We start from the raw sequence: 115,343 nt of genomic DNA, 5'->3' as shown, positions 1-115,343 counted from the left end.
CGATCGGCGTCGAAGAACAGGCCGTCGAACAGCGCTTCGGCGGTTTCCTTCGTCGGCGGCTCGCCGGGGCGCATGACCTTGTAGATCGCTTCCAGACCCATGTCGCGATTCTCGGCCTTGTCGGCCTTCATCGTGTTGCGGATCCAGGGGCCGGTGTTCACATCGTCGATATCGAGCAGTTCGATCCGGTCAATGCCGGCCTGGTCCAGAGCGTCGAGGTTCTCGGGCGTCACTTCATCGCCGGCCTCGATGTAGATGCGGCCGGTCGACTCGTCGATGAGGTCCTTGGCCGAATAGCGGCCGAAGATTTCCTCCGTCGGGATCAGCAGTTCCTCAAGTCCGTCCTTCTGGGCCTTGTTGGCCGCGCGCGGACTGATCTTCTGACCGGCGGGAAACACGACTTCGCCCGACTTGGCGTCAACGATGTCGAACGCCGGCTTGGCACCGCGCCAGGCTTCAGGCGCGTAAGGCAGCTGCCAGCCGCCCGAGCCGCGCTTCCAGGCGACGGTCGAGTAGAAGTGCTCGAGGATGGCTTCGCTGTCCAGGCCGAGGGCATAGAGCAGCGAGGTGACCGGCAGCTTGCGCTTGCGGTCGATACGCACGTTCACGATGTCCTTGGCGTCGAACTCGAAGTCCAGCCAGGAACCACGGTACGGGATCACGCGCGCAGCGAAGAGGTACTTGCCGGAGGCGTGCGTCTTGCCACGGTCATGGTCGAACAGGACGCCCGGCGAACGGTGCATCTGCGAGACGATCACGCGCTCGGTGCCGTTGATGAAGAAGGTGCCGTTCTCCGTCATCAGGGGCATGTCGCCCATGTAGACGTCCTGCTCCTTGATATCGAGGACCGAACGGGTTTCCGTCTCGGCGTCGACCTCGAACACGATGAGGCGCAGCGTGACCTTCATCGGCGCGGCATAGGTGATGCCGCGCTGGCGGCATTCGGTCACGTCGTACTTGGGATCTTCCAGCTCGTAGTGGACGAAGTCCAGCTCGCTGGTGCCGGCGAAGTCGCGGATCGGAAACACCGAGCGCAGCGTCTTCTCCAGGCCCGAGACATAGCCGGTCGCCGGATCTGAGCGCAGGAACTGTTCATAGCTTTCGCGCTGGACTTCGATCAGGTTCGGCATCTGGACGACTTCGTGAATGTCGCCGAAGATCTTGCGGATGCGCTTCTTTGCAGTGCGCACCAGCGGCGTGGTGTCGATGGGCTTGGTGGCCATGAGCTGGTCTTGCCTCTTCGTGTGAGAGCCGATTCGCTACCGAAGCGGCCCCATGAAAATTCGTCGTCGCGAGTGACGGTCGCCTGCCGCGAGGCAAGCCATCCGGAACGCAAGAAAGGCCGCCTGGCACATGGAAATCCGCCATTCGGAACTCCTGCGGCCTGCAGCCTTCTACGTCGGATGAAATCCCGACCGCCTCCTTCCCGGGCGTGTCCCCGCGCATGGACCCGCCTTGCTCGAAGCGGTCGAGCGAGCGCCGCATATATGACACGTGCCCCGCAGAGTCAATTCGGCGCGGGTTTTCGCGGTTTTTCGGAACCGTGCCGCCTTGACTCAGATGCGGTCATCAGCCATTGGGCCGCTCGACCGGCGGGTTGATTCCCATCGGTCATCCGTCCGAGACCGCTGCCGAGAGCTTCTCTCTTAATTTGCAGCCTAGACGGGGAAAAGGAAATTACCCGGTTCTCGCTCCTTAGAGCGTGGCGCCAAATTCGTGTTCAACACGAAACTCCTTCCCCTTCGACGGACTCGCCCAGGGTGCTGACAGTGCTCTGGACAATACGTAGCCGGCTGCGGTGGGTTCGCCCATTGCAGCCATTGTGAAGGAGTAAGGCATGGATCGTTCGCAGAAAGCCGAATCGGTCGCCCAGCTCAACGCGGTCTTCTCCGAGGCCGGCGCGGTGGTGATCACCCGCAACCTCGGCATGTCGGTGGCGCAGTCCACCGCCCTGCGTGGAAAGATGCGTGATGCGGGTGCGACCTACAAGGTTGCGAAGAACCGTCTTGCCAAGCTTGCAATCGCGGACACCGACTATGTCGGTATTGGCGACTTCCTGACCGGCCCGACGGCCATCGCGACTTCGGTCGACCCCGTCGCTGCCGCCAAGGCTGTCGTTGATTTTGCCAAGACGACCGACAAGATCGAGATCGTCGGCGGCGCGATGGGTTCGCAGGTTCTGACCCCCGAAGGTGTCAAGGCGCTCGCCTCGATGCCCTCGCTCGACGAACTGCGCGCCAAGCTCATCGGCCTCGTCCAGGCTCCGGCGACCAAGATCGCTCAGCTTTCGACCGCTCCGGCGGCCAAGCTGGCGCGCGTCTTCGCCGCCTACGCCGACAAGGACGCTGCCTGAGCTTCAAGCCCAGCATTCGATTCTTAAGCGATTTATCCCGTTGCCGGCATGAGGCCGCGGCGGGACCACAGATCAGGAGTGAAGTAACATGGCCGATATCGCCAAGCTTGTTGAAGAACTGTCGCAGCTGACCGTCCTCGAGGCCGCAGACCTCGCCAAGGCTCTCGAAGAAGCATGGGGCGTTTCCGCCGCTGCTGCCGTTGCCGTAGCCGCTCCGGCTGCCGGTGGCGATGCTGGCGCCGCTGCTGAAGAGAAGACCGAATTCGACGTGATCCTCACCGGCGACGGTGGCAAGAAGATCCAGGTCATCAAGGAAGTCCGCGCCATCACCGGCCTGGGCCTCGCTGAAGCCAAGGCTCTCGTCGAAGGCGCTCCGAAGCCCGTCAAGGAAGGCGCTTCGAAGGCTGAAGCCGAAGACATCAAGAAGAAGATCGAAGAAGCTGGCGGCACCGTCGAGCTCAAGTAATCTTCTTCCGGTTGTTGCCGGACGAAAACAGGAAGGGCGGCTCCGCGAGGGGCCGCCTTTTTTCATGTGCGCGGCTCGCGTTGCGCAGCGGCTCGTGCTGTGTTCCGGAAGGCTGCAGGAAGCGCGCTACCGGTGTTTGGCGCCTTACCGCTGGTGGAGCACGCTGCTCGGGCTGACCCAAAGCGTCCGTGGGCGGCGACAGGAAATGCGCCAGGCGGCATCCACGCAGCGCAGCTGGTCGACGTAGTAGCCGCTGTGGTCGAGACCGGCAGCGCTCATGACGAGCCAGTAGGTGCGGGCTGTGGCGCTCTGGAGGTCGGCGAAGGTGACGTGGCACGTCGTAAGGTGATGGCTGACGAAGCCCGGCGCGGCGCCGGGCGGGGGCGGTATGGGGGATGGCGCGTGCATCCAGGCAGCGATGGCGTCTTGACCGGTGATCGTCTCGTGCGCGAGCTGGAGAACGCCATCCGCCGTGAAGCAGCTTGCGTAGTCCTCCGCCCGACGAGTGTCTCCGGCCTGGGCGCACCTCGCGAGGAGCTGGTGTATCTGGGCCAGGGCGGCCACCTCATGAGCGGTCACTTCAGGGTTTCCAGATAATCGATGATGGCCTTGCGCTTTGCGGCGTCGGGCACGGGCAGGACCATTCTGGTTCCGGGAACCATCTTGATCGGGCCGGCGAGCCAGGTGTCGAGCGAATCGCGCGTCCATGTGATGCCGGCATTCTTCAGCGCAGGGGTGTAGGCATAACCCGGCACACTGGCAGCCTTTGCGCCGACGATGCCGTGCAGGCTCGGCCCTATGCCGTTTTGGCCCGGCTGCGTGGCATGGCAGGAGCGGCAGGTGGCGAAGGCCGGCGGCGCGGGATCGCTGAGGGCGGCGGCACCGGTCGGCGCGGATGCAGCGGCAGGCGATGAAGATACTGTGGGGGAGGCGGTCTGATCCGGGGCCTTGTCACCGCAGGCGGCCACCGTTGCGGCCATTGAGAGAGCCAAGAGGGTCGCCGGCTTCGTCATGCAGTCTGCTCCTTGTTCAGCACGGGGGTAGTGCGATCGTCCGCTTCAGGGAAGGGGGCACCTCGCCGTCCTCTGCCACGCGGACAGGAATCGCTTCCCTCTGCTGGACGGCGTCTCTATCGCCCGGCTCGACATGCCTGAGAGCGACAACATCCATCCCTTTCGCCGCGAGCTCCGCGCGACCCTGCGTCTCGCCGGGCCCCTTGCCGTCGCGAACATGCTGCAAATGGCGGTTTTCGCGGTGGATGTGATATTTGTCGCCCGGCTGGGGCAGGAGGCGCTTGCGGCGTCCAGCCTCGCCATCGCCATCGTCGCTGTCCTGATGATGGGCCTGAACGGCGTGACGGGCGCGGTCGCCCCACTGATCGCCGCCGAAATCGGGCGCAGGAGCCACGCCGTTAGGGAGGTGCGCTGCTCGACCCGAATGGCCTTGTGGCTGGCCGTAGGGCTTGGGGTCTTGGCTGTCGCGATCTGCCTCCAGGGTGAGCGGATCATGCTGCTGACGGGTCAGGACCCACAGGTGGCGCGGATCGCCGGCCACTTCATCCGGATCGTCTCGCTGGCTCTGGTGCCGATGGCCGTATCGAACGTCCTGCGCACCTTCGTATCCGCGCTGGGCTGGCCGGTCTTCGCCACTGTCATCACGGCTCTTGCGATCGGGGTGAACGCGCTGGGCAATTATATCCTGGTGTTCGGCAACTTCGGCGCTCCGGCGTTCGGCCTGACCGGCTCGGCCATGGCGAGCGTGATCACGGCGTGCGCGACGGTAATAGCGTACGTCCTGGCGATTCGTTTCAACCAGAGGCTGCGGCGGTTCCATGTCTTCGGGCGTTTCTGGCGGCCGGAGTGGCAGCGATTGAAGCAGATGCTGCGCCTTGGGCTGCCGATCTCGGCGACCCTCGTCGCGGAAGGCGGGCTGTTTTCCGGCGCGGCATTCCTGATGGGCCGCGTTGGCGAGACGGAACTGGCCGCTCACACGGTGGCGCTGCAGATCGCGGCTTTCGCGTTCCAGGTTCCCTTCGGCATCGGCCAGGCTGCGACCATTCGTGTGGGCTATCACTACGGCGCGGCCGACCGCGACGCCATCGGGCGCGCCGGCTGGGCTGCCATCGCGACCGGCATGGCTTTTGTCGGCCTCTCGGCCCTCGTCATGTTCCTGATCCCGCGCACGATCATCTCGGCCTATGTGGATGTCGGGGCACCGGAAAATGCCGAGATGGTGGCATTCGCGGTGCAGTTTCTGTTCGTGGCAGCGGTATTTCAGCTCACCGACGGGCTTCAGGCCGTGGTGGCGGGGGCCCTGCGCGGAGTGCAGGATACGCGGGTGCCTGCCGTCATAGCGATCGTGGGCTACTGGGTAGCCGGCTTCGCGACATCGGTGGTGCTGGGCCTGTTCACTCCGATGCGGGGCGTGGGCGTATGGATCGGGCTTGCTGTGGGGCTGACGGTTGCGGCCACGCTGTTGCTCGGCCGGTGGCACTGGAGGGATCGTTTCGGCCTTGTTCCGGCGTCGATCATGCCGCAGTCGGGCAACCCGGGTTGAGCGCTGTCACAGCTCCTTCGCATGGAGAGGTTATACCCGGACGGGTAACCTGAACATCAGCTAAATTTTTCTGCCGCGGCCCGCTTGACGCTCAGGGGGCAGCGGACCATATCCTCGCCGTTGGCACTCTCAGCGAGAGAGTGCCAACCAGTTTTCAGTTCGTTGGATCAAGGGAGACACCCAATGACTTTCCGCCCGCTGCACGACCGTGTTCTCGTGCGCCGCGTCGAGGCCGAGGAAAAGACGGCCGGTGGCATCATCATCCCCGACAGCGCCAAGGAAAAGCCCGCTGAAGGCGAAATCGTCTCGGTCGGCACCGGCGCCCGCGCCGAAAACGGCACTGTGACCCCGCTCGACGTGAAGGTGGGTGACCGCGTGCTGTTCGGCAAGTGGTCGGGCACCGAAGTCAAGGTCGGCGGCGAAGACCTGCTGATCATGAAGGAATCGGACATCCTCGGCGTCATCGCCTGAGCCGGATCCGCTTTCATCCAACCGATTATCTGAAGGAATTCTACAATGGCAGCCAAGGACGTACGCTTTTCGCGTGACGCTCGCGAGCGCATTCTCGCCGGTGTCGACACCCTCGCCAACGCCGTCAAGGTGACCCTGGGGCCCAAGGGCCGCAACGTCGTGATCGAGAAGAGCTTCGGCGCTCCGCGCATCACCAAGGACGGTGTCTCGGTCGCCAAGGAAATCGAGCTCAAGGACAAGTTCGAGAACATGGGCGCGCAGATGCTGCGCGAAGTGGCTTCGAAGGCCAACGACAAGGCCGGTGACGGCACCACCACCGCGACCGTCCTTGCTCAGGCGATCGTTCGCGAAGGCATGAAGTCGGTCGCCGCCGGCACCAACCCGATGGACCTGAAGCGCGGCATCGACCTCGCAGTCGGCAAGGTCGTCGAGAACCTCAAGGCGCGTTCGACCCCGGTCGCCGGTTCCTCGGAAATCGCCCAGGTCGGCATCATCTCGGCCAACGGTGACACCGAAGTCGGCGAGAAGATCGCCGAGGCCATGGAAAAGGTCGGCAAGGAAGGCGTCATCACCGTTGAGGAAGCCAAGGGTCTCGAATTCGAACTCGACGTCGTCGAGGGCATGCAGTTCGACCGCGGCTATCTTTCGCCCTACTTCGTCACCAACCCCGAGAAGATGACGGTCGAACTCGAAAACCCGTACATCCTCATCCACGAGAAGAAGCTGTCGTCGCTGCAGTCGCTGCTTCCGATCCTGGAAGCGGTTGTGCAGTCGGGCCGTCCGCTCCTCATCATCGCCGAAGACATCGAGGGTGAGGCTCTGGCCACGCTCGTCGTGAACAAGCTGCGTGGCGGCCTGAAGATCGCTGCCGTGAAGGCTCCGGGCTTCGGCGACCGTCGCAAGGCCATGCTGGGCGACATCGCCACGCTGACCGCCGGTGAGATGATTTCCGAAGACCTCGGCATCAAGCTCGAGAGCGTCACGCTCGGCATGCTTGGCCAGGCCAAGAAGGTCACCATCGACAAGGACAACACCACCATCGTCGACGGTTCGGGTTCGGCTGACGAGATCAAGGCACGCGTCGAGCAGATCCGCGCCCAGATCGAAGTCACCACCAGCGACTATGACCGCGAGAAGCTCCAGGAGCGTCTGGCGAAGCTGGCTGGCGGCGTCGCCGTCATCAAGGTCGGCGGTGCAACCGAAGTCGAGGTGAAGGAGCGCAAGGACCGCGTCGACGACGCTCTCCACGCGACCCGCGCTGCCGTTGAAGAAGGCATCGTTCCCGGCGGCGGCACCGCGCTGCTCTACGCAACGCGTGCCCTGGAAGGCCTCACCGGCGCCAACGAAGACCAGACCCGCGGCATCGACATCGTCCGCAAGGCGATCACGGCCCCTGTCAAGCAGATCGCCGAGAACGCCGGCAATGACGGCGCTGTCGTCGCGGGCAAGCTGCTCGACCAGTCGGACGAAGGTATCGGCTTCAACGCTGCGACCGAAGTGTACGAGAACCTGAAGGCCGCAGGCGTCATCGACCCGACCAAGGTCGTGCGCACCGCGCTGCAGGACGCCTCGTCGGTTGCCGGTCTGCTCATCACGACCGAAGCTGCGATCGTCGAGCGCGCCGAAGAAAAGCCCGCAATGCCCGCCATGCCCGGCGGCATGGGCGGCATGGGTGACATGGGCTTTTAAGAGGCTCCGGGCGGCGGGGCGGATCGCTCGATCCGCGCCGCTGAACCACTCGCATGACAAGAGGCCGGAGGGGACGCCCTTCCGGCCTTTTTCATTGGCAAGCCGCTGCCTTCACCGGCGCAAGCAAAATCCAGTGCCGGGACAGGAACGTGCGCTTGCGGGTAATCACCGCAAGTCCGATGCAGTTCGTCGCTGCCCGCTGGCGTTTCGTCGCTATCCGCATAACCATCTCGAAAGATGGACAAAGGTAGGGTGTGGGCTGCATGACCGGGGCAGACCGACTTTCCGCGCGGTGGAGCGCGGGCATTGGGCGCATATTCGCCGTCGCTGTGGCGATGGCGGCGTGGATCGCGCCGATCGCGACCCAGGCGGAAACATTCAGCGGCCAGAACCAGGTTGCCGAAGTTCAGAACAGCTTCGATGACCTTTTCGGTACTGACCAGCGTGGGCCGCGTACGTACGCGTCCCCCTTCGGACAGCAACTGGCAGCCGTTGCCAACGCATCCCAAGGGCGCATCGGCGTGGCGGCCATGGATCTGACCTCGGGGCGGATGGTGGATGTGCTGGGCGACCAGCGCTTTCCAATGGCCAGCACCAGCAAGATCGCCATTGCCGCCACGTTCCTCGAAGGCGTGGACAACGGCAAGTGGAGCCTGTCGAGCGAGTTTCCGCTCCTCGTGCCGGTGGCGTCACGTCCCTTTTCCAGCGCTATCGCGCCGGTTCGTCCCGGTGAGTACATGAGTGCTGCACGGCTGATCGAACTGATGATCACACGGTCGAACAACTACGCCACGGATGCGCTGCTCAAGGTGGTCGGCGGGCCCAAGGCCGTAAACGCCTGGGTGGAGCGTGCCGGAATTGAGGACTGGCACATCGACAGGGACATCGCGACGCTCGTGCGTGATGACGGAGCCATCGACCCGGCAAAGGTCGTCGACAAGCGTGACAGCGCCACACCCAAGGCGATGGTGAAGATGCTGGCAGGCATTTACCAGGGCAAGTGGCTCAGCCCGTCGAGCCGTCGGGTGCTGCTTGGCGCGATGAGCCGGTGCCTTACCGGCAAGCGTCGCATCCCGGCAGGGGTGCCGGCAGGCGTGCAGGTGTCTCACAAGACCGGCTCGCTCAACAACACGTCAAGCGATGTGGGGATCATCGAGACGCCCGACGGCCGGGTGTTCGCAGTGGCGATCTACGTCACTGGCCAGGGTGGGCGACCGGGACGGGAATCGCGCATCGCCAGCATCGCGCGCACCATCTACAACGGCTACCACGCGGAGGGGCCGAACTATCCCCGCACTGCGTCCCGCTAGAAAACGGGCGTACAGCGGGCAAAGAAAAAGGGGCCGGAAGGCCCCTTTTCCGTCTGGATGATCGGAAGATCAGTTGGTGTGCGGGTTGCCGTCCGTGTGGTCGTCCAGCTCCTTGGCGACGTCGTTCGCGGCCTTTTCGGCGTCGGCGGCGATGTCGTCCGTGGTCTTTTCGGCGCTCTTGGCAGCGTCCCCGGCTGCGTCAGCCGTATCGTTCGCGGCTTCCGACGCCTTGTCACCGGCATTGCCGAGGGCATCGCCGACGTCCGAAGCGGCTGCCTCGATGTCGTTACCGGCCGACGAGGCGGCAGCCTCGGTGGCGTCCTGGGTCTTTTCCGAGCAGGCTGCCAGCGACATGGCGGCAGCGGCGGCCGTGGCAACGAGAACGATTTTGCGCATTAACTTATCCCTCTTCTTGCGAATTACCCCGTCGGCGACAACGCCGCGTGAGCCTCCTTACGACGGGCTCGATACCGTGGTTAGGAAGCGCGGCGAGACGTTTCAAGCGCTGGGCCAAAACTCCTGAGGACGGCCCAAGTTCCCCGCAGCCGGCAAAACGAGCGATGCTGACGGCGCGGTGCGGCGCTGCTAGAGGTCTTGCCATGGATTCCAAGCAGCACCTCTACCTCGTCGATGGGTCGGCCTATATCTTCCGCGCCTATCACCGCCTCCCGCCCCTCACCAACCCGCAAGGCACGCCCGTGGGTGCGGTCTACGGCTACACGACGATGCTGTGGAAGCTGGCCGAGGACCTCAACAAGGCGGATGGGCCGACACATCTGGCCGTCATCCTGGATGCCGGTTCGATATCGTTCCGCAACGACATCTATGACCAGTACAAGGCAAACCGGCCGCCACCGCCTGAAGACCTGGTGCCCCAGTTCCCGCTGATTCGCGAGGCGACCCGCGCCTTCTCCCTGCCCTGCATCGAGGAGGCAGGTTTTGAGGCGGACGACCTGATCGCCTCTTACGCCCGCGCCGCCACCCGGCGCGGCTGGGACGTAACCATCGTCTCCTCCGACAAGGACCTTATGCAGCTGGTGGGCAAGTGCGCCCAGCCGGATGAAGGTTTCGAAGGCGGTTGCATCGATATGCTGGACACGATGAAGAACCAGCGCATCGACATCCCGGAGGTGATCGAGAAGTTCGGCGTCCCGCCCGAGAAAGTCGGGGATGTTCTCGCCCTCATGGGGGACGCGGTGGACAATGTTCCTGGCGTCTTCGGCATCGGCCCCAAGACGGCGACGAAGCTGATCCAGGACCACGGTGACCTGGAGAGCGCCCTTGCGGCCGCACCCGGCATGAAGAAGTCCAAGCTGCAGGAGCGGCTGATCGAGCAGGCCGAGCAGGCCAGGCTCTCCAAGGTGCTGGTCACTCTGAAGGAGGACTGCGTCCTTCCCACGCCGCTCGATGATTTCAAGCTCGATGCCATTCCGCCCGAACCTTTGGCCGCATTCCTGTCATCCCATGGCTTCACCAGCCTGTTGAAGCGGCTCGATGCAGGCACTGGATCGCCTGCCATGGCGACGCAACTCAACCCCGCCAAGCCCTCGAATGCGGGCGCAAATCCCACCGAAGGCGCTGCACGCCAGCCCTTGCCCGAATGGCCACCCGTCAACCGGGAAGCTTACGCCTGCGTCACGACCGAAGCCGAACTGGACCAGTGGATCGCCCGCGCCGCGCAGGCGCGCCTGGTGGCGATCGATACCGAGACGTCCATGCTCGATTCGATGCGCGCGGATCTGGCCGGAATCAGCATGGCAGTGGGGCCGAACGAGGCGTGCTACGTGCCCCTGGGGCATGGCGGTACCGACATGTTCGCTGAAAAGCCGCAGCAGGTGCCGCTGGACGTCGCGCTGGGGCGCCTGAAGCCGCTTCTGGAAAGCGATGCGGTGCTGAAGGTCGGGCAGAACATCAAGTACGATCTCAACGTGCTGGCGCGCCACGGCATCGACGTGCATCCGATCGACGACACGATGATCGTCAGCTTCTGTCTTGACGCCGGACGGTCTCTGGACGGCATCGGCGGCGGGCACGGCATGGACGAGCTGGCGCAGCGGCACCTGTCGCACACCACCCTCACGTTCAAGGATATCTGCGGCACCGGCAAGAAGGCGATACCCTTTGGCGAGGTGCCGCTGGACCGGGCGACGCAATACGCGGCGGAAGATGCGGACGTGACATGGCGCCTGCACAGCCGCCTGAAGCCCCGTCTCTCCTATGAAGGCGGAACTCGCATCTACGAACGCGTGGACCGCCCGCTGATCCCTGTCGTGGCGCAGATGGAGCGTCACGGCATCAAGGTCGATCGGGAAAAGCTCGCCGGACTGTCGAGCCAGTTCGCCGAAGCCATCGGCGCGCTTGAGGCGGAGATCTTCGCCACGGTGGGGCAGGAGTTCACCATCGGCAGCCCCAAGCAGCTTGGCGACATCCTGTTCGAGAAGCTTGGCTACAAGGGCGGCAAGAAGGGCAAAAGCGGCCAGTACTCCACTGACCAGTCGGTGCTGGAAGGCCTTGCCGGACAGGGTGCCGTAGTGGCGACGAAGGTGCTCGAATGGCGGCAGCTTTCCAAGCTGCGCTCCACCTACACCGAAGCCCTGCAGGCGGCGATCAATCCGGCGACCCAGCGCGTTCACACCAGCTACAGCCTCGTGGGTGCGCAGACCGGCCGCCTGTCGTCGACCGACCCCAACCTGCAGAACATCCCGATCCGCACCGAGATCGGTCGGCAGATCAGGGACTGCTTCGTTGCGGAAGCGGGCAACGTGCTGCTGGCGGCGGATTACTCGCAGATCGAACTCCGCCTCGCCGCTCACATGGCTGACGTACCCAGCCTCAAAGAGGCTTTCGCGGCGGGAGAGGACATTCACGCGCGCACGGCGATGGAAATGTTCGGCACCGTGGACCGCGACACCCGCGGCCGTGCGAAGACGATCAACTTCGCGATCCTCTACGGCATTTCGCGTTGGGGGCTTGGTGGAAGGCTTGGCGTCGGCGCGGACGAGGCCCAGGCCATGATCGACCGGTACTTCGAACGCTTTCCCGGTATCCAGCGCTACATCCATGAAACGCTGGAGGGCGTTCGGGCGAAGGGCTATTCGGAGACGCTCTTTGGGCGCAAGACGTGGTTCCCGCGCATCACCTCCAAGAACCAGGCCGAACGGCAGGGTTCGGAACGCGCCGCCATCAACGCACCGATCCAGGGTACCAGCGCCGACATCATCAAGCGGGCCATGGTGCGGATGAACCCGGCGTTGGCGGCGGCGGGCTTGTCACATGTCCGCATGCTCCTGCAGGTGCACGACGAACTCGTATTCGAGCTGCCTGAAGCGGATGTCGCGGCCGCCTCTCCGGTGATCGAGCGGGTGATGGCTGAAGCGGCGCTTCCGGCGGTCACGCTCGACGTGCCGCTGGGTATCGAGATCGGCTTCGGTGCAAGCTGGGGCGCGGCGCACTGATCGTGCAGGGGCGCCGAACCCCGATGCGGCGCCCCTCCGTCACGCCGAGCGGCGAAACTGGTGCGCTGCAGCATCGTTTCTACCGCCATGATCGACTTCATCGAACAGACCATCGCAGAATTGCCGGACTGGGCAGGGGAGTTGACCCTGGCCTTCCTGGCAGCGGCGCTCGGGGTGGCGGTGGCGCTCCTTGCGCACCGGCTGCTGTTCCGTGTCCTGCACCGGATCGCGCGTACCAGCGCCAGCCAGTCGGACGACCTCGTCGTCAACCGCCTGTGCCGACCCACCCGGTGGGCGTTCATTTCCATCGGCATCGTCCTTGCAGCGCGTGAGACGGCGGCGCTGGAGGCGGTGTGGGAGCGTCTTGCCCCATTCGTCATGCCGCTGCTCACGGGCTGGGTCGCGATCGCGGTACTGCGGGCCTGCGTGGAGGCCATGGTCATCCGCGCCGACATATCCGTCGAAAACAACCGCAACGCGCGGCGGCGTCGTACCCGCCTTGCGATCTTCAGCCGCATCGGCACCTTCATCATCGTTTTTCTCACGATCGCCGGGATGCTGGCCTCGATTCCCGGGGTGCGAGAGATCGGCGTCACGTTGATGGCTTCGGCAGGTGTGGCGGCGCTCGCGGTCGGTGCGGCGGCGCAACCCGCTCTAAAGGCGTTGATCGCGGGCTTTCAGATGGCCCTTACCGAGCCCATCAGCATCGACGACGTGGTCATCCTCGATGGGGAATGGGGGCGCATCGAGGATATCCGCACTACGTACGTCGTCGTGCGCCTCTGGGACGATCGACGGCTCGTCGTGCCTTCCAGCCGGTTCCTTGAGGATACGTTCCAAAACTGGACGAAAACCACATCGCAGCTGCTGGGCACCGTGTTCCTCTACCTGGACCACGCAGCGGATGTCCCGTCGATCCGTGAGGAGTATGTCCGCCAGATCACGCGTCACCGGCTTTGGGACAAGCGTGCGCAGGTTCTGCAGGTGACGGATTGCCGGGATTCGACACTGGAAATCCGCCTGCTGATGAGCGCCAAGGATGGTCCCACTCTGTTCGACCTGCGCTGCGAGATTCGTGAAAGCATGATGGACTGGATTCGCAGGGAAATGCCCGAGGCTGTGGCGCGTCGCCGCCAGTTGCAGGTCGCTCCGATGGAGGTGGCGGCCGCGCCATCGCTGCTCGACGGTATCGCGGTGAGCGCCGCGCGATCGACGGAAAATCGGCACGAGCCTAACTGAGGCGGTGCCGGGGCAAGGACCGGGCGCGTCCTGCGCCCGGTCGTCTCTCATCACATGCCCGAAGCGGTTCCGGTGCCCGCCTGCATCTTCTGGAGCATGGCGAGATGCTGCTGCACGATCGGAACGGCGCTGCGGGCGCTCGCCTTCAGCGCTGCCTCTTCGCCATTGGCGGCATAGCTCTTGTGCAGGTCCAGCGCGGCCTGGTGCGCCGGCAGTTGCTGGCCGATGTAAAGCCGGTCGAAGTCAGCGGCTGAAGCGGTCTGAAGTTCGTTGATCGATGCCGTGGCCCCGGCGCCGAGAGCGGGCGGTGTTGGCGTCAGACCGGCCTTCTGCGCGGCCTTCATGGTCGCGGCCGTGGTCTTCTGGTGATGGTCGATCATCATCTGCGCGAACCTGCGGACGGCCGGGTCGCGCGATTTCTCCAGCGCGATCTGGCTGGAATTGATCTCGTAGAGGTCGCTCATCCCTGCAGCCATCACGTACGGCATGGCCGAGACCTTCGCCTCGGAAGGGGGCGGGGGCGGCGGCGTCTGCGCGACCGCCGACGTCGTACCCAGCGCGAGGGCGAGAGCGATACCGGTATATCTGATCATGACATTCTCCCAAAGGATCCTGCACGCGACAACCGGAGAGCATGAGGCAGGTTTCTGAGAACGTATGGAAACTGATACATATCAACGCAGAAGCCGCGCTTCGATGACGAGAAGAGGTGCAGCGGGCCCATAAACAGAAGAAGCCCGGCGTTTGCGGCCGGGCTCTTCCGATGTTTCCGGGCGTTTGCGGATCCGATCAGTGCTTCCGCTCGCGGGTGCTTTCCACCATGCCGGGCGCGATGAAGCCGATGGGGGAAATGTCCATCGCGCGCTTCTTCAGCTCGCCCTTCATGCGCTCGTACTCCTCTTCCATCTCCTGAGTCACGGTTGCGCGGCTGTCTTGGAGAGCCTCCTCAAAGTCCTCGCGGGTGACCGCGTCGACGCTGGCTCCGCGCTTACGAATGGCGATAAGGCCGGCGCGGCGAACGACGTCCTCCAGGTCGGCGCCCGTGAAGCGCTCCGTCCGGTCGGCTATGCTGGACAGCGACACATCGGGCGCCAGCGGCATCTTGCCGGTGTGAATGCCCAGGATGTGTTCGCGCCCGGCGGTGTTCGGTGTGCCGACGTAGACGAGCTCGTCGAAACGGCCCGGGCGCAGCAGCGCGGGATCTACCAGCGCCGGGCGGTTGGTTGCGCCGACGAGAACGACCGACTGCAGTTCCTCCATCCCGTCCATCTCGGCAAGGATGGTGTTCACCACGCGGGCGGTCACCTGCGGCTCGCCCATGCCGCCACCCATGCCGCGGGCTGGAACGAGGCTGTCGATCTCGTCGATGAAGACGACGCAGGGCGCGACCTGGCGGGCGCGGGCGAACAGGCGGGCAATCTGCTGCTCGCTTTCGCCGTACCATTTGCTCAGGAGATCGGACGACTTGATCGAGATGAAGTTCGCCTCCGCCTCTTTGGCGACGGCCTTCGCCAGCAGGGTCTTGCCGGTTCCGGGCGGGCCGTAGAGCAGGAATCCCTTCGCAGCCCGGATGCCCAGCTTGTGGAAGGCTTCAGGGTTCTTCAGCGGCAGTTCGATGCCTTCGCGCAGCTTGAGCTGTGCATCGTCCAGGCCGCCGATGTCGGCCCAGCCGATGTTCGGCACCTGCACCATGACTTCGCGCATTGCGGAAGGCTGCACGCGCTTGAGTGCAGCGACGAAGTCCTCGCGGATGACCTGCAGGTTGTCCAGCACTGCGGACGGGATGGTCCGCGCTTCGAGGTCGAGCTGAGGCATGATGCGACGCACCGCTTCGATGGCCGCTTCCCGTGCGAGCGCGGCGAGGTCAGCGCCGACAAAGCCATGGGTTGTGCGCGCCAGTTCGTTCAGGTCGACGCGTTCGCCGAGCGGCATGCCGCGGGTGTGAATGCCCAGGATCTCCCGGCGACCGCTTTCGTCCGGGACGCCTATGACGATCTCACGGTCGAACCGACCCGGACGGCGCAGCGCCTCGTCGATGGCGTCGGGGCGGTTGGTGGCGGCGATCACGACCACGTGAGCGCGGCTGTTCAACCCGTCCATGAGCGTGAGGAGCTGGGCGACAAGGCGCTTTTCGGCCTCCCCGTGGACCTGGCTGCGCTTGGGTGCGATGGAGTCGATCTCATCGATGAAGACGATGGCGGGCGCGGACTTGGTCGCTTCCTCGAAGACTTCGCGCAGGTGCTTCTCGCTCTCGCCATAGCCCGATCCCATGATCTCGGGACCGTTGATCGAGAAGAAGTTGGCTTCGCTCTCGTTGGCCACGGCCTGGGCGAGGCGGGTCTTGCCGGTTCCCGGCGGGCCGTGAAGCAGGACGCCCTTTGGCGGCGCGACACCCAGGCGGGTGAAGAGTTCGGGATAGCGTAGCGGCAGTTCGACCATCTCGCGCAGCTGGCGGATGGTGTCGCTCATGCCCCCGACGTCGTCGTAGTTCACGTCGCCCCGGGCGTCGTTCGCCTCCTCGAACACCTCGCGCAGTTCCACTTCGGTGTTCTCGTCGATATGGACGATGCCGCGGGGGGTGGTGGAGAGCACGTTGAGGCGGATCTGCGTCAGCGCATAAGCCGGGGCGTTGAACATGCGGCGCAGCTGGGGCGGGATATCGGCGACCTGCTGCTGGCCGGTCGTGGCGACGAGATCGCCCTGGACCATGGGGCGGCCGAAGAAATTGCGCTTGAGCGCCGCCGAGGGCCCCTGAAGGCGCATGTCCTTCTGAGCCGGGGCGAACACCACGCGCTGGGCCGGACGCGATTCCGCCTTACGTACGGTGACGTGATCGCCTGAACCGACTTCGGCGTTGCCGCGCTGCAGACCATCGAGCCGGATCACGCTGAGGCTTTCGTCCTCATCGTAGGCCAGCACGGCGCGCGCGACGGTGACCGCCTTGCCGGTAATCTCCAGCACGTCGCCCTCCATGGCGCCGATCTCGGACAGGGAGGCGCGGGAGAGACGGGCGATTCCCTGGCCACTCTCCTCCTGGCGCGCTGCAGCGACCTGCAGCCTGAGCGTGCGATCTTCGGTTTTGATGTCGGCGTCCGCCATCGGTGATTCCCTTCTTCTCGATCCCGTCCCTTCGAGCCGTGATCCGGCCATCGTCCTTGCTGGATTAGGCACGGCGTTTCGGGCGGCGAGGTTCAGCTAGGTATCGCCGCTGGCGATTTCAAACCAACCGCTGGAAGAGGATGGGGTTCCCCTGTCGGCACGTGGATGATGCTTTGCCCGACGAGAGAGATTGCACCCGGCCGGCCAGGTTGGCGCGGCGCAAAAAAAGGCCCGATCGTTGCCGACCGGGCCGTAGAAGTTTTGGGAGAGGATGCCTGAAAGGCAGGTTCGTTATGACCAAAGCCGCGTGTTTGTGCAAGTGCGAAATGACTTTCGCCTGTTGCAAGTAACGCAACTGAGCTTGCGGATTGTTGCACAAAGGTATCCGCTAAATGTCAGAACGCCTGTTTTGCGCCGATTTTCGGCGGAAGGCAGCTTTCAATTTTTGTTTCCGTATAGGGAAGATCGCAGCGGCGGCGTAAGTCCGTGGGAACCACGCCTGTTGCACTGCGCCATTTACTCACCCTGCTAAGTATCCTTTCGTGAAAGCACTCACTTGCTCCGAGTCGGCGCCCCCGTGAGTCGCCGTCGTCCGCTTAGTGTGCGAGCAGAAGGGCTGGCGCCGCGTCCTCGTTCAGGAAAAATTCGGTCACTCCGCCAAACAGGAATTCGCGCACGCGGCTCTTGCCGTAGGCGCCCATCACCAGAAGGTCCGCCCCGCGGACCGCCTGGGCCAGCGTTTCCTGAGTCGACTGCTGGCGCTGGTGCTCCTCTAAGTCTGCGCCGATGCCGTGGCGCCTGAGATAGCGCAGCGCATCTGCGGCCGGGAAGGCACCTTCCTTGCCCACCACGCAGACAAGGCGCACCGAGGAGCAGCTGGCGAGGAGCGGTACGGCGGCACGAAGCGCAGCGGCAGCCTGCTCTCCTCCGTCCCACCCGATGCAGGCGCTGCCGACCGGGAGCCTGAGCGGGCTGTCCGAGACCGCCAGCACCGGGGCGCGGGCGCGCAGTGCAAGGTCGCCGGCCAGCCCTCCGGAACGAGAGACGACGATCAGATCGGACAGGCGTGCGGCATAGGCAAACGCTGTGACGGGATCGTCTTCGCAGCGCACGACCTCGAACGGGACGCCAGCGTCCGCCAGATGAGCTTCGGCTGCATCGGCCACGGCGTCGTCATCGGCACGGGCCTTGTCGAGGGCGTCCGAAATAACGTAGCTGCCCCCCATCGGATCCATGGCGATGTAGCGTGAGACCGGTGTGTCGACGAGCACCGTGATATGGCCACCGTGCCGCCGTGCGATCTCCAGGGCGGTTTCGATCCGAGCGTTGCTTCCAGGGGTACGATCGGCGTTGACGAGTATCGAGCGCATGGTCTTTTCTCCCTCTGATCGAGACGCAGCTTAACCCGGATCGCGGATATCGCCATGATCGGGATCAAGACCGCCTGTGATCGCAACGAGCGGTCCGGCGTGGAAGTTGCCGCAACCGGCCTCTCGGACATGCTTCGATAGAATCAGGCCGCCGGGTCGATGGCGAGTTGCCCGGCTCGGGCGAACAGGTCGAGGATCACCGGGTCTTTTTCCCGGGTGCGAATGGCCGCCTCGAAATGCACGCGCTGGAGGGGGCGCGGCAGGACTTCGCGAAGGGTTCCTGCGGCAAGCCGGTCACGGATCATGGTCTCCGGAAGAAGGGCGGCGCCTTGCCCATTCACCACGATCTCTATCATCGCGCGCACGTTGTTGCAGGTGTGAAGCGCCCGGGGGGCGATGCCGTGCGCCTCCAATGTTTCATGTGAAACGGCGTGAAGCGGTGAGTGATCCGGCAGCGACCAGACAGGAAGGGGCTGGTCGAAGCCCCCGGCGGCGGCCACTTGTGCCCCTGCGGCCCAGACCAGTTCGACTGACCCGATCGGCGCGGTCTTCATGCCCGGGCTGGCCACCGGTCCGGCAAGGAACACGATATCGCGTGTTCCCGCCAGCAACTGCTGGAGCAGGCGGGCCGTCAGATCCAGATCGATTTCCATGGCGATACCCGGCCGGTCCCGCTCGACCGCCTGTATGAAGGCGGGCAGGCAGCTCGCGGCGGCGATCTCCCCGGAGCCGATGCGCACCGATGCCGTGGCACCCGCGAAGTCGCTTGCCTCGAGGAGCACGTGCTCCAACCCGCGGTAGAGCGGCTCGCTTGCCTGCACGAGCCGACGGCCGCGGGCGGACAGCACCATGCGGCGCCCCTCCCGCTGAAAGAGCGAGACGCCGAGCTGCTCCTCGATTTCCCGGACGCGCGCGGAGATCGCCGGCTGAGTTGTGTTCAGGCGATGCGCTGCCGCCGCGAAGGTGCCGAGCCGGTGAATCCACATCAGGGTTTCGAGGTGGAAGAGGGCAATGCGCTTCATTGTATAAGCAAAGCCTATGGGAACCGATAAAAAACAATCGCTATTCGTGATGAGAGACTCTGTCTAGCGTGCTGCCGAACAATGGAAGAGGATCTGTCTCGATGAACAAGATCTACGCCAGTGCCGAGGCAGCGCTGGAAGGCGTGCTCAAGGATGGGCTTCTCATCGCCAGTGGCGGCTTCGGCCTTTGCGGCATCCCGGAACGCCTGCTCGACGCCATTCGCGCTTCCGGTGTAACGGGCCTGACCTTCGCATCGAACAACGCCGGGATCGACAACGAGGGCATCGGCAAGCTGCTGCGCACGCGGCAGGTGAAAAAGATGATCTCTTCCTACGTCGGCGAGAACAAGGAGTTCGAGCGCCAGTTCCTCGCAGGCGAGCTGGAGGTCGAGTTCTGCCCCCAAGGCACGCTGGCCGAGCGCATGCGCGCGGGCGGCGCAGGCATCGCGGGCTTCTACACCAGGACGGGTGTGGGCACCCAGGTCGCCGAGGGCAAGGACGTCAAGGTGTTTCACGGAGAGGAATACATCCTTGAGGAAGGCATCTTCGCGGACCTCGCCATTGTGAAGGCCTGGAAAGCGGATGAGACCGGCAACGTCGTCTTCCGCAAGACCGCTCGCAACTTCAACGTGCCGGCGGCCACCTGCGGAAAGGTCTGCATCGTCGAGGTCGAAGAGATCGTGCCTACGGGCAGCCTTGATCCCGACTGCATCCACCTGCCGGGTGTCTTCGTCCAGCGCATCGTGCCCGGCGCGCCGTACGACAAGAAGATCGAATTCACGACCACCCGCGAGAGGGAGAGCGCCTGATGCCCTGGAACCGCAATGAGATGGCCGCGCGCGCCGCGCAGGAGCTTCAGGACGGCTTCTACGTGAACCTTGGCATCGGCATCCCCACGCTCGTGGCGAACTACGTGCCGCAGGGCATTACCGTTACCCTCCAGAGCGAGAACGGAATGCTCGGCATCGGCCCGTTCCCCTATCCGGACGAGGTGGACCCGGACCTCATCAACGCGGGCAAGCAGACGATCAGCGAGCTCCCGCACTCGGCCTACTTCGACAGCGCTACCAGCTTCGGCATGATTCGGGGCGGCCACATCGACCTCACCGTGCTGGGCGCCATGGAAGTCGCCGAGAACGGAGACATCGCCAACTGGATGATCCCGGGCAAGATGATCAAGGGAATGGGCGGCGCGATGGACCTCGTGGCCGGGGTCAAGAAGATCATCGTCATCATGGAGCATACCTCCAAGAACGGCGATCCCAAATTCATTCCGGCCTGCACGCTGCCGCTGACGGGCAAGAACGTGGTCGACATGATCGTCACCGATCTTGCGGTGTTCCAGCGCCCGGACCACGCAAGCCCGTTCCGGCTTGTCGAACTGGCGCCCGGAGTGACTGCCGAGGAAGTCGCCGCGAAGACCACGGCACACTACGTAAGCTGAGGCCACGCTTCCCTCCCCGTGACCCGGCGGGGAGCGAGCCGCCGAAGTGAAGGGCAAGCGGGCACTCGCCAGCACCACCGCTTGCCGCTATCCCGCTTCGCATTTGCATGCAGGGACAAGAGTGCTCCATGACTTACACCCTCATCACCGCGAATCGGAACTACTCCAGCTGGTCGCTGCGTCCCTGGGTGCTGATGAAGGCCCTGGGTATTGCGTTCGAGGATGAGCTCGAACCCTTCACCATGCCGGTGAACTACGAGGCGTTTCGCAGCTTCTCGCCGACCGGGCAGGTGCCGGCCCTTATCGATGCGGAGCGGACCGTCTGGGATTCGCTGGGCATCGTCCTCTACCTGGCGGATCGGCACGAAGGTGTCTGGCCGCAGGACGAGGACGCGCGCGCCTTTGCGCAGAGCGCGGTCTGTGAGATGCATGCAGGCTTCCCGAGGCTGCGCGCGACCTGCACGATGAACGTGGGCGTGCGGGTCAGGACCCGCCCCTTGGACGGTGAATTGGTCCGGGAAGTCTACCGCCTGCGGGAGCTTTTCGAGGAGGGGCCAGACCGCTTTGGAGGGCCGTGGCTTGCGGGCCAGGCGTTCAGCGCGGTCGACGCCTTCTACGCTCCCGTCGCGTTCCGCATCCGCACCTATGGCCTCGATGTTGGCGGCGGGCAGGCCTGGGTGGAGGCGATGCTGGCCCATCCCGCCATGCGGCAGTGGGAGGAGGAAGCCCTCGCCGAGACATGGCGCGAGGAGAGTCATGAGGCGGAACTGTCCGAGGCGGGCGAGGTCATCGCCGACTTCCGCGCCGGGGCATGAACCCTCGCCGGGGCGGGGTGTCCTTCCGGCGCCTTGCGCGCTCCTTGCCCGCGCCTCATAACCCGCCTGCACTCACCTGGGAGAAACTTGAATGGCCGACCTCGCTTCCATCCCGCTGACCCGAATCGACGGAACGCCCGACAGCCTTGGCGAACATGCCGGCAAGGTGCTGCTGGTGGTGAACGTCGCCTCCAAGTGCGGCCTGACTCCGCAGTACGAAGGGCTTGAGACGCTTTACGGCGAGTACAGGGACAAGGGGCTGGAGATCCTCGGCTTCCCCGCCAACGATTTCGGCGCGCAGGAGCCCGGTACGCATGAGGAAATCGCGCAGTTCTGCTCTGCCAACTACGGTGTCTCGTTCCCGCTTTTCGCGAAGGCCGACGTGACCGGCGCGGGCAAGCAGCCCCTCTACGCGGCCCTCACGGAAGCGCAGCCCACCAAGCAGGGTCCGGCCGAAGAGTTCCGCGAACGGCTGAAGGGCTACGGCATGACGCCCACGCAGGACCCTGAAGTTCTTTGGAACTTCGAGAAGTTCCTCGTCGGACGCGACGGCAAAGTTGCTGGCCGCTTTGCGCCCGGCGTGGAGCCGAAGGATCCGGCGCTCGTTGCGGCCATCGAGGCCGAACTGGCGAAGTAACCGGAAAAAAAAAACAGGCCGGTGGCCGGCGAACCCTCGTCGGCCGCTGATACCGCTCAGTCGATGCCTGTCGCGACCGGCCGGGAAGGATCGGCAATCCATTCGCTCCAGGAGCCGGGATAGAGCCGGCCGGCGGGAAGTCCTGCCACGGCCATGGCCAGTGCGTTGTGGCAGGCGGTGACGCCCGATCCGCACTGCAGGATGGCGGGCTGGTCGTCCAGCAGGGCGGCGAACTCTGCCGCAAGCTCTCCACTCGGGCGGAAGTGGCCACTCGCATCCAGATTGTCGCGGAAGAAGCGGTTGCGCGCGCCCGGGATGTGCCCCGGCACCGGGTCGATCGGGTTCGGCTTGCCTGCAAAGCGTCCCGGATCGCGCGCATCGAGCACCCGGGCCTCGCCGGTTTCGATGTTGGCAAGGACCTCGCTCGCCTTCGCGGGGGAGGGGACGAGCGACCGACCCGGCTGGAAATCGCCCGCAGCGGTGGCGGGCGCAACGCCCGTGTCCAGCGGCAGACCTGCGGCGATCCACGCAGGCTTTCCTCCATCCAGCACGGCAACCGGGGCATGGCCGAGCCAGCGCAGAAGCCACCAGAGCCGTGCGGCCCACGCCCCGCCGTGGCTGTCGTATGCGACGACCTGCTGCTTGTTGTGCAGCCCCTGCGCCCGCAGCCAGGCGCTCAACGCGACAGGTGCCGGCAAGGGGTGGCGTCCATTGCTGCCGTCTGGCGGCGCCGCCAGGTCGTCATCGAGATGCGCATAGCGAGCCGTTGGGATGTGCCCCTGCCGGTAGAGTGCCGGCCCAACATCGGGAGCGCCCAGTTCGAACTCGCAATCGAACACCAGAACATCGGCGCCCTGCGCCAGCATGTCCTTGAGATCTTCAACTGAAATCAGCGTTTCGTGGCTCATCGCTTCCCTGTCCGTGGAGAAATTGATGGTCGAGCGCCCCGCACGATAAGCGGCTTCGAGCGGGGCTGTCGATCATGAAGCGTGCGAAGCTGGGGAAGCAACCATCCGGCGGCGCGTCGCCGGGGCGGATTCTGCAGTAACGAAGGCGCAGGCGGCTTCTGTGAAGCGGATTTGTCGGTAAGCCTCGCGCAAACCTTCAGGAGAGATTGCCATGACTTACCGTGTTGCCATCGTCACCGGCGCTGCCGCAGGTATCGGCGCGGCCTGTTCGAAGCGACTGGCGCAGGATGGGATCGCCGTCGGCGTGCTCGACCTCGATGCGGCGCGGTGCGCCGACACGGTGCAGGCGATCAAGGATGCGGGCGGCACCGCCATTGCGCTTGGTGCCGATGTGTCCAACCGTGAACAGGCGGCCGCCGCCGTGGCGAAGTGCCGGGATGCGCTGGGGCCGATCTCGATCCTCGTCAACAACGCCGGCGTCACTGACTTCACGCCGTTCGAGGATCTCACGGACGAGCGGTGGGACATGGTCTATGCCGTCAACGTGCGTGGGCCGATGATCATGAGCCAGCTTGTGCTCAAGGACATGAAGGAAGCGGCTTGGGGCCGTATCGTCAATATTTCCTCGTCCTCGGCGCAGACCGGAGCGATCAACATGATCTGCTACTCGTCCTCCAAGGGTGCCATCGTCACGATGACGCGTTCCATGGCGCAGGAATTCGGACCTTACGGCATCACCGTCAACAACATCCCGCCAGGTTCGGTGATGGGAACGATCATGTCGGAAGCCAACCGGGAACGCTTCCAGATACCGACCGAAGTCCTGCTGCAGACCATCCCGGTGCGCCGCATGGGCGAACCGGGCGATATCGCCAACGCCTGCGCATGGCTGTGCCACGAAGCGTCCGGCTATGTGACGGGGCAGACCATCGGCGTCAACGGCGGCCGCGTGGTCACCTGAGGCAACAGGGCAGCGCCTCAAAAAGCAAGGGGCCAGCAGCGTCGGCTGCCGGCCCCTGTCCACATGGGGTGGACTAACTCGTGGTTCAGGCTTTCGAAGCCTGGTACCGCTCGATCGCTTCGAGCACAATCTGCCGTGCATCGGCCGCGCCGCCCCAGGTGCCCACGCGCACCCACTTTTCCTTCTCCAGGTCCTTGTAGTGGGTGAAGAAGTGTTCGATCTGAAGCGCGACGATCTCGGGAAGATCGTCTTTTTCCGCGACGTTGGAATAGTACGGGAAGGTTGAATCGATCGGCACGCAGACGAGCTTTTCGTCGCCGCCGTGCTCGTCTTCCAGGTTCAGGACCGCGATTGGGCGAACGCGCACGACGCTGCCCGGGATGAACGGGGAACGGGCGACGACGAGAGCGTCGAGCGGGTCACCGTCCGGAGAAAGCGTATGCGGCACGAAGCCGTAGTTCGCCGGATAGCGCATCGGCGTGTGAAGGATACGGTCCACGAAGAGGGCACCGGAATCCTTGTCGAACTCGTACTTGACCGGCTCGCCGCCGACCGGGACCTCGATGATGACATTGAGGTTCTCGGGCGGATTATCGCCAACGGGGATCATGTCGATGCGCATAGGGGTCCTTCTTTTCTGGCGCTGTTCAGGCTCGTGCCAGGATCACGATGGCGCGGCTTAGCGTCGGGCTTATTGCGTCGCAACAGCCATTTCGGTGATCTACGGCTGGATAGCCCGATTACGGATCAAATCGTCCCGGCAGAACCGGGACGATCGCTCCTCGAGCCGCTTACCGTGTGCGGGACGCCAGCAGCTTGTCGAAGCCGTTGGACTTGCCGGCGGTCGTGCTTTCCAACCAGGGATACCGCAGGCCGCCATGGTAATCGATCTCGACGGTCTGGAAGCGCTCACCGCGCTGTACCAGAAGGCTGATCGGCGCCTTGGACGTCTTGGCAGCGGTGATTGCCGAGCGCATGACATCCTTGGAATAGGCGCGGCCGCCCACCGCCACGATCTTCACCTTGTTGACGACACCGGCGTTGTACGCCGGGCCATCCCACAAGGTCGAGGTCACCTCGCCATCGTTGTTGAGCGTCATGCCGAGCGAGTAGGTGAGGTCCAGCGTCTTGCGGTCATCGGAAATGCCCTTGTCATAGACGTTGGGCTTGTCCTTCCAGACCAGCTTGTACCCGCCCATCTCCAGACCCTTGAGCGGCGCGGGCTGGTTCACGCCATAGAGGCGCGTGCGCAGGAACGTGGCCCAGTCATAGGCATAGACGCCGTCGAGCGTCTTCACGACCTCGTCGAAGTCGTAGGTCAGCTGGCTCCAGTCGCCCGGATAGACCCCGAAGAAGGCCTTGGCGAAATCGTCCAGGCCCTTCGCGCCGCGCGTGCCCTGGCGGATGATCTGGTCTGCCTCAAGCCAAACCAGCGCGCCTTCAACGTAGTAGTCCTCGCTGCGGGTGAGCGAGGTGTACGGCAGGGGGCGGCGACGGTTGAGTTGCGGCGCGTTGACCGTGTCCTCGACGGAGCGCCAGGCGCGGCCCGGCGTGCCTTCGGCGTACTTGCCCGCAGCCGTCGCGAACATGGCAGTCACCATCTCGCGCGATTGCACGCCCGAGCGGGCCGCCAGCACGTAACCCCAGAACTGCGTCTGGCCTTCGTAGACCCACAGCAGGGTATTCTGCATCGGCTGCTGGTAATCGGGCGTCCATGCATCGATGCCGCGACGGAACTTGCCGTTCCAGCTGTGCACGAATTCGTGGGAGATCACATTGCGATCCCAGTCCATCTCGGCCCAGTTGATCCAGGACTTGGGCTCCTGCTGGTTTTCGCTCGAGCGGTGATGCTCAAGCCCGATGCCGCCCATACGGTCTGTGAGGGCCAGCAGGAAGTCGTAGTGATCGAAATGCTTGGCGCCAAAGGTGGCGAGCGCTTCCTTCACCAGATTGCGGTAGGTTTCCAGGTTCTCCGGCTTGATCGCCAGGAACTCGGGTTCGTCGGCGACGACATCCATGTAGACGTTCTGGCCCAGATCCCAGCGCTGTGCGTGCACGCCTGCGAAGATCGGCGAATCGACCAGGTTCTCGTAGTCGATCGTGTTCCAGGTCACCGTGTCGCCGGTGCGGCTGAAGCCGTCGAGCGCGGTGTACACGGTCCAACCCTTGGGGAAGGTGACGGTCGGCTTCACCGGAATGCGACGGGTGTAGTATCCGGCGGGGTAGAGGCTCATCTTTTCCCACTGGAGGTTGAGCATCTCCTGCGTCATCGTGATGCGGCCCTCGCCCGACTGCAGCGGCGAGGTGTGGACGAAGCGCGCGGTGACCTGCGTGGTCCCCTCCGGCAGCACGAGGCGGAAGGCGTTGACCGCGACGGTGTCGCGCACCCAGGGGATTTCCTTGCCGTTGGCGTAGAAGCGGATGTCGGCGAGAAGCGCGTAAGGTCCGGTCTCGGAGTGGTTGCCAGGCAGCCAGCCCGGCTGGAGAAGGACGAGATCGCGCGTGCCCGCGGCGACCGGGATGGTCTGCGTGACGCGGTAAACCCCGCGCGTGATGTCACTGGCGTCGATCGCCAGATCGATCGTGCCGGCATAGGCTTCATCGCGCGCAGCCGGGATCTCCGTCGGCAGCGGCGGCGCCATCGGCAAGGGTCGCGTGGAAGCCTGCGCCTGGACAGAGGTCGACAGGAGCAGGGAGGTGAGGAGGGTCACGCCCGCAAACAAGCTTTTCATTTCGTGGTTCTTTGCGCTTGTTGCCTCCTTTGGCAACCATCGATTCCCGTTGAGGTGCCGTTCCCGGGCGCCTTTCTGCATCCTGAAGGGCAGCCGAACTCTTCCCCAATGCCACCAATCGGGCTAAGCGCGCGCGAATGAGCACTGCACTTTCCACGCCTCAAGCGATCCGCGGCACCCAGGACATCTTCGGCGCCGAGGCCGAGGCTTTCGCCCACGTCGTCGATACCTTCGAGCGGGTGCGCAAGCTCTACCGCTTCCGCCGCGTGGAAATGCCGGTGTTTGAAAAGACCGCCGTGTTCTCCCGCTCGCTGGGCGAGACGACGGATGTGGTGTCGAAGGAGATGTACTCCTTCGAGGATCGCGGGGGCGAGTCTCTGACCCTGCGTCCGGAATTCACGGCCGGCATCGCCCGCGCTTACCTGACGGATGGCTGGAAGCAGTATGCCCCCCTCAAGGTGGCGACGCACGGGCCGCTGTTCCGGTACGAGCGCCCCCAGAAGGGCCGATACCGCCAGTTCCACCAGATCGACGCCGAAGTGATCGGCGTGGCCGAGCCGCTGGCTGACGTGGAACTGCTGGTCATGGCGGACCATCTGCTCAAGGAACTCGGCATCTCCGAAGGTGTGACGCTGCAGCTGAACACGCTGGGTGACGGTGCGAGCCGCGAAGCCTGGCGCACTGCTCTCATCGACTACTTCCGCGACCACAAGGCTTCGCTTTCGGAAGATTCGCAGGACCGGCTGGAGCGTAACCCGCTGCGCATACTCGACTCCAAGGATCCCCGGGACAAGCCGTTCACGGCGGACGCCCCGAAGATCGATGATTTTCTAAGCGCCGAGGCACAGGATTTCTTCGGCGCGGTGACACAAGGGCTCGAAGCGGCCTCGGTGGACTTCGTCCGCGCCCCGGCCCTTGTGCGTGGCCTGGACTACTACAGGCATACCGCTTTCGAATTTGTGACAGATCGGCTGGGGGCGCAGGGCACTGTCCTGGGCGGCGGCCGGTATGACGGCCTCATGGTGGCCCTCGGCGGGCCGGAGACGCCTGCGGTCGGCTGGGCGGCCGGGATCGAGCGCCTGGCGATGCTGGTCGCCGATGGGGGCCGGATTGCCGAAACGCCGCTCACCGCCATGCTGGCGGTGGAGGATGACGCCGCGCTGCCGCTTGCGCTGAAGACTTTGGCAGCGCTGCGCCACAAGGGCATCGACGCGGAAATTCTGGCGACCGGCAGCCCGCGCAAGCGCTTCGACAAAGCCGTCAAGTCGGGCGCCCGAGCGATCGTGTCCTTTGTGGTCCGCGATGGCGCGCCCACTGTGAACCTGCGTGCGGGCGAGGCGACCGCCGAGCGTCAGGCGGTGGAGCAGGTGCTGGCGTCGATCCGGCCGTGAGCGTATCCGACGCCCGCCTGGCGCAGATCGCGGCGCGGTTCGCGGAACTGGAAGCGCGACTGGCGTCGGGAACGCTGGAGGGCGACGCCTTCGTCGCGGCCAGCCGGGACTACGCGGAACTGGAGCCCGTCGCGAAGGTGGCCGCCGATGTGACGGCCATGCGGGGGGAACTGGAATCGCTTCAAGCGCTGGAAGATCCCGATCCGGAGATGCGGGCCCTGGCGGCGGAAGAGGCCGCGCGGCTGAAGGCCGAACTGCCCGAGGCCGAACGGCGGCTTGCCATCGCCATGCTGCCCCGGGACACGGCCGACGTCCGTCCGGCGATGCTGGAGATCCGCGCCGGGACCGGCGGTGACGAGGCTGCCCTGTTCGCCGCCGACCTTTACCGCATGTACGAACGCTACGCGGCCGAGCAGGGCTGGCGCGTCGAGATGGTCAGTGCGAACGCCAGCGATGTCGGCGGGTTCAAGGAGGTCGTGGCCAACGTCACGGGTTCGGGCGTGTTCGCCAAGCTGAAGTTCGAAAGCGGCGTCCACCGCGTGCAGCGTGTGCCTGTGACAGAGAGCGGCGGCCGCATCCATACTTCCGCGGCGACGGTGGCTGTCCTTCCCGAGCCCAGCGAGGTCGATGTCCAGATCGAGGACAAGGACCTCAAGATCGACATCTACCGGGCATCGGGCGCGGGCGGGCAGCACGTCAACACCACCGATTCCGCCGTACGTATCACGCACCTGCCAAGCGGCCTCGTCGTCACCTGCCAGGACGAGCGCAGCCAGCACAAGAACAAGGCCAAGGCGATGCAGGTCCTGCGCGCCCGGCTGTACGAGAAGATGCGCGATGAGGCGCAAGGCGCCGAGGCCGAAGCCCGAAAGGCGATGGTCGGCTCTGGCGACCGTTCGGAACGGATTCGGACGTACAACTTCCCGCAAGGCCGGGTGACCGATCACCGCATCAATCTGACGCTGCATCGGCTGCCGGAAATCCTTGAGGGTCCCGGGCTTGCCGAATTGGTGGATGCGCTGATCGCCGAGGACGAGGCGAAGCGGCTCGCGGCGATGGACGCCTGAAGGTGGCGGCGGCATCACGGCATCTCCGCCTCGCATGACGATGGCGGCTGCAACGGTCGCGGAAGCGATCCGGGGCGCGGCGCTGCGGCTGTCGGCGACCAGCGACACGGCAAGGCTCGATGCAGAAGTGCTTATGGCGCATGCGCTTGGGGTGACACGATCGCAGATGCTCCTTGGCCGCATGCGCGATCCCGAGCCGCAAGGCTTTGCGGTGCTTGTGGATCGGCGCGCCCTTCATGAACCCGTCGCCTACATCAGGGGTGTTCAGGAGTTCTTCGGCTTGCCGTTTCGCGTCGGCCCGGAAGTCCTGATCCCGCGCGGCGACTCCGAAGTGCTGGTGGAAACGGCGCTGACCGAGCGCCCCGACGCTCGGCGTGTGCTCGATTGTGGCGTGGGTTCCGGGGCGCTGCTTCTCGCCGTCCTCGCCAACCTCGCGCAGGCGGAAGGGATCGGCATCGATCGCTCCGCGGCGGCGCTGGCGACAGCCCGCGCGAACGCCGCTGCGCTTGCTGTGGGGGGGCGTGCGCGGCTGCTCGCGGCGGATTGGCACCAGCCGGACTGGTCTGCGGCGCTCGGTCGCTTCGACCTGGTGCTCGCCAACCCGCCCTATGTCGAGGACGACGCGGCGCTCGACGCTTCGGTGCGCAGTTACGAGCCCCACGGTGCGCTGTTTTCCGGCGCAGACGGGCTGGACGATTACAGGGTGCTGGTCCCGCAGCTGCCGGGTCTGCTGGCCCCCGGCGGCCTCGCTCTCGTGGAGATCGGCCACCGGCAGGCTCAGGCCGTCATCGCCATCGGAGGCGCGCACGGTTTGCACGCGCACGTCAGGCGAGATCTGGGCGGAAGGGATCGGGTCGTCGTATTTTCGATGACAAACGTGCAACCGGCGTAAGTTTCCTCTTGGAATTCGATGCCGCAACCCCTAATGATTAGGGCGAACCGGCCGAATGGACGATTATTTCCCATACCCGGTTCGCCTCCATCATTTGCAAGCGGTCGTGGCGTGAAAGTCCCGACAGGGCAGATGTGGAAAATCGCGGCGACCGGGGGGTCGGCCGGGATCTTACGACGTGCGGCAGCCCGGCCTCATGGGGATCGGCGTGTGTCAGGGCTTTCGAGCCCGGGGTTTTGAGGAAAGTCATCCCTTGAATAACAACAATCGTGGTAACAACCGCCGGCGCGGCCGCGGCAACAACCGCCAGCAGGGCGGGCAGCAGACCAACCGGATCGACAGCAGGGCACGGGGCAACGCACCGCAGCTTCTCGAGAAATACCGGAAGCTGGCGCATGACGCCCATCTGAACGGCGACCGCGTGACGGAGGAGTATTACCTCCAGTTCGCGGATCACTACTTCCGCGTCATCGCCGACCAGCGGCAGCGCCAGGAAGAGGCGCGCCAGCCGAACGCACCGCGCCGGGACGACCATCGCCAGGCCGACTACGGCGAGGAATATGGCTCCTATGACGATCCCTATGGCGAAGGGCAGGCTGCTCAGAACGAGCAGCGCGCCCCCCGTCAGGACCGCGAACAGCGCGGTCACGATCAGCGAAGCCATGATCAGCGAACCCACGACCAGCGCGGTGCCGAAACCGCTGCCGAGCCCTCGGCGCCTGCCGGCAATGGCGAGGAGGCTGCGGCCGGTTCGTCTGCTGAAGCGGAGCGCAACCCCTACGAGCCGGCTGAAAACCCCTTCGTCCGTGACAACCGTGCTTCGCGTGGCCTGAAGCAGCGCAAGCCGCGCGGCCCCCGCCATGAGGCGGCAGAGGACGAGGCGCCGGCACACGACGCGCCTACTCCCGCGGAGCAGGGCGAACTTTCCGGCTTCGATGCGGATACCTTGCCCCCTGCCATCGCGGCGAAGCCCGCTCGCAAGCGCGCCGAGAAGCCTGCGCCCGCTGCGGATGGCGAAGGCGAAGCCGTGGCCGAAGAGAAGCCCCGTCGCCGGCGCACCCGCAAGAGCGCCGCTGAAGGCGATGCCGCAGCGCCGGAAGCCGTCAACGGCTGACCATCTTTGCCCGGCGCGGCATGAGGGATCTGTACAGTTCCCTTGCGTCGCGCCGGAGCAGGCTTAAAAGCCAATCGCGATGCAGTCCGACCGGTACGCTTCGCCCTTTCTTCAAACCCTATCCCTGGCCGTGCCCCCGCGGCCCGTGCCCCGTGCGCTTGCGGCAGTAGCGGCAGGCGCAATGGCGGCCTGTGGCTTCCAGCCCCTCGCCCTGTGGCCGCTTACCCTGATCGCCTTGGCCTGGCTGCTCGAACTTCTGGTTCGCGCAAGTACAGGCAGGCAGGTCTTTGCCCTCGGCTGGTGCTTCGGGCTTGGGTATTTCACGCTCGGCAACAACTGGATCGCCACGGCCTTCACCTATCAGGCGCAGATGCCTCATTGGCTGGGCATGATAGCGGTGGTGCTGCTCGCGCTCTATCTCGCGGTGTTCCCGGGCTTCGCGGCCCTCGCGGCGCGCCTCCTCGCCCGGCCTGGTGCCGCGCCGGGAACGTCGGCCATGGCGCGCACGGTGCTGGCCCTCGGAGCGGCGTGGATCGTGACGGAATGGACGCGCGGGTGGCTGTTCACCGGTTTCGCCTGGAATCCGCTGGGCGTGGCCCTGCTGGGCGGGTACGAGAGCCAGGGGCTTGCATGGCTTACTCCCTGGATTGGCACATACGGACTGTCCGGCGTGTTGGTGCTCCTCGCCGGACTGCCCGGCGTGATTGCCCGGGCGGTGGCGGGCCGGGGAATGGCCGTCCGGATCGCCGGTGTCCTCGGCGTGGCCGCCCTCGCCGCAGGCCTTTCCCTCGCCATGCAGGCCGCTGCCCCTGGCGAACGTATGGGCGCCATCCGCTATACGCTGGTGCAGCCCGATATCCGGCAGGAGTTCATCGACGATCCGCGCAGCTTCGAAAGCAATTTCCGGCGCCTTGCCGCGCAGTCGCTACCTCGCTCGCCCGGAGACCGACGCGTGGTCCTGTGGCCGGAATCAGGCTTGGGCGACTTCTTGCGTGACGGCTATCCGGAGTACCTCTATCGAATTTATACTTACGCGGGTGATCCCGTAATCGCGCGTCGACGTCTTGGACAGGTGGTTGGCCCTTACGGCCTGCTGCTGACGGGCGCTGTGGATCTGGTCATCAAGGACGGCGGCGAACAGGCTGCCCGCAATTCGGTGACGGCGATCGATGGCAGCGGCGCGATCGTGGCAGGGTATTCCAAGGCGCACCTGGTTCCCTACGGCGAATATCTGCCGATGCGCTCGCTTCTGGAGCCGCTCGGTCTCAGCCGGCTGGTGGCCGGGCAACTCGACTTCGAGCCCGGGCCTGGTCCGCGAACGATCGACTTCGGCGCCTATGGTAAGGTGGGCGTGCAGATCTGCTACGAGATCATCTTCAGTGGCGGCGTGATCGATCCGGCGAACCGGCCCGATTACCTGTTCAACCCATCCAACGATGGCTGGTTCGGTGCCTGGGGACCTCCGCAGCATCTCGCACAGGCCCGACTTCGCGCGGTGGAGGAGGGAATCCCTGTCCTGCGATCCACGACTACCGGTATCAGCGCCGTCATCGACGCGGACGGGATCGTGCGCGCGTTCGTTCCGCGCCATCAGGTGGGGCGCCTCGACGGACTCATACCGCAGGCGCATCGCCCCACCCTTTTTGCCCGTTACGGCAACGCCTTGCCGCTTCTGCTGGCCACAGTGCTCGCGGCACTAGCCGTTTGCATGGTTGCACTCGACCGCCGTCAGCGGTAGACCGGGCCCACATAAAGATTTCTTTATATCCCAAGGACCGACATGCGCAGCAACTACGTCTTCACGTCCGAGAGCGTTTCCGAAGGCCACCCCGACAAGGTTTCCGATCAGATTTCGGACGCGATCGTGGACCTGTTCCTGTCCAAGGATCCCGAAGCGCGCGTGGCCTGTGAAACGCTGACGACCACTCAACTGGTGGTTCTCGCCGGTGAGATTCGCTGCAAAGGCGTGTACGAGAACGAGCAGTGGGCGCCCGGCGCGCTCAAGGAGATCGAGGACACCGTTCGCAAGGTCGTGAAGGACATCGGCTACGCGCAGGACGGCTTCCACCACGACAAGCTCGAGTTCATCAACCGCCTGCACGGCCAGTCCGCGCACATCGCGCAGGGCGTGGACAGCGCCGGCAACAAGGATGAGGGTGCGGGCGACCAGGGCATCATGTTCGGCTTCGCCTGCGATGAAACGCCGGATTTGATGCCTGCGACGCTCGATTACAGCCACAAGATCCTGCATCGCCTTGCGCAGGACCGTCACTCAGGCGTGGCACCATTCCTTGAACCGGATGCCAAGAGCCAGGTCACGCTGCGCTTCGAGAACGGCGTGCCGGTTGCCGCGACGGCGGTGGTCGTCTCCACGCAGCACGCGCCCGGCTATGACAAGGGCGAGAAGGAAGCCGAACTCAAGGCCTACGTAAAGAAGGTCGTAGGCGAAGTGCTGCCGGAAGGCTTCATCACCGCCGACACGGTGTTTCACATCAACCCGACCGGCTCGTTCGAGATCGGCGGCCCCGACGGCGACGCCGGCCTGACCGGCCGCAAGATCATAGTCGACACGTACGGCGGTGCTTCCCCGCACGGCGGCGGCGCGTTCTCTGGCAAGGACCCGACGAAGGTGGACCGTTCGGCCGCTTACGTGACGCGCTATCTGGCCAAGAACGTCGTGGCGGCCGGTCTGGCGAAGCGCTGCACGATCCAGGTTTCCTACGCCATCGGCGTCTCGGAGCCGCTGTCGCTCTATGTCGACACGCATGGCACTGGCACCGCCGATGACGCCGCGCTGGAGCAGGCGATCGCCAAGGTTGCCGACGAGAAGCTGGGCGGCCTCACCCCCCGCGGAATCCGCGTCGGCCTCGGCCTCAACAAACCGATCTATGGTCCGACCGCTGCGTACGGGCACTTCGGCCGCAAGCCGGAAGGCGATCTCTTCCCCTGGGAACGCACCGATCTGGTGGACGCGCTAAAGGCGGCACTGTCCTGAGCCGACGCTGATCGAATAGCCGGGCGGCCCGCCTCCCGGCTCGACGAAATGCCGACGCCGCTCGATCGGCGTCGGCGTTCCTTGCGCCCGACTCTTGCAACCCCGTGCTCACCGGGTAGCTATCGGGCATCACCTGCGTGATGTCGTACGCGCGGGGAGCAAGGGACACATTGATGATTGAAACCGACCGTCGGGGCGCCATCGCCCTCGCCGCAGCCCTCCCTCTCGCCTCGGGGCTGCCGTCTCTGCTGTCGGGAAGTGCCCATGCCGCGCCGTCAGGCTCGGCGCAGTGGGATCTGACCGACCTCTATCCGAATCCCGAAGCGTGGGAGGCCGCGCGCAAGGCCACCGTGGCCGCACTGCCCCGTCTGGCGGCCTACAGGGACAGCTTCGGAAGCAGCGCCGCGAGCATGGCGAAAGCGCTGTCCGACATCTCCGATGTCTCCCGCAACTTTGCGCGCGTGGCGGTCTACGCGTCGCTCCGCGCGGACGAGGACGTGCGGATCTCCGCCAACCAGGAGCGGACGGCGCAAGTCCGCGATCTTTACGCCGCGTTCGGGCAGGCCACCGCGTGGATCGCGCCGGAAACGCTGAAGCTCGGCCGGGAAACGGTGGAGAGCTACATCGCCGCCGATCAGACACTCGCGGCTCGCTTCGCCTACTCGCTGCGCCAGACGTTGCGCGAGGCCGAGCATACGCTGGATGCCAAGGGCGAGGCGCTGCTTGCCGCCGCATCCTCGCCGCTCTCCGGCCCCGAGACGATCCGCGAGCAGCTTTTTGCCTCCGACATTCCCTGGCCGGAGGTGACACTGTCCGACGGGCGCAAGCAGGTCCTGAACGCGCAGGGCTACACGCTGACGCGCGATGCGCCCAACCGGGAGGACCGCAAGAAGGTGTTCGATGCCTTCTACGGCCAGATGGGCAAGTTCGAAAACTCTTTGGGCGCGGCCATGGCGGCAAAGCTGAAGGGCGATGTGTTCGAGGCGCGAGCGCGCAATTACAAGAGCAGCCTCGACATGGCGCTGTCCCCGCGCGCGGTGCCGGAAAGCGTGTATCGCACGCTGGTGGCGGAAACGAACGCGGGCCTGCCGCAGCTTCACCGCTCGTTCCAGCTTCGCCGCCGGATGCTGAACCTGCCGGACATCCACTACTACGACATTTACCCGCCGCTGGTCAGCCTGGATCGCAAGTTCACCCTGCAGGACATGCGCAACATCACCCTGAAGGCCGTCGAGCCGCTCGGCCCGGACTACGTCAAGCGCCTCAGCACGGCCACGGCGGGCCGGTGGATGGACCCGTTCCCGCGCCCCGGGAAACGGCCCGGCGCTTACATGAGCGGCTCGGCCTACGATGTGCACCCCTACCTTCTGCTGAACCTTGGCGAGAACTACGAGGGTCTTTCGACTTACGCGCACGAATGGGGCCACGCCATGCATTCTCTGCTGGCCTCGTCGTCGCAGCCTTACGACCTCGCCGGCTATCCGATCTTCACTGCCGAAGTCGCTTCGACCTGCAACGAGGTGCTCCTCACCGAGTACATGCTCAAGCAGGCCAGAACGAAGGAAGAGAAGATCTATTACCTTGGCATGCGTCTGGAAAACATGCGCGGCACGTTCTTCCGGCAGGCCATGTTCGCCGAGTTCGAGCTGAAGATGCACGAGATGGCGGAAGCGGGCGAGGGGCTTTCCGGAGAGAGCCTGACGCGCGTCTACCTGGACCTGCTGAAGCGCTATCACGGTCCGGACTTCGTGATCGATGAGCCTTATGCGATCGAGTGGGCTTACATTCCGCACTTCTACAGCACGTTCTACGTCTACCAGTACGCCACGTCGATCTCGGCGGGCACCTGGTTCGGGCACTCCATCCTCAACGGCGGGAAGGCCGAGCGGGAGCGCTATCTCGATGTGCTGCGCGCAGGGGGATCGGCAGACCCGGTGGACATCCTCAGGAAGGCGGGGCTCGATATGACCTCGCCCGATCCCTATCGTCAGTTGGTGGCCGACTTCAAGACGACCATCGACGAGATCGAGGGCCTGCTGGCCTGATCGGCAGCCTCCCCGGCCGCGTAGGTGGCCGGGGAGGAGCTGCAAGCGCCAATCGTGGCGTCAGGCGGGCGTGATGCCCATGCAGAGGTACTTCACTTCCATGTAGTCATCGAGGCCGTAATGCGAGCCTTCGCGGCCAAGGCCCGACTGCTTCACGCCGCCGAAGGGCGCCACCTCGGTCGAGATGAGGCCGGTGTTGATGCCGACCATACCCGCCTCCAGCGCCTCGGCGACACGCCACACGCGCGAGAGATCGCGGGCGTAGAAATAGCTGGCGAGGCCGAACTCCGTGTCGTTGGCCATGCGGATGGCATCGGCCTCGTCGGTGAAGCGGATGACGCCGGCCAGCGGCCCGAAGGTCTCCTCGCGCGCGAGCTTCATGTCGGGCTTCACGCCGGCGACGACGGTCGGGTTGAAGAAGCTGCCGCCGCGCTCGTTGCGCTGGCCGCCGGCAAGCACCCTTGCGCCGCCGTCGACCGCGTCCTTCAGGTGCTCCTCCACCTTCTCCACCGCCTTCACATCGATCAGCGGGCCGACTTCGGTGCCGTCATCGAGGCCATAGCCGACCTTCATCGTGTTCACGCGCGCGGCCAGCTTCTCCACGAACTCGTCGTAGACGCCGTCCTGCACGTAGAAGCGGTTAGTGCACACGCAGGTCTGGCCGCCGTTGCGGAACTTCGAGATCATCGCGCCTTCGATCGCCGCGTCCACGTCTGCATCGTCAAAGACGAGGAACGGCGCGTTGCCGCCCAGCTCCATGGAGCACTTCTTGATCGTCTCGGCGCATTCGCGCAGCAGGTCGCGGCCGATCTCGGTGGAGCCGGTGAAGGTGAGCTTGGCCACCTTGGGGCTGGCGGTGAGAGTCGAGCCGATCTGCCCCGCGCTGCCGGTGACGACGTTGACCACGCCCTTGGGAATGCCGGCCATCTCGCACAGCCGGGCGATGGCGAGCGCCGAATAGGGCGTGGCCGAAGCCGGCTTGATGACGATGGTGCAGCCCGCCGCCAACGCCGGACCGAGCTTGCGGGTGATCATCGCATTGGGGAAGTTCCAGGGCGTGATCGCGGCAACCACGCCGACGCCCTGCTTGATGACGACGATGCGGCGATCGGCGGCGTGGCCCGGGATCACGTCTCCGTAAGCGCGCTTTCCTTCTTCGGCGAACCACTCGATGAAGCTTGCGCCATAGGCGATCTCGCCGCGCCCTTCGGCAAGGGGCTTGCCCTGCTCCCGGCTGAGGAGTTCGCCCAGATCGTCCTGATGCGCCATCATAAGTTCGTAAAGCTTGCGCATCAGTTTCGAGCGCTCACCCGCCGTCTTCGCGCGCCATCCCGGGAGAGCGGCCTCGGCAGCGTCTATCGCCCGAGCGGTTTCGTCAGCGCCCATCTTCGGAACCGTGCCCAGCACCACGCCCGTTCCCGGATCGGTCACTTCGATGGTCGCGCCGGCGTCCGCATCGACCCACTCGCCGTTGATGTAGCACTGCTGCTTCAGGAAGTCGGTGTAGGCCATTTCGTGCAGGTCCTCGTGGTTTGCCGGTAACGACGCCTGTGAACGGGCGGCGAAAGGTTCGGCATGGTCTAGGGACGCTGCCGGGGCGTGACAAGGCACCCGGCAGCGCCCCCACGAAGGGAGAGGGCGGAGTTTCGCGCCTCTCCGCATGTCGGTCACGCTTCAGCGGCGGGGCATACCGGAAGCGGCGATCCTCGCTTTTGGGGGACTTGTGTGTCCCACGAAGGACTTGATCCGGTGCGTCGCCGGGTGCAGCGTTGTCGCTGATGACTATGACGACAACGCGTTCTCCCCTGGCCCCGCCGCCCCGCAGCACGGCCAATCCCGCCCCTATACGCCAAGCAGGTTCCGTGCGCCGCACGAGCAGCATCGACGTGTCCTGGCCCGACGGGGTCGAGGGGCAGCGCCGCTTCATCGGTGCCGCGCGCGACCTGTGGACGCCACTCGCCCGCCTCAGCGAGGAAGCGGGCGCGCTCACGTTGGCGGAAGGGCGGTACGAAGCCCGCCTCACCGAGGACAAGACGATCACCGCCATCGCGGCGAACCCCTCCCACGCGAATCTCGATCAGCTTGTGGGGGCCCGGGCCGGTGGCCACCTTCGCGGCCTGTTGCGCGATGCCATGCCCGACCTCGTGGCGGCGGCGCATCCGCTTTACCTCGTTCTCGATGACCTGTCGGGCACGGCGCTCGTCAGCGCCTTCGCCTGGGTGCAGTGGTACCCGGACTGGGGGACGAAATGGCGCGAGCGGCTGGGAGAGGACCAGCACGCACAACTGATGGCGCAGCGGGTCAATGTCTGCTGGGGCCTGCAGGAAGGCAACAGCGGCGTCTCCGGTGACGCAAGCCCTGACGATGTCGCCACAGCCGACGCCGGCGACTTGCGCAACCCGGCCGACCCTCTCGGCTGGCACGCCCTTTCCGACCATGAGGGCCCCGGCTTCCGCCGCGCGCGCCGCATCGATGTCGTTCGGGACGAGGCGGCGGGCGTGTTGCGCATCGACTCCGCCTTCCAGGACAGCTCCTCCCTGCCGGGTGGAGGGCGCGTCGCCATACACGAGTACCTGCTGCGCGCCGTTGCCGACATCGAGACGCTGGAACTGCTCTCACTGGAGCCGGAGGCGCGCATCCTGCCCTTTTCGGAGTGCCCCGGCGCGATCGCCAACACCCAGCGCCTCGTCGGCCGCAACCTCGCGGATGTGCGGGAGGAGGTGCTGGCTCAGCTGCGGGGTCCGGATGGCTGCACTCACCTCAACGACGCCCTGCGCGCCTTGGCCGATGTTCCGTCGCTCGCCCGCCAGATCGGCGGTTAGGCATACGCGGCACGGCTCATCCCGCAAGGCGGCTTGACTCGCAGGCAAGGCCGCGGTTCGAGTTGCGCGAGCAGAGCTCATCTGAAAAGCCCGGTCGGCAAGGCAGCAACCGGGAGCCGCTGTGACCAGAACAGTCGTCACGCTGGAAGACAAGTACACGCAAGCCGAAGGGCAGGTCCTGCTCTCGGCGCTGCAGGGCGTCGTGCGGCTACTGCTGGATCCAGGCGCGGCGATGCCGTGCGGCGGGGAGGGCACGTAGGGCATCGCCCGGGCGAAGGTGCGCGCCATCGCGGAGGGGGAGCTTGATGTTCGGCATGCGGGACTTACGAAAACGCCGCGCGGGCAATGCGCGATCAGGGTGAGGCCTTGGCCGAAGCCGCAGCGACGCAGGGAGATGCGGCATGGACGATCGACAGTACCTGGAAAGATACGGTCCCTGGGCTCTCATCGCGGGGGCTTCGGAAGGAACCGGGGCGTCGTTTGCGCGGGCACTTGCGGAAAAGGGCTTCAAGCTGGTTCTCGTATCACGCCGTGAAGCGCCACTGGACGCACTCGCCGCCGAGTTGAAGGCCGCCTACGGCACGGAATGCGTGACAGCCTCCATCGACCTCTCGCGGGACGATGCGACGGAGCGCATGCTGGGGACCGCACATGGCCGCGAGATCGGGCTGCTGATCCTCAACGCCGGCGCGGACCCGAACGGCGCGATGTTCCTCGATGGTGCGATCGGCAGCTGGAACGCCTTGGCCCTGCGCAACGTCATGACGACGATGCACGCCCTTCATGCCTTCGCCGCCCCGATGCAGGCGCGCGGCCGGGGCGGGCTGATCCTGGTCGGCTCGGGCGCCTGCTACGGCGGCTTGCCGGGCATCGGCGTCTATGCGGCCAGCAAGGCCTTTGGCCTCGTTCTGTGCGAATCGCTGTGGGCGGAACTGCAGCCTCACGGCGTCGATGTCCTCAGCTACGTGCTGGGCCGGACGGACACACCGGCGCATCGCGAATTGCTGAACGCGCGGGGCATGGCCATCCCGTCCGACCTTGCGAACGCGGATGCGGTCGCGCGGCTGGGGCTGGAGCGTCTTGCCCACGGCCCCGTCTGCAACTGGGGCGAGGCGGACGACGAGGCGAAAGTCTCCGCAACATCGGCGGCGCAACGGCGCGACCGCATCCGGCAGATCGCGGCGGCGGCTGCCGCTTACGCCAGGGGGTGAACTGATGAGTGCTGCCGTTCCAGCCGACCTGGCCGACAAGTTCGCCATCACCGAACAGCTCTACCGCTACTGCCGCAGCGTCGACCGGCTGGACGTGCCCTTGGGCAAGTCGATCTTCCATGACGATGCGACCGTCGATTATGGGCCAAGCGGCTTTCGCGGGCGTGGCCATGACGCGATCGAGTGGATCTGCGCCGCGCACCGCCAGCTTCAGTCCCACTCGCACCAGGTATCCAACGTCATCATCACCGTCGATGGCATGGAGGCGGGCAGCGAAGCGTACGTGACCGCGACGCTGCGGGCGGTACGTGAGGGAGTGATCCGGCACATCGAGATCTGGGCGCGCTACTGCGATCGCTGGTCCTGCCGCCACGGCATCTGGCGCATCGATCATCGGGACGCGGTGATCGACCACGACTCCGTACGGGAGGTCACGCCGATGCACAGTCATGACTGGGCGCGGCGGGACGGGAACGATCCTTCCTATAGCGCCATGGGAGCAGGCCGATGAAGGACTTCACGATCACCGTCTCGTTCGACATGCGCTCGCCCGAGTGGGCGACACCGACAGCCGACCTTTACCGGGCGGCGATCGACATGGCCGCTTTCGCGGATGCGATCGGCGCCGATCAGATCGGGCTGATGCAGCACCATGGCTCGGACGACGGCTATCTGCCGCAGCCTTTCGTGCTCGCCGGAGGAATGGCTGCGGTCACGCGCCGCATCCGCTTCCTTCTCGGCGCCGTGATCCTGCCTCTGCACGATCCGGTGGAACTGGCCGAGCAGATGGCGGTGGTCGATAACCTGTCGAACGGCCGCCTCAAGGTCATCTTCGGTGCGGGTTACGTACCCCACGAATTCGCGATGTTCCGCAAATCGCTCAAGGATCGCGCAAAGCTGATGGACGAGGGGCTCGAGATCATTATCCGGGCTCTGAAGGGCGAGCGGTTCGAGCACGGCGATGGTGCGGAAACCCGGCCGATCTTCGTTCGACCCCGCCCGGTGCAGGAGCCCGAAGACATCATCCTTGTCGGTGGCGGCGTTCCGGCGTCGGCGCGGCGCGCGGCCAGGTTCGGCGTCGGCTTCGGCCCCATGAAGGGCGATCTCGTCGACATCTACCTCGCGGAATGCCAGCGGCTGGGCAATCGGCCCCGCACATACTATCGTCCACGACCGGGCCTGCCGCTGGCCGTGCACTTGTGCGAGGATCCTGATCAAGGCTGGGAGGCGATCGCGCCGCACGCGGTTCACGTCATCACCGAATACGCCAAGTGGGCAGAGGCGGAAGGCGATGCGTCCAGTTCGCCGTTCAAGGGCATGACTGATCCCGCCGTTCTGCGCCAGGCCGGCATGTTCGCCGCGTGGACGCCGCAGATGCTGGTCGAGAAGGTGCGGCAGGCTGAGGGCGGCAACATCGGCTTCCAGCCCCTGCTCGGCGGCCTATCGCCGCAGGAAGGCTGGAAGAGCCTGAAGCTGTTGCAGAAGACAATGCCGGAGTTGCGGGAGGCCATAGGCGGCTGACGGGCAGCGGCGAGAGGGCTTATCCAGCCCCGATCGGAGGGCTTGGTGCGCTTTCGTAGTGGTGCCGGACCAAGGTGACGAAGGGGCTTGCCTGTCCCTGTTGCACCTGCGCATCGCCGGCGTGCAGCAGGCCCACCTCGCGGATGAGTTCGAAGTCGCGTACGGGGACGAAACGCTCCGGACCGGCCGCGAAGCTTTCCGGCATCATCCCTACGCCCCCTCCGCTGCGCACCACGGCAAGCACTCGTTCATCGCTTGTGGTCTTGAGCACGAAGCGCGGTCGCACCCCGCGCTCGACGAAGAAACGGTTGATTTCGGGCAGGGCTTCGCAGTGTCGGCGAAGGGCCATGCGATCACGGGCCATCTGTTCGGCCTGCACCTCCGCTTCGCCCGCCAGCGGATGTCCGGGAGGAAGCACCATCATGTAGCGCTCACGGGCCAGGAGCTCGGGGGCGAAGCGGGCGTGGTGCGGGCGCACGACTGTCAAGGCAAGATCAATGCGGCCGCGTTCAAGGCGCTCGGCGATGTCGCGCTCCGAACCGTCGAGTATCTCCAGCGCCTCGCCGGAGCCGAGCGCGCGGTGCTGCGCCAGCCAGCCTTCGATCAGCCGCGTGGGAATCGTGTTCAGGACACCGATGCGCAGGAGTGTCGGGTCGGTCACTTCGCTCAGTTCGACAAGCGCGTGCTCGTACTCCGCCGCGATTCGCCGTGCGCGGACGAGGAACCGGCTGCCGGCGGGAGTGAGCGCCACGCGCTGGCGGTCCCGATCGAACAGGCGTGCGCCCAGTTCCCGCTCCAGCTTGGCAATCCCCGCCGAGAGCGTCGGCTGGGTCACGCTCACGCGGCGGGCGGCCCGGCTGAAGTTCCCGGTCTCGGCAACGGCTAGGAAGTAGCGCAGCAGGTACTGGTCTATCATAGGTGCGATCTATGACGAACTGCGGAAACTTTCAATTTCCGCATGGTCGGCGGCATGTCTAGATAGATGCTGTAAATCGAAACGGTCGGCGCCGCGATGCCGACTGCAAGGAAGGAAGAGGCATGAGCGCGCCGGTCCTGCAGACCAACGTGAATCTCGACAGTCCCGAGGCCAGGGCTCGCGACGGGCATAACCGCGCCCTTGTGGCCGAACTGCGCGAACGCGTGGCCAAGGCGGCGCTTGGCGGCGACGAGCGATCGCGCCAGCGGCACCTTTCGCGCGGCAAGCTGCTTCCGCGCGATCGTGTGGAACGGCTTCTCGATCCCGGTTCGCCGTTCCTCGAGATTGGACAACTGGCGGCCAACGGCATGTATGGCGACGAAGTACCGGGCGCAGGCATCATCGCGGGCATCGGTCGCGTATCCGATCGCCAGTGCATGATCTTCGCCAATGACGCGACAGTGAAGGGGGGAACCTACTTCCCGCTGACGGTCAAGAAGCACATCCGCGCGCAGGAGATCGCGCAGGCGAACCGGCTGCCGTGCATCTACCTCGTCGACAGCGGCGGCGCGAACCTGCCCAACCAGGCGGAAGTCTTTCCCGACCGCGATCACTTCGGGCGCTTCTTCTTCAATCAGGCGCAGATGAGCGCCAGGGGCATTCCCCAGATCGCCAGCGTCATGGGAAGCTGCACCGCCGGCGGCGCCTACGTTCCGGCGATGAGCGACGAAACCGTGATCGTGAAGGAGCAGGGGACGATCTTCCTTGCCGGGCCGCCGCTGGTGCAGGCGGCGACCGGCGAAGTCATCAGCGCCGAGGATCTGGGCGGTGGCGATCTCCATTCGCGCAAGTCCGGCGTGACCGATCACCTGGCGGAGGATGACGAACACGCGCTGACCATCGTGCGCGACATCGTCAGCCATCTCGGTCCGGCGCACCGGCACGATCTTGCCGTCCGGGAGCCAAGGCCACCGAAGTACAACCCGCAGGAACTCTATTCGGTCATCCCCGAGGACGTGCGCGCCCCTTACGACGTGCACGAGGTGATCGCCCGCATCGTCGACGGCAGCGAATTCCACGAGTTCAAGGCGCTCTATGGCACCACGCTCGTCTGCGGCTTTGCGCATATTCACGGGCTGCCGGTGGCCATCCTCGCCAACAACGGCGTGCTCTTTTCCGAAAGTGCCCAGAAGGGGGCGCACTTTATCGAACTGGCCTGCCAGCGCCGCATTCCCCTGCTGTTCCTCCAGAACATCTCCGGCTTCATGGTCGGCGGCAAGTACGAGGCCGAAGGCATCGCCAAGCACGGAGCGAAGCTGGTTACAGCGGTCGCGACCGCCCAGGTTCCCAAGCTGACCGTGTTGATCGGCGGCTCGTTCGGTGCCGGCAACTACGGCATGTGCGGCCGGGCCTACGATCCCCGCTTCCTGTTCACCTGGCCCAATGCCCGCATCTCCGTCATGGGCGGGGAGCAGGCGGCGAGCGTGCTGGCCACCGTTCACCGGGATGCGGCGAAGTGGACGCCGGACGACGCGGAAGCCTTCAAGGCCCCTATCCGCCAGAAGTACGAGGACGAGGGCAACCCGTACTACGCCACGGCTCGGCTCTGGGACGACGGCGTGATCGACCCGGCCCAGACGCGCGATGTGCTTGGGCTCGCTCTTTCCGCCTGCCTCGAAGCGCCCATCGAGGAGGCACCCCGCTTCGGGGTGTTCCGGATGTGACGGGCGCCGCCAACGTCACGAAGGACAGGCTCTTCGTGCTCGACTGCGACTGGGCGGATCCGGACTACGAAGGTCGCCGCTTCTACTGCAAGGATTGCGTCACGGTGGAGGGGCTTCTTGCCCTTTTTCCGGAGCGTTCGACACGTATCGAGGTGGTGCGCGTCGGTTGGCCGCGCCCGCGCGAGGCGGTCGTCGCCGCTCTGGGCGAAGCGAACCAGAATCTTCCCGCGCTGGCGTTCGCCGAAGGCGGCTTCGTGAACGAGATCGAGCCGCTGCTTGCCGCGCTGCATACCCGCCACGGTTTCCCGGAGCGTCACCCATGATCCAGTCCCTGTTGATCGCCAATCGTGGCGAAATCGCCTGCCGCATCATCCGCACCGCTCGTGGCCTCGGTATCCGGACGATCGCCGTCTATTCCGATGCAGACGCGAACGCGCTCCATGTGCAGGAGGCGGACGACGCCGTGCATATCGGGGCTTCGCCCACGCGCGAAAGCTACCTCGTTGCCGAAAGGATCCTCGACGCTGCCCGGCAGACCAGGGCGGAGGCCATCCATCCCGGCTACGGCTTCCTGTCTGAAAACGCCGAGTTCGCGCAGGCGGTCAGCGATGCCGGGATCGTCTGGGTCGGACCGAACCCGTCCTCGATCACCGCGATGGGGCTCAAGGACGCAGCCAAGAAGCTCATGGCCGCAGCCGGCGTCCCGGTAACTCCGGGCTACATGGGTGAGGATCAGGATCCGGATCGTCTTGCGCGGGAGGCGGCGGCGATCGGCTACCCTGTGCTCATCAAGGCCGTGGCCGGCGGCGGCGGCAAGGGCATGCGTCTTGTGGAGAGCGCCGAAAGCTTCGAGGACGCCCTGACTTCGTGCAAGCGGGAGGCAGCGTCCTCGTTCGGCAACGATCACGTGCTGATTGAAAAGTACATCGCTTCGCCGCGCCATATCGAAGTGCAGGTCTTCGGGGACAGGCAGGGCAACGTCGTCCACCTGTTCGAGCGGGACTGCTCGTTGCAGCGGCGTCACCAGAAGGTGATCGAGGAAGCCCCGGCGCCCGGCATGGACGCCGCCACGCGCGAGGCCTTGTGCGCGGCCGCCGTGCGGGCGGCAAAGGCGGTCGATTATGTCGGTGCCGGAACAATCGAATTCATCGCCGACGGTTCGGGCGCGTTGAGCGCGGATCGGATCTGGTTCATGGAGATGAACACCCGGCTTCAGGTGGAACACCCGGTGACTGAGGCGATCACCGGCGTCGACCTTGTCGAATGGCAACTTCGTGTCGCCAGCGGCGAGCCGCTGCCGCTTTCGCAGGACGATCTCACGATAGACGGCTGGGCGATGGAAGCGCGCCTCTACGCCGAAGATCCGGCCAAGGGCTTCCTCCCGAGCATCGGACGACTGGAGCTCCTGCAGTTCGGCGAAAGCGAAGGCGGACGCATCGACACAGGCGTTTACGAAGGGGCGGAAGTTTCGCCCTTCTACGACCCTATGATCGCCAAGGTCATCGCGTGGGGCGAGGATCGGGACGAAGCCCGCGAGCGGCTCGGGGAGATGCTGGAGGGCACCGCCGTCTGGCCGGTGCGGACCAACGCTTCCTTCCTCGTCAAAGCCCTGCAGCACGCGGACTTCGCGGGCGGCAAGGTGGATACCGGTCTGATCGGGCGCGATGGCGAGGTTCTGGCGGAGCCTCCGGCGCCGTCGGCTGAGGCGCTGCGAGCGGCGGCATCGGCGCTTGTTCCGACCACGATCGCGCCCGGTCTGCGCCTCAACGCCCCGCCGCGCCGCACCGCCTGGTTCCTGCTCGATGGCGAGAAGATCGAGATCGAACTTGAGGGCGAAGGGAGCGAGGAGCCGTCAAGCGGCGTGCTCGTGACGGAACAGGGGCAGGCATGGCTGCTCACGCCCTGGCGCAGGGATGGTGCGCACGGAACGGCGGATGGATCGGGCGCGATCCTGGCGCCGATGCCCGGCAAGGTGATCCACGTAGAGGTGTCGCAGGGGCAGTCCGTCACCAGGGGACAGAAGCTGCTGACATTGGAAGCGATGAAGATGGAACACACTCTGACGGCGCCGTTCGACGGTGTCGTCGCCAGACTTGAAGCGGTGGCCGGCCAGCAGGTGCAGGTGGATGTGCTGCTCGCCCAGATCGAGGAGACCGAATAGGATGCCCGGGCGCTTTTTCGACGAATGGCAGGTTGGTGATCGCATAACTCACCAGCCGAGCCGCACCGTGACCGAGACGGACAATCTCCTGTTCTCGGCGATGACGCACAACATGCAGCCGCTGCACCTCGACGCAGAGACGGCAAAGGCCAGCGAATTCGGGCAGATCCTGGTGAACTCCACCTTCACCTTCAGCCTGGCTGTCGGCCTCTCCATCGCGGACACCACGGTCGGTACGCTGGTCGCGAATCTTGGCTTCGACAAGGTAGTGACGCCCAAGCCGACGTTCATCGGCGATACTCTGACCTGCTCGACCGAAGTGGTGGAGACGCGTGAGAGCAAGTCCCGCCCGCAGCAGGGCATCGTGGTGTTCCGGCACGAGCTGACGAACCAGCGCGGCGAAGTCGCGCTGTCGATGCTACGCACCACTCTGTTGCGCAGGAAGCCTGCCTGAAGGAATGGCCGGAGGCGCCTCGCTCCGGCCGTTCACTCTTCCATTTGTTCGCTAAGAGACCGGGAGGCTCCCTTCAAGGCTTCTTTCAGGCGCGGCAGTTCGCTGCGCAGCGCCGCGCCGATGCCGATCATGACCAGCGCATGACTGGGGCGGCCGCCTTTCCATACAGGCGCCGCGATGACGGTGACGCCGGAAAGGTAGTTCCCGGCGTCGACCGCGACCCCACTTTGCCGCGCGTCCTCGATCTGCGCCAGCCAGTCCTCCCATGCAGGAGGCTCGTCCCACCTCAGCTGGTCAAAACGGGACTTCAGGTCGGCCGGCGCGTATCCACCGAAGGCGGCGATGCAGCGCCCGGTGGCCGATACGAGTGCGGGAAACCGGCTCCCCACCTGTGTGGAGAGCTGGAAGTTCTGCCCTGACTGCGACATCGCCGTCACGATGATGTGATCGAGCCCGAACACCTGCACCCCGAGGGTCGTTGTGCCGAATTCGCGGGCGAGACGATCGAGCGCGGGCTGCGCGAGGTCATTGAAGCGGTCCCGCCGCAACCACGCCCGCGCCAGGGTAAGCACTCCGGCATCCAGCGCATACCGCTTCGTATCCGGGTCAAAAGCCACGAATTCCTCGGCCACGAGCGCGCGCAGCACATAAAGGCAGGTGCTGGGGACAAGCCCCAGTTCGCGCGCAATGGCCTGCACCCCCATGGGCGATCCCCGCTTTCCCAGAAGCCGTAGGATGGCCGCCGCCCGGGCGATGGCCGGAGCTTTACTGGCCGGGGGAAGAGTGTCCTTCTTCATCGTTCAATATATAGAACATCATTCAATATTTACAAGAAGGAGGACACCATGTCAGGAAGCGGCTGAACACAAGAACAGCCCCGCGTCTACGAATCGAGCGGGAGGGAACGGGACGGTTGATGGCCAAGGTGATTTCAGGGCTGACCGACTACACGCGTTATGCGGACGCACAGGCGTACGCCTCATCTGCAGCGCTGTGGCAACTCTTCGACGGCGACCGCGAGCACCTTAATATCGCTCACGAATGCGTCACCCGCCATGCGGATGGCAGAGGCCGCGCAGCCGTCCGGATCGCCCATGCCGATGGTGTGGACGAGGTGTTGAGCTTCGACACGATCTCCGCCGGTGCCGCGCAGTTCGCGCACTGGCTTGACCGCGAAGGCATCCAACCCGGCGAGCGCATCGCCTTCATGCTGGAGCCCTCGCTGCCGTTCTATGTCTGCCTTTTCGGCGCGATGCAGACCGGTGCGATCTCGGTCCCGCTGTTCACGCTCTTCGGGCCCGATGCGCTGCGCCTTCGGGTGGGGGACTGCGAGCCTTCGATCCTGATCACCAATGCCGAAAAGGCCGAACTGGCGCGCTCCGTCGCGGTTGACGGCAAGCCCCGCGTGATCGTCGCCGACGATGCGTTCCTTGCGTCCATCGCCGAACTGCCGACCACGTACACGCCCAGAACTCGTGCCAACGACATGGCGGTGTTCCAGTACACCAGCGGCACCACGCGCGAGCTGCCCGAAGCGGTGAAGCACTCGCATCGCACGCTGGTGACGCTGATGTTCGCGGCACTCTACGGCACCGGCATCCGTCCCGGGGATGAGTTCTTCTGCCCGTCGAGCCCGGCCTGGGGGCATGGCCTCTGGCATGGCACGCTGGCGCCGTTGGCGATGGGCGTGACCACGGGCACCTTCGCGGGACGCTTCGATCCGGTGCGCCTGATGAAGGCGCTGGATGACTTCGGCATCACCAACATGTCGGCGGCTGCAACCCATTACCGCATGATGAAGAATAGCGGAAAGGCTGCGGATTTCACTTTCCGCTTCAACAAGCTGTCCTTCACCGGCGAGCCTATCGACCCGGCCACGCTGGAGTGGATCGACCAGTGGTTCAAGGTTCCTGCCTGCTCCATGTACGGGACGACCGAGATCGGCGTGGTGCTGGTCAATTATCCCGGCGCACAGGACTTTACCGTCAAGCCGGGATCACTCGGAAAGGCCGTTCCGGGGCAGAAGCTCGAAGTGCAGCGCCCTGACGGATCGGTGTGCGATCCGGGCGAGATCGGCGAACTGATGCTGTGGCGCGGCGGCGGGTGGATGACCACCAAGGACCGCGCGAAGACGGACGAAGACGGGTATTTCTATCACTGCGGCCGTGCGGACGACGTCATCATCTCAGCGGGTTGGACGATGAGCGCCGTCGAGATCGAGAACACGATGCTCCGTCACGACAATGTGATGGAATGCGGAGTGATCGGCGTGCCGGACGAGAAGCGCGGGCAGGTGGTCAAGGCCTTCGTGGTCGCCAATCGCCCCGGCGACGACGCCTTCGTCCGTGAGCTTCAGGACTTCACCCGCGAGCGCCTGGCCCAGCACGAATTCCCGCGCCTCGTCGAATTCGTCGACGAACTCCCCAAGAACCCTGCCGGCAAGGTCCACCGCAAGATGCTGCGGGACCGCGAGGCCGCGAAAGCCGCCGAAGTCGTCAGCTGAACATAATCCGAGATCCAGGAGAGTACGAGAAAATGGCCACCACAGCTGAACCGAAGAACAAGTTCCCCAAGATCACGGAGGAAGGTCTCGACGATCTGCGCCAGCGCATCGGCGTCAAGATCGAGAACACCGTCGAGCCCTGGAACTACGAAGCCAGCCGCGACGCGATCCGCCACTACGCGCATGGCATCGGCGACGATAATCCGCTCTGGTGCGACCCTGAATACGCGGCCAAGACGAAGTACGGCTCGATCGTCGCGCTGCCTTCGTTCCTGTTCACCACGAGCCGCATCATCTCAGGCTACTGCGGCGGTCTTTCGGGCGTTCACGCCATGTGGGCAGGGGCCGACTGGACCTGGCACAAGCCGGTGCTGCGCAACGACACCATCAAGGCCGAGGCCTATCTGAAGGACTTGGTCGAGCACCAGACCAAGTTTGCCGGCCGCTCTTTCCAGCAGATCTATCACGTCGACTTCTACAACCAGCACGGCGACCACGTTGCCGGCGCCGACAGCTGGGTGTTCCGCACCGACCGCGACGAGGCGCGCGAGCGCGGCACCAAGTACACCGAAGCCCGCGGCCGTGTTGAGCCCTTCACGCAGGAGCAGCTCGACGAGTTCTACGACATCTATGACCGCGAAGAGATTCGCGGTGCCACTCCGCGCTACTTCGAGGACGTCAATGTCGGCGACAAGCTGCCGCCGATGATGAAGGGCCCGATGACCGTCACCGGCTTCATCTGCTATGCGCAAGGGTGGGGCGGTCTCTACATCCGCGCCAACAAGCTGGCCTACAAGATGCAGAAGGCGCACCCGGGCCTTGGCATCCGCAACCGCTTCAACGTGCCGGACTGTCCCGAGCGCGTGCACTGGGACGAGGCCTTCGCTCTCGAAGTCGGCGCTCCGGGCGCTTACGACTACGGCCCGGAGCGCTGCTCGTGGCTGACGCACCACATGACCAACTGGATCGGCGACGACGGCTTCCTGCACAAGTCGAATTGCCAGATCCGCCGCCACAACCCGGATGGTGACGCGATCATCATCACCGGTGAGGTGACCCGCAAGTTCGAAGAAAACGGCAAGAAGTACGTGGAAGTCGCGCAGAAGGCGACGACTCACCGCGGCGAACTCTCCGCCTTCGGCACCGCCGTGGCGGAATTGCCGAGCCGCGCGTAAGCGAAAGGGTGATCTCCACCGCCGCCGGGCATAAGCTTGGCGGCGGAAAGCCCGCGGGGCGAAAGGATGCGCCACCGGCAGGAGAGATCTTGGATATGATTACGGAAGGCAAGCCCGCCTTTCCAAGGGCCGCGATGCTACCGGCGCCGTGCTTCTCACGCGGAGGTCGCGCATGACGACGGGCGATGAAGCGCCCTGGAAGGGGCCCCTGTCCGGTGTGCGGGTCATCGACTTCACCCGCGTTCTTGCCGGTCCGGCGGCCAGTCTGGCGCTCGCCGATCTTGGCGCCGAGGTGTTCAAGATCGAGCCGCCCGGAACGGGCGATGAAACGCGCACCTTCCCGCCGATCCGGGACGGAGAAAGCCACTATTACCTGGCCGTGAATCGCGGCAAGAAGTCGATCGTCGTCGATCTGAAGAGCGAAGAAGGCCTGGGCCTCGTGCGCGACCTCGCCGCGCGCTGCGATGTGCTGGTGGAGAATTACAGGCCCGGCGTGATGGACCGGCTGGGGCTGGGCTGGGAGGAGATGCGCGCGATAAACCCGCGGCTGATCTACTGCTCGATCTCCGGCTACGGCCAGACCGGCCCGTTGCGGGATCGGCCGAGCTTCGACATCGTGCTCCAGGCGATGTCGGGGGCGCTGTCGATGAACGGGGAGCGCGACGGGCTGCCCACCAAGCTGGGTATACCGCTTGGCGATCTGGTGGGGGGGATCAATGGCCCGATCGGCATCCTCTCGGCGCTTTATGAGCGGGAGCGGACGGGGCGCGGTCGCCATATCGACATCAGCCTGCTTGACGGCCTTATGGGGATGCTCGGCTACATCGCGCAACTGGCCTTCTTCAACGGCACGGACCCGGAGCGGGTGGGCTCACAGCATCCCAACCTGGTGCCCTACGGCATCTTCCCGGCCCGCGACGGTTCCATCGTCGTCGCGTGCCTGACGCCGAGCTTCTGGGGCCGCGTCTGCCAGTCGATCGGCAGGGGCGAGTTGTGCGAGGACCCGCGGTACGACACGCTCGAGAAGCGGCGTGACGCGCGCGAAGAGGTCAACGCCCTCGTATCGGCGTTCACCTGCCGCCACGGCGTCGACGAGCTTGTCGCCATCTTCACCCGGCACGAAGTGCCGCATGCGCCGATCCTCGGCGTCACCGATGCGCTTTCGCACCCGCAGGCGAAGGCGCGCAACATGGTCGTCGAAGCCCAGCACGCGAGCCTTGGGACAATTCCCATCGTCAACCGGTCTATCCGCTTCACGGACACCGAGCAGCCCATTCCCGAAGCGCCGCCCGTGCTTGGCCAGCACACCGAAGCGATCCTTTCCGAGGTGCTCGATCTATCGCCCGAGCGGATCGCGTACCTGAAGGCTCAGGGGGTCGTTGCCTGAACAGGAGGGCGCGCTAACACGGGAACCCATGCCAGGCAGAGCTTGCTAGACGGGAAGAGAGAGCGCCATGAACGACCTGCGTTTCGACAACCGCGTTGCGGTGATCACCGGCGGCGGACGCGGGCTTGGACGGGCTCATGCCCTGCTGCTGGCGAGCCGCGGCTGCCGGATCGTCGTCAACGACCCCGGTCTGTCCATGGCGGGCGATGCGACCGGGGAAGGCCCGGCCGAGGTGCTGGCGGCCGAGATACGGGCCCTTGGCGGCGAAGCTGTCGCGAATGTCGACACGGTCGCAACGCAGGAGGGCGGCAAGGCCATCATCGATGCCGCGCTGGAGGCTTTCGGCCGCATCGACATCCTGATCCATTCGGCCGGGAACGTCCGGCGAGGCTCGCTTTCAAGCCTCCCCTACGACGACTTCACCGCCGTACTCGATGTCCACCTGAAAGGCGCTTACCACGTCGTGCGGGAGGCGTTCCCGCACATGATGGCGCAGCGCTATGGCCGCATCGTGCTGACCAGTTCGATCAACGGGCTCTACGGCAAGGCGGACAATGTCACGTATTCCATGTGCAAGGCGGGCTTCATGGGATTGTCGAACACAGCGGCCATCGAGGGGCAGCATGCCAACGTGCGCTCCAACCTCATCGTGCCGGCGGCGGTGACGCGAATGTCGGACGGCATCGACACCAGCAAGTTTCCCCCCATGGAGCCCGAGATGGTGGCCCCCATGGTGGGCTATCTGTGCCATGAGGATTGTGAAGTCACGGGCGAGATGTACATCGCCATGGGAGGGCGCCTCGCCCGCGCCTGGGTGGCCGAGAACAGCGGCGTCTGCAGGACAGACTGGAGCCTCGAAGGCGTTGCGGAGCAGATTGGCGCGATTCGCGAGGCTGGGAAGCCGCTTGCCTTCCCGCCGGTGCCGGACGGGCAACTGGACCATCTCTTGCATGGCTTCGCGATGATCCGCGAAAACGCCTGAAGACGGGAGCCGGTCCGCCCGGCCTCCTTGCAGATGCTGGGGGTGCCACGGGTTACAGGCAACGCCGGCGACCCGTGGCAGAGGATCAGGGCCTGCCGACCGAAACGTAGTGGAACCCCGCCTCGCGCATCTCCTGCGGCTTGTAGATGTTCCTGAGGTCGACGAGGACGGGCACCTTGGCCAGCGTCTTCACCCGGTCCATGTCGAGGGCGCGGAAGGCGTCCCATTCGGTCACGATGACGACTGCATCCGCACCGTTGATGGCGGCGTAGGGGTCGCCCGCCATTTCCACGTCCGGCATCAGCGGTCGGGCGCTCTCCATGCCCTCGGGATCGAAGGCGGCGACGCTGGCTCCAGCGTCGAGGAGGGTCTGCGCTATCGCGATCGCCGGCGAATCGCGCATGTCGTCGGTGTTCGGCTTGAAGGTCAGCCCGAGCATGGCCACCCGCTTGCCGCGTGCGGCTTCGGCCCCGCCCATGGCCTCCACCACCTTGCGGCCCATGGCGCGCTTGCGGCTTTCGTTGACCATCGACACAGCCTCCACGATGCGCAGGGGGCTCTCGTAGTCTTCGGCCGTCTTGAGGAGCGCGAGCGTGTCCTTGGGGAAGCAGGAGCCGCCGTAGCCGGGACCGGCGTGCAGGAACTTCTTGCCGATCCGCCCGTCCAGCCCGATGCCGCGCGCCACATCCTGCACGTCGCCCCCGACCTTCTCGCAAAGATCGGAAATCTCGTTGATGAAGGTGATCTTGGTCGCGAGGAAGGCGTTGGCGGCGTACTTGATGATCTCGGCCGAACGGCGCGCGGTGAACAGGATCGGGGACTCGTTGAGGAACAGCGGTCGGTACACCTGGCGCATCACGTCGCGCCCGAAATCGTCCTCCGCGCCGATCACGATGCGGTCGGGCCGCTTGAAATCGCCGATGGCGGCGCCTTCGCGCAGGAATTCCGGGTTCGACACGACCGACACGCGGTGCGGAGTGCCGCTTTCCGCGAGGATCAGTTCGACCTTGTCGCCGGTGCCCACCGGAACGGTCGATTTCGTGACGACGACGGCGTCGTTCGCCAGGTTCTCGCCGATTTCACGGGCAACGGCATGGACGAACGACAGATCCGCATGACCATCCCCGCGCCGCGAGGGAGTGCCGACGGCGATGAAGATGGCGCTCGCATCGCGGATGCCCTCGGCCAGGTGAGTGGTGAACGACAGGCGACCGGCCTTCACGTTGCGGTCGACAAGGGCGTCGAGCCCCGGCTCGTAGATTGGCATGATCCCGTCATGCAGGCGATCGATCTTGGACTGGTCCTTGTCGATGCAGACGACATCGTGGCCGAAATCGGCGAAGCAAGCCCCGGACACCAGACCGACGTAGCCGGAACCCACCATTGCAATCTTCATGTGAACCTCTTTGGAGGGAAATTAGGAGCGCCTTAGAGGCTGCGGGAAGGAAGGGAAAGGACGCCGCGAGGTTTCGTCAGGAGCATCTATGTTGGCGTGATGCGCGTCAGAGGCCCGTGTAACTGCGGAACCAGTCCACGAAACGCGGCACGCCTGTCTCGATTGGCGTGGAGGGAGCGTAGCCCGTATCTCGCGTCAGTGCCGCGATGTCCGCGTATGTGGCGTGCACGTCACCCGGCTGCATCGGCAGGAGATTGCGCTGGGCCTTGCGGCCGCAGGCGTCCTCCAGCACCTCGATCAGGCGCAGCAGGTGTTCGGAGCGGTGATTGCCGATGTTGTAGAGCGCGTGCGGCTTGACGCTGCCGCCTGCCTTTTCCTTGCCATCGTCAAGCGGCGGCCGGTCGAGGCAGGCGAGGACGCCGGCCACGATGTCGTCGATATAGGTGAAGTCGCGGCTCATCTCGCCGTGGTTGTACACGTCTATGGGGCGATCGGTCAGGATCCGCTCGGCGAACTTCCACATGGCCATGTCCGGCCGGCCCCAGGGGCCGTAGACGGTGAAGAAGCGCAGGCCCGTGAGCGGCAGGCGGAACAGGTGAGCGTAAGTCTCGCTCATAAGTTCGTCCGCCTTTTTGGTGGCGGCGTAAAGCGAGACAGGCGTGTCAGCGCGGTCTTCCACCGCGAAGGGCAGCTTCGCATTGCCGCCGTAGACCGAACTGGAACTTGCATAGACCATGTGCTCGACCCGGCGAGCGCGGGCCAGCTCGAGCATGTTGACGTGGCCCGCCAGGTTGGAGGCTACGTAGGCGTGTGGGTTCTCAAGCGAATAGCGCACGCCCGCCTGAGCGCCGAGATGGACGATCGTGGGGAAGGAGAAGGGCGCCATGGCCCGGGTAAGCGCAGCCATGTCGGAGAAATCGAGCGGAAGAAAGTGGAAGAGGTCGCCGTGCCGACGGGAGAGCTGGTCAAGCCGGGCCTGCTTCAGTGAAACGGGATAGTAATCGTTGAGATTGTCGATCCCGACCACGGGTTGACCGCGCGTCATCAGCGCCTCGGCGACGGCAGCTCCGATGAAGCCTGCCGCTCCCGTGACCAGAACGGTTGAACCCTCGCGCGTCATGCCTGCCTCCATCTGCTACCCCCGCCTCATGCCGGCTCGCAGGCAGGCGCTAGCCCAAAACGGTGGGGGAGGCGATAATCCTTCAGCGGTAAAGGGATGCGCATGCGAATGGGACGCGCAGGTGCGGGTTTCCTCCGGCGGCGGTTCTGCCAGGAACAGGCGGTCAGGCAGGGGCGTGACCGCGCACCTCGGCCAGCTTTCGCTCCCAGTTGAGAGCATGCTCCACAATAGTCGTCAGGTCATCGTACTTCGGCATCCAGGGCAGCGTATCCTTGATGCGGGCGTTATCGGAAATGAGCGAAGCGGGGTCGCCCGCGCGCCGTCCTTCAAGGCGGCGGTCGATCTTCCGGTTGGTCACGCGATCGACCGCATCGAGCACCTCCAGGACTGAGAAGCCACGCCCGTAGCCGCAGTTCATGGTCATGGACCGGCGGGGCTGTGCGATCAGGGCCTCCAGCGCAAGGACGTGTGCATCGGCCAGATCCGAGACGTGGATATAGTCGCGCACGCCCGTCCCGTCGGTGGTGTCGAAGTCGGTGCCAAAGACCTTGACGTGGCCGCGCTTGCCCAGTGCCGCTTCCACCGCAACCTTGATGAGGTGTGTGGCCCCCACGGTCGACTGCCCGGTCCGCCCGTGGGGATCTGCACCCGCCACGTTGAAATAGCGCAGCGCGCAGTAGCTGAGGGGATGGGCAGTCGCCACGTCTGCCAGCATGAACTCCGTCATCAGCTTGGACATCCCGTAGGGATTGATCGGCGCACGCGGCGTGTCCTCCGTCACGGGTGACACTTCGGGGACGCCATAGGTCGCCGCCGTCGAGCTGAAGATGAAGTGCGGTACGCCGGCGGTCACGGCAGCTTCGATGAGGGTGCGGCTCTTGGCGGTGTTGTTGTAGTAGTACTTCAGCGGGTTCTCGACGGATTCCGGGACGACCACCGAGCCCGCGAAATGCATAATCGCGCCCTTGCCGTTGCCCATTCCCTGTTCGGCGAAGATGCGCGCCAGCAGCGGCGCGTCCTCGATGTCTCCTTCGTAGAACGGCACCCCTTCGGGCACCGCGAAGCGAAAGCCGGTTACCAGACTGTCGATGACGGCAACCCGCCACCCGGCGTCCTGAAGGGCAAGAACGGCATGGCTGCCGATATAGCCGGCACCGCCGGTGACAAGAACGGTATGGTCGCGTGTCATCGCATTGCCCGATCCGCAAAGAGGCGCGGCCAAGATCGCGCCGAAAGACTTGGACGCGCTGGCGATATGCAAAATACCGGCGCCGGTCAAACCGCTGACGGCGCGCCGTCCTGCATGTAATCCCTTTGCGCAGGCCGCGGCGCGATCAGGGGCTTGTCTTCGTTCGACTGCCCCTGTCCTGGCTGGCGCGACCGGCAATTCGGTGCATGCGATCGCTTCATCGGAGAATCGCGCTCAGGACCCCGTGCCTGCCTCCGGCGTCTTGGCGTCATTAGCGGGTGCGACGTCATGTCCGCGCTCGTCGTTTGCCAGCGCTCCGACGAACTGGTGAAGCCAGTGGAAGACGTCTTCGTCCCGCACCGATGCCAGCAGGCGCTGGTGGCGCCGCTTGCGCTCGTCCAGCGGCATGTCGAGCGCGCGCTTGATGGTCTCGGCGACGTGTTCTACCGAATGCGGATTAACCAGGAGGGCCTCCTTGAGCTGGATTGCCGCCCCGGCGAACTGCGAGAGGATGAGGACGCCCGGGTTCTCCGGATCCTGCGCCGCGATGTATTCCTTCGCGACCAGGTTCATGCCGTCGCGCAGCGGTGTAACGAGTCCGACCTCCGCCGCCCGGTAGAAGCCGGCAAGCTGCGAACGTGGATAGCCCCGGTTGACGTAGCGGATGGGCACGAAGTCGAAGTCGGCGTGAGCACCGTTGATGTGCCCGGTCTTGCGCTCCAGATCCTCGCGGATCTGCTGGTAGCTGGCGACGTCCCCACGGCTGGGGGGCGCAATCTGGAGGAGCACGGCCCGACCGGCCATGTCCGGATGATCGGCCAGGAAGCGGCTGAAGCTTTCGAAGCGTTCGCCGAGCCCCTTCGAGTAGTCAAGGCGATCGACACCGATGAGGATCTTGCGGCCACGCACGCTGGCCTTGAGGCGCTGGCAGGCTTCCTGCGCTTCCTCACCGGCGGCGGCCTGCGTGAACTCGGCGAAATCGATGCCGATGGGAAAGGCGCGCGCGATGACCCGCCGGCCTTTGTAGTCGATCGAATTGTCGAGATTTACCGCGAGGCCCATCTCCTTCTGCACGTAATGCAGGAAGCTCTCCAGCCACTCCGTCGTCTGGAAGCCGATGACGTCGTATTCCAGCATGGAGGCGACCAGCCGCTCGTGGAACGGCAGGGACGCCAGCAGACGCGTGGGGGGCCAAGGCGTATGCAGGAACAGCCCGATGCGGTTTTTCACGCCTTTCCCGCGCAGGATCGATCCGAGCGGCAGCAGGTGATAGTCGTGGACCCATACAAGGTCGTCGGCTTCGATCAGCGGGAAGACGGAATGGGCGAAGCGCTCGTTGACCCGCTCGTAACCCTCGCTGAAGTTGCGGTCGTATTCGGTGAGATCGATGCGGTAGTGGAACAGCGGCCACAGCGTGCGGTTGGCGTAGCCGTTGTAGTATTCGTCGATGTCCTGAGGCTCGAGGTCGATCGTGGCGGTCGTTATGTCCTCGTTGCGCTGCATGTCGAGGTGGCCGGTAAATTCGGCCGTTTCCTGCCCCGACCAGCCGAACCAGATGCCGCCATGTTCGCGCAGCGCGGAATTGAGCGCTACGGCCAAACCGCCCTGTGCGCCCGCGGCGCCTGCGGCGCTGGGTACACTGACCCGGTTGGAAATGACGATCAGGCGGCCCATGGCGTGTATTCCCCTCGCTCCCGAGAACGTTTGATGTGCGCGGCGGGCCCGGCAGGGCGACGCGCAAAAGGCGGAACGACCGCCGCTTTTTCAGCGCCAGTCCCGCCAGGACCGGGACAGCTGCCCGGCGCAGTTGATGATACCCACTAGCGAATAGGTCTGGGGAAAGTTCCCCCACAGTTCCCCAGTTTCGAAATCCATGTCCTCGGAGAGCAGGCCGGAGCGGGTGCGGTGGCCGAGCATGGCCTCGAAGATGCGACGCGCTTCCTCATCCTCCCCGCTGCGATGCAGGGCTTCGATCAGCCAGAAGGTGCAGATGTTGAAGGCGGTCTCGGGAAGCCCGAAATCATCCTCGCTGTCGTAGCGCAGCATGTGTTCGCCCCGGCGAAGAGCCTTCTGAACTGCCTTCAGGGTGGCCTTGAACTTCGGGTCCTCGGGCGCAAGGTAGCGCAGTTCGACCATCTGCAGGAGGCTTGCGTCGAGCTGGGAGCCGCCAAAGCTCGCAGCGTAATGACCGCCGGCCTCGTGCCCCTCGATCTCGTGCCAGGCACCCGCATCGATGTTGCGGCGCACCGCATCGGCCCGCTGGCGCCAGAACGTCGCGCGGTCGTCAAGGCCGAGGTAGTGGGCAGCGTTGGCCAGCCGGTCGCAGGCAGCCCAGCTCATGACGCTCGAATACGTGTGGACGGCCGTGCGCGTGCGCAGTTCCCACAGGCCGGCGTCGGGCATGTCGTGAGTCTTCCACGCCATCTCGCCGACCTGCTCGAGGCTGCGGAAATCGTCCTCGTTGGCGATGCGCAGCAGCCGCTGATCCACGAAGCCCTGAATGGAGGGCAGGACGATCTGGCCGTAGCAGTCGTTCTGTACCTGATAGTAGGCGGCGTTGCCGATGCGCACCGGACCGGTGTTGCGGTATCCCGGGAGGTCCGCAGCCTCCCACTCGATGATTTCCTTCGCCCCGCTGACGGCGTAGAGCGGCTGGATGACCCCGTCGGGCGCATCGGCGACGATGTTGCGCAGGTACCGGAGGTACTTCTCCAAAACGTCGAGAGCGCCGAGATGGTTCAGGGCCTGGACCGTGTAGTAGGCGTCCCGAATCCAGCAGTAGCGGTAGTCCCAGTTCCGCTGGCTTCCGGGCGCTTCGGGGATGGAGGTGGTGAGTGCCGCGACGATGGCGCCCGTTTCTTCGTGCTGGCACAGCTTGAGGGTGATGGCGGCGCGGATGACCGCATCCTGCCAATCGAGCGGCGTGGCAAGCCCGCGGACCCACAGCCGCCAGTAGTTCGCTGTGCGCTGGAGCATCGTCTCCAGATCGTGCTCCACGTTGCCGGCGAACGGCTCGTCCGGGCCGAGGAAGAAGTGCAGGGCCTTCTCCAGTCGGAACCAGCGTTCGTCCAGGACGTACCCGACGGGGGCGTCGGTAGTCAGGCGCATGGCGTTGCGTTCGACCAGGTAGCGGATGTGGTTCGACCCCTGCGTCATCGGCGCGAGGCGGGCGCCGTAGCCGCTCATCGGGGTAAGGATCGTGCGGATGCGCGGAGAGCCGGATACGGGGCGGACGATGCGGGCGAAGGCGACCGGGCGATACATGCGGCCCGAACGTTCGAACCGCGGCGCGAAGTCGAGGATCTCGACAGCCCCGCCGGTCGCATCTTCCAGGCGCGTCACGAGAATCGGCGTGTTGCGCAGGTAGTGCTGGTGCACCGACACCTGGTTTTCCAGCTCGAACCGCCAGGTGCCGGCATCCTTCCCATCATCCCCGCGCAAAAGCGCGCAGAAGGTGGGGTCGCCATCCACCCGGGGCACGCAGCCCCACACGAACGCTCCGGCCTCATCGATGAGGGCGCTGACCTGACAGTTGCCGATCGGCCAGAGTTCGAGGGATGTCGGTGAGAGCGGTGTCATCTGGGCGGTTCTCCCTTGAAAGCAGCAGCGTGAAGCCCCGTTTCGAGCCAGGCGTGAACGGCAGTCACGCTATCGAGACGGAAGCTGGCGGCGGTGGGGCGCGGCGCGCCCACGAGAATGCCGCGCCCCCCCAGATCGCGGGCGACGTGGAAAGCGTCCTCGTCTGTCACGTCGTCGCCGAGGAAGGTGGGACGCGCCTCGCGAAAATGGGGAAGCTGCATGAACCGGGCGACGGCACTGCCCTTGTCGGAGCCTGGCATCGTCACTTCCACCACCTGCTTGCCGTGCTTGACCTCGAGGTCGAACGTGGCGGCAAGCTCCTGTGCCTGCAGCAGCAGCGCGTCCCTTGCCTCTGGATGGTGCCGATAATGCACGGCTGCGCTGAACGGCTTGGGCTCGACCAGCAAGCCGCCGTGCCTTTCGCTAAAAGCCTGAAGCGCCCCCACGACCGCGCCGGGCAGCGGTGAGGCAAGCGGCTCCGTCGGCTGTCCGCCACCGGGCCGGAATTCACCGCCGTGCGATCCTGCAAGGGCCACCTCCACCGGGCCAAGGAGGCTCTCCAGCGCGGCTATGGAGCGACCCGTCACGATCGCGAGCCGATCGTCGAGCGCCCGTGAAAGCTCTTCCACCAGCCCACGCAGGCGCGGGGAGACCCGCACATCGTCCGGGTGCTCGGCAATTTCCACGAGGGTGCCGTCGAAATCCAGGAAGAGCGCGGTCCCGGCAAGCGAAAGCGGCGAAGGCATCTCAAGTGCACGGCCTGCACTGTCACCGGACACTCGATGCGCCGCCGGTGACGGGCCGTCGCTCGAAGAGGTCATCTATATTCCGCCTTGCACCAGGTTTATGCCTCGGGAAAAGAGGCAGCCAAAAGGTCCGGACGCATGCTGCGCCGCGATTGCACCCTCGTCAACCGATAGGGCGGCGGAGTGTTCCACTATGGATTTCGCCTGTTTGAACCGCGGCTTTTCCTGCTGCATTGCAGCGGCTGACGCGAAAGGCCATTTTCCACCTTGCGACGTTCTGAGGCGTTGGTGCATCCGTTTCCCGCTCTCGAAGACGGTGACAATTTGGCGTTTTCGGATATCAGACCGGCAAGAACGCTGTTGAAGGATCTGGAATGAAGAAGATTGTAGCATTCGACCTTGATGGCACCCTGGCACTGAGCAAGCAGCCGCTGACCGACGAGATGGCGGAACTGCTGGCGCAACTTCTCACCGTCGCGCAGGTGGCCGTCATTTCCGGCGGCGACTGGCCGCAGTTCGACAAGCAGGTGGCGAGCCGTCTCCCCGCCCATGCCGACCTCTCCCGACTTTGGATGCTGCCCACCAGCGGCGCGAAGCTCTACCGCCATCAGGATGGCACGTGGAACGCCATCTACGCCGAGCTTTTCACTGACGAACAGAAGAAGGAGATCTTCGATGCGTTCGACGCCTCGCTGACGGCAACCGGCTTCACGCCGGAGGAAACCTGGGGAGAGCGGATCGAGGATCGCGGCAGCCAGATCACCTTCTCCGCTCTGGGGCAGCAGGCGCCGCTGCACGCCAAGGAAGCCTGGGACCCGGATTTCGCGAAGCGCAAGGTGATACAGGCCGATCTGGTGAAGCGCCTGCCGGGCGTCTCCATCAATCTGGGTGGAGCCACATCGGTGGACGTGACCCAGCCGGGCGTCGACAAGGCCTGGGGGCTCAAACGTCTCGCCGAGCACAGCGGTGTAGCCGAAGCCGACATGCTCTTCATCGGCGACGCCATCTTCCCGGGCGGCAACGACTATCCGGCCAAGGCGATGGGGCTCGACACCGTCTGTGTCCGCGATCCCGAGGATACGACTAACGTCATCACGGCGATCATCGCCTGCCAGAAGGGCGGCTGAGGGTCCGGCGGTCCTTTGTGAGGCGGGCATGACGGAGATCTGATGTCCGCTTTCTACCTGACCTTCGTGGCGACCCTGCTTGCGGGCTTCGGTGCACGGGACCAGCTCACGGTCGCCGGGCTATCTCTGCGGCAGGGCCGCAGGCCCGCCGTGCTGGTTGTGGCGATGGTCATCACCGTCGCCACTGCCGCCGCCGCCGCCTACCTTGCCACGATCATGCTGGCGCAGCTTCCGCCGCCCGCGCGGACTCTCTTCGCCGCGCTGGCGTTGGGGATAGCGGGCTTGGAATCGCTGGTGCTCGTGCCGCGGAACAGTCCGCGCGAACCCACCAATTCGCTCGGCGCGCTGATGCTGGTGCTGCTTGCCCGGCAGGCAATGGACGCAGCGCGCTTCCTCGTCTTCGGCATGGGCGTGGGAATGGCCGGACCCTGGGCGGCTGGGGCGGCCGGTGCTCTCGCGGGCTTTGTCCTGATGCTCTTCGCGTGGCGCCGCCCGGAATTGTTGAGTTCGCCCGTCGTGCCGCAGGTCCGGCGATTGGCCGGTGCCCTGCTGCTTGTTGCGACGGTGGCCATGTTCCTGCAGGAATTTGCGCTCGTCTGATCGCTTTTTGCAATCAAACTCAGCCTTTCCATGTGCGTTGTCAGCGCATACTTCTGTCCACAACGCATCAAATCGCCGTAGCGAGAGGAGCAAACATGACTTCCAAGGACAACTCGAAGGCCGCCCTGATCGACAGCCTGAACGGGCTGCTGGCGGATACCTTTGCGCTCTACGTGAAGACCAAGAACTACCACTGGCACGTTAAGGGGCCGCAGTTCCATGACCTGCATCTCCTGTTCGACGCGCAGGCGACTGAAATCTTTGGCCTCACTGACCTTATCGCGGAACGCGTGCGAAAGCTTGGCGGAAGGACGCTGACATCGATCGGTTCGATCGCGGCGAAGACCTCCATCGACGATAGCGACGACACCAACCTCGACGCGAAGGGCATGGTGAAGCAGCTGTTCGATGACAACACCGCCTACGTCGCAACGCTCAAGGCGACGAAGGAACTGGCGGGCGAAGCCGGCGATAACGCCACGGACGGCATCATCGACGACTGGACCGACCAGGCTGAGCAGCGCGCGTGGTTCCTGCGCGAGATCATCGCCTGACAACTTCCGATGGAAGATGGGGGATGCTAGATGTCCCCCATGTCCACCATCAAGATCATCGAAGGCGCTGACGACAGCGCCATTGCCGCATGGCTGACGGAACGCCTTGAACGGGCGCTGTCGCATGCGTCGACCATTGCCGTGACGGTCCCGGGCGGCAGTACGCCTTTTCCCATCTTCGACATCCTGGCTGGCGGCGCTCTTCCCTGGGGGCGCATCGCGGTCTGGCCCGGCGACGACCGCATCGTCGCGGAAGACCATCCCGCCAGCAACGTCGGCAAGATCCGGGCGCGGTTGGAACCCGCGGGGGCGACGGTGGTGCCGCTGGAAGAGGGGGCCCGGCCTCCGCATTTCGCGCTGGCCTGGCTCGGCATGGGTGCCGACGGGCACATTGCATCGCTCTTCCCGAATACGGATCCGCAGCCCGATGATGCCCAGCCCGTTCGCCGGTTGAGGCCCGATCCGCTGCCGCCGGAAGCGCCTTTCGACCGTCTGAGCCTGACGATGCCGGCGCTTCTCGACAGCGACGAAATTGTCTTTGTCATCCGCGGGGCCGACAAGCGGGCCGTGTTGGACGGCGCCATCGCCGGCGCGCATGACCTGCCGATCGCCCGGTTCCTTGCCGCATCGCGCGCGCCCGTGACCTGCTTTTGCTGACATTCCTGCCGGCGCCACTGCACCGGGCGCTCTATCGCATAGCGCACCGGGTGCGCGTCCCGATCTGGCGCCTGTTCAGGATTCAGGTCCACGGGGTGCGAGTGATCGCCCTGGACGAAAAGGACCGGCTGCTGCTGGTTCGCCATTCCTACGGAGCTTCCGGATGGATGCCTCCGGGTGGCGGGATCGAACCGGACGAGGATCCGGTTGAAGCCGCAGCGCGCGAACTGCGTGAGGAAACCGGCTGCCTCCTTTCGCAGGCCCGGCTCCTTGCGGTGCGGGCAGAGGACTTCCACGGAAGCCGAAACATGGTCCGGGTCGTCCTGGGTCGTGCCGCCGGAGCGCCGCAGGCAGACGGGCGGGAGATCGTTCAGGCCCGGTTCTTCGCGCTGGAGGATCTACCAGAAGCGATGCCGGTCGGTTTGAAGGAGCGCCTGCGCGCCTGGGTCTTGACCGAGGAGCGGACGCAGGACGGCACCGTGTGAAGCACAGCGGCGACTAACGAAAAACCCCGCCCGGTTCGTACCGGACGGGGTTTTTTCTGCTTTTCGGCCAGATGGACCTATCAGGCCGCCAGCTTGCGCAGCACGTATTGCAGGATGCCGCCGTTGTTGAAGTATTCCACTTCGTTGGCGGTATCGATGCGGCACAGTGCGGTGAAGGTGAACGACGTGCCATCCGGACGGGTCACTTCCACCTCTACGTCCTGACGCGGCTTGAGATCGGCTACACCCTTGATCGTGAAGCTGCAGTCGCCGTTCAGGGCCAGGGTGTGGCGGGTCTCGCCGTCCTTGAACTGAAGCGGCAGCACGCCCATGCCGACCAGGTTCGAGCGGTGAATACGCTCGAAGCTCTCGACGATCACGGCGCGCACGCCGAGCAGGTTGGTGCCCTTGGCAGCCCAGTCACGCGAAGAGCCGGTGCCGTATTCCTTGCCCGCCACGACGACCATCGGCGTGCCGTCGGCCTTGTGCTTCTGGGCAACGTCGTAGACCGCGCCGACTTCCTCACCATAGCGGCTCATGCCGCCCTCGATGCCCGGAACCATCTCGTTGCGGATGCGGATGTTGGCGAAGGTGCCGCGCATCATGACTTCGTGGTGACCACGGCGCGAACCGTAGGAGTTGAAGTCCTGCTTGGCGACCTGATGTTCCATCAGCCACTGGCCTGCCGGGCTGTCCGCCTTGATCGAGCCAGCCGGCGAGATGTGGTCGGTGGTGATCGAGTCGCCCAGGATCAGGAGCGGCTTGGCTTCGATGATGTCGGTCACCGGAGCCGGGGTCATCTCCATGCCTTCGAAGTAGGGCGGGTTTGCAACGTAGGTCGAACCGGCGCGCCACGAGTAGGTTTCCGAACCCACGACGTTGATCGCCTGCCAGTGCTTGTCGCCCTTGTAGACGTCGGCATAGCGGGCCTGGAACATCTGGCGGTCGACCGCGGCGGTCATGGTGTCGGCGACTTCGAGGTTGGTGGGCCAGATGTCCTTCAGGAACACCGGCTGTCCTTCCTTGTCACCCTTGGTGGCGGTGCCGATCGGGGTGTTGATGAAGTCTTCCACCACGGTGCCCTTGAGGGCGTAGGCAACGACCAGCGGCGGCGAGGCCAGGAAGTTCGCGCGCACGTCCGGGGACACGCGGCCTTCGAAGTTGCGGTTGCCCGAGATCACCGCACTGGCGACAATGCCGTTCTCGTTGATCGCCTTGCTGATCGGCTCGGCCAGCGGGCCGGAGTTGCCGATGCAGGTGGTGCAGCCATAGCCGACCAGGTTGAAGCCGATGTTGTCGAGGTGCGACTGGAGGCCAGCCTTCTCGAGGTAATCGGTGACGACCTGCGAACCGGGGGCGAGCGAGGTCTTGACCCAGGGCTTGGGCTTGAGGCCGAGTTCGTCGGCCTTCTTGGCGACGAGGCCGGCGGCGACCAGCACGCTCGGGTTGGAGGTGTTGGTGCAGCTGGTGATGGCCGCGATCATGACGTCGCCGTCACCGATGTCGAAGTCCTTGCCTTCGACCGGCACGCGGGCCGGGGTCTTCTTGTAGGTCGCGGCCATGTCGGCGTTGAACACATCATCGACTTCCGGCAGCGAAACCCAGTCCTGCGGGCGCTTCGGACCTGCAAGCGAGGGCACCACGGTCGATAGGTCGAGTTCGAGGGTCGAGGAGAAGATCGGGTCGGCAGCGCCCGGCTCCATCCAGAAGCCCTGCTCCTTGGCATAGGCTTCGACGAGGGCGATCTGCTCTTCCTCGCGGCCGGTCAGGCGCAGGTAGTCGATGGTCTTGTCGTCGATGCCGAAGAAGCCGCAGGTCGCGCCATATTCGGGCGCCATATTGGCCAGCGTCGCGCGGTCCGCCAGCGAGAGGGAGGCGAGGCCGGGGCCGAAGTATTCGACGAAACGGCCGACAACGCCATGCTTGCGCAGCATCGCGGTGCAGGTGAGCACGAGGTCGGTGGCGGTGACGCCTTCCTTCAGCTCGCCGGTGAACTTGAAACCGACGACTTCGGGGATGAGCATGGAGACCGGCTGACCGAGCATCGCGGCTTCAGCCTCGATGCCGCCCACGCCCCAGCCCAGTACGCCCAGACCGTTGACCATGGTGGTGTGGCTGTCGGTGCCGACGCAGGTATCGGGGTAGGCAACGAGCTGGCCGTTCTGGTCCTCGCTCGACCACACGGCCTTGGCGATGTTCTCGAGGTTGACCTGGTGACAGATGCCGGTGCCCGGGGGAACGGCGTAGAAGTTGTCGAGCGACTTGGAACCCCACTTGAGGAAGTCGTAGCGCTCCATGTTGCGCTGGTACTCGATCTCGACGTTCTCTTCGAAAGCCTTGGGGTGGCCGAACTCGTCAACCATGACCGAGTGGTCGATGACGAGGTTCACGGGAACCAGCGGATTGATCTTGCTGGTATCGCCACCCAGCTTTGCGATCGCGTCGCGCATCGCGGCAAGATCGACCACGCAGGGCACGCCCGTGAAGTCCTGCAGGAGAACGCGCGCCGGGCGGTACTGGATTTCAGCGCCGGTAGCGGGGTTCTTCTGCCAGTCGACGATCGCGCGGATGTGATCGGTCGATACCGTGAAGCCGCCGTCCTCGAAGCGCAGCAGGTTCTCCAGCAGGACCTTCATCGAGAACGGCAGGCGGGAAATGTCGCCCAGCTTCTCGGAAGCCTTCTTGAGGGAGTAGTAGGCGACGTCCTTGCCGCCGACGGTCATGGTGCTGCGGGTGCCGAGCGAGTCCTGTCCGACCTGAGTCATAGTGGGCTTTATCCCCTTGTGTGATGCCTCTCGCGGGCTGCCTCGCGGCGCTCCTTTACCGTGTTGCAGTGCGACAGGCGGATTCGTCGCGCCGCCGATGCGCGCTTGGGGGACCAACGTCAAGGGGTAGAGCGGTTACCCCAAGGTGTCCTTTTGTGTCCCGCGCGTGCCGATCAGGCAACCGAGGACGATAAGGCCCGCTCCGGCCAGCACGCCCATCCCGAGCTGTTCGCCGAAGATAAGCCAGCCCATCAGCGCAGCCCACAGAAAGCCTGTATATTCCAGAGGGACCAGAACCTGCGCTTCGGCCCGAGCATAGCCCCATGAAAGGAAAAGAAGAGCCGCCGTCGCGAGCACCGCGCCCAGCCCCGCCCAGGCAAGGCTCGTGGCATCGGGCATGGTCCAGTAGAAGGGGGAGAAGGCCAGCAGCAGCAGCGCCACGTTCATGTTCTGGAACAGGGCAATCTCCACCGGCCCCGCCAGCATGGCCTGCTTGCGCTGCATGACAAGGTTGAGCGCGTAGAGCACGGCCGACAGCAGGATGGCGATCGTGCCCTCCACCGCATCGGGGCCATATTCGCCTGCTCCGAGTCGATCCGCAGCGATGACGATCATTCCGGCAAGTCCCAGCAGGGCGGCAAGGACGGCGTTGGGCCGGATGGTCTCGCCAAGCAGAAGCGCGGCGAACCAGAGCGCGATGATCGGGGCGAAGAAGGAAATAGCCATGCCTTCCGCCATCGGAATGCGAACGAGGCCGTGGAAGAAGAGAGCCGCCATCGCAGCGGTCACGCAGGAGCGCTGGACGTGCAGCAGCGCGACCTTGCGGGTGGGCACCGGACGCCCCTTCGCCAGCCAGAGCGGCAGGGTCAGCAAGGTGGCCATGAGGTTGCGCACGAGCAGTGCCGTTCCCACGCCGGCCATCAGGGACGCGGCCTTCATCGCCGCGTCCATGACGCTGAAGGCGGCAATCCCCGCCACGACGGCCAGCACGGGCGCAAGCGGCGCAGCGGGGCGGGGCTGGAAAGCGACCATGCCTCGCCTGTCGCCCGACGCAAGGTTGTGCGCAAGCAATTCATCGCAGCGACAGGTCGCATGGTTGAAGAAAGAGGCGTATAGGGGCACATCGGGAACGGCCCGCATGGCAACTTTCGTTGCAGGCGCGCTTTCTTCTTCCATCAGGCTCCCAGGGTCTCCAGTCGGGCAGGTTTCAAGGCAATATGGTGAGTTTCAAGCGGTTTGGTTCCGGCGTCGCATCGACGTTGGCGTTGCTCGCATTGAGTGCGCAGGCCGCACAGGCGCAGAAGGGCAGGAACCAGTTGCCCGAGGATCTGCTTCCGGCCGCCGCCGCGACCCCGCAGCCTGCCGCGACAGCAGCGCCCAAGTCCGTGCCGACGGCTCCGGCGACCGCTCCGGCGCAGGGCACCGGGCGTACCGGAACGGGCGGTACCGTCAACGCGCCCGCTCCCGGCCTGCCGGCCCCAGCCGGCTCTGGACCTGTCGTCCAGGAGGTCACGCTGGCAGAGCCGGTGATGCCCTGGACCCTTTCGGATGCGCAGGCCCTGCTCAAGACGATCGAGTACATCGGCAAGGAAGGCCTTGTTCCGGCGGACTACCAGCCCGCCGCTCTCAAGGCCGCGATCGCACGCGGTGAAAGCGATGAACTGGACGCCCTGGCGAGCCGCGTCTTCGGTTGGCTGATCGAGGATCTGCGCGACGGGCGCACCCCCATGACCGCGCGCGTCCAGTGGTTTGCCGTCGATCCGGACCAGGACACCATGCCTACCCAGCAGGTGATGGCACAGGCCCTGTCGGAGCATGACGTCTCCGGTGTCGTCGCCCGGCTCGCGCCGACAAACCCGGACTACGCCGCTCTCAAGGACGCGCTGAACGCGACACCCGCCGCTCAGAAGGAGCGCCGTGCGCTGATCCAGGCGAACATGGATCGCTGGCGGTGGCTCGCTCGTGACCTGGGTACCGTCTACCTCATGACCAACGTGCCGGAATTCCAGCTGCGTCTGGTGGTGAAGGACAAGATCCTGCGCACCTACAAGACGGTGGTGGGCAAGCCTGGCCGCACCGCAACGCCCCAGCTGGCGGAAACCGTCAGCGCAGTGGTCTTCAATCCCACCTGGACGGTCCCGCAGTCCATCGTGAAGGGCGAAGGGCTGGGGGCCAAGGTTCTCAACAATCCCCGCTGGGCCGCGAACAACGGCTACAAGGGCTACAAGAACGCCGACGGCGTGATTACGGTGGTGCAACAGCCGGGGCCGAACAACGCGCTGGGGCTGATGAAGATCGACATGCCCAATCCGCATGCGATCTACCTGCATGACACGCCAGCCAAGTCGTACTTCGACGCAGAAGTTCGTGCGTTCAGTCACGGCTGCATTCGCACCGAGCGTGCGGTGGAGCTGGGCATGACCATGGCGATTCTCGGCGCCCAGATGCCGGCCGCCGAAGCGGCGGAGCTTTCGCGCGCCGGCAAGTACAAGAAGGTTGAGATGACGCGGACGTTCCCGGTCTATCTCACGTACTTCACCTTCGCCCGTTCGATCGACGGCACGCTCAAGGCCTTCAACGACATCTACGAGCGCGATGCCCCGGTGCTCGCCAGCTTCAAGGCCGCCCGCCAGCTGAAGACGACGCAACGCACCAGCGACGAGGCGATTATCGAGCTGGACAACCCACTCTGATCCGGCTGACGGCCTCGATGTAACCGCGCGGGCGATCTAGGCGGGATCGCTCTTGCGGGGCAGGCTCCGGGTCTCCAAGTCGCCCAAAGGCAAGGAGACCCGCGATGACCGAAAAGAGCGCTGACCGCATTGACGAAGCGACGACGCGCATCCTCGACCTTGAGGCCGAACTGGAAGCCTCAGGCACGATGACGCGGGAAGCTGCTGCGTTGGCCCGGGCACGGACGCTTCTGCATGAATGGGTCGATAGCGTCACCGCCGTGGTGGCGACACCCGGCGTGGGGCGCGTCGTGCTGATCCATGAGAACGGAGCGGAATCGCGCATCGCTTCGCCCGAACTGCCATTCCGGTCACGTTCGGCGGCGGAAACGAAACGGCGGACTGACCCTGCCGGTCAGTGCCGGCGGATGACCTCGAGAAAGGCGTCGCCATAAGCCTCGAGCTTGCGGGCGCCGATCCCGCCGATGCTGCCCAGTTCGGCCAGCGAGCCGGGGCGTGCGGCGGCCATTTCGCGGAGGGTGGAATCGTGGAACACCACGTAAGGCGGGACACCCGCTTCCTGCGCCAGTTCACGGCGCAGATCGCGTAGAGCCTCGAACAGCGGATCGCCGACTGGATTGGCCGTATCCCCGCGTGAACGCCGTTTGCGCTCGGGCTTGGGCGGAACGACGATCGCCACGGCCGCATCGCCCTTGAGGATCGCCCGCGCATCGCCGCCGAGAGCCAGCCCGCCGTGTTCCGTAGCAGTCAGGCTGCCCCGCGCCTGGAGCGCCCGGGCGAGCGGCTTGAGCAGCGGCTTCTCGTCGTCCGTGAGTATGCCGAACACGGACAGCTGATCATGCCCGCGCTGCAGCACACGGTCGTCCGCCACGCCGGCCAGAACCTTCTCCAGATGCCCAAGGCCGTAGGACTGTCCGGTCCGGTAGACGGCGGACAGCAGCTTGCGCGCCAGATCCGTGACATCGACGACGCCCACGGGTTCAAGGCAGTTGTCGCAGTTGCCGCAATTGTGCGGCGGGTCCTCTCCGAAATGGCGGAGCAGGACGGCGCGGCGGCAATCTGCCGTTTCGACAAGCCCCGCAAGGGCATCCAGCCGCTGTCGCTCGCTCTGCTGCCGGTGAGGCTCGATCTCCGAAAGGCGCTGGCGGGCGCGGGCAAAGTCCTCTGCGCCCCAGAGCATGACGGCGACCGACGGATCGCCATCGCGACCCGCACGTCCGGTTTCCTGGTAATAGGCCTCGATGGACTTGGGGATGCCGGCATGAGCCACGAAGCGGACGTCGGGCTTGTCGATGCCCATGCCGAACGCGACGGTCGCCACCATCACCATGTCCTCGCTGGCCACGAATGCGGCCTGGTTGCGGGCACGGACATCGGGATCCAGCCCGGCGTGATAAGGCAGCACCCGGCGACCGGTGGCCGAGGCGAGGCTTTCCGCCAGCTGCTCCACGCGTGCGCGCGTCGGCGCGTAGACAATGCCGGGACCGGGGTTCTCCTCGACGATGGCTTTCAGCTGCCGCATCGCGTTTTCACGCGGGCGAATGGCGTAGCGGATGTTCGGCCGGTCGAAGCCGGCGACGATCAGGCCTTCTTCCGGTATGCCGAGCTGGGCAAGGATGTCGCTGCGGGTATGATGGTCCGCCGTCGCCGTCAGCGCCAGGCGCGGGACGTTGGGGAAGGCGTCCAGCAGGGGGCGAAGCAGCCGGTAATCGGGGCGGAAGTCGTGGCCCCATTCCGAAACGCAGTGCGCCTCATCAATGGCGAAAAGGCCGACCCGGGCGGACGACAGCAGCTCGCGGAAGTGCGGCTGGCTGGCCCGTTCCGGCGCGATGTACAGCAGGTCCAGCTCCCCCGCGCGGAAGGCGTCCATCGTCTGCCCGCGATCGGTGTCGGCGCTGGTGAGGGTGGCGGCGCGGATGCCGTTCGCCCGGGCCGAGCGCAACTGGTCGTGCATCAGTGCGATGAGGGGCGAGACGACCACGCATGTGCCCTGAAGAAGCACCGCCGGGAGCTGGTACGTCAACGATTTGCCCGCGCCCGTAGGCATGATCGCCAGGGTGGAACGCCCGTGGAGGACGCGGTCCACCACCTGCTGCTGCACCCCCCGGAAGCCTGAGAAGCCGAAGACGTCGTGGAGGGCTTTGGCTACCGCATCCGGCGCAGGCGGGGGCGATGGGCTCCAGTCGACATCAGGACCGTGGATGTCCAGCATGTCGGCATCGGGTTCACCGTAGAAGGTCGTCTCGAAAGGCCAGTCGTCTTCGTTCACGGCTGCGTTATGGCAGACCTGCGCCCGAGGTGGAAACCGTGGAAGCGGGACTTTCCGCCATTTTGATGCCGTCGCGGGCTGCGCTTTCGATCAAAAACGGCCACGCGCCGCCTTTCGGCGGCAGGTGGCCGGGGCTCAGTCGAGGTTGGGGCGCAGCCAGCGTTCGGCGGTCTGCAGGTCCACGTCCCGGCGGGCTGCGTAGTCCTCCAGCTGATCACGGCCGATGCGGGCCACACCGAAGTACTGGCTTTCGGGGTGCGCGAAGTAGAAGCCCGAAACGGCCGCCGTGGGCAGCATGGCCTGGCTTTCGGTCAGAACGATGCCCGCATTGTCCTGGGCCTTGAGCAGATCGAACAGGATCGGCTTCAGCGAGTGGTCCGGGCAGGCCGGGTAGCCGGGCGCCGGACGAATGCCCCTGTACTCCTCGCGGATGAGCGCCTCGTTGGTGAACTGTTCGTCCGGTGCGTAGCCCCACAGGGTCGTGCGAACATGGCTGTGCAGGCGCTCGGCGAAGGCTTCGGCGAAGCGGTCCGCGAGGGCCTTGAGGAGGATGTCCGAATAATCGTCATGCGCGGCCTTGAAACGCTCCAGATGCGGCTCGATGCCGTGAATGGCGACGGCGAAGCCGCCCAGCCAGTCGCCCCTGGCGTCAATGAAGTCCGACAGGCAGAAGTTTGCCCGTCCGCGCGACTTCTTGAACTGCTGGCGAAGGAACGGAAGGCGGATGAAGTCCGGCCCTTCGGCAATCCCGAGCTCGACCGCGTCGTAGATCACCTGCGGATCAAGCGAGCCGGTGCTGACCACGACGTCGTCGCCGTCGCGTGCCGCCGGCCAGAAGGCGCAGACGCCCCTCGCGGTCAGCCACTTCTCGTCGATGATGCAGGCAAGCATGGCCTGCGCATCGGCGAAGAGACTGCTGGCGCTTTCGCCGACCACGTCGTCTGTCAGGATCGCCGGGTAGTTGCCCGCCAGTTCCCACGCGCGGAAGAACGGCGTCCAGTCGAACGTTTCCACCAGCTCGCGCAGGTCCCAATCGTCGAAGACGTGCAGCCCCGGTGCGACCGGTGCGGGCGGCTTCTGCGAGAAGTCCGTCGGGAACGCGTTGGCGCGCGCTTCCGCCAGCGGCAGCAGGTCGCTCTGGCCCTTGCCTTCGCGCGCTTCACGGACCTTGGCGTACTCCAGCGCGACCGAGGACTTGAAGCCTTCCGCCTGCGTATCCGACAGAAGCTGTGAGGCGACGCCGACCGCGCGGCTGGCGTCGAGCACGTGGATCACAGGGCCTTCGTAAGCGGGATCGATGCGCAGCGCGGTGTGTACCTTCGACGTGGTCGCGCCGCCAATCATCAGCGGGATGGTCATCCCGGCGCGCTGCATCTCCTCGGCCACGGTCACCATCTCGTCGAGTGAGGGCGTGATCAGACCGGAAAGCCCGATGATATCCGCCTCATGCTCCTGCGCGGCTTCGAGGATCTTGGTCCAGGGGACCATGACGCCCAGATCGATCACTTCGTAGCCGTTGCACTGCAGCACCACGCCGACGATGTTCTTGCCGATATCGTGGACGTCGCCCTTCACGGTGGCCATGATGATCCGGCCCTTGGCTTTGGTGCCGGCGTCCTTCTCCGCCTCGATAAAGGGGATCAGGTGCGCGACCGCCTTCTTCATGACGCGAGCCGACTTCACGACCTGCGGCAGGAACATCTTGCCGCTGCCGAAGAGATCGCCGACGACATTCATGCCGCCCATCAACGGCCCTTCGATCACTTCAATCGGGCGCCCGCCACGCGCCGCGACCGCAGCACGCGCTTCTTCCGTGTCCTCGACGACGTAGGCGTCGATGCCTTTGACGAGGGCGTGCTCCAGCCGTTTGGTGACATCCCAGCCGCGCCATTCCTCGGCGGCCTTTTCTTCCGCCTTGTCCTTCCCCTTATAGCTTTCCGCCAGTTCGATGAGGCGCTCTGTCGAGGTCTTGCCGTCTTCACCGACGCCCGGGCGCCGCATCATGATGACGTCTTCGCAGGCCTCGCGCAGGGCCGGGTCGATCTGGTCGTAGACATCGAGCTGGCCCGCGTTCACGATGGCCATATCGAGGCCGGCCGGGATCGCGTGGTAGAGGAAGACGGAGTGCATCGCGCGGCGCACCGTCTCGTTGCCGCGGAAACTGAACGAGAGATTGGACAGGCCGCCCGAGAAATGGACGTGCGGGCACGCCTTGCGGATTTCCACTACGGCCTCGATGAAGTCGAGGCCATAGCGGTCGTGCTCCTCGATGCCGGTGGCGACCGCGAAGACGTTGGGGTCGAAGATGATGTCCTCGGGCGGGAAGCCGATCCCGGTCAGCAGCTTGTAGGCGCGGGTGCAGATCTCGATCTTGCGTTCACGGGTGTCCGCCTGACCGGTCTCGTCGAAGGCCATGACGACGACGGCGGCGCCGTAATCCATGCAGAGGCGGGCCTGTTGAAGGAACTGCGCCTCGCCTTCCTTCATGGAGATCGAGTTGACGATCGGCTTGCCCGACACGCACTTGAGGCCCGCCTCGATCACCTCCCACTTGGAGCTGTCGACCATCACCGGCACGCGGGCGATGTCCGGTTCGGCCGCGAGCAGCTTCAGGTACGTGGTCATGGCCTCAACCGCGTCGAGCAGGCCTTCGTCCATGTTGACGTCGATGACCTGCGCACCGTTCTCGACCTGCTGGCGCGCCACTTCGACGGCGGCAGGGTAGTCGCCCGCCATGATCAGCTTCTTGAACCTGGCGGAGCCGGTGACGTTGGTGCGCTCGCCGATGTTGACGAAGCGGGAGCCGGAATGGGAGACGGTCATCTGTTTTGTATTCTCTTCGGATCAGAGAGTGCGGGCGAGCACGAAGTCGTCATAGGTCTTGCCGCCCACGTCGAACCGGCGGGTGCCGACGGTCTCGAACCTGTGCTTGGCATAGAAGGAGATGGCGCGGTGATTGTCGTCCTTGACGCCGAGCAGCAGCCGGGCGTGCCCCTTCGCCTCGGTCACGACAGCCTGCATGAGAGCGCTGGCGATCATCGAACCCTGAAAGCGGGACAGCAGATAGATGCGCTTGAGCTCGACGTCGCCTTCGGTGGCGTGGTCGATCTCAGGTTCGCACATGAGGGCGTAGCCGACCGGCGCGCCGCCGGGTTCGATCTCGGCAAGCCAGGCTTTCGCGCCTTTTGAAAAGTAGTCGAGATAGGCCTTGGCGCAGTGCTGCTTCAGGCAATGCGCGATAATGGCCGCGCCGTCGATCATCCCCGCGAAACTTTCGAGGAAGGTCGCCGCGCCGACAAGCGCAAGCGCATCGGCATCGGCAGGCCCGGCAGGGCGAATGCGCCAGATGGGTATCTCGTTCACGAGAACCTCAGGCCGCCATCGTGAAGGGTTCAAGCCCGGCAAGTCGCGTCACCGGCCTGAGGTTGGGGATCGGGCGGGGCGCCATGCCCGCCACTTTCCGCGCAATGGCCGCGATGTGCGCCGGGGTTGAGCCGCAGCAACCGCCCAGCACATTGACCTGCCCCGCGACCGCCCACTCGCCGACGAAACCAGCCGTCGTATCCGGCATCTCGTCGTAGGCGCCAAGCTCGTTTGGAAGCCCTGCGTTCGGATAGATCATGATCAGCGTGTCGGCGATCTCCGACAGCGTCTTCACGTGAGGGCGAAGCTGCGTGGCGCCGAAAGAACAGTTCAGCCCGATCGTGATCGGACGCGCATGGCGGACGGCATGCCAGAACGCCTCGACTGTGTGGCCGGAGAGATTGCGCCCGGACAGATCGGTCAGCGTCATCGAGAGCATGATCGGCACTTCGCGGCCGAGGTCCTTTTCCAGATGGCGCACGGCCATGATCCCGGCCTTGGCGTTGAGCGTGTCGAACACGGTCTCGATCAGGATGAAGTCCGCCCCGCCCTCGACGAGCGCGGCAGCCTGTTCCTTGTAGACGTCGACCAGCGTGTCCCAGTCTATCTCGCGATAGCCCGGATCGTTCACGTCGGGGCTGAGGGAGAGCGTCTTGTTGGTGGGGCCGATCGCGCCGGCCACAAAGCGCGGGCGGCCGTCCTTCGCCTGAAATTCGTCAGCAAGGCGGCGGGCCAGCCGGGCGGATTCCATGTTGATCTCGCGGACGAGATGCTCGGCTCCATAATCGGCCTGGCTGATGCGGTTCGCGGAGAAAGTGTTGGTTTCCGCGATGTCGGCGCCCGCCTCGAAGTAGGCGCGGTGAATGGCTTCCGGCACTTCGGGCTTGGTCAGCGCGAGGATGTCGTTGTTGCCCTTCTGCTCGTGAGTGAGGCCGAGATCACCGGCGTAGTCGGCCTCCGAAAGCTTCCAGTTCTGGATCTCGGTGCCGAACGCGCCATCGGTGATGAGGATTCGCTTGGCCGCTTCGGCGAGGAAGGTGTCACGTGCGCTCATGCGCAAGGCTCCTTGGGACGCAGGCCGAGAAGCTGGCAGATCGCGTAGGCCTGCTCGGCGCGGTTGAGGGTGTAGAAGTGGAAGTCGCGTACGCCGCCCTCGTAGAGGCGCTTGCACAGGTCCGCGGCGGCAACGGCCGCGACGAGTGCGCGAGGGCCGGGGCGCTCGTCCAGTCCGTCGAACATCGTTTCCAGCCAGCCGGGAATCTCGGTGTTGCCGCTCATCCGTCGGATGGCCGAGAAGCTGGTGACCGGCATGATTCCCGGCAGAACCGGCGCGGTGATTCCTGCGGCGAGCGCTTTGTCGAGGAACCGGAAGTACGCATCGGTGGAGAAGAAGAACTGCGTGATCGCGCGGTTGGCGCCGGCATCGAGCTTGCGCTTCAGATTGTCCAGATCAAGCTGCGCGCTCACCGCCTCGGGGTGCGTCTCGGGGTAAGCGGCGACGGATATGTCGATGTCATGCCGGGCCTTGATGCCCGCCACCAGTTCGGCGGCGCTGGCGTAGCCTTGCGGATGCGGTACGAAGCGGCCGCCATCGGTCGGCGGCGGATCGCCGCGCAGGGCAACGATGTGCCGCACCCCTGCGTCCCAGTATTGGTCCACGACTTCCGCGATCTCGTCCTTGCTCGCCGCGACGCAGGTGAGGTGGGCGGCGGGGACGAGCGCGGTGTCCTTTACGATCCGCGCCACCGTCGCGTGGGTCCGTTCACGCGTGGAACCACCGGCGCCGTACGTCACTGAAACGAAGCTGGGCTGAAGCGGCGCCAGCTGGGTGATGGCCTGCCAGAGCTGCTCCTCCATCTTCTCCGACTTGGGCGGAAAGAACTCGAAGGAGACGGAAATGTCTCCCGGTAGGCCTGCAAAAAGGGGCGCCTCGGCCGGTCGTTGAGCAGCAGTCATCAGAGTGTCTTTCGGTTCTCGTCGGCGGTCGCGACGGGGCGGGCGGTTACACCATCGCGCCGGGCAGTCCAGATCTTAACGGTCAGGGGGCTGCCGGGCAGGGCGACGGGTGAGGTGGGGGTGAGGCCGGCGGCAACAAGGTGAGCCAGCATCTGCTCGTCCGAGAAACCAAGGCGCGCATGAGCGTGCCGTTCGCGTAACTCCTCCCGGTCATGCGCGGCAAGGTCGACGATGGCGATGCGGCCGCCGGGGCGCAGCACGCGCGCGGCCTCGCCAAGCACGATGCCGGGATCCTGGGCGTAGTGCAGCACCTGATGAAACAGCACCGTGTCGAACGCATCCTCCGAAAAGGGAAGGGCGGTGAAGTCCCCCTGCACCAGGTCCACCTTCTCCGCCGGAAGGTCCTGAAGCCGTGCCCGGGCGATGCGCAGCATCTCGGGGCTCTTGTCGAGCGCGGTAACGCGACCTGCGCGCGCGGACAAAAGCTGCGCCATGCGACCGGTGCCGGTGCCGACATCCAGAAGTCCGCCGAGGGATTCGCCCTCGAGAGCCGAAAGGAGGGCGTCCTCGACCGGCTCGTCCGCGCCGTGGAGCCGCCGCAGGGTGTCCCATTCCGCCGCATGACGCGCAAAATAGGCCTGCGCGCTTGCCTCCCGGCCGGCGCGGATCGCCGCCAGATGGCGGCGGTCCTCTGTGCATCGTGCGGCAAACTGCGTGTCGTCCCGCTCGGCGAGCGCGAGCAGCTGGGCTGCCGCGCTGCCCATCGAGGGAACGTCGCTTTCGCTCACGGCGCTGCGAAGGAAGACCCAGCTCCCTTCCTTGCGTCTCTCCGCCAGCCCTGCATCGCACAGGATCCGGATGTGCCGCGAGACACGCGGCTGGCTCTGTCCGAGTACCTGCGCAAGCTCTCCGACCGCGAGTTCCATGTGCGCCAGCAGACGCATGATGCGCAGGCGCGTCGGCTCAGAAAGAGCTCTCAGGAGGGGGTCGATCCGCATCGGCAATCATATAAAGATATCTTTATATGTGCGCAACCCTTAGGAAATCCGCGGATTCGCGTGTGTTTTATTCCTATTTGCGTTGCACCATTGTCTCGTCTAAAGAATGGCGCAGCAGGCTTGCCTGCAAGCGTTGGCCTGTGCGCCAAACAATGCAAGGGGATTCGCATGAAGAAGATTGCTTTCGCCGCGTTCGCGTCGGTTGCCGCTCTGTCGCTCGCTGCTTGCGGCGGTGAGCCCACCACCGAAGCAACCACCGATTCGGTTGAGACGGCTCCCGAGGAGCTGATGACCGGTGACGCCACCGACGTGCCGACCGAGGCTGCGACCGAGGCGATGTAATCGGCGTGGGGACTCGGCACTTGCTTCGGCGTGCCGGTCCCCGCCGCTTTCCGGTCCGGGTCCACACCGGAATGATGGAAAGACCGTTCGACGACGGACAGAAAACCCTCCCGACCGGGAGGGTTTTTTGTATCTGCAGGGCACGGTGATCGGCCCGGCAGCGTGGCGAAATTGACCTGCCGCGCAGGGGCTCCTAATCGCACCGGCATGACCGTAACGCGCTTTGCTCCTTCGCCCACCGGCCACCTGCACGTGGGCAATATCCGCACCGCTTTGCACAACTACCTGCTGGCAAAGCAGGCGGGCGGGCGCTTTCTCCTGCGCATCGACGACACAGATGCCGCACGTTCCCGCGAAGACTATGTGGACGCGATCCGCGCCGATCTGGCCTGGCTGGGCCTCGAACCGGAAGGCGAGGAGCGGCAGTCGCAGCGTTTCGCCATCTACGAGGAAGCCTTTGCCCGGCTGGAGGCCGCAGGACGGGTCTATCCGTGCTGGGAAACGCCGCATGAGCTGGAACTGCGTCGTAAGGTCCTGCTGGGGCGCGGTCTGCCGCCGATCTACGATCGCGCCGCGCTCAAGCTGACATCGGAAGAAAAGGCCGCGAAGATGGCGGCGGGGGAGTTGCCCCACTGGCGCTTCCTGCTCGACCATGACGAAGTCATCGAGTGGAACGATGGCATTCGCGGTGTGCAGAAGTTCGATGCCGCACAAATGAGCGACCCTGTCGTGCGACGCGCCGACGGTTCGTGGCTCTACATGCTGCCTTCCGTGATAGATGACGTGGCAATGGGCGTGACGCACATTCTTCGCGGCGAGGATCACGTCTCCAACACCGCGGCACAGGTCCAGATGTTTACCGCCCTTGACGCCAAGGTGCCGGACTTCGCACACGAAGCGCTTCTGGTTGGAACCGAGGGCAAGCTTTCCAAGCGGCTGGGATCGCTGGGCGCGGCGCATTTCCGCGACGCGGGGATCGAGCCTGCTGCCCTGGTGGCGCTCCTGGGGCGGCTTGGCACAAGCGATCCGGTCGATCCGGCGCTGGGCCTGAACGAGTTGGCCGCCGCTTTCGACCTCTCGCGCTTCGGCCGGGCTCCCGCCCGCTTCGACGAAGCCGAACTGGAGCGTGTGAACGCTGCGGTCGTGCATGGCCTTCCGTTCAGCGCCGTTGCGAGCCGCCTGCCCGAGGGAATGGATGCGGCTGCATGGGACGCCATTCGCCCTAACCTCGGCCGTGTGGCTGATGCCGGTGACTGGTGGGCCGTGGTAACCGGGCCCGTCGCCGCTCCCCCCTTCGGGGACGAGGATCGTGCGTTCTGCGCGCAGGCAGCCGAGGCACTGGCCGGTCTAGGCTGGGACGATGGCGTCTGGAAGGCACTGACCGGCACCCTCAAGGACCGGACCGGGCGCAAGGGCAAGGCGCTGTTCCTGCCGCTGCGTCAGGCGCTTACGGGCATGGACCACGGGCCTGACATGAGCGCGATGCTGATCCTGATCGGTCGCGAAGAGGCGCTTCAACGCCTGCGCGCTGCGGCGTGAGATTCGGCGGCGCAATTTAATGGCGGTTTACAGCGCGGGTACTTGCCGCTAATGGCGCTGACATGTTCGCCACGCCGATCATTATTACCACCTCGAAACCCGCCGCGTCAGCGCGGTGGGTGTCGACGGTGTGCATGATCTGAACGCACACACGGACACTCACCCCGCACCGGCAGGCGGGGTTCTCTTCAAGATCGAGAAAAAGACCCTCGCGCTGCTCCCCGAAGTAGGAGACGCATAGGTCATGGTTCATAAGTTCGCTCCCGGTCAGAAGCTCAACGTCGGCGTCGTTGGTGCGACCGGCCTCGTCGGCACGATGATTCGCGAAATTCTTGCCGAGCGGAACTTCCCGATCGGCCAGCTTCGCCTTTTCGCCTCCGCCCGCTCCGCCGGCAAGGAGATCGACGGCGTCGTCGTCGAGGACGCCGCGACAGCCGACTACGCCGGTCTCGACGTGGTGCTGTTCTCCGCTGGCGGTTCGACTGCAAAGGCGATCGCGCCCAAGGCGGCAGCCGCCGGTGCCATCGTGATCGACAATTCCTCCGCCTTCCGCTCCGACCCGGACGTGCCGCTCGTCGTGGCCGAAGTGAACCCGCACGCGCTGGCCGACCTGCCCAGGCGCATCATCGCCAACCCGAACTGCACGACCATGGCCGCCATGCCGGTGCTGCGTCCGCTGCATGACGAGGCCGGGCTGAAGCGCCTCATCGTTTCCACCTACCAGGCGGTGTCGGGCGGCGGGCTTGAGGGTATCGACGTGCTGGCCCGGCAGATCGAACACGTGGGTGACCGCACGCGTGATCTGGCCGCCGGTGATGCGGCGGCGCTGCTTCCGGAAGCGGAAAAGTGGGCGGTGCCGATGGCGCACAACGTGGTGCCGCTGAACTACGTCTACGCCGAGGATGGATATACCGAGGAAGAGATCAAGCTGCGCGACGAAAGCCGCAAGATCCTGGAGATCCCGGAGCTTCCGGTGTCCGGTACTTGCGTGCGCGTGCCGGTCTTCACCGGGCACTCGCTTTCGATCAATGCCGAGTTCGAGCGACCGATCAGCGTCGAGCGAGCACTTGAACTGCTGGCCGCGGCGCCCGGCGTCGTGGTGACGGAAGTTCCCAACCCGCTGGACGCAACGGGCAAGGACCCGGTCTTCGTCGGCCGCGTGCGTCGCGATCCGGGCGTGGAGAATGGCCTGGCGCTGTTCCTGTCGAACGACAACCTGCGCAAGGGCGCCGCGCTGAACGCGGTTCAGATCGCCGAAGCGCTGATCGGCTGACGGCATAAAGGCGCGCGTCCGGTGGGCGCGCGCCGTTCTTTCATGAGCCCGGCTTACTCCATGAACCAGCCATGGCTCGCCACCAGGGACTGGCCGGTGAGGGCGTTTGTCGGGAAGCTGGCGAAGAACAGGGCCACCTCGGCGATGTCGTCGACCGTGGTGAACTCGCCATCGACGGTCTGGCCGAGCATGACGCGCTTCACGACGTCTTCCTCGGTGATGTTCAGTTCCTTTGCCTGCTCCGGTATCTGCTTGTCGACCAGCGGCGTGCGCACGAAGCCGGGGCAGATCACGTTTGTGCGAACACCTTTCTTGCCGCCTTCCTTGGCGATCGCGCGCGACAAACCGAGCAACCCGTGCTTGGCCGTCACGTAAGCGCTTTTGAGGGGGCTCGCCTCCTTGGAGTGGACCGAACCCATCAGGACGATCGAGCCGGACCCTTGCGCGTACATGTGCGGGAGGACGGCCCGGGACGTGAGAAAGGCGCCGTCGAGGTGGATCGCCAGCATCTTCTTCCAGTCGGCGTAGGAGAAGCTTTCGACCGGATTGACGATCTGGATGCCGGCATTCGAGACGAGGACGTCCACCGTGTTCCAGGCCTCCACCACCCGGGCGACGCCTTCGTTGACCTGGTCCTCGCTGGTGACATCCATCGCGACGGCCATGGCCTTCCCGCCCGCAGCTCGGATCGCGTCGGCCGCGCGTTGCGCTGAGTCCCCGTGGAGATCGGCAATCGCCACTCGCGCCCCTTCGGCGGCGTACCTCTCAGCGATGGCCTTGCCGATGCCGCTTGCCGCGCCGGTAACGAGGCAGACCTTGTCTTCAAGCTTCATGCTTCTTCTCCGTTGGAGGAACTGGGGCTCGGGCTGTCCGCCGGAACGTATTCAGGCCGCCGCCCCTTCAAGCGACGGTTCGCTGGCCGCTTCAAGCAGGCGGCGCTCGATCATGCGTATGCGAGTGGGGGCGGTGACCTTCTCTCCCAGCAGATCCGTCACGTAGAAGGTGTCTGCGGCCCGCTCGCCGTAGGTGGCGATGTGGGCGGAGTGAACCATCAGCTTGGATTCGAACAGGGCATGAGCGAGGCGGTTGAGCAGGGCCGGACGGTCGCGGGCATTGACTTCAATGACGGTGAAGCGGTTCGAGGCCTTGTTGTCGAACAGGACCCGCGGGCGCACGTCGAAGGCGTCGGCGCGGGGGCGCGCGTCGGGCTTGGCGACCAGTTGCGGCAGGATCTTGATGCGGTTCGCCAGCGCGTTTTCGATCGTCAGTTCCAGCCGTCGCAGCTGGGCATATTCCATGAACGGGCGACCGAGCGGATCCTGGACAAGGAAGTTGTCGACGGCGCGGCCGGACTTGGTCGTGTGAATGCGCGCATCGATGATGTTGCCGCCGGCCAGATGGATGCCACCAGCAATACGATAGAACAGCCCCGGATGGTCGGAGGCGATCACGGTCACCAGCGTCGCACCGCGCGCGGGGTAGTATTCGGTTGCGATCGAGAGCGGCTGGTCGTCCAGCGCCGCGAGCTGCACGAGGTTGCGTGCGATGACATCCTCGGGCTCCGCGATCCAGTAGGCGTCGTTGAACGTGCCGCCCACCTGTTCGATCAGCGCGGCGTATTCCGTGCCCAGCGCCTGCACCGTCATCTTCTTCGCCTCGACCCGCCTCGGGCGCCCGAATTCCGCGTGGCCGAGGCGCAGGCGCTCCTCCGCCGCGCCATACAGCGACGCGATCAGCTGTCGCTTCCAGGAGTTCCAGGTGCCGGGGCCGACTGCGCGGATATCGACGATGGTCAGCACAGTGAGCTGGCGCAGCCGGTCCACTGACTGCACCACTTCCACGAAGTCCGTGATCGTCTTGGCGTCCGACAGGTCGCGCTTGAAGGCGGTGGCCGAGAGCAGCAGGTGCTGGCGTACAAGCCAGGAGACAAGCTCCGTCTCTTCCTCGTTGAGACCGAAGCGGGGGCACAGCTTCCGGGCGATCTCCGCGCCAAGGATCGAGTGGTCGCCGCGACGCCCCTTCGCAATGTCGTGAAGCAGGACGGCCACGTAAAGCGCGCGCCGTGAGCGGATCTTGTGGATGATCTCGTGGCTGAGCGGATGATCGCCGATCAACTCGCCTTTCTCGATGCGGGACAGGAGGCCGATCGCCCGAATGGTGTGCTCGTCCACCGTGTAGTGGTGGTACATGTCGAATTGCATCTGCGCGTTAACGCGGCCGAATTCGGTGACGAAGCGCCCGAAGACGCCGGCTTCGTTGAAGCTGCGCAAGGCCGCTTCCGGGTTCCGGCGGCTGGTCAGCAGCTCCATGAACAGGTCGTTGGCGCGCCGGTCGTTGCGCACCTCGTCACGGATCAGGGCGGCGTCCCTGGAAATCAGGCGCAGCGTCTCGGGATGGATCTCCAGCCCCTCCCGCTCGGCGAGGACAAAGATCTCGATCATTCGCACCGGATCCATCGCGAACCAGTCGTCCGAAGGAGCCCGCAGCCGCCCGCCGAAGACCTTGTAGCCGCGCAGCAGGCGTTCGCGCGCGCGGAACCCGGCAAGCAGGCCGCGAGGCTGGCGCTTGGCGAACTGTTCGTCGAGCTGGGCGAGGAACACTCCCGTCAGGTTGCCCACGACTTTCGCCTGAAGGAAGAACATCTGCATGAAGCGTTCGACCGCGCTTTTGCCGGGCCGGTCCGAGAAGTTCATCCGGGCCGCGACTTCGCGCTGCATGTCGAAGGTCAGGCGATCCTCGGCCCGTCGGGTGATGGTGTGCAGATGACAGCGCACGGCCCAGAAGAAGTTCTCCGCCCGACGGAAGGCGCGATACTCCCGCTGGGTCAGCAGGCCCACGTCCACCAGCTCGGCGGGCGAGCGGACCTTGTGGATGTACTTGCCGATCCAGTAGAGCGTGTGGAGGTCGCGCAGCCCGCCCTTACCTTCCTTGATATTGGGCTCGACCACGTAGCGGCTGTCGCCCATGCGCTTGTGCCGCTCCTCGCGCTCGGCCAGTTTCTCAACCACGAACTGGCGCTCCGTGCCTGACACGACGTCGCGCCAGAAGCGCTGGCGAACCTCTTCGTAGAGCTCCTGATCGCCCCAGACGTAGCGCCCTTCCAGCATCGCCGTCCGTATCGTCAGATCCGCTTTCGACATGCGAACCATATCGTCGATGGAGCGGCTGGAATGGCCGACCTTCAGCGACAGGTCCCACATGAAGTACAGCATCGCCTCGATGACCTGCTCGCACCACGGGGTCTGCTTGATTGGCGTGAGAAAGGCGATGTCCACGTCCGAGTGCGGCGCCATTTCGCCGCGGCCATACCCGCCGACTGCCATGATCGTCAGGCGCTCGCCCTTCGACCTATTGCTGGCGGGATAGACGTTTGCGACGACGTGATCATGAACGACACGGATCAGCTGGTCGGTGAGGAACGCCTGCGCCTCGGCGACCTCGTGTCCGGCAGAGGGCTTTTCCACCAGGCGGCGAGCGATTTCCTCCCGGCCGTCTTCCAATGCACCGCGCAGCAGTTCCACAATGGCCCTGCGGCCCTTCACCGCGCCTTGCGCGGCCACAACCGCGTCAATCCGGGAAACGAGGTCCCGTCTGTCGATGACGGATCGGGGGGAGGGGATTCGAATGACGCTGCGCATAGAGCCTTGATCTAGTGACTGGCGTTGCCCAGGGGAAGCGGGGGCAAGTGTACGCAGTAGCGCACGAAAATGAATTGGCGGCTACCATCGCGTGACAGGCTATGCCAGAAGCCGCAGACAGAAGGCCGTCCGGCCTGCCAGGACATGAACCACGCGAGGTCCATCACTTGTCTCTGACAATGCTTGCCGCTGCCGCCAGCGAAGCCGCCGAACCGATTTACTGGGTCAATCTCGGTCTGAAGAATTACCTGTTCCGCATCGGCAGTTTCGAACTTCGCTGGTACTCGCTGGCTTATCTCGCCGGCATCGTGCTGGGGTACTGGCACCTCAGCCGCATGATCAAGGCTCCCGGCGCACCGCTTGCCCAGCGGCACGCCGATGATCTCTTCTTCTACTGCACGATCGGCATCATTCTCGGTGGCCGGCTCGGCTACGCCACCTTCTACACTGGCGGCAGCTCCGAAATACCAAGCCTGTGGGCTCATCCCGCCGAACTTCTGAAGCTGTGGCACGGCGGCATGAGCTTCCACGGCGGCCTGATCGGCGTCATCCTCGCGATGGCCTGGGTCGCGTGGCGCAACCAACTGAACTTCGTGCGCGTGGCGGACTACATCGCCGTCTGTGTGCCGTTCGGGATGCTGTTCGGCCGCCTTGCCAACTTCGTGAACGGCGAATTGTGGGGCCGCGTCGCTCCCAACTCCGTGCCTTGGGCCATGGTGTTCCCGGATGCCGGGCCGCTTCCACGCCATCCCAGCCAGCTCTACGAGGCGGCCCTGGAAGGCGCGCTGATGATCGTGGTCATGCTCGCGCTGTTCTGGAAGAGCCGTGCCCGCTATCGTCCCGGCCTGCTCGTCGGCGTATTCACGGTGGGCATCGCATCCGCCCGCTTCCTGGTCGAATTCTTCCGCGAACCGGATGCGCAGCTCCAGCGCTTCGCGCAGGCGACCGGCCTCTCGATGGGACAGTGGCTCACGGTTCCGTTGATCCTGCTCGGCCTGTTCCTGGTCGCGCGGGCGCTCGGCCGTCCGGAGCTGTCCATGCGGCGCCCCATCGAGATCACCTGATGACGCAGCCACCGCTGGCGGCGGTGTTTCGCCGGCTGATCGCCAATGGCGGGCCCATTACCCTGCAGCAGTACATGGGCGAATCGAACGCCCGCTACTACGCCGGGAAGGATCCGCTTGGCGGCGCGGGTGACTTCATCACTGCCCCCGAGATCAGCCAGATGTTCGGCGAACTCATCGGGTTGTGGCTGGTCGACATCTGGTCGCGTGCCGGAGCACCGGCGGAGGTACACTACGTCGAGCTGGGCCCCGGCCGGGGCACGCTGGCCCGCGACGCGCTGCGGGTCATGCGAAGGCAGGGGCTGAATCCGACGGTTCATCTGGTCGAAGGGTCCGCGGCCCTGCGCCAGGTGCAGGCGGGGATCGTGCCTGATGCACGCTGGCACGACGATCTCGACACTCTTCCCGACGATGCGCCGCTGCTGCTGGTTGCCAATGAATTCCTGGACGCGCTGCCGGTGCGTCAGATGGTCAGGACGGCCGAAGGATGGCGTGAACGCATGGTGGGCCTTCGGGACGACCGGTTCGTGCCGGTCGCCGGGGACCGGCCGATGGACGCCGCCGTTCCCGAGCGCTGGCGCGATGAGCCCGAGCAGACGCTCATCGAAACCTGTCCCGGTGCGGCTGCGGTGGTCGACGAAGTCGCGCGGCGCCTGCAGGCGCAGGGCGGCACGGCCCTGCTGATCGACTACGGCTATGCCGAACCCCGAACCGGATCCACGCTGCAGGCAATTCGCGCGCACCGGAAGGTCGATCCCTTTGAAATGCCGGGTGAGGCGGACCTTACCTGTCTGGTCGACTTCGCCGCGATGAAGGATGTGGCGCTGGCGAACGGGGCGCGTCATCTGGGTACGGCCACGCAGGGGGATTTCCTGCGCGCGCTCGGCATCGAAATGCGTGCGGCCCAGCTCAGCGCTGCCGCTCCCGATCATGCCGAGGCGATCGCGACGGCTCGGGATCGCCTGATCCAGCCCGAGCAGATGGGCGAGCTGTTCAAGGTCATGGGGCTTGCGGGGCGAAACTGGCCAGCCGGCGCAGGGTTCTGATCGCGTCCGGCGCTCGGGTCCGGTAGCGGCGCGGATCGCCCGCAGATCGATGATTGTAATCCGTTGAGCGCTGGCTAGTCTGGTTTCGTCGCAAGGCTGCGGACCGGGCCGAGGACGTCCGGACGGGGCCGGGCGCCGTTCGATCAACAGGGACTTTCGGGGAGAACACATCGCCATGAAACTCGGCATCTACCGAGCCGCCTTCCTTGCGGCCGCATCACTGGCGGCGGTGATCGCCCCCGCAGCGTCGGCGGCGCCCGGGGCCGTTGCAGCCCTGTCTCCCGTAAAGGCTGAGGTGCCGGTCGAGTATCACAAGCTCGCCAATGGCCTGAAGGTCGTCATTTCACCGGACCGCTCCGTGCCTACCGCAACCATCGGGGTCTACTACGGCATCGGCTTCCGCCTTGAACCGCGCAATCGCACCGGATTTGCGCACCTGTTTGAACACATGATGTTCCAGGGCTCAAAGAACCTCGGTAAGGCGGAGTTCATCGGGCTGGTGAACGCCAACGGCGGCGTGCTGAACGGATCCACCCGGTTCGACTTCACCAACTACTATCAGGCGATCCCCAGCAACACGACCGAGACGTTCCTGTGGGCCGAGGCGGACCGAATGAAGGGCCTCGCCATCACGCAGGAGAACCTCACCAATCAGCAGGGTGTGGTGAAGAACGAGGTCAAGGTGAATGTCCTCAACCAGCCCTACGGCGGCTTCCCCTGGCTGGACCTGCCCCAGCTGGCCAACACCAACTGGTACAACGCCCATAACTTCTACGGTGACCTGAAGGAGATCGACGCGGCCACCCTGGGCGACGTACAGCAGTTCTTCGACGAATACTACGCGCCGAACAATGCCGTGCTGGTGGTCGCTGGAGACGTCAACCCGGCGCAGGTGATGGGCTGGGTGGAGAGGTACTTCGGCCCGATACCGGCTTCCAGGAATCTCCAGTTCCCCGACATCTCCGAGCCTCGCCAGACGCAGGAGAAGCGCGCGGTCAAGACCGATGCGCTCGCTCCGCAGCCGGCGCTTGCCTGGGCCTATCACGTCCCGCCCAAGAACACACCCGAATGGGCGGCGATGCGGCTCATCGACCTGATGCTGATCCAGGGCGCCGACAGCCGTCTCACCAAGGTGCTGGTCAACGAGAAGGGCTATACCGGCAACGTCTCGGGCGGGATCAACTGGCCGCTGGGCAGCCCCTACGACTACAACGGACCGATGCTCTGGTCCGGGACGTTGATCCATGGCGCCGACGTGACGGACGACGCTATCCTCGCGGATGTGGATGCCGTGGTGAAGGATCTGCAGGATAACCTCGTCAGCGCCACGGAACTGAACCGTGCCAAGACCAAGGCCCGCTCCGAGCTCTACGATACCTTGGGAGACGGTTACCGCTTCGGCCTCGTCAACCTGCTCGCCAGCTTCGCATTGTTCGATGACGATCCGGGACGCATCAACCGGCTGGAGGCGGAGATCGGTCAGGTCACGCCCGAACTGATCCGCAAGACGGCGCGGGAATACCTGCGACCCACCAACCGCACGATCATCAGCCTGAAGCCGGGCGCGGCCGCACCGAGCGGCGAGGCCGCTGCGGTCCCCACCGCCACCACCACCGCCACGAAGTGAAGGAGCGAACGATGAAGAAGATCCGCAATCTCGTCCTTCCGCTGGCGGCGCTGGCGATCGTCCCCATGCCTGCCTTGGCGCGGGAGACGCCGCCCGCCGCCGCCCCTGCCAAGCCCTTTGCGCTCCCGCCCCTCACCGAACTGACGCTTCCCAACGGCATGAAGGTGACGATGGCGCAGCACGGCAACGTGCCGAAGGTCACGATCCTCGCCACCGTGCGAACCGGGAACATCGATGACGGACAGAATGTATGGCTCGCCGATCTGACCGGCACCCTCATGCAGAAGGGTGCGGGGGGACGCGATGCCAACCAGCTGGCCGAGGCCGCAGCCGGCATGGGCGGCAATCTCTCCCTGACGACGGGGCCGGATTCGACCTCCGCGATGATCGACGTCCTCAGCGACTCGGCACCGGCCGCCATCGGCCTGGTGGCGGACGTTCTGCAGCGGCCGGATTTCCCGGCCTCGGAACTGGAAAAGGTCAAGGCGGATCTGGGCCGTACGCTGACCGTGGCGAAATCCACCCCCGGCTCGATCGCGTCCGAAGCGTTTGCGGCGGCGCTTTACCCGAACCACCCGTACGGGCGCACTTTCCCTACCGCGCAGCAGCTTTCGGGCTACACGCTGGATCAGGTGAAGGCGTTTCACAAGGCAAACTTCGGTGCGACCCGCACGCACCTCTACGTGGTCGGGCGGTTCGATCCGGCAACTGTTCGCGCGGCCGTGGAGAAGGCGTTCCAGAGCTGGATGCCCGGCGCCCCACCGACGCAGGTGGCGGCTCCCCCTGCACCGCCCGCCAAGGTCGTCCTCATCGACCGGCCCGGAGCCCCGCAGTCGACCGTCTGGATCGGCAAGCGCGTGGACCAGCAGGGCTACGATGTCGATTTCCGGGCAGCCAGCACGCTTCTGGGGGGCTACTTTTCCTCACGCATCACGCGCAACATCCGTGAGGACAAGGGGTACACCTATTCGCCTGGAGCGGCGCTGATGCAGCGTGTGCAGGGCACCAGCTGGGTGGAGGATGCGGACATCACCGCCGAATCAACCGGACCAGCCATATCGGAGATCTACAAGGAGATCCGGGTGATGCAGGACACGCTGCCCACGGATGCCGAAGTGCAGGGGATCCGCAACTACATGAACGGCACCTTCGTGCTTGGCCTGTCTTCGCGCGATGGACTGGCGATGCGGCTCTCCACCCTCGACGTACTGGGTCTTGGCGCCGACTACCTTGACGGCTTCGTCGGCCGTACCAATGCCCTGACGGCGAGCGACTTCCAGACGGCGGCCAAGCGGGAGCTTCCCGTAGACGGCCTCAGCGTGGTTGTGGTCGGCCCCATGCAGAGCGTGCGGCCCCAGCTTGAAAAGGTTGCGCAGATCGCTCCGGAGCTGCCGAAGAAGTAGCCCGCTCAAACCCCGGCCTTCTGCTCCAGCACGGCCGGGGTGAGCACCTGCGGGAGGGTTTCTGCCCTGCCTTCCTTGTCGTACCACACGTACAGCGGCACGCCCGCTGCGCCCCGCTCGGTCAGGTAGCGGGTGATCGCCGGATCCCGGCGGGTCCAGTCGCCGCGCAGGACGATGACGCCCGCCTTCTGGAACGCGGCCCGCGTCTCCTCCCGCTCGATGGCCGCCGCTTCGTTGACCTTGCAGGTAAGGCACCAGTCAGCGGTCATGTACACGAAGATCGGTTTGCCGCTACGCCTGGCCTGATCGAGCGCCTCGGGCGAGAACACTTGGGCTTTGAGGATGGAAGCCTCCGGCCGGGACTGCGGCGCCGGGTCGGGCATCGTCAGAACGCCCACCGCCAGCACAGCAAGCGTGGCGAAGGCCGGGAGAAGCGCGCGCCTGCCGCTGCGCTGCGCCCTGCCGACGAGGCCGAGAAGAGCTAGCACCAGCACCGCCAGCACCGTCACATAGGCAAGCGATGTGGGCCCTCCGAGACGCCAGATCAGCCATGCGAGGGCGAGTGCGGTCAGCCCCATCGGCACGGCCATGACGCGGCGGAAGGTGACCATCCACTTGCCGGGCCGCGGGAGACGGGCGCGCAGGGCGGGCACGAAGGAGACGGCAAGAAAGGGCAGCGCGATTCCCAGCCCCAGCATGGCGAAGAGCAGCAGGGCAGGGCCGACGGGGAGCAGGAGTGCGGCGCCCATGGCACTTGCCATGAACGGACCGGTGCAGGGCGTCGCGACGAAAGCGGCAAGCAGGCCGGTGGCGAAGGCACCCTGCGGCGAGCCCGCCTTGGCAAAACCCGGCACGCTGAACTCGAACACTCCGAGAAGATTGGCAGTGATGGCGACGGCAAGCGCGAACAGGGCGATGACGACACCCGGTTCCTGCAGCTGGAACGCCCAGCCGACCTGCTCACCGCCCGCCCGGAGCATCAGGAGCACCCCGCCCAGTCCCATGCACGCGGCGACGACGCCTGCGGCATAGGCGGCCCCTTCGACCCGTGCATGGGCCTCGCTCTCCCCCGCCCGCGCCAGACTCAGGGCCTTGAGCGAGAGGATCGGGAAGACGCAGGGCATCACGTTGAGCAGCAGCCCGCCCGCAAGAGCCGCGAGCAGCAGCCATGGCAAGGGCGGCAGGGCCGGAGCATTGCTGCCGGCAACAGCGGTTCCGCCGCCCGGCACCTGCCCGACGCTCGCCCTCAGAGCGATGCCGTTGCCGGCGGCATCGAGCCTGAGGACAGCGTCCACAGCGCTCGTCTCCCGCGGATCGAACCGGGCCCGCGGGATCGTCACCAGCAGCAAGTCGCCTTTCCGACTGAAGGCCTGTGGCGCCGCATAGTCGACCAGCTTGTCCTGCTGAATGAAGAGGTGAGGGCTCTGCAGTGGGACCGAGGCGGGCAGGGGTACCGCCAGCCGCAGTTCCCGGTCGTCCAGCTCGAAGGTCGCCGTCGTATCGAGCGGTGCGGGCAGATGCTGGGTCCACGCGTCCATGCGTGGATCATGAGCCGCGCCGGGCCTGATCTCAGTGGCAAGTTCCGCGCGTTCGGGAACGCAGATCTGGTCAGTGCAGGCCAGCCACTGCGCCTTCACCCTGACCGGCAGCGAGCGCGAAGCGCTGGCCACGGTGAGGGGCACGAGCACGGCATACTCGCGTTCATAGACATGGTTCATCAGGCCCTGCACCAGCAGCGTCGCCGGCACGGGGTAGCGTGGCTCCCCGGCCGTCACGCCTTGGGGAAGATCCCACTCCAGCTGCATGCCGAGCCCGGCGTCACCGGGATTGCGCCAGTAGCCGTGCCAACCGCTATCCGGTGTCATCCGGATCGCCAAGGTCGCCCGCCCGTCCAGCACGGGCCCGGCAATCAGCTCCGCCGCAATGTGGTTCGCCCTCGTTTGCGCCTGCGCGGCCAGAGGTGCGGAAAGGCAGAGAAAAGCCAGAAGATGACACAGCAGCGTCATAACGTGGCGATAGCGGCGCGCTTGCATGATGCTCCGTGGGGTTGAGGGCCTTGCACTCAGGCCGCGATCCGGTCATCCAGCATCTGCCCCTAACGCGCAGACTTTTCAAGGAACCTCGCTTCGATGCGCCTCCCGTTACTTCCGCTTGCCGCTGCGCTCGCGATTGGCTCGGCCGTTCCCGCCGCTGCTCAGCAGGCCGCGCCGGCCGAGCAGCCGACAGCTCCGCCTGCCCCGAAAGCGCCGCCCCGGCTGCTCGTTGCGATCTCGGTGGATCAGTTCTCCGCGGACCTGTTCCAGCAATACCGCGAGCGCTACTCGAAGGGCTTGAAGCGGCTTCTGCAGGGGGCGGTGTTTCCATCCGGTTTCCAGTCGCACGCTGCGACCGAAACATGCCCCGGACATTCCACCCTGCTGACCGGCGTGCATCCCAACCGCACCGGCATCATCGCGAACGACTGGTTCGTCCCGGGGATCGGTCGCGCTGACAAGAAGGTCTACTGCTCCGAAGACGAGACGAACCCGAAGAGCGATTCGGACAATCCGGTCGTCAGCCCGATGCATCTCAAGGCGCCGACGCTGGGTGATCTTTTGAAGAAGAAGGATCCGGCGACCATCAACGCGGCCGTCTCGTTCAAGGATCGCGCGGTGGTGATGATGGGTGGTCACACCACGGACGCGGCGTACTGGATACGCGGCAACCGCTTCGTCACGTACGACGGCAGGCGGGTATCGCCTGCCGCCGTCGCGCAGAACACCGCCCTTGCGACCGCCATCAATGCCGGCGCCCCGGAACTTCCCGCGCCTGACTGGTGCCGCGGCGTCGACCGCGCCATCGACATGGGCGGCTTCACCATCGGCACGTACCGGTTTCCGGTGACGGCCGGGGACGCCAAGGGCTTCTTCAATAGCCCTCGCACCGATGAAGTCACCACGGACATGGCTATTCGCCTGCTGGACGAGATGCCGCTAGGCAAGGATGCCGTGCCGGATGTGCTTTCCGTCAGCTATTCGGCGACGGACAAGGTCGGCCATGCCTATGGCAACGAGGGCGTGGAGATGTGCATTCAGATGGCGGTGCTGGACCAGACCATCGGCAGACTGCTCGACGCACTCGACCAGCGCGGCCTCGACTATGCCGTCGTTCTCAGCGCCGATCACGGCGGGGCGGACGCACCCGAGAGGATGAAGCTGCAGGGCGTGCCGGAAGCCAGCCGACTTGACCCGGCGCTTACCGCTTCGGCTCTGTCGGCCTCGGTGTCACAGGCGACCGGGATCGTGCCGCGGAAAGGGCCGCTGTTCTACGGCGCAGGCGGTTCGGGTGACATCTGGGTCAACGCGACCCTGACCGTCGAGCAGCATCGCGAGGCGGTCGCCACCCTGATTGCCCAGCTCAAGGCCAATCCGCAGATCTCCGGCGTTTACACCGCCGAAGAGCTGAAGGCGGTCGAGGTGCCGAGCGGCCACCCGCAGGACTGGACCGAGATCCAGCGGGTTGCCGGGTCGTTCGACCCGGAGCGCTCGGGCGAGGTGTTGATGATGACCCGGCGCGCCGTCGTGCCCGGCACGAAGCCCCAGCCCGGTTACACCGCCACGCACGGCAGCCCATGGGATTATGACCGCCGGGTGCCGATGCTCTTCTGGCGCAGCGGCCTGTCGCCCATGGAACAGGCGCAGCCGGTGGAGACGGTGGACATCGCACCCACCCTGGCCGCTCTCGTCGGCCTGAAGGCACCGGCCGGCACGTGGGACGGCAGGTGTCTCGACATCTACGCCGGGGAGGCCGATAGCTGCGGGTAATGAACGACTCGAATATCTCTGCCGCGGCTGAGCGCCGCGACCTGATCATCCTGGGTGGCGGACTTGTCGGCATGACGCTGGCACTCGCCGCCGCGCGCGTAGGCATCACCAGCCATGTCATCGACCGCGCGGATCCCGCCGATCTGGTCGCAGAGGGTGCCGACGGACGCGCGTCCGCCATATCCACGGCGAGCTGGAACCTGTTCACCAACATCGGCCTTGCCGACCGGCTGGACGGCTTGGGCTGTCCGATCGATTCCATTGCCGTGACGGACGGCATGAAGCCCGGCCGCATCGACTTCACGCCCAAGGCGGAGGAAGGCAGCCTCGGGCGCATGTTCGCCAACCGTGACTTGCGGATCGCCCTTTTCGATGCGGCAAGGGATGAGCCGAACATCGCCTGGCATGTCCGCACGGAAGCGATCCGCCGCGACCGCGACGGGCACGGCGTGGAGGTGGAGCTTGCCGACGGGCGCGTTCTGCGCGCTTCGCTTCTTGTAGCTGCCGAAGGGCGCCAGTCTCCGACGCGCGATGAGGCGGGTTTCGCCCTCGCGAAGTGGGAGTACGATCACCGCGCGATGGTGACCGGTCTGTTCCACGAAAAGCCGCACGGCAATACCGCCTGGGAAATCTTCTATCCCGAAGGTCCGTTCGCCCTGCTGCCGCTGCTGGACGACGCACAGGGGCGTCATCGCAGCGCCCTCGTCTGGACGGTCGGCGAGAAGGACGCCGGCGGCGTCATCGCCATGCCGGACGCGATGTTCGTGAACGAGGTGGCTGAACGGATGCACGGTGTTCTTGGCACCATTTCGTTGTCAGCGCCTCGCATGAGCTATCCGCTGCGTTTCCACCATGCCGGCAAGGTGACGGGGGAGCGGCTTGCCGTGATCGGCGATGCCGCGCATGGAATGCACCCCATCGCCGGGCAGGGCCTGAACCTCGGCCTTCGCGATGTCGGTACTCTTGTCGAAGTGCTGAGCGAAGGCATGCGCCTCGGGCTCGATCCGGGCGATGCGCAGTTGCTGGCGCGCTATGAAAAGTGGCGCAGCCTGGATACCTTCATGGTCATGTCGGTGACCGATGGGCTCACGCGCCTGTTCGGTGTGCCGGGGCGCACGGCAAGTGCAGTGCGCCGCCTCGGCATGGGAGCGGTGCAGCGGATCCCCACGCTCAAGCGCTTCTTCATGGACGAGGCGCGGGGAATGTCTGGCAAACTTCCCGAGCTGCTGCAGGCGTAAGCACGACGCTTTCTGCCGGGACCGGGCTCTCCGGCCCGGTCATCCGGGTCAGGGCTGCCGCATACCCTTGCACCTGTGCGATCGATGGGCCAACCCGTTTCTCTGGAGGGACGGGCTGGCCGGCATCGCGTATCAGACGTCGAGGTTTGCCACGTTGAGGGCGTTTTCCTGGATAAAGTCCCGGCGCGGCTCGACGATGTCGCCCATGAGCCGGGTGAAGATCTCGTCCGTGACGTCGGCGTCTTCGACCTTGACCTGCAGAAGCGCGCGGTTGTCCGGGTCCAGCGTGGTCTCCCACAGCTGATCGGCGTTCATCTCACCCAGCCCCTTGTAGCGCTGTATCGACAAACCCTTGCGCCCTGCGGCCAGCACCAGTTCGAGAAGCTGGCTTGGCCGGGTGATCACGTCGGCCCCTGCTGCCGGACGCGCGGCGACCGGCTCATCTTCGCCTTCGACCTCGATCGTGTTCAGCGTTTCGGGCTGAGGCTCGGCCGATCCGGCGGTAGCGCGCACGAGGCGGGCGGTGCCTTCGTAGACATCGGCGCTCTCGGCCATGAGACGGGCAAGCTTGCGCGCCTCGGCGCTGACGAGGAACGAGGCTTCGATCTTGTGGTGATCGGTGACACCGCGCCAAAGGCGCTCGACTTCGACGTTGCCGTCCTCCGTCAATCGCGCGGACCAGCGGGCTTCGGTGTCGCCGCGATCCAGCCATTTCGCCGTTTTCGCCAGTGCCGCACCGCGGGCGTCGGCGGAAAGGTCGGGCTCGAGGGCACCGGAGAGCGCCAGCGCTTCGATGATCGTGGGATCGTAGCGGCGCGGCACGAAGGCCATGAGGTTGCGCAACCGGATGGCGTGTTCGACCAGCGCTTCGAGATCAGGGCCGGAGCGGGCGCCCTTGTCCGATTCGAGCAGGCGCCCGTTCAGGCCGGCTTCCACCAGATAGCGGTCCAACGCGGCGTTGTCCTTGAGATAGACTTCGCTGCGGCCCTTCGCGACCTTGTAGAGCGGCGGCTGGGCAATGAAGAGGTGCCCGGCGCGGATGATGTCCGGCATCTGGCGGTGGAAGAACGTCAGCAGCAGGGTGCGGATGTGCGCGCCGTCGACGTCAGCGTCCGTCATGATGACGATCTTGTGGTAGCGCAGCTTCTCGAGGTTGAAATCGTCCCGGATGCCAGTGCCCATCGCCTGGATCAGCGTGCCGACTTCCTTGGACGAGATGATGCGATCGAACCGCGCGCGCTCCACGTTGAGGATCTTGCCCTTCAGGGGCAGGATTGCCTGCGTCTTGCGGTCGCGGCCCTGCTTGGCCGAACCGCCTGCCGAGTCACCCTCGACCAGGAAGAGTTCGCACAGGGAAGGATCACGCTCCTGGCAGTCGGCCAGCTTGCCGGGCAGGGAGGCGATGTCCATCGCGCCCTTGCGGCGGGTGAGTTCGCGGGCGCGCTTCGCGGCTTCGCGAGCGGCGGCTGCGTCGATGATCTTCTGGACGATCGCCTTGGCGTGAGCGGGGTTCTCCTCCAGCCATTCGTTCATGCGATCGGCCATCAGGCTTTCGAGCGGCTGGCGCACTTCGGAGGAGACCAGCTTGTCCTTGGTCTGTGACGAGAACTTGGGATCGGGCAGCTTGACGGAGACGATCGCGGTCAACCCCTCGCGCATGTCATCGCCGGTGAGCGAAACCTTTTCCTTCTTCAGCAGCCCGGACTTTTCCGAATAGCTGTTGAGGGTGCGGGTCAGCGCCGCACGGAAGGCGGCGAGGTGAGTGCCGCCGTCCCGCTGCGGAATGTTGTTGGTGAAGCACAGGACGTTTTCGTAATACGAATCGTTCCATTCCAGCGCCACGTCGATGCCGATCCCGTCCCGCTCGGACGAGATCGCGATCGGCTCTGCCAGCAGCGCGGTCTTGTTGCGGTCGAGATACTTCACGAAGGCCGCGATCCCGCCCTCGTAGAACAGGTCGTGTTCCTTGATCTCTTCATGGCGCTTGTCGCGCAGCAGGATGCGCACGCCGGAGTTCAGGAAGGCGAGTTCGCGGTAGCGATGCTCCAGCTTGTCGAAATCGAACTCGGTCACGTTCTTGAACGTGTCGGTCGACGCGAGGAAGGTGACGCGGGTGCCCTTCTTGAAGCCGTTCTCGTCCGGGTTGCGATCCACCTTGGGAGCAGGCCCCTTGACGACGAGCGGGGCTACCGCATCGCCGTTGGCGAACTTCATCCAGTGTTCCTCGCCATCGCGCCAGATGGTGAGTTCGAGCCATTCCGAAAGGGCGTTGACCACCGAAACGCCGACGCCGTGAAGGCCGCCTGAAACCTTGTAGGCGTTGTCGTCGCTGGTGTTTTCGAACTTACCGCCCGCATGAAGCTGGGTCATGATGACTTCGGCTGCCGACACGCCTTCTTCGGCGTGAATGCCGGTCGGGATGCCGCGTCCGTTGTCTTCCACGGATACCGAGCCATCAGGGTTGAGTTCGATCAGCACCAGATCGCAATGACCCGCCAGCGCCTCGTCGATGGCGTTGTCGGAAACCTCGAACACCATGTGGTGCAGACCCGAGCCATCGTCGGTATCGCCGATGTACATGCCGGGGCGCTTGCGGACCGCGTCGAGGCCCTTGAGGACCTTGATGGAATCGGCGCCGTAGGAGTTCTGGTTCTTGCCGTTTTCGGCAGGGGTCTCGTCACTGCTAGCCATGGCGAGCATATAGGGATTGAGGGGGGTAAACCCAAGCAAAACCGGCACCGCCCCGGGGTTTATCCACAAGGTCGCGGCGAGGAGCGGGAGCCGGTCGACCGCCGCTCGGCGGCAGGAAGGCAGCGCGGTGCGATAGGAAGCCGAAAGGGTGCGCAGATCAGGGCTTGGTCCGGCGTGGGCTGGACCATACATGGGCGTGACCACATCTGCACACGAACCTCTCCCTCAATACCCATCAAAAAGGTCTGCAGCCATGAAGCTCTTGCACATCGACTCCAGCATCACGGGTGAAAACTCCGCCAGCCGAGCCGTTTCGGGCGCCATCGTCGCCGCCCTGCGCGCCGCCGATCCCTCGCTCGAGGTGGTACACCGTGACCTTGTCGCAGAGCCGCTGCCTCACCTCACCCTCGACGTCCTCGGAAATCCCGAAGGTACGCCGGAACTTGCAGAGTTCCTTGCCGCCGATGTCCTCGTCATCGGTGCGGCGATGTACAACTTCACGATCCCGAGCCAGCTCAAGGCCTGGTTCGACCGCGTGCTGATCGCGGGGAAGACCTTCCGCTACACGGCGGAAGGTCCGGTCGGTCTTGCGGGCGGCAAGAAGGTTTTCATCGCCCTGGCGCGCGGGGGGTACTATGGAGACGGCCAACCGGCAGCGGCAGTCGAGCACGCCGAGACGTACCTGCGTGCCGTTCTCGGCTTCGTCGGCATCCAGGATCCCGTCTTCGTCGTGGCGGAGGGGCTTGCGATCGACGCCGATACGCGGACAAAGGCCGTGGCGGCAGCCGTGGAGCAGGCGGGTGCGCTCGCCATCCCCGCCTGAGCCGGGGAAAACGTCGTGACCGCCCCGGAGAGGTTCGGGGCGGCGATGACATTCCCATCTGGAAATCCCCTGCCACCCTTGGTAATCCGTGGTGATTATGAACAACCCGCCCGAAACCGTCCTCACCGAATCCCACCGCGTCTTCTGCGACGGGGCCACTGACATTCGCGCCGGGGCCGCTCTCGGCCATCCACGCGTCTGGCTCGAAATCGACGAGAAGGGCTTTGCCGAGTGCGGGTACTGCGACCGGCGCTTCGTCCTGAAGGGCGGGCCGGCCGACCAGCAGGCGGCCTGATCCAGTCTTTGCGGCGCGGCTCATGCCTCCTATATCGAGGGCATGACCATCACCGACCCGCGCTCGCTCCTTTACACCCAACTTTCGCCTGAAGACGCGCAGGCGCTGGCGGCGGAGACACTCACGTCCTGCGAAGACGGCGAACTGTTCATGCAGTTCGTCGCCAGTGAGGCTTTCGGGTTCGACGATGGTCGCCTGAAGACGGCCGACTATTCGCGCGATGCGGGCTTCGGCCTTCGCGGGGTTTCCGGCGAGATGACCGGCTTTGCGCACGCCAACGAAATCTCGGCAGCCGCGATACGCCGTGCCGGAGAGACGCTGCGCCTGCTGGACCCGGCAACGGGCCTGCGTCCCCCGCCGCCTCAGCGCACCAACGCGAAGCTCTATACCGAGGCATCGCCTCTCGATCTCATCCCCTTCGCCGAGAAGGTGCGTCTGCTGGAGACGATCGATGCGGCGGCGCGGTCCCGTGATCCTCGCGTCGCGCAGGTCAGCGCCAGCCTCGCCGGTTCATGGTCGGTTGTCGAGATCGTCCGCCCCGACGGCTACATCGCCACCGATGTGCGTCCGCTCGTCCGGCTGAACGTGTCTATCGTGGCGGAAAGCAACGGCCGGCGCGAAACCGGATCGTTCGGAATGGGCGGCCGGTATCTCTACGACGACCTGTTCAAGCCGGAAAACTGGAACGAGGGCATCGACGCAGCGCTCGCGACAGCTCTGGTGAACCTTGAAAGCATCGATGCCCCCGCAGGCGAGTTTCCCGTGCTGCTGGCACCAGGCTGGCCGGGCGTGATCCTGCACGAGGCCATCGGTCACGGCCTGGAGGGCGATTTCAACCGGAAGGGCACCTCCGCTTTCTCCGGCCGCATCGGAGAACGCGTGGCTGCTCCGGGCGTCACCATCGTCGACGACGGCTCCATTCCCGGTCGGCGCGGCTCCCTCACCATCGATGACGAGGGGACGCCGACGCGCGAAACGGTCCTGATCGAGGACGGCATCCTCAAGGGCTACATGCAGGATCGGCTGAACGCCCGGCTCATGGGCGTAGAGCCGACCGGCAACGGCCGCCGCGAAAACTACGCACACGCGCCGCAGGTGCGCATGACCAACACCTTCATGAAGGGGGGCAAGGACGATCCTGCCGAACTGCTCGCAGGCATGAAGAAAGGCATCTTTGCCAGGAACTTCGGCGGCGGGCAGGTCGACATCGTCTCTGGCAAGTTCGTGTTTTCCTGCACTGAAGCCTATCTGGTGGAGGATGGAAAGATCGGCGCGCCGATCAAGGGCGCCACGCTGATCGGCGACGGGCCTTCAGTGCTGACCAGGGTCAAGGGCATCGGCAACGATCTGGAACTCGACCGCGGCGTCGGCGTTTGTGGGAAAGGCGGCCAGAGCGTTCCTGCAGGCGTGGGCCAGCCTACCCTCCTGATCGACGGGCTTACCGTGGGCGGAACCGCCTGAAACGGTCAGGCCCGGTTCAGTCGAAGCGTGCTAGACGCAGGATCAACGCGGGGCGCGTCAACAAGGAAAAGACCATGAACAAGCTCGCACTCGCCGGGGCGCTTGCTATCGCTTCGGTGCTCGCCATGCCAGCCGCCAACGCCCGGACCGAGCAGACTGGAGAGGAGAAGCTCGCCAAACTGCTCAAGGGGCGCGAAGCCGGCGAACCGGTGAACTGCATCTCCCTCTCCCAATCGCGCAATTCCACCGTCATCGACAAGACAGCGATCGTGTATCGGGTCGGCGGCACGCTTTATGTGAACCGCCCGAAGAACGCGGAGCAACTCGACGACGATGACATTCTGGTGACGCGCACAAGCGGGTCGCAGCTGTGCCGGCTCGACGCTGTGCAGTTGCACGATCGCTATGCCGGGAACATGTGGAACGGCTTCGTGGGGCTTGAAGAATTCGTCCCCTACAGGAAGGTCGCCAAGGCGAACTGAATCCGGGAAATTCCTGTGCACAGTCGGGCGGTCGGTTCATTCCGGCCGCCTTTTGCTTGAAGATGCGTGTTTGCATTCTGCCTTGCCTCCCATAGATTGCCGGAATGGTTGCTAACCGCGGATATGCATCGACCAGCGCGGCCACGCGCCTCAAGCTGATCGAGGCCGCATCCGACATGCTGGACGAGGAGGGGCATCCAGCCTTCACCGTCCGCCGCATCGCAGCCCGGGCCGGCGTGAAGCCGCAGCTAGTCCACTATTACTTCCGCTCTATGGAAGATCTGGTGGTGACGGTTTTTCAACGCTCGTCCGCCACCTATTTTCGCCTTCACGACGAGGCGCTCTCAGGGCCCCGGCCCCTTCATGCACTCTGGCACCTGAACTGCAACCTGCCGGAGGCCCGGCGGGTGATGGAATACGTGGCGCTCGCGAAGATCTACCCCCGCCTGCGCGAGGCCATGCGCGAAACAGGTGAGAACTTCCGGGCCATCCAGGTGGACCTGATCGAGCGCATCAGCGCCGAACGCGGGCTCGTGGATGCTCCGATGACGGCGCCGGCGCTTTCCGCTCTGCTTTCCGCCCTCGCGCGGGCCATGCTGATCGAGGGCAACGTCGGGATGGAGGAGGGGCATGAAGGCCTGCGCGCCTTCGTCGAGGCGACCCTCAAGATATACGAACCTGACTGATCGCATCGGCGATGGAGCCGCGCGGCGGCTCTTTTCACGGACGGCGGAGCGCTGGTGCGCCTCCAGGCAAATGCAAGCGCCGTCCAGGCGAACGCGCCATACTTGACAGGTGTACAGTCGTCATGATGTGTACAATCCAGGGGAGGGCAGGCGGATGTACGGCACGGGTCCGACATCACCGCTTCGTTGCCCCCGCATACGGCGACCGCAGAGATTGCAGATACTGCGGCGTCATGGAGGAGAGAACATCATGGCTTTTCGTGACAAGCGCCTTCGCGTCCGCCTTACGGCTGTATCCACCAGTGCTCTCGCTCTCCTCGGGGCTCCCGCCCTTGCCCAGTCGATGCCACCGTCCGGAGCGGCCACGCCTGAACCGGCACAGGACGGCCTCAACGAAATCATCGTGACGGCCCAGCGCCGTGCTGAAAACTTGCAGGAAGTGCCCATCGCCATCGCGGCCGTTACCGCCGACACGCTGAGCGAGGCGGGCGTCAACGACACCAACAGCCTCAGTCAGGTTGTGCCTTCTGTGAACTTCCAGCGGTCGGGCGCGAGCGGCCTCTTCTTCGTGCGCGGCGTGGGCACGACGAACGCCTCCGTCGGTGATGAGGGGTCGAATGCCTTCTACGTCGACGGCGTCTACATTCCTGATCTTTCCGGCACCGTCACTCAGTTCAACAACATCGAGCGTATCGAGGTTCTGAAGGGACCACAGGGCACGCTGTTCGGGCGCAACGCCTTCGGTGGCCTTATCCACATCATCACCAAGGAGCCGGGCGAGGTTTTCGAGGCGGAGGGAGAGGGCGGCTACGGCAACTACGAAACCGCGCAGGGCAAGCTCTACGTCGGTGGTCCGATTGCCGCGAACCTGAGCATGGACCTTGCCCTTACCGGATACAACCAGGCCAAGGGCTGGGGCCGCAACGTCACTCTCGATCGCGAGATCAAGAAGATGCAGTACTGGGGCGCACGCTCCAAGCTCGTCTGGAACGCGAGCGACGCAGTCAAGGTCACGCTTTCTGGCGACTACTACGACATGGACGACAACACCTCGATCGGCTGGTCGGTGGATGAAGACTTCCCGGTGCGTGGCCTGACGGGGCCGATCTATTCGATCGGCAGCATGGATACCGCCTCGGACACTTACTCGCTGACGAAGCTGACAACCTGGGGCGTCAGCGGCACGATTGAGGCGGACCTCGGGTTCGCGGATCTCACCAGCATCAGTTCGCTGCGTGACAGCGAGAACGACTCCGACTTCGATGTCGACGCCACTCAGGTGCCCTGGCTGCGCATCTCGTTCGTTTCGGGGTCACGGGCGTACCAGCAGGAACTGCGCCTCGCCTCGGCGGCCACGGATCCGCTGAGCTGGCAGGTCGGCGGTTTCTACCTCCGCTCGGAAGTCGACAACGCGTCGCGTTTTCGGGGGCTGGGCGCGGGGGGCGTGAACGGCGGCACGTTCATCGACGCAACGCTGGATACCGATTCCTACGCCCTGTTCGGCGAATTGAGCTACAAGATCACCCCCACCACGCAGGTCATCGGCGGTGTCCGCTACACCAAGGACACCCGCAACCTCGGCGGTGGCCAGTACGTGGTGGTGAACAATGCCCTCGGCCCGTTCACACCAACCGAAGATCGCATCAGCTACGGCAAGTTCACCTGGCGCGCCGCCATTCGCCAGGAACTGACGGATGATGTCAGCCTCTATGCATCGTACAACCGCGGCTTCAAGGCGGGAACGTACTCGCTGCAGAGCCCTACCAATCCCGCTGTGCAACCGCAGTTCATCAACGCGTTCGAGGCGGGCGTGAAGTCGGAGCTGTTCGGCCGCCGGCTCCGCCTGAACGCGTCAGTCTTCCATTACGACATCTCAAATTACCAGATCCGCTCCGCCGCTGCGGGAGCGCTGGGGGCGGCGGTCCTGCTGAACGCCGCATCGGTCAAGGTGGATGGCCTCGACGTCGAGTTCGATGCGGCGCCGGTCGACAACCTGCGGATCTTCGGCGGCTTCACGTGGTTGGACTCGCGCTTTAGCAACTTCGGCAAGCCCGGGTCGGAATACCTGGCACCTGTCATCTATCCCAACCCCGCCGTCTGCGACGCACCGGGCACCGCCGATCCCGGAACCGTGACGGGGCCTTACACCGGCGGCTTCACGACCTGCTTCGGCAACGTGTCGGGCTTCCAGACCCCTGGTGCTCCGGACTTCACCGCCAGTCTGGGAGCGAGCTACAGCATCCCGGTCAATGAAACGGGATCGCTGCGGTTCAACCTCCTGGGCAACTACAACAGCGGCTTCCCGTTTGAGGCCGACGGCGTCCTTCGCCAGAAGAAGTACGGTCTGCTGAACGGTTCCGTGGCCTACTGGCTGAACGAGCGCTGGGGCGTGGAGATCTGGGGCAAGAACATCACCGGAACCAAGTACTTCCAGCAGAAGATCTCGACCGGGCTCGGCGCTACGACGAACCGCGCCGCTCCGGCGACCTATGGCGTCACGGTGAAGTTCGACTACTGAAGGCGACGTCCGCTCAACGAAGAAGGCCGCGAACCTTGCAGGTCGCGGCCTTCTTGGTGTGCTGGGAGCGCTTCAGAGCGCTGCCCGGATCATTCCCACTCGATGGTGCCGGGCGGCTTCGACGTGTAGTCGTAAACCACGCGGTTGATGCCCTTCACCTCGTTGATGATGCGGGTGGCAACGCGGCTGAGGAAGCCGGCGTCGAAGGGATAGATGTCTGCGGTCATGCCATCGGTCGAGGTGACGGCGCGCAGGCCGCAGACGTTGTCGTAGGTGCGGCCATCGCCCATGACGCCAACGGTCTTGACCGGCAGCAGCACCGCGAAGGCCTGCCAGATGGCGTCGTAAAGGCCGGCGGTGCGGATTTCCTCAAGGTAGATCGCGTCCGCCTTGCGCAGGATATCGCAACGCTCGCGGCTGACTTCGCCGGGGATGCGGATCGCCAGGCCCGGCCCCGGGAACGGGTGACGGCCGACGAAGATCTCCGGCAGGCCCAGTTCACGGCCCAGTTCACGGACTTCGTCCTTGAACAGCTCGCGAAGCGGTTCGACCAGCTTCATGTCCATGCGTTCGGGAAGGCCACCGACGTTGTGGTGGCTCTTGATCGTGACCGAGGGGCCACCGGTGAACGAAACGCTTTCGATGACGTCGGGGTACAGCGTCCCCTGCGCGAGGAACTCGGCGCCGCCGATCTTCTTCGCCTCGTCCTCGAAGACGTCGATGAAGGTCTTGCCGATGAACTTGCGCTTGGCTTCGGGGTCGGTGACGCCTTCCAGGCCCTTCAGGAACAGCGTCGAGGCGTCCACATGGACCAGCGGGATGTTGTAGTGGCCACGGAAAAGGCTGACGACCTGATCGGCCTCGCCCATGCGCATCAGGCCATGGTCCACGAAGACGCAGGTCAGCTGGTCGCCGATGGCTTCGTGGATGAGCACTGCCGCGACGGCCGAATCGACGCCGCCGGACAAGCCGCAGATCACCCGTCCGCTGCCGACCTGCGCACGAATTTCCTCGATCTTGGTCTTGCGGAACTCCGCCATGGTCCAGTCACCGGCAAGGCCGCAGACATGCCGTACGAAGTTCTTGAGCAGCTTGCCGCCATCGGGCGTGTGCACGACTTCGGGGTGGAACTGCATCGCGTAGATACGCTTTTCGTCGTTCGCGATGACCGCGAAGGGCGCGCCCGGGCTGGAGGCCACCGGACGGAAACCCGGAGCGAGGCTGGTGACCTTGTCGCCATGGCTCATCCAGACCTGGTGCGTTTCTCCGACCTTCCAAAGACCGTTGAAGAGGGCGCACTCGTCAGCAATCTCGATGAAGGCGCGGCCGAACTCGCCCGAGTCGCCCGCCAGTACCTCGCCGCCGAGTTGGTGCATGAGCGACTGCTGGCCGTAGCAGATGCCGAGGATCGGGCGGCCGCTTTCCAGAATGACCTCCGGGATTCCCGGACCGTTCTCATCCAGAACCGAAGCGGGCGAACCGGACAGGATGATGCCCACCGGGTTCAGGCGATGGAACGCCTCCTCGGCAGCGTTGAACGGTGCGATCTCGGAGTAGACGCCGGCTTCACGCACGCGGCGCGCAATGAGCTGCGTCACCTGGCTGCCGAAATCGACGATCAGGACGGATTCGGAGGTCTGGATACTCATGGCGGGCACGTAATCGCGCGGGCGCGCGCTGTCCAGTGTCCATCAGGATGGCAGCAACCAAAGTGGTCTGATCGACGTGAGGCGCTACTCCGCTTGGCGAGCCCACGATACCGGTTGTTCCCTAGCATCACGCTCCTGCGGCGGTTGCAGGAAACGCAAGCAATATTGTTGCTTGAGCATTTGCAACAATTCGCACGCATCCTATTTCGCACCTGCAGCATGAACGCGTTCAACAGTGCTCTGTTTGCGACAAAACAAGAAGAAATGCAGGAGTTCTATATGACCCTCGTCCACTGGACGGTCGGGATCGCAGCCGCGCTGAGCACCAGCGCGCTGGTCTTCGCGCTCACCCTCGCCTGATTCGAGGCTGGGAGACGATACCCGAGTTACCCAAATTACCCCGAAAAGGGCGGTCTCGCGACCGCCCTTTTTCGTTTGCGAGGCGATCGTCATTATTGACGGGTTCGGCGGATCAGCGACCAGTCATATCCAAGCTGTTTCACCCGCGCCTCAAGGCTGGCGAGCATCACCGCATTCGGGCGCTGTTCACGCGTGAGGACCCACAGGTAGCGTCCCGAAGGTTCGCCAACGATCGACCACTCGTAGGCGTCGCCGTGATCGAGTACCCAATAGTCACCATAGAACGGACCGAAGAACGAAACCTTGAGCTTGGCTCCAGTGTCTGGATCGACGATCCTGGCCTTGCCCCTGGAAACCTTCAGCGTCCCGCCGGGCCCGCCCTTGCGACCGCTGTTCACCACTTTTACCGAACCGTCCGGGTTCAGGCTGTAGTCGGCGAAGACGCCATCCATCCCTTTTTGGAACGAGGCTTCGTATCGGAACTGCTCGTACCAGCGGCCCATGTAGCGGTCTGCGGAGACCGGCTTCGCGGGCTCCGGAACCACCCGGTTGCCGACCGGGCCCGGGCGCGGGATCTTTGCGCAGGCTGCAAGGATGGCAGATGCGCCCAATGCAAGGGCAACCATGCCGAGTTTTCTCATCGATCGTCCTTTTCGTGACACAGGCTAGTTACGTTCGGAAGCCGCACATGTTTCGATCCCACGTTCCGGGCAGCGGCCGATCCGCAGGGCTTTACGCGCGGACGATCATGGCCCACATGCTGCCCTCATGAGCACATCCTCGCCTGCCATCGCCATCCGTGATCTTGTGAAGCGCTACGCCCCGGCGGGCGGCGGCGAAGGAAAGCTGGCGCTCAAGGGCGTCTCGTTCGATGTGCCCGAAGGGGGCATCTTCGGGCTGCTTGGTCCGAACGGAGCCGGCAAGTCGACGCTCATCAACATCCTGGCGGGGATGGTCATGAAAACGTCCGGCTCCGTCGACATCTGGGGCTTCGACATCGATCGCGACCAGCGCAACGCGAAGCGCGCGATCGGCATCGTGCCGCAGGAAATCGTCTTCGACCCGTTCTTCACGCCGTTCGAGGTGCTGGAGATCCAGGCCGGCCTCTACGGCATCACCAAGGCGCTGCGTCGCTCGGAGGATCTGCTGCGCGCCGTCCACCTTGCGGACAAGCGCAATGCTTATGCCCGCACGCTCTCGGGCGGCATGAAACGCCGCCTGCTGATCGCGAAGGCGCTGGTGCATCGGCCGCCCGTGCTCGTCCTTGACGAACCCACGGCAGGCGTCGACGTCGAACTGCGGCGACAGCTGTGGGAGCTGGTGACGGAGCTCAACCGCGAGGGCGCGACGATCGTGCTCACGACGCATTACCTCGAAGAAGCCGAGGAGTTGTGCGACCGGATCGCGATCATCAACCACGGTGAACTGATCGCCAACAAGCCGACACGCGAATTGGTCGGCATGGCGCGGGAGAAGATCATCGTGCTCACGCTTGACCGTGACGTCACTGAATTGCCCTCGCACCCCGGTTTCGTGAAATGCGTACAGGCGAGCGAGCGGGTGCTGGAGATCACCTACGATCAGGATCGCGCCAACGCCGGCGAGATCATGTCCGCCTTGCAGGCGCAAGGCTTTGCCATCGTCGATGTAAGCACGCGCGAAGCCGACCTCGAGGACGTGTTCGTCACGCTCACCAGCCAGGCGCGCGCCGCGGGCTGAGCCAGCTGCCTCGTCGCCGGGCTGCTGCTGCGCTTGGACGCTACCTGGCGACGCGGCCGCGCAAACAGTTGCGGTGAGGCGGGCACGGCGGCTAGGAGGCGGGTCATGGAAACGCCATCCAGCGCCGGCGGCGCATTCGATGTCCTGGTGATCGGTTCCGGTGCGGCCGGACTTACGGCGGCGCTCGCGCTGGCGGAGAAGGTCAAGGTCGCGGTCCTTGCGAAGGGCACGCTCACCGGGGGCTCCACCGCTTGGGCGCAGGGCGGTATCGCCGCCGTGCTGGACGCCGGCGACACGTTCGACGAGCACATACGCGACACGATGGTGGCCGGCGCCGGTCTCAACCGCCGCGAGACGGTGGAATTCGTGATCGAGCGTGCGCCGCACGCGATCCAGCGGCTGGTCGAACTCGGCGTACCCTTCAACATGGAAGGGGAGGCGCTTCACCTCACGCGGGAAGGCGGGCATTCCCATCGGCGCATTGTCCACGTGGCCGACGCCACCGGATGGGCGGTGCAGCAGGCCCTTCTCCAGGCAGCTGAGGCGCACCCCAACATCACCCTGCTCGCGGGCCGCTCCTGCATCGATCTCATCACCGGGCGGCATGAGCAGCGCTATTCCGGTTCGGGCCGCGTCTGGGGCGTCTACGCTCTCAACGAGGAAACGGGTCGGGTGGAGTCCTTCACGGCCCGCGCCACGGTAATGGCAACCGGTGGTGCCGGGCGCGTCTACCAGTTCAGCACGGCCCCGCGCGGGGCGACGGGGGACGGCATCGCCATGGCCTGGCGGGCGGGCGCGCGGGTCTCAAACATGGAGATGATGCAGTTCCACCCGACCTGCCTGTACAATCTTCAGGTCAAGAACTTCCTTATCACCGAGGCCGTCCGCGGGGAGGGTGGACACCTCATCAACCCGCGCACCGGCAAGCGGTTCATGGCCTTCTACGACCCGGAGCGGCTGGAGCTTGCCCCGCGCGACGTCGTGGCCCGTGCGATCGACTCCGAGATCAAGCGCTTCGGCCTCGATTGTGTCCACCTCGACATCAGCCACCAGCCTCCCGAATTCGTGAAGTCCCATTTCCCGAACATCTACGAGAAGCTGATCGGGCTCGGCATCGACATGACGCGCGAGCCGATCCCGGTCGTACCGGCGCAGCACTATACCTGCGGCGGCATTTTGGTCGACCTTGACGGGCGGACGGACCTGCCGGGTCTCTATGCGGCCGGGGAGTGCACGGAAAGCGGTCTCCACGGCGCCAACCGTCTGGCCTCCAATTCGCTACTGGAGTGCCTGGTATTCGGCGAGGCGGCCGCAGCGGACATCATGGCGCGCTGGGAAACCTTCGAAGCGCCTCCGCCCGTGCGGGTGTGGGACGAGAGCCGCGTGACGGACTCCGACGAGGAAGTCGTCATCAAGCAGAACTGGACGGAAATACGGCGTTTCATGTGGAACTATGTCGGCATCGTGCGCACGACCAAGCGGCTGGAGCGCGCCATGCACCGCATCCAGATGCTGAACGGCGAGATCGAGGAGTACTACCGGCATTTCCGGGTTTCGACCGATCTGATCGAGCTTCGCAACCTGCTCCAGAGCGCGGAGCTGATCGTGGAGTCCGCGCTCAAGCGTCATGAAAGCCGGGGCCTGCACTACACGCTGGATTTCCCGGCGGCCGATGCGGAGCCCATGGACACGGTTCTGGTGCCCTGACGACAGTTCCGGCGCGGCGGCCTCTCAAAGGCAACCGCGCCGTGAAGCGCCTCAGCCGATGTGGAGCAGGCGACCCAGGAATATCAGCACGATGGCACCGATGACCGAGGCCAGGCAGCCTGCGCGGCTGAAATCGCGGCTGCCGCGGCTCGTCACCAGACCGGCCAGCAGTGAGCCGCCGATGCCCAGCAGGATCGTCGTGAGCCAATTCATCGGAACGGTTCCGGGATAGAACCAGCGCGCCAGAGCGCCGATGACGAGGCCGCTGATGATGGCGCCGATGATGTTGAGCATGACCTTGAGAAACCCCCTTCGCGGTGTCTGATCGCTTGTACCCTGGCAGGGTAGCACAGCTATAAACATTGGCCCCTCTGAGGGTTGCCGTCCCTGCGTGCGAAAGGCTTTTCCGCCGCTTCGGTGGCTGCACGCGGGGATAGCTGCTTTAGGAGGCTTGACGGCGCTCCATTCACCGCAAGCGCGATTCCGCTCGTCGGCAAATTGATGTGGAAAAATAAGCGGGACGGGAGGCGATTCATCCTCTTGCGCATCTCGAAGGTGGCAGAAACCTTGCGCGTCGCGAGGCGTGTTCGGCGTCTGCGCACGGCAGGGGAGGGTGAAGGTTCGTGACGCCTCCCTCTTGAACCTTCCGGCGGAAAGGGCACTATAGGTTGTGTCGCGCCGATCGAGGGGCCTCAACACCTAGGGACGTCGCGCTGGAGCCAAAAGGCCGGCTTTGGCGCGCCTCAGGTCTGCAGGAGTGTCTTTTTCAGGTGCGCGTCGGCGGTCCGGCAGGGAGATAGGCCTCCCTCTTCGTACCGGCCCTGCGGCGTGGATATCCGAAAGGTTTATTCGCGCAGTCGGGTTCGGTCGGCTGGCTCGTCCGGAATAGCAGCTTGGGCCGCATGGCGCGGTTCGACATCAATTTGAATGCACATTGGGGGCGCACCAGTGGATTTCAGGAACGGAAGCGACGGACACGTGTCTGATTCGGATGTGAACTATGCGGAGACCGGACAGGTCGACATGGAGGCGCTTCTCGCCTCCCATGACCCTGCCCCTCGCGCAAAGAAGGAGGCTCGGGCCGTCACCATGGAAAAGACTGTGGCCGCAGCTGCGCCGGCTCCCTCCGCATCCCGGAAGCCCGTTGATTCCAAGACGATCAATGCGCGGCGCTTTTCCATCGTCACCGACCCGTCGCGCGATGCGCTGCTGACGGATTTTGGCAAGGAAACGCTGGACGACCGCTACTTGCTGCCCGGCGAAAAATACCAGGATCTCTTCGCCCGCGTCGCCGACGCCTACGCCGACGACGAGGCGCACGCCCAGCGGCTGTACGACTACATTTCGCGCCTGTGGTTCATGCCGGCCACTCCCGTTCTCTCGAACGGCGGAACCGGTCGCGGCCTGCCGATCTCGTGCTACCTCAACTCCGTCGATGACAGCCTCGAAGGCATCGTCGCAACGTGGAACGAAAACGTGTGGCTGGCGTCACGCGGCGGCGGCATCGGCACCTACTGGGGCGCGGTGCGCGGCATCGGCGAACCCGTGGGCCTCAACGGCAAGACCAGCGGCATCATCCCGTTCGTGCGCGTGATGGATTCGCTGACCCTGGCGATTTCGCAAGGGTCGCTCCGCCGTGGCTCGGCAGCCTGCTACCTCGACGTGTCTCATCCCGAGATCGAGGAGTTCCTCGAGATCCGCAAGCCGTCGGGTGACTTCAACCGCAAGGCGCTCAATCTGCACCATGGCGTGCTGCTGACGGACGAGTTCATGGAAGCGGTCCGTGACGGTGCGGAATTCGCGCTGCGCAGCCCGCGTGACGGTTCCGTGCGCGGCAAGGTCGATGCACGCTCGCTGTTCCAGAAGCTGGTGGAAGTGCGCCTTGCGACGGGCGAGCCCTACATCGTCTTCTCCGATACCGTGAACCGCACGATGCCCAAGCATCACCGCGATCTTGGCCTCAAGGTGTCGACGTCGAACCTGTGCTCGGAAATCACGCTGCCCACCGGCCGGGACCATCTGGGCAACGACCGCACGGCCGTGTGCTGCCTGTCCTCGCTCAACCTGGAGACCTGGGAAGAGTGGAAGGGCGACAAGCGCTTCGTGGAAGACGTGCTGCGCTTCCTCGACAACGTCCTTCAGGACTATATCGACCGGGCCCCGGACGAGATGGCGCGCGCCAAGTACTCCGCCGCCCGCGAGCGTTCGGTCGGCATGGGCGTCATGGGCTTCCATTCGTACCTGCAGAAGCGCGGGATCGCCTTCGAAAGCGCGATGGCCAAGGCGCTCAACCTGCAGATGTTCCAGTACATCAATCAAAAGGCCAACGAGGCCTCGATGCTGCTGGCGAACGAGCGCGGGCCTTGCCCCGACGCGGCCGATACCGGCGTGATGGAGCGTTTCAGCTGCAAGATGGCGATCGCGCCCACGGCGTCGATCTCGATCATCTGCGGCGGCACCTCCGCGTGCATCGAGCCTATCCCGGCGAACATCTACACGCACAAGACGCTCTCGGGCTCCTTCGTGGTGAAGAATCCGTATCTCCAGAAGCTGCTGGCGTCGAAGTCGAAGGATTCCACCAACGTGTGGAACTCCATCCTCGAGCATAACGGCTCGGTCCAGCACCTCGACTTCCTCACGTCCGAGGAAAAGGCCGTGTACAAGACCAGCTTCGAGATCGACCAGCGCTGGCTGCTCGAATTCGCGGCGGATCGTACCCCCTACATCGATCAGGCCCAGTCGCTGAACCTGTTCATCCCTGCGGACGTGGACAAGTGGGACCTGATGATGCTGCACTTCCAGGCCTGGGAAAGGGGTATCAAGTCGCTCTACTATCTCCGCTCCAAGTCGGTTCAGCGCGCCGGGTTTGCAGGTGGCGTGGAAGCGGACAATACCAGTGAGCTTCCCAAGTTCGAACTGGCGGCCTCGACCACCGATTACGACGAGTGCCTGGCCTGCCAGTAAGGGGCTAAAGTTCCACCGAGAACGGCCTTCCGGTTCGCCGGGAGGCCGTTTTCGGTTCTGGCGCGCGCCGTCACCGAACGCCTGTCACCGGGAATGTTCCGAACGGGCCGTTCGAATTGTCGCCGGTCAGTTCTCCATCGCGGACCGTCACGTCGTAGGTGATGGTGATCGGCATCGGCATGGACGCCTTGCCCTCAAGCTTCGCGCGGCCATTCTTGAACCCGCCGGCAAGGTCTACCGAACCCTGTTCGGCGACGACCTTGCCGGTGATGACGTTGCCGCTGACATTCAGGTCCATGATCGCCTTCTGCGGCCCCACAGGTGACTGGATCGTGATGTTCCACTTGCCCGCGAAGTCCTGCGGCTTGGCGTTGCTCCGGCGCGCGGCCTTTGCCTTTTCCAGCAGTGCCTTCTGTTCCGCAGGCGCAGACTGGGCGCGGGAGCGCAGGTAGAAACGCAGAGTCTCCAGTTCGGGATCGGTGATCTGCGGGAAGGGGGGCATGCCGTTCATCTTGAAGCCGCCGTCCTTCACGATCGTGCGGAAGGTCGCGGCGTCCGTGATCGCCGGCGAGTACCGCAGGTCCGGTGCGGCGCCTCCGGCGACGGCGTTCCAGCCGTGGCAGACGATGCAGGCGCGGGTGCCGAACAGCATGGCACCGGCCTGCGCGCGGGCAAGGTCGGGCTTGAAGTCAGGATCGGACACGGGAACCAGTGGGGGCACCTCGAAAGGCGGAATGCTGTCCCGACCATCGAGCGCGAACGTCAGGACGCGGCGGGGGAGGCGATAGTCGGTGCGGTACATCGCGTTGCCCAGGGTCTGCATCCCTGCGCCCTGACCGCCCGCTCCGGTAAGAACCGTGACGTATTGCCGGCCGTTCACGCGGTAAGTGATGGGAGCGCCCACGATGGGGCTTTCGGTCTTGAAGGACCAGAGTTCCTTGCCCGTTTTCGCGTCGCGGGCCACGAACTTGCCGTCCATCTGGCCCTGCCAGACCAGGCCGCCGGCCGAGGCCATGACGCCGCCCGGCCAGGTGCCCGGCAGGTCCACGCGCCAGGCTTCCGCCTGAGTGGCCGGATTCCAGGCCTTGAGGTAGCTCTTGTGGCCGCCGGGCAGTTCCACTTCGGGGATGAGCGTCACGCCCATGCCCGCCGAAACCTCGCCGCCGCCCTCCTGTCCTTCGCCGATGAGGGCAGGCAGTTCCATGATCGGAACATAGACGAGCCCGGTCTGCGGGCTGTAGGCCTGCGGCTGCCACGAATGGGCGCCGGTCGGCCCGGGCCACATCTCGAACATGCCGGGCTTGCCGTTGTAGCGAATTCCGGGGTTCTCGATCGGACGGCCGGTCTTTGCGTCGATCCGCTCGGCCCAGGTCACCTTGGCGATCTTCTCGGCGGACAGGAATTCACCCGTCGCGCGGTCCAGCACGTAGAAGAAGCCGTTCTTCGGCGCCTGCATCAGCACCTTGCGCGCCTTGCCCTCGAGTTCGACCGTGGCGAGGGTCATGTCGGCGGTCGCGGTGCAGTCCCACTGTTCGGCAGGGCAGATCTGGTAGTGCCACCGGTATTCGCCGGTATCGACGTCGACGGCCACTACAGAGGCCAGGAACAGGTTGTCTCCCCCTTCCGGACTGCGCAGCTTCTGGTTGTAGGGAAAGCCGTTGCCAACGCCCAGATAGACCAGTCGCAGATCCGCATCGTAGGCGAAGGCGTTCCACGCGGTTCCGCCACCGCCCCGCCGGGTGCCGTCGGGATTTTTCCATCCGCCGGGCCACGTCCTGCGCATGAGGTCTTCGGCCTTGCGGTTCGTGGGCGTCACCTCATCCCCCGGCGTGGTGTAGAACCGCCAGGCCAGCTTGCCGGTCGCCGCATCGTACGCGCTGACAAAGCCGCGCGCCGGACTGATGTCGCCGCCCCCGAAGCCGGTGATGACCTTCCCGCCAAATACGCGCGGCGCCCCGTTTGCGTTACGCGGCGCAGTGTCAGGGAAGTCCATCGTCTTCCAGACTTCCTTGCCCGTCTTCGCGTCCAGGGAGATGACGAAGCCATCCGTGGTCACCAAAAAGACATGCCCGGTATCGTAAGCGATGCCCTTGTTGCCCCATGTCAGTTGGAGAGAGGATGTGGCACGATCCCGCGTGCCGCCATCGTACTCCCACAGCGGCTTGCCGGTCACGGCGTCGAGAGCCCGGATATGCGAATGCCCCGTGGTGATGAACACCTTGCCTTCTGCCATGAGAGGGGTCGATGGGGTGTAGCCCGGCTCCAGATCGAAATGCCATGCGAGCTTGAGCTTGCCCACGTTGCCGGTGTCGATCTCGTCCAGCGGGGAATAGTGTGTCTCACTTCCCGTGCGGCCCCAGCTCGGCCACTCGTCCGGGTTGACGACCGTTTGCTCCTCCACCGGGTGAGCGGGACGATTGCAGGATGAGAGGGAAAGAGGAACCAGCAGACACGCAAGCCCGATCGCCACTCTACCGATACCAGAGATCACGCGCTCTTCCCTCGCCCCGTTGTGCTGAACGCGCAGGCCTATCAAAGACCCCATGACTGCCAGAGCCTCGGAGGCTCGAATCTGAGATGCTGATGATGGATTTGTCAGCAGCGGAGACGAGTCATGACGGAGACGGTGAA

95 protein-coding genes (1 of these 95 running past the window's edge) are annotated in these 115,343 nt (G+C 65.1%); 58 read left to right on the top strand and 37 right to left on the bottom strand.

Features of this window, described 5'->3' with window-relative positions; translation table 11 throughout:
* Positions 1 to 1,223 carry the beginning of a DNA-directed RNA polymerase subunit beta gene (gene rpoB, locus QOL62_RS08210; RefSeq protein WP_283405885.1) on the bottom strand. 2,944 nt of this gene lie to the left of the window's left edge, so only the first 1,223 of its 4,167 coding nucleotides appear in the window; its start codon is at positions 1,221 to 1,223; its stop codon lies off the left edge, out of view.
* A 614-nt stretch (positions 1,224 to 1,837) separates the two neighbouring features.
* Here rpoB and rplJ point away from each other — a divergent pair.
* Positions 1,838 to 2,353 carry a 50S ribosomal protein L10 gene (gene rplJ / locus QOL62_RS08205; protein WP_103729103.1) on the top strand — a complete coding sequence of 172 codons (516 nt, stop codon included), beginning with the start codon at positions 1,838 to 1,840 and terminating at the stop codon, positions 2,351 to 2,353.
* A gap of 88 nt (positions 2,354 to 2,441) precedes the next feature.
* Positions 2,442 to 2,819, top strand: a complete 378-nt coding sequence (rplL, locus tag QOL62_RS08200; protein ID WP_103729102.1) for a 50S ribosomal protein L7/L12 — start codon at positions 2,442 to 2,444, stop codon at positions 2,817 to 2,819.
* A gap of 144 nt (positions 2,820 to 2,963) precedes the next feature.
* Here rplL and QOL62_RS08195 read toward each other — a convergent pair whose 3' ends face one another.
* Both QOL62_RS08195 and QOL62_RS08190 read right to left on the bottom strand, forming a co-directional pair.
* On the bottom strand, positions 2,964 to 3,398 hold the full coding sequence (locus QOL62_RS08195) for a nuclear transport factor 2 family protein (RefSeq protein ID WP_283405884.1): 435 nt from the start codon (positions 3,396 to 3,398) through the stop codon (positions 2,964 to 2,966).
* On the bottom strand, positions 3,395 to 3,832 hold the full coding sequence (locus QOL62_RS08190; RefSeq protein WP_283405883.1) for a c-type cytochrome: 438 nt from the start codon (positions 3,830 to 3,832) through the stop codon (positions 3,395 to 3,397). Before QOL62_RS08190 ends, QOL62_RS08195 begins: the two co-directional genes overlap by 4 nt.
* 133 nt (positions 3,833 to 3,965) lie before the next feature.
* Between QOL62_RS08190 and QOL62_RS08185 the strand changes: the two genes are divergently transcribed.
* The 4 genes from QOL62_RS08185 to QOL62_RS08170 all read left to right on the top strand — a co-directional run bounded on the left by QOL62_RS08185 (position 3,966) and on the right by QOL62_RS08170 (position 8,845).
* Positions 3,966 to 5,375 carry an MATE family efflux transporter gene (locus QOL62_RS08185; RefSeq protein ID WP_283405882.1) on the top strand — a complete coding sequence of 470 codons (1,410 nt, stop codon included), beginning with the start codon at positions 3,966 to 3,968 and terminating at the stop codon, positions 5,373 to 5,375.
* Between the two features lie 183 nt (positions 5,376 to 5,558).
* Positions 5,559 to 5,846 (top strand): co-chaperone GroES, encoded by a 288-nt coding sequence (gene groES, locus QOL62_RS08180; protein ID WP_103729098.1) that lies wholly within the window; start codon positions 5,559 to 5,561, stop codon positions 5,844 to 5,846.
* Between the two features lie 45 nt (positions 5,847 to 5,891).
* Positions 5,892 to 7,535 (top strand): chaperonin GroEL, encoded by a 1,644-nt coding sequence (gene groL / locus QOL62_RS08175; protein ID WP_103729097.1) that lies wholly within the window; start codon positions 5,892 to 5,894, stop codon positions 7,533 to 7,535.
* 263 nt (positions 7,536 to 7,798) lie between these two features.
* A complete protein-coding gene (locus QOL62_RS08170; RefSeq protein WP_283405881.1) occupies positions 7,799 to 8,845 on the top strand; it encodes a serine hydrolase in 1,047 nt (348 codons plus the stop codon).
* A gap of 69 nt (positions 8,846 to 8,914) precedes the next feature.
* Here QOL62_RS08170 and QOL62_RS08165 read toward each other — a convergent pair whose 3' ends face one another.
* Positions 8,915 to 9,241: a hypothetical protein gene (locus QOL62_RS08165; RefSeq protein WP_103729095.1), complete on the bottom strand. Its 327-nt coding sequence runs from the start codon at positions 9,239 to 9,241 to the stop codon at positions 8,915 to 8,917.
* Between the two features lie 203 nt (positions 9,242 to 9,444).
* Here QOL62_RS08165 and polA point away from each other — a divergent pair, with 203 nt between their 5' ends.
* Both polA and QOL62_RS08155 read left to right on the top strand, forming a co-directional pair.
* Positions 9,445 to 12,300 (top strand): DNA polymerase I, encoded by a 2,856-nt coding sequence (polA, locus tag QOL62_RS08160; RefSeq protein ID WP_283405880.1) that lies wholly within the window; start codon positions 9,445 to 9,447, stop codon positions 12,298 to 12,300.
* A gap of 87 nt (positions 12,301 to 12,387) precedes the next feature.
* Positions 12,388 to 13,539 (top strand): mechanosensitive ion channel family protein, encoded by a 1,152-nt coding sequence (locus QOL62_RS08155; RefSeq protein ID WP_283405879.1) that lies wholly within the window; start codon positions 12,388 to 12,390, stop codon positions 13,537 to 13,539.
* A gap of 50 nt (positions 13,540 to 13,589) precedes the next feature.
* Here QOL62_RS08155 and QOL62_RS08150 read toward each other — a convergent pair whose 3' ends face one another.
* The 4 genes from QOL62_RS08150 to QOL62_RS08135 form a co-directional block, all read right to left on the bottom strand.
* Positions 13,590 to 14,132, bottom strand: coding sequence for a DUF4142 domain-containing protein (locus QOL62_RS08150; protein ID WP_103729093.1), 543 nt, complete (start codon positions 14,130 to 14,132; stop codon positions 13,590 to 13,592).
* A 196-nt stretch (positions 14,133 to 14,328) separates the two neighbouring features.
* On the bottom strand, positions 14,329 to 16,638 hold the full coding sequence (locus tag QOL62_RS08145; protein WP_283405878.1) for a CDC48 family AAA ATPase: 2,310 nt from the start codon (positions 16,636 to 16,638) through the stop codon (positions 14,329 to 14,331).
* Positions 16,639 to 17,234: 596 nt separating this feature from the next.
* Positions 17,235 to 18,008, bottom strand: a complete 774-nt coding sequence (locus QOL62_RS08140; RefSeq protein WP_103729091.1) for a universal stress protein — start codon at positions 18,006 to 18,008, stop codon at positions 17,235 to 17,237.
* Between the two features lie 143 nt (positions 18,009 to 18,151).
* Complete coding sequence (locus tag QOL62_RS08135) at positions 18,152 to 19,030, bottom strand: LysR family transcriptional regulator (protein ID WP_283405877.1); 879 nt, start codon at positions 19,028 to 19,030, stop codon at positions 18,152 to 18,154.
* Between the two features lie 101 nt (positions 19,031 to 19,131).
* Here QOL62_RS08135 and QOL62_RS08130 point away from each other — a divergent pair, with 101 nt between their 5' ends.
* The 4 genes from QOL62_RS08130 to QOL62_RS08115 all read left to right on the top strand — a co-directional run bounded on the left by QOL62_RS08130 (position 19,132) and on the right by QOL62_RS08115 (position 21,926).
* Entirely contained in the window at positions 19,132 to 19,839 is a 708-nt protein-coding gene (locus QOL62_RS08130) for a CoA transferase subunit A (RefSeq protein WP_283405876.1), read from the top strand.
* Positions 19,839 to 20,474, top strand: coding sequence for a CoA transferase subunit B (locus tag QOL62_RS08125; protein WP_283405875.1), 636 nt, complete (start codon positions 19,839 to 19,841; stop codon positions 20,472 to 20,474). Before QOL62_RS08130 ends, QOL62_RS08125 begins: the two co-directional genes overlap by 1 nt.
* Before the next feature lie 128 nt (positions 20,475 to 20,602).
* Positions 20,603 to 21,289 carry a glutathione S-transferase family protein gene (locus QOL62_RS08120; protein ID WP_283405874.1) on the top strand — a complete coding sequence of 229 codons (687 nt, stop codon included), beginning with the start codon at positions 20,603 to 20,605 and terminating at the stop codon, positions 21,287 to 21,289.
* Positions 21,290 to 21,380: 91 nt separating this feature from the next.
* Positions 21,381 to 21,926 carry a glutathione peroxidase gene (locus QOL62_RS08115; RefSeq protein ID WP_283405873.1) on the top strand — a complete coding sequence of 182 codons (546 nt, stop codon included), beginning with the start codon at positions 21,381 to 21,383 and terminating at the stop codon, positions 21,924 to 21,926.
* Between the two features lie 56 nt (positions 21,927 to 21,982).
* On the opposite strand, the gene QOL62_RS08110 is transcribed toward QOL62_RS08115, so the two are convergent.
* Complete coding sequence (locus tag QOL62_RS08110; protein WP_283405872.1) at positions 21,983 to 22,834, bottom strand: sulfurtransferase; 852 nt, start codon at positions 22,832 to 22,834, stop codon at positions 21,983 to 21,985.
* Between the two features lie 211 nt (positions 22,835 to 23,045).
* Here QOL62_RS08110 and QOL62_RS08105 point away from each other — a divergent pair, with 211 nt between their 5' ends.
* A complete protein-coding gene (locus QOL62_RS08105; RefSeq protein WP_103729084.1) occupies positions 23,046 to 23,795 on the top strand; it encodes an SDR family NAD(P)-dependent oxidoreductase in 750 nt (249 codons plus the stop codon).
* Positions 23,796 to 23,880: 85 nt separating this feature from the next.
* Here the strand turns inward: QOL62_RS08105 and ppa are convergent, their stop codons facing one another.
* A complete protein-coding gene (ppa, locus tag QOL62_RS08100; RefSeq protein ID WP_103729083.1) occupies positions 23,881 to 24,417 on the bottom strand; it encodes an inorganic diphosphatase in 537 nt (178 codons plus the stop codon).
* A 169-nt stretch (positions 24,418 to 24,586) separates the two neighbouring features.
* Positions 24,587 to 26,527: a M61 family metallopeptidase gene (locus QOL62_RS08095; protein WP_283405871.1), complete on the bottom strand. Its 1,941-nt coding sequence runs from the start codon at positions 26,525 to 26,527 to the stop codon at positions 24,587 to 24,589.
* 137 nt (positions 26,528 to 26,664) lie between these two features.
* Between QOL62_RS08095 and hisS the strand changes: the two genes are divergently transcribed.
* From hisS to pepF, 7 genes are all read left to right on the top strand, one after another.
* Positions 26,665 to 27,918, top strand: coding sequence for a histidine--tRNA ligase (hisS, locus tag QOL62_RS08090; RefSeq protein WP_283405870.1), 1,254 nt, complete (start codon positions 26,665 to 26,667; stop codon positions 27,916 to 27,918).
* Positions 27,915 to 28,985 carry a peptide chain release factor 1 gene (prfA, locus tag QOL62_RS08085; RefSeq protein ID WP_103729080.1) on the top strand — a complete coding sequence of 357 codons (1,071 nt, stop codon included), beginning with the start codon at positions 27,915 to 27,917 and terminating at the stop codon, positions 28,983 to 28,985. Before hisS ends, prfA begins: the two co-directional genes overlap by 4 nt.
* Before the next feature lie 40 nt (positions 28,986 to 29,025).
* A complete protein-coding gene (prmC, locus tag QOL62_RS08080) occupies positions 29,026 to 29,877 on the top strand; it encodes a peptide chain release factor N(5)-glutamine methyltransferase (RefSeq protein ID WP_283405869.1) in 852 nt (283 codons plus the stop codon).
* A 253-nt stretch (positions 29,878 to 30,130) separates the two neighbouring features.
* Complete coding sequence (locus tag QOL62_RS08075) at positions 30,131 to 30,991, top strand: DUF4167 domain-containing protein (protein WP_283405868.1); 861 nt, start codon at positions 30,131 to 30,133, stop codon at positions 30,989 to 30,991.
* A 79-nt stretch (positions 30,992 to 31,070) separates the two neighbouring features.
* On the top strand, positions 31,071 to 32,729 hold the full coding sequence (lnt, locus tag QOL62_RS08070) for an apolipoprotein N-acyltransferase (protein WP_379501902.1): 1,659 nt from the start codon (positions 31,071 to 31,073) through the stop codon (positions 32,727 to 32,729).
* Between the two features lie 42 nt (positions 32,730 to 32,771).
* Positions 32,772 to 33,986 carry a methionine adenosyltransferase gene (gene metK, locus QOL62_RS08065; RefSeq protein WP_283405867.1) on the top strand — a complete coding sequence of 405 codons (1,215 nt, stop codon included), beginning with the start codon at positions 32,772 to 32,774 and terminating at the stop codon, positions 33,984 to 33,986.
* A 173-nt stretch (positions 33,987 to 34,159) separates the two neighbouring features.
* The gene (pepF, locus tag QOL62_RS08060) at positions 34,160 to 36,031 is read left to right on the top strand and encodes an oligoendopeptidase F (RefSeq protein WP_283405866.1); all 1,872 of its coding nucleotides are present in this window, start codon (positions 34,160 to 34,162) and stop codon (positions 36,029 to 36,031) included.
* Between the two features lie 60 nt (positions 36,032 to 36,091).
* On the opposite strand, the gene QOL62_RS08055 is transcribed toward pepF, so the two are convergent.
* Positions 36,092 to 37,543, bottom strand: a complete 1,452-nt coding sequence (locus QOL62_RS08055) for an NAD-dependent succinate-semialdehyde dehydrogenase (RefSeq protein WP_103729075.1) — start codon at positions 37,541 to 37,543, stop codon at positions 36,092 to 36,094.
* Between the two features lie 350 nt (positions 37,544 to 37,893).
* On the opposite strand from QOL62_RS08055, the gene QOL62_RS08050 reads away from it, so the two are divergent.
* From QOL62_RS08050 to QOL62_RS08030, 5 genes are all read left to right on the top strand, one after another.
* A complete protein-coding gene (locus QOL62_RS08050) occupies positions 37,894 to 38,853 on the top strand; it encodes a DUF2889 domain-containing protein (RefSeq protein WP_283405865.1) in 960 nt (319 codons plus the stop codon).
* 121 nt (positions 38,854 to 38,974) lie between these two features.
* Positions 38,975 to 39,112: a hypothetical protein gene (locus QOL62_RS08045; protein ID WP_283405864.1), complete on the top strand. Its 138-nt coding sequence runs from the start codon at positions 38,975 to 38,977 to the stop codon at positions 39,110 to 39,112.
* 142 nt (positions 39,113 to 39,254) lie between these two features.
* Positions 39,255 to 40,064 carry an SDR family NAD(P)-dependent oxidoreductase gene (locus tag QOL62_RS08040; RefSeq protein ID WP_283405863.1) on the top strand — a complete coding sequence of 270 codons (810 nt, stop codon included), beginning with the start codon at positions 39,255 to 39,257 and terminating at the stop codon, positions 40,062 to 40,064.
* A 4-nt stretch (positions 40,065 to 40,068) separates the two neighbouring features.
* Positions 40,069 to 40,575: a nuclear transport factor 2 family protein gene (locus tag QOL62_RS08035; protein ID WP_283405862.1), complete on the top strand. Its 507-nt coding sequence runs from the start codon at positions 40,069 to 40,071 to the stop codon at positions 40,573 to 40,575.
* Positions 40,572 to 41,585, top strand: a complete 1,014-nt coding sequence (locus tag QOL62_RS08030; RefSeq protein ID WP_283405861.1) for an LLM class flavin-dependent oxidoreductase — start codon at positions 40,572 to 40,574, stop codon at positions 41,583 to 41,585. The genes QOL62_RS08035 and QOL62_RS08030 overlap by 4 nt, the downstream gene beginning before the upstream one ends.
* Positions 41,586 to 41,604: 19 nt before the next feature.
* Here the strand turns inward: QOL62_RS08030 and QOL62_RS08025 are convergent, their stop codons facing one another.
* Positions 41,605 to 42,501, bottom strand: coding sequence for a LysR family transcriptional regulator (locus tag QOL62_RS08025; protein WP_283405860.1), 897 nt, complete (start codon positions 42,499 to 42,501; stop codon positions 41,605 to 41,607).
* Between the two features lie 122 nt (positions 42,502 to 42,623).
* Between QOL62_RS08025 and QOL62_RS08020 the strand changes: the two genes are divergently transcribed.
* Genes QOL62_RS08020 through QOL62_RS08005 form a run of 4 tightly spaced genes read left to right on the top strand, consistent with a single transcriptional unit; the run spans position 42,624 to position 46,840 of the window.
* Positions 42,624 to 44,225: a carboxyl transferase domain-containing protein gene (locus QOL62_RS08020; protein ID WP_103729068.1), complete on the top strand. Its 1,602-nt coding sequence runs from the start codon at positions 42,624 to 42,626 to the stop codon at positions 44,223 to 44,225.
* Positions 44,222 to 44,548 carry a DUF3088 family protein gene (locus QOL62_RS08015; protein WP_283405859.1) on the top strand — a complete coding sequence of 109 codons (327 nt, stop codon included), beginning with the start codon at positions 44,222 to 44,224 and terminating at the stop codon, positions 44,546 to 44,548. Before QOL62_RS08020 ends, QOL62_RS08015 begins: the two co-directional genes overlap by 4 nt.
* The gene (locus tag QOL62_RS08010; protein WP_283405858.1) at positions 44,545 to 46,386 is read left to right on the top strand and encodes an acetyl/propionyl/methylcrotonyl-CoA carboxylase subunit alpha; all 1,842 of its coding nucleotides are present in this window, start codon (positions 44,545 to 44,547) and stop codon (positions 46,384 to 46,386) included. Before QOL62_RS08015 ends, QOL62_RS08010 begins: the two co-directional genes overlap by 4 nt.
* A gap of 1 nt (position 46,387) precedes the next feature.
* Entirely contained in the window at positions 46,388 to 46,840 is a 453-nt protein-coding gene (locus tag QOL62_RS08005; protein WP_103729066.1) for a MaoC family dehydratase, read from the top strand.
* 32 nt (positions 46,841 to 46,872) lie between these two features.
* Here QOL62_RS08005 and QOL62_RS08000 read toward each other — a convergent pair whose 3' ends face one another.
* Positions 46,873 to 47,637: an IclR family transcriptional regulator gene (locus tag QOL62_RS08000; RefSeq protein WP_283405857.1), complete on the bottom strand. Its 765-nt coding sequence runs from the start codon at positions 47,635 to 47,637 to the stop codon at positions 46,873 to 46,875.
* Between the two features lie 119 nt (positions 47,638 to 47,756).
* Here QOL62_RS08000 and QOL62_RS07995 point away from each other — a divergent pair, with 119 nt between their 5' ends.
* The 4 genes from QOL62_RS07995 (at position 47,757) to QOL62_RS07980 (ending at position 52,887) form a co-directional block, all read left to right on the top strand.
* Positions 47,757 to 49,343 carry an acetate--CoA ligase gene (locus tag QOL62_RS07995; RefSeq protein WP_283405856.1) on the top strand — a complete coding sequence of 529 codons (1,587 nt, stop codon included), beginning with the start codon at positions 47,757 to 47,759 and terminating at the stop codon, positions 49,341 to 49,343.
* A 32-nt stretch (positions 49,344 to 49,375) separates the two neighbouring features.
* Entirely contained in the window at positions 49,376 to 50,518 is a 1,143-nt protein-coding gene (locus QOL62_RS07990) for an FAS1-like dehydratase domain-containing protein (protein ID WP_103729064.1), read from the top strand.
* A 172-nt stretch (positions 50,519 to 50,690) separates the two neighbouring features.
* A complete protein-coding gene (locus QOL62_RS07985; RefSeq protein ID WP_283405855.1) occupies positions 50,691 to 51,905 on the top strand; it encodes a CaiB/BaiF CoA transferase family protein in 1,215 nt (404 codons plus the stop codon).
* 67 nt (positions 51,906 to 51,972) lie between these two features.
* Positions 51,973 to 52,887 (top strand): SDR family NAD(P)-dependent oxidoreductase, encoded by a 915-nt coding sequence (locus QOL62_RS07980; RefSeq protein ID WP_283405854.1) that lies wholly within the window; start codon positions 51,973 to 51,975, stop codon positions 52,885 to 52,887.
* An 85-nt stretch (positions 52,888 to 52,972) separates the two neighbouring features.
* Here the strand turns inward: QOL62_RS07980 and QOL62_RS07975 are convergent, their stop codons facing one another.
* From QOL62_RS07975 to otsB, 6 genes are all read right to left on the bottom strand, one after another.
* A complete protein-coding gene (locus tag QOL62_RS07975) occupies positions 52,973 to 54,283 on the bottom strand; it encodes a UDP-glucose dehydrogenase family protein (protein ID WP_283405853.1) in 1,311 nt (436 codons plus the stop codon).
* Positions 54,284 to 54,389: 106 nt separating this feature from the next.
* Positions 54,390 to 55,403 carry an NAD-dependent epimerase/dehydratase family protein gene (locus QOL62_RS07970; RefSeq protein WP_283405852.1) on the bottom strand — a complete coding sequence of 338 codons (1,014 nt, stop codon included), beginning with the start codon at positions 55,401 to 55,403 and terminating at the stop codon, positions 54,390 to 54,392.
* Between the two features lie 163 nt (positions 55,404 to 55,566).
* Positions 55,567 to 56,592, bottom strand: a complete 1,026-nt coding sequence (gene galE, locus QOL62_RS07965; RefSeq protein ID WP_283405851.1) for a UDP-glucose 4-epimerase GalE — start codon at positions 56,590 to 56,592, stop codon at positions 55,567 to 55,569.
* Between the two features lie 234 nt (positions 56,593 to 56,826).
* Positions 56,827 to 58,266, bottom strand: coding sequence for an alpha,alpha-trehalose-phosphate synthase (UDP-forming) (gene otsA, locus QOL62_RS07960; RefSeq protein ID WP_283405850.1), 1,440 nt, complete (start codon positions 58,264 to 58,266; stop codon positions 56,827 to 56,829).
* Positions 58,267 to 58,356: 90 nt separating this feature from the next.
* The gene (locus tag QOL62_RS07955) at positions 58,357 to 60,171 is read right to left on the bottom strand and encodes a glycoside hydrolase family 15 protein (protein WP_283405849.1); all 1,815 of its coding nucleotides are present in this window, start codon (positions 60,169 to 60,171) and stop codon (positions 58,357 to 58,359) included.
* Positions 60,168 to 60,992 (bottom strand): trehalose-phosphatase, encoded by an 825-nt coding sequence (gene otsB / locus QOL62_RS07950; RefSeq protein ID WP_283405848.1) that lies wholly within the window; start codon positions 60,990 to 60,992, stop codon positions 60,168 to 60,170. Before otsB ends, QOL62_RS07955 begins: the two co-directional genes overlap by 4 nt.
* 299 nt (positions 60,993 to 61,291) lie before the next feature.
* Between otsB and QOL62_RS07945 the strand changes: the two genes are divergently transcribed.
* The 5 genes from QOL62_RS07945 to QOL62_RS07925 all read left to right on the top strand — a co-directional run bounded on the left by QOL62_RS07945 (position 61,292) and on the right by QOL62_RS07925 (position 64,340).
* Complete coding sequence (locus QOL62_RS07945; RefSeq protein WP_103729057.1) at positions 61,292 to 62,044, top strand: HAD-IIB family hydrolase; 753 nt, start codon at positions 61,292 to 61,294, stop codon at positions 62,042 to 62,044.
* Positions 62,045 to 62,086: 42 nt separating this feature from the next.
* The gene (locus QOL62_RS07940; protein ID WP_283405847.1) at positions 62,087 to 62,644 is read left to right on the top strand and encodes a hypothetical protein; all 558 of its coding nucleotides are present in this window, start codon (positions 62,087 to 62,089) and stop codon (positions 62,642 to 62,644) included.
* 95 nt (positions 62,645 to 62,739) lie between these two features.
* Entirely contained in the window at positions 62,740 to 63,198 is a 459-nt protein-coding gene (locus tag QOL62_RS07935) for a Dps family protein (RefSeq protein ID WP_103729055.1), read from the top strand.
* Between the two features lie 39 nt (positions 63,199 to 63,237).
* Entirely contained in the window at positions 63,238 to 63,855 is a 618-nt protein-coding gene (locus QOL62_RS07930; protein ID WP_283405846.1) for a 6-phosphogluconolactonase, read from the top strand.
* On the top strand, positions 63,849 to 64,340 hold the full coding sequence (locus tag QOL62_RS07925; RefSeq protein WP_283405845.1) for an NUDIX domain-containing protein: 492 nt from the start codon (positions 63,849 to 63,851) through the stop codon (positions 64,338 to 64,340). Before QOL62_RS07930 ends, QOL62_RS07925 begins: the two co-directional genes overlap by 7 nt.
* Before the next feature lie 80 nt (positions 64,341 to 64,420).
* On the opposite strand, the gene acnA is transcribed toward QOL62_RS07925, so the two are convergent.
* Together acnA and QOL62_RS07915 are read right to left on the bottom strand one after the other, a co-directional pair.
* Complete coding sequence (acnA, locus tag QOL62_RS07920; protein ID WP_283405844.1) at positions 64,421 to 67,105, bottom strand: aconitate hydratase AcnA; 2,685 nt, start codon at positions 67,103 to 67,105, stop codon at positions 64,421 to 64,423.
* Between the two features lie 135 nt (positions 67,106 to 67,240).
* Positions 67,241 to 68,137: a DMT family transporter gene (locus QOL62_RS07915; RefSeq protein WP_283405843.1), complete on the bottom strand. Its 897-nt coding sequence runs from the start codon at positions 68,135 to 68,137 to the stop codon at positions 67,241 to 67,243.
* 185 nt (positions 68,138 to 68,322) lie between these two features.
* Here QOL62_RS07915 and QOL62_RS07910 point away from each other — a divergent pair, with 185 nt between their 5' ends.
* On the top strand, positions 68,323 to 69,798 hold the full coding sequence (locus QOL62_RS07910) for a L,D-transpeptidase family protein (RefSeq protein ID WP_103729051.1): 1,476 nt from the start codon (positions 68,323 to 68,325) through the stop codon (positions 69,796 to 69,798).
* Positions 69,799 to 69,902: 104 nt separating this feature from the next.
* Positions 69,903 to 70,232 carry a hypothetical protein gene (locus tag QOL62_RS07905; RefSeq protein ID WP_283405842.1) on the top strand — a complete coding sequence of 110 codons (330 nt, stop codon included), beginning with the start codon at positions 69,903 to 69,905 and terminating at the stop codon, positions 70,230 to 70,232.
* Here the strand turns inward: QOL62_RS07905 and recQ are convergent.
* The 6 genes from recQ to QOL62_RS07875 all read right to left on the bottom strand — a co-directional run bounded on the left by recQ (position 70,193) and on the right by QOL62_RS07875 (position 78,384).
* Positions 70,193 to 72,067, bottom strand: coding sequence for a DNA helicase RecQ (recQ, locus tag QOL62_RS07900; protein ID WP_283405841.1), 1,875 nt, complete (start codon positions 72,065 to 72,067; stop codon positions 70,193 to 70,195). The two genes, QOL62_RS07905 and recQ, sit on opposite strands and share 40 nt — an antisense overlap.
* Positions 72,068 to 72,202: 135 nt before the next feature.
* Entirely contained in the window at positions 72,203 to 74,890 is a 2,688-nt protein-coding gene (metH, locus tag QOL62_RS07895; RefSeq protein WP_283405840.1) for a methionine synthase, read from the bottom strand.
* A 21-nt stretch (positions 74,891 to 74,911) separates the two neighbouring features.
* Entirely contained in the window at positions 74,912 to 75,430 is a 519-nt protein-coding gene (locus tag QOL62_RS07890) for a GNAT family N-acetyltransferase (protein WP_283405839.1), read from the bottom strand.
* Between the two features lie 7 nt (positions 75,431 to 75,437).
* On the bottom strand, positions 75,438 to 76,484 hold the full coding sequence (locus tag QOL62_RS07885; protein ID WP_283405838.1) for a homocysteine S-methyltransferase family protein: 1,047 nt from the start codon (positions 76,482 to 76,484) through the stop codon (positions 75,438 to 75,440).
* A complete protein-coding gene (gene metF / locus QOL62_RS07880) occupies positions 76,481 to 77,386 on the bottom strand; it encodes a methylenetetrahydrofolate reductase [NAD(P)H] (RefSeq protein ID WP_283405837.1) in 906 nt (301 codons plus the stop codon). Before metF ends, QOL62_RS07885 begins: the two co-directional genes overlap by 4 nt.
* Complete coding sequence (locus QOL62_RS07875; RefSeq protein ID WP_103729045.1) at positions 77,386 to 78,384, bottom strand: ArsR/SmtB family transcription factor; 999 nt, start codon at positions 78,382 to 78,384, stop codon at positions 77,386 to 77,388. Before QOL62_RS07875 ends, metF begins: the two co-directional genes overlap by 1 nt.
* A 168-nt stretch (positions 78,385 to 78,552) precedes the next feature.
* Here QOL62_RS07875 and QOL62_RS07870 point away from each other — a divergent pair, with 168 nt between their 5' ends.
* Together QOL62_RS07870 and gltX are read left to right on the top strand one after the other, a co-directional pair.
* Positions 78,553 to 78,726, top strand: coding sequence for a hypothetical protein (locus QOL62_RS07870; RefSeq protein ID WP_199183806.1), 174 nt, complete (start codon positions 78,553 to 78,555; stop codon positions 78,724 to 78,726).
* 207 nt (positions 78,727 to 78,933) lie between these two features.
* The gene (gene gltX, locus QOL62_RS07865; RefSeq protein WP_283405836.1) at positions 78,934 to 80,265 is read left to right on the top strand and encodes a glutamate--tRNA ligase; all 1,332 of its coding nucleotides are present in this window, start codon (positions 78,934 to 78,936) and stop codon (positions 80,263 to 80,265) included.
* A 16-nt stretch (positions 80,266 to 80,281) separates the two neighbouring features.
* Here gltX and QOL62_RS07860 read toward each other — a convergent pair whose 3' ends face one another.
* Positions 80,282 to 80,518 (bottom strand): hypothetical protein, encoded by a 237-nt coding sequence (locus QOL62_RS07860; RefSeq protein ID WP_283405835.1) that lies wholly within the window; start codon positions 80,516 to 80,518, stop codon positions 80,282 to 80,284.
* Between QOL62_RS07860 and QOL62_RS07855 the strand changes: the two genes are divergently transcribed.
* Positions 80,510 to 81,538, top strand: a complete 1,029-nt coding sequence (locus QOL62_RS07855) for an aspartate-semialdehyde dehydrogenase (protein ID WP_103729043.1) — start codon at positions 80,510 to 80,512, stop codon at positions 81,536 to 81,538. The genes QOL62_RS07860 and QOL62_RS07855 overlap by 9 nt on opposite strands.
* Before the next feature lie 53 nt (positions 81,539 to 81,591).
* Here the strand turns inward: QOL62_RS07855 and QOL62_RS07850 are convergent, their stop codons facing one another.
* Both QOL62_RS07850 and QOL62_RS07845 read right to left on the bottom strand, forming a co-directional pair.
* Positions 81,592 to 82,371, bottom strand: a complete 780-nt coding sequence (locus QOL62_RS07850) for a 3-hydroxybutyrate dehydrogenase (protein WP_283405834.1) — start codon at positions 82,369 to 82,371, stop codon at positions 81,592 to 81,594.
* Between the two features lie 51 nt (positions 82,372 to 82,422).
* Entirely contained in the window at positions 82,423 to 85,176 is a 2,754-nt protein-coding gene (locus QOL62_RS07845) for a [protein-PII] uridylyltransferase (RefSeq protein ID WP_283405833.1), read from the bottom strand.
* Positions 85,177 to 85,355: 179 nt separating this feature from the next.
* On the opposite strand from QOL62_RS07845, the gene lgt reads away from it, so the two are divergent.
* From lgt to QOL62_RS07825, 4 genes are all read left to right on the top strand, one after another.
* Positions 85,356 to 86,240, top strand: coding sequence for a prolipoprotein diacylglyceryl transferase (gene lgt / locus QOL62_RS07840; protein ID WP_283405832.1), 885 nt, complete (start codon positions 85,356 to 85,358; stop codon positions 86,238 to 86,240).
* Positions 86,240 to 87,286 (top strand): class I SAM-dependent methyltransferase, encoded by a 1,047-nt coding sequence (locus QOL62_RS07835; RefSeq protein ID WP_283405831.1) that lies wholly within the window; start codon positions 86,240 to 86,242, stop codon positions 87,284 to 87,286. Before lgt ends, QOL62_RS07835 begins: the two co-directional genes overlap by 1 nt.
* A gap of 175 nt (positions 87,287 to 87,461) precedes the next feature.
* A complete protein-coding gene (locus QOL62_RS07830; RefSeq protein ID WP_283405830.1) occupies positions 87,462 to 88,913 on the top strand; it encodes a M16 family metallopeptidase in 1,452 nt (483 codons plus the stop codon).
* Positions 88,914 to 88,924: 11 nt separating this feature from the next.
* Complete coding sequence (locus QOL62_RS07825) at positions 88,925 to 90,316, top strand: M16 family metallopeptidase (protein WP_283405829.1); 1,392 nt, start codon at positions 88,925 to 88,927, stop codon at positions 90,314 to 90,316.
* Positions 90,317 to 90,321: 5 nt separating this feature from the next.
* Here the strand turns inward: QOL62_RS07825 and QOL62_RS07820 are convergent, their stop codons facing one another.
* Positions 90,322 to 92,349 (bottom strand): protein-disulfide reductase DsbD family protein, encoded by a 2,028-nt coding sequence (locus tag QOL62_RS07820; RefSeq protein ID WP_283405828.1) that lies wholly within the window; start codon positions 92,347 to 92,349, stop codon positions 90,322 to 90,324.
* A gap of 96 nt (positions 92,350 to 92,445) precedes the next feature.
* Here QOL62_RS07820 and QOL62_RS07815 point away from each other — a divergent pair, with 96 nt between their 5' ends.
* Together QOL62_RS07815 and QOL62_RS07810 are read left to right on the top strand one after the other, a co-directional pair.
* Complete coding sequence (locus tag QOL62_RS07815) at positions 92,446 to 94,119, top strand: alkaline phosphatase family protein (protein WP_283405827.1); 1,674 nt, start codon at positions 92,446 to 92,448, stop codon at positions 94,117 to 94,119.
* Entirely contained in the window at positions 94,119 to 95,357 is a 1,239-nt protein-coding gene (locus QOL62_RS07810) for a UbiH/UbiF/VisC/COQ6 family ubiquinone biosynthesis hydroxylase (RefSeq protein ID WP_283405826.1), read from the top strand. Before QOL62_RS07815 ends, QOL62_RS07810 begins: the two co-directional genes overlap by 1 nt.
* A gap of 132 nt (positions 95,358 to 95,489) precedes the next feature.
* On the opposite strand, the gene gyrB is transcribed toward QOL62_RS07810, so the two are convergent.
* A complete protein-coding gene (gyrB, locus tag QOL62_RS07805) occupies positions 95,490 to 98,048 on the bottom strand; it encodes a DNA topoisomerase (ATP-hydrolyzing) subunit B (protein WP_103729306.1) in 2,559 nt (852 codons plus the stop codon).
* Positions 98,049 to 98,301: 253 nt separating this feature from the next.
* Here gyrB and QOL62_RS07800 point away from each other — a divergent pair, with 253 nt between their 5' ends.
* From QOL62_RS07800 to QOL62_RS07775, 6 genes are all read left to right on the top strand, one after another.
* Positions 98,302 to 98,871: an FMN-dependent NADH-azoreductase gene (locus QOL62_RS07800; RefSeq protein WP_103729033.1), complete on the top strand. Its 570-nt coding sequence runs from the start codon at positions 98,302 to 98,304 to the stop codon at positions 98,869 to 98,871.
* A 97-nt stretch (positions 98,872 to 98,968) separates the two neighbouring features.
* Positions 98,969 to 99,166: a zinc-finger domain-containing protein gene (locus tag QOL62_RS07795; RefSeq protein ID WP_103729032.1), complete on the top strand. Its 198-nt coding sequence runs from the start codon at positions 98,969 to 98,971 to the stop codon at positions 99,164 to 99,166.
* 42 nt (positions 99,167 to 99,208) lie between these two features.
* Positions 99,209 to 100,627 (top strand): metalloprotease TldD, encoded by a 1,419-nt coding sequence (gene tldD, locus QOL62_RS07790; protein WP_283405825.1) that lies wholly within the window; start codon positions 99,209 to 99,211, stop codon positions 100,625 to 100,627.
* A 74-nt stretch (positions 100,628 to 100,701) separates the two neighbouring features.
* Entirely contained in the window at positions 100,702 to 101,109 is a 408-nt protein-coding gene (locus QOL62_RS07785; protein ID WP_103729030.1) for a hypothetical protein, read from the top strand.
* 104 nt (positions 101,110 to 101,213) lie between these two features.
* Positions 101,214 to 101,795 (top strand): TetR/AcrR family transcriptional regulator, encoded by a 582-nt coding sequence (locus QOL62_RS07780; RefSeq protein WP_103729029.1) that lies wholly within the window; start codon positions 101,214 to 101,216, stop codon positions 101,793 to 101,795.
* 250 nt (positions 101,796 to 102,045) lie between these two features.
* The gene (locus QOL62_RS07775; RefSeq protein ID WP_283405824.1) at positions 102,046 to 104,313 is read left to right on the top strand and encodes a TonB-dependent receptor; all 2,268 of its coding nucleotides are present in this window, start codon (positions 102,046 to 102,048) and stop codon (positions 104,311 to 104,313) included.
* 89 nt (positions 104,314 to 104,402) lie between these two features.
* On the opposite strand, the gene guaA is transcribed toward QOL62_RS07775, so the two are convergent.
* Positions 104,403 to 105,962, bottom strand: a complete 1,560-nt coding sequence (gene guaA / locus QOL62_RS07770) for a glutamine-hydrolyzing GMP synthase (RefSeq protein WP_103727697.1) — start codon at positions 105,960 to 105,962, stop codon at positions 104,403 to 104,405.
* Between the two features lie 452 nt (positions 105,963 to 106,414).
* Complete coding sequence (locus tag QOL62_RS07765; RefSeq protein WP_283405823.1) at positions 106,415 to 106,963, bottom strand: lipocalin family protein; 549 nt, start codon at positions 106,961 to 106,963, stop codon at positions 106,415 to 106,417.
* A 127-nt stretch (positions 106,964 to 107,090) separates the two neighbouring features.
* On the opposite strand from QOL62_RS07765, the gene QOL62_RS07760 reads away from it, so the two are divergent.
* Positions 107,091 to 108,041, top strand: a complete 951-nt coding sequence (locus QOL62_RS07760) for an ABC transporter ATP-binding protein (RefSeq protein ID WP_283405822.1) — start codon at positions 107,091 to 107,093, stop codon at positions 108,039 to 108,041.
* A gap of 105 nt (positions 108,042 to 108,146) precedes the next feature.
* On the top strand, positions 108,147 to 109,748 hold the full coding sequence (gene nadB, locus QOL62_RS07755; RefSeq protein ID WP_283405821.1) for an L-aspartate oxidase: 1,602 nt from the start codon (positions 108,147 to 108,149) through the stop codon (positions 109,746 to 109,748).
* Positions 109,749 to 109,799: 51 nt separating this feature from the next.
* On the opposite strand, the gene QOL62_RS07750 is transcribed toward nadB, so the two are convergent.
* Complete coding sequence (locus tag QOL62_RS07750; RefSeq protein WP_103727692.1) at positions 109,800 to 110,042, bottom strand: GlsB/YeaQ/YmgE family stress response membrane protein; 243 nt, start codon at positions 110,040 to 110,042, stop codon at positions 109,800 to 109,802.
* Between the two features lie 795 nt (positions 110,043 to 110,837).
* Between QOL62_RS07750 and QOL62_RS07745 the strand changes: the two genes are divergently transcribed.
* Positions 110,838 to 112,712 carry a ribonucleoside-diphosphate reductase subunit alpha gene (locus tag QOL62_RS07745; protein ID WP_283406035.1) on the top strand — a complete coding sequence of 625 codons (1,875 nt, stop codon included), beginning with the start codon at positions 110,838 to 110,840 and terminating at the stop codon, positions 112,710 to 112,712.
* A 70-nt stretch (positions 112,713 to 112,782) separates the two neighbouring features.
* Here QOL62_RS07745 and QOL62_RS07740 read toward each other — a convergent pair whose 3' ends face one another.
* Positions 112,783 to 115,203 carry a PQQ-dependent dehydrogenase, methanol/ethanol family gene (locus QOL62_RS07740; protein WP_283405820.1) on the bottom strand — a complete coding sequence of 807 codons (2,421 nt, stop codon included), beginning with the start codon at positions 115,201 to 115,203 and terminating at the stop codon, positions 112,783 to 112,785.
* Positions 115,204 to 115,343 lie beyond the last annotated feature (140 nt).

This window comes from Novosphingobium panipatense, assembly GCF_900182875.1.
Classification (GTDB): domain Bacteria; phylum Pseudomonadota; class Alphaproteobacteria; order Sphingomonadales; family Sphingomonadaceae; genus Novosphingobium; species Novosphingobium panipatense.
The sequence above is the reverse complement of the archived record's forward strand: the minus strand, read 5'-3'. Positions and strand labels throughout refer to the sequence as shown.

Coding starts and splice junctions, on each gene's coding strand:
- QOL62_RS07935 (WP_103729055.1), top strand. CDS start 62,740: ATGACTTCCAAGGACAACTCGAAGGCCGCCCTGATCGACAGCCTGAAC.
- QOL62_RS07810 (WP_283405826.1), top strand. CDS start 94,119: ATGAACGACTCGAATATCTCTGCCGCGGCTGAGCGCCGCGACCTGATC.
- QOL62_RS08020 (WP_103729068.1), top strand. CDS start 42,624: ATGAGCGCGCCGGTCCTGCAGACCAACGTGAATCTCGACAGTCCCGAG.
- QOL62_RS07860 (WP_283405835.1), bottom strand. CDS start 80,518: ATGAACCATGACCTATGCGTCTCCTACTTCGGGGAGCAGCGCGAGGGT.
- rplL (WP_103729102.1), top strand. CDS start 2,442: ATGGCCGATATCGCCAAGCTTGTTGAAGAACTGTCGCAGCTGACCGTC.
- QOL62_RS08000 (WP_283405857.1), bottom strand. CDS start 47,637: ATGAAGAAGGACACTCTTCCCCCGGCCAGTAAAGCTCCGGCCATCGCC.
- ppa (WP_103729083.1), bottom strand. CDS start 24,417: ATGCGCATCGACATGATCCCCGTTGGCGATAATCCGCCCGAGAACCTC.
- QOL62_RS08030 (WP_283405861.1), top strand. CDS start 40,572: ATGAAGGACTTCACGATCACCGTCTCGTTCGACATGCGCTCGCCCGAG.
- guaA (WP_103727697.1), bottom strand. CDS start 105,962: ATGAGTATCCAGACCTCCGAATCCGTCCTGATCGTCGATTTCGGCAGC.
- QOL62_RS07795 (WP_103729032.1), top strand. CDS start 98,969: ATGAACAACCCGCCCGAAACCGTCCTCACCGAATCCCACCGCGTCTTC.
- QOL62_RS07750 (WP_103727692.1), bottom strand. CDS start 110,042: ATGCTCAACATCATCGGCGCCATCATCAGCGGCCTCGTCATCGGCGCT.
- metH (WP_283405840.1), bottom strand. CDS start 74,890: ATGACCGTCTCCCATTCCGGCTCCCGCTTCGTCAACATCGGCGAGCGC.
- QOL62_RS07845 (WP_283405833.1), bottom strand. CDS start 85,176: ATGCGCAGCGTCATTCGAATCCCCTCCCCCCGATCCGTCATCGACAGA.
- QOL62_RS07915 (WP_283405843.1), bottom strand. CDS start 68,137: ATGGTCGCTTTCCAGCCCCGCCCCGCTGCGCCGCTTGCGCCCGTGCTG.
- QOL62_RS07760 (WP_283405822.1), top strand. CDS start 107,091: ATGAGCACATCCTCGCCTGCCATCGCCATCCGTGATCTTGTGAAGCGC.
- QOL62_RS08145 (WP_283405878.1), bottom strand. CDS start 16,638: ATGGCGGACGCCGACATCAAAACCGAAGATCGCACGCTCAGGCTGCAG.
- QOL62_RS08135 (WP_283405877.1), bottom strand. CDS start 19,030: ATGAAGCGCATTGCCCTCTTCCACCTCGAAACCCTGATGTGGATTCAC.
- hisS (WP_283405870.1), top strand. CDS start 26,665: ATGAGCACTGCACTTTCCACGCCTCAAGCGATCCGCGGCACCCAGGAC.
- QOL62_RS07870 (WP_199183806.1), top strand. CDS start 78,553: ATGAAGAAGATTGCTTTCGCCGCGTTCGCGTCGGTTGCCGCTCTGTCG.
- QOL62_RS07885 (WP_283405838.1), bottom strand. CDS start 76,484: ATGAGCGCACGTGACACCTTCCTCGCCGAAGCGGCCAAGCGAATCCTC.
- QOL62_RS07820 (WP_283405828.1), bottom strand. CDS start 92,349: ATGCAAGCGCGCCGCTATCGCCACGTTATGACGCTGCTGTGTCATCTT.
- QOL62_RS08150 (WP_103729093.1), bottom strand. CDS start 14,132: ATGATCAGATATACCGGTATCGCTCTCGCCCTCGCGCTGGGTACGACG.
- QOL62_RS08095 (WP_283405871.1), bottom strand. CDS start 26,527: ATGAAAAGCTTGTTTGCGGGCGTGACCCTCCTCACCTCCCTGCTCCTG.
- nadB (WP_283405821.1), top strand. CDS start 108,147: ATGGAAACGCCATCCAGCGCCGGCGGCGCATTCGATGTCCTGGTGATC.
- lgt (WP_283405832.1), top strand. CDS start 85,356: ATGCTTGCCGCTGCCGCCAGCGAAGCCGCCGAACCGATTTACTGGGTC.
- gyrB (WP_103729306.1), bottom strand. CDS start 98,048: ATGGCTAGCAGTGACGAGACCCCTGCCGAAAACGGCAAGAACCAGAAC.
- QOL62_RS07905 (WP_283405842.1), top strand. CDS start 69,903: ATGACCGAAAAGAGCGCTGACCGCATTGACGAAGCGACGACGCGCATC.
- metF (WP_283405837.1), bottom strand. CDS start 77,386: ATGACTGCTGCTCAACGACCGGCCGAGGCGCCCCTTTTTGCAGGCCTA.
- QOL62_RS08025 (WP_283405860.1), bottom strand. CDS start 42,501: ATGATAGACCAGTACCTGCTGCGCTACTTCCTAGCCGTTGCCGAGACC.
- acnA (WP_283405844.1), bottom strand. CDS start 67,105: ATGACTCAGGTCGGACAGGACTCGCTCGGCACCCGCAGCACCATGACC.
- QOL62_RS07850 (WP_283405834.1), bottom strand. CDS start 82,371: ATGAAGCTTGAAGACAAGGTCTGCCTCGTTACCGGCGCGGCAAGCGGC.
- galE (WP_283405851.1), bottom strand. CDS start 56,592: ATGACACGCGACCATACCGTTCTTGTCACCGGCGGTGCCGGCTATATC.
- QOL62_RS07815 (WP_283405827.1), top strand. CDS start 92,446: ATGCGCCTCCCGTTACTTCCGCTTGCCGCTGCGCTCGCGATTGGCTCG.
- QOL62_RS07825 (WP_283405829.1), top strand. CDS start 88,925: ATGAAGAAGATCCGCAATCTCGTCCTTCCGCTGGCGGCGCTGGCGATC.
- QOL62_RS08125 (WP_283405875.1), top strand. CDS start 19,839: ATGCCCTGGAACCGCAATGAGATGGCCGCGCGCGCCGCGCAGGAGCTT.
- groES (WP_103729098.1), top strand. CDS start 5,559: ATGACTTTCCGCCCGCTGCACGACCGTGTTCTCGTGCGCCGCGTCGAG.
- QOL62_RS07970 (WP_283405852.1), bottom strand. CDS start 55,403: ATGACGCGCGAGGGTTCAACCGTTCTGGTCACGGGAGCGGCAGGCTTC.
- QOL62_RS08005 (WP_103729066.1), top strand. CDS start 46,388: ATGCCCGGGCGCTTTTTCGACGAATGGCAGGTTGGTGATCGCATAACT.
- metK (WP_283405867.1), top strand. CDS start 32,772: ATGCGCAGCAACTACGTCTTCACGTCCGAGAGCGTTTCCGAAGGCCAC.
- QOL62_RS07835 (WP_283405831.1), top strand. CDS start 86,240: ATGACGCAGCCACCGCTGGCGGCGGTGTTTCGCCGGCTGATCGCCAAT.
- QOL62_RS08115 (WP_283405873.1), top strand. CDS start 21,381: ATGGCCGACCTCGCTTCCATCCCGCTGACCCGAATCGACGGAACGCCC.
- QOL62_RS07875 (WP_103729045.1), bottom strand. CDS start 78,384: ATGCGGATCGACCCCCTCCTGAGAGCTCTTTCTGAGCCGACGCGCCTG.
- QOL62_RS07745 (WP_283406035.1), top strand. CDS start 110,838: ATGGAAAAGACTGTGGCCGCAGCTGCGCCGGCTCCCTCCGCATCCCGG.
- rplJ (WP_103729103.1), top strand. CDS start 1,838: ATGGATCGTTCGCAGAAAGCCGAATCGGTCGCCCAGCTCAACGCGGTC.
- QOL62_RS08040 (WP_283405863.1), top strand. CDS start 39,255: ATGGACGATCGACAGTACCTGGAAAGATACGGTCCCTGGGCTCTCATC.
- QOL62_RS07940 (WP_283405847.1), top strand. CDS start 62,087: ATGTCCGCTTTCTACCTGACCTTCGTGGCGACCCTGCTTGCGGGCTTC.
- QOL62_RS08120 (WP_283405874.1), top strand. CDS start 20,603: ATGACTTACACCCTCATCACCGCGAATCGGAACTACTCCAGCTGGTCG.
- QOL62_RS07975 (WP_283405853.1), bottom strand. CDS start 54,283: ATGAAGATTGCAATGGTGGGTTCCGGCTACGTCGGTCTGGTGTCCGGG.
- QOL62_RS07910 (WP_103729051.1), top strand. CDS start 68,323: ATGGTGAGTTTCAAGCGGTTTGGTTCCGGCGTCGCATCGACGTTGGCG.
- polA (WP_283405880.1), top strand. CDS start 9,445: ATGGATTCCAAGCAGCACCTCTACCTCGTCGATGGGTCGGCCTATATC.
- QOL62_RS07785 (WP_103729030.1), top strand. CDS start 100,702: ATGAACAAGCTCGCACTCGCCGGGGCGCTTGCTATCGCTTCGGTGCTC.
- QOL62_RS08185 (WP_283405882.1), top strand. CDS start 3,966: ATGCCTGAGAGCGACAACATCCATCCCTTTCGCCGCGAGCTCCGCGCG.
- QOL62_RS08010 (WP_283405858.1), top strand. CDS start 44,545: ATGATCCAGTCCCTGTTGATCGCCAATCGTGGCGAAATCGCCTGCCGC.
- QOL62_RS08130 (WP_283405876.1), top strand. CDS start 19,132: ATGAACAAGATCTACGCCAGTGCCGAGGCAGCGCTGGAAGGCGTGCTC.
- QOL62_RS07955 (WP_283405849.1), bottom strand. CDS start 60,171: ATGACACCGCTCTCACCGACATCCCTCGAACTCTGGCCGATCGGCAAC.
- QOL62_RS08105 (WP_103729084.1), top strand. CDS start 23,046: ATGACTTACCGTGTTGCCATCGTCACCGGCGCTGCCGCAGGTATCGGC.
- otsB (WP_283405848.1), bottom strand. CDS start 60,992: ATGACCTCTTCGAGCGACGGCCCGTCACCGGCGGCGCATCGAGTGTCC.
- QOL62_RS07780 (WP_103729029.1), top strand. CDS start 101,214: ATGGTTGCTAACCGCGGATATGCATCGACCAGCGCGGCCACGCGCCTC.
- prmC (WP_283405869.1), top strand. CDS start 29,026: ATGGCGGCTGCAACGGTCGCGGAAGCGATCCGGGGCGCGGCGCTGCGG.
- lnt (WP_379501902.1), top strand. CDS start 31,071: ATGCAGTCCGACCGGTACGCTTCGCCCTTTCTTCAAACCCTATCCCTG.
- groL (WP_103729097.1), top strand. CDS start 5,892: ATGGCAGCCAAGGACGTACGCTTTTCGCGTGACGCTCGCGAGCGCATT.
- QOL62_RS07775 (WP_283405824.1), top strand. CDS start 102,046: ATGGCTTTTCGTGACAAGCGCCTTCGCGTCCGCCTTACGGCTGTATCC.
- QOL62_RS08165 (WP_103729095.1), bottom strand. CDS start 9,241: ATGCGCAAAATCGTTCTCGTTGCCACGGCCGCCGCTGCCGCCATGTCG.
- QOL62_RS07855 (WP_103729043.1), top strand. CDS start 80,510: ATGGTTCATAAGTTCGCTCCCGGTCAGAAGCTCAACGTCGGCGTCGTT.
- QOL62_RS07930 (WP_283405846.1), top strand. CDS start 63,238: ATGTCCACCATCAAGATCATCGAAGGCGCTGACGACAGCGCCATTGCC.
- QOL62_RS07765 (WP_283405823.1), bottom strand. CDS start 106,963: ATGAGAAAACTCGGCATGGTTGCCCTTGCATTGGGCGCATCTGCCATC.
- QOL62_RS08035 (WP_283405862.1), top strand. CDS start 40,069: ATGAGTGCTGCCGTTCCAGCCGACCTGGCCGACAAGTTCGCCATCACC.
- QOL62_RS08140 (WP_103729091.1), bottom strand. CDS start 18,008: ATGCGCTCGATACTCGTCAACGCCGATCGTACCCCTGGAAGCAACGCT.
- QOL62_RS08055 (WP_103729075.1), bottom strand. CDS start 37,543: ATGGCCTACACCGACTTCCTGAAGCAGCAGTGCTACATCAACGGCGAG.
- gltX (WP_283405836.1), top strand. CDS start 78,934: ATGACCGTAACGCGCTTTGCTCCTTCGCCCACCGGCCACCTGCACGTG.
- QOL62_RS07990 (WP_103729064.1), top strand. CDS start 49,376: ATGGCCACCACAGCTGAACCGAAGAACAAGTTCCCCAAGATCACGGAG.
- QOL62_RS08155 (WP_283405879.1), top strand. CDS start 12,388: ATGATCGACTTCATCGAACAGACCATCGCAGAATTGCCGGACTGGGCA.
- QOL62_RS07980 (WP_283405854.1), top strand. CDS start 51,973: ATGAACGACCTGCGTTTCGACAACCGCGTTGCGGTGATCACCGGCGGC.
- QOL62_RS08190 (WP_283405883.1), bottom strand. CDS start 3,832: ATGACGAAGCCGGCGACCCTCTTGGCTCTCTCAATGGCCGCAACGGTG.
- QOL62_RS07800 (WP_103729033.1), top strand. CDS start 98,302: ATGAAGCTCTTGCACATCGACTCCAGCATCACGGGTGAAAACTCCGCC.
- QOL62_RS07945 (WP_103729057.1), top strand. CDS start 61,292: ATGAAGAAGATTGTAGCATTCGACCTTGATGGCACCCTGGCACTGAGC.
- tldD (WP_283405825.1), top strand. CDS start 99,209: ATGACCATCACCGACCCGCGCTCGCTCCTTTACACCCAACTTTCGCCT.
- QOL62_RS07995 (WP_283405856.1), top strand. CDS start 47,757: ATGGCCAAGGTGATTTCAGGGCTGACCGACTACACGCGTTATGCGGAC.
- pepF (WP_283405866.1), top strand. CDS start 34,160: ATGATTGAAACCGACCGTCGGGGCGCCATCGCCCTCGCCGCAGCCCTC.
- otsA (WP_283405850.1), bottom strand. CDS start 58,266: ATGGGCCGCCTGATCGTCATTTCCAACCGGGTCAGTGTACCCAGCGCC.
- QOL62_RS08110 (WP_283405872.1), bottom strand. CDS start 22,834: ATGAGCCACGAAACGCTGATTTCAGTTGAAGATCTCAAGGACATGCTG.
- QOL62_RS07985 (WP_283405855.1), top strand. CDS start 50,691: ATGACGACGGGCGATGAAGCGCCCTGGAAGGGGCCCCTGTCCGGTGTG.
- QOL62_RS08170 (WP_283405881.1), top strand. CDS start 7,799: ATGACCGGGGCAGACCGACTTTCCGCGCGGTGGAGCGCGGGCATTGGG.
- QOL62_RS07830 (WP_283405830.1), top strand. CDS start 87,462: ATGAAACTCGGCATCTACCGAGCCGCCTTCCTTGCGGCCGCATCACTG.